This is a genomic window from Bacteroides sp. 3_1_13 (genome assembly GCF_001185845.1).
GTDB classification, from domain to species: Bacteria; Bacteroidota; Bacteroidia; order Bacteroidales; family Bacteroidaceae; genus Bacteroides; species Bacteroides xylanisolvens.
On the sequence record NZ_KQ236956.1, the window covers coordinates 2,278,903 to 2,394,245 of the forward strand.

The following is a 115,343-nucleotide window of genomic DNA, read 5'->3' on the forward strand; positions in this document are numbered from 1 at the left end:
GGATTTACGTTGGCTATGACCGCACAGAACCGTTTCTATCGCCCTATCTCCGAACAGGAGAATCAGGAAGGATATGCCGACATCTTCATGTTTCCCTTACTGGATATTTATAAAGACATGCTCCATTCCTACATTATCGAACTGAAGTATGCCAAAGGAAAGGATAGTGATGAAAAGGTGGAGCAACTCCGACAAGAGGCTATCACACAAGCCAACCGCTATGCCGCCAGTGAAACGGTGCAAAAAGCAATCGGAACAACGACGCTGCACAAAATTATAGTCGTTTATCAAGGGATGAAAATGGTGGTGTGCGAAGAAGTTTAAAGTTCGTATATATTTTCATGTATTATAATAAAAGAGGCTGTCTAACAAGTTTAGACAGCCTCTTTTGATATCTTAGTAGTCTTCTAAATTATTTCTTAGAAGCTTCCAAAGATGCTTTACGGAATTCTTTCATTGCTTTTTCGATTTCCAAAGAAGCTTTACGAGCGCGAGTTCCTGCTGCTTTGTTACCGTTTTCGATCTGTGCGTTAGCATCTTTTGAGAAGTCAGCATACAGAGCTGCTACCTTTTCTACCAATTCTTTCATAATCCTTTTATTTTTTTCGTTAATAATGTGCCGCAAAAATACACTGTTTCCCGAAATAAAAGCATAAAATCAATATTTTTTTTGAAATATTCTTCGAAAAATATCTAAAAAAGGGGCTTTTCACCATTTTTACCTACCTTTGTAGCCATGAAACTGCTTACAGATACCGATTATATACATGCATTGATTGCTGAAGGGGAGCACCAGCAACAGGACTTTAAATTCGAAATTTCCGACGCACGCAAAATTGCCAAAACACTCTCGGCTTTTGCCAACACGGACGGAGGAAGATTACTTATTGGCGTAAAAGACAATGGAAAAATCGCGGGAGTACGCTCCGAAGAAGAAAAATATATGATTGAAGCCGCCGCACAACTTTATTGCGTGCCGGAAGTGGAATACACATTGCAAACATATATAGTGGAGGGACGGCAAGTGTTGGTAGCGACCATCGAAGAGACTCCGCATAAACCGGTTTACGCCAAAGACGAAACCGGGAAACCTCTAGCCTATCTCCGCATCAAGGATGAAAATATTCTGGCAACACCTATACACCTCCGTGTATGGCAACAGAGCGACAGCCCCCGTGGCGAACTGATCCGTTACACCGAACGTGAACAGCTCCTGCTCGAACAACTGGAGCATGGCACTTTACTTTCACTCAACCGCTACTGTCGCCAAACCGGACTTTCACGACGTGCCGCTGAACATCTGCTCGCCAAATTTGTTCGTTATGATATTGTGGAACCCGTATTCGAAAATCATAAATTCTACTTCCGAATAAAAAACGAATAACCACAAACAATACTTAATATTTGACACTTAATACTTAACTATGACCTTTATCAACGAGATTAACGACATACTCTGGACCTATATCCTGATTATCATGTTATTGGGATGTGCTGTCTGGTTCAGCATACGGACACGCTTCGTACAATTCCGCATGATTCGCGAAATGATCGTACTGTTAAGCGAATCTGCGGGCAAAGGGAAGCAGGGAGAGAAACATGTATCTTCTTTTCAGGCATTCGCTATCTCTATCGCCAGCCGTGTGGGTACGGGAAATCTTGCGGGAGTGGCTACCGCCATCGCTATCGGCGGTCCCGGAGCTATTTTCTGGATGTGGGTCATCGCACTGTTAGGGGCTTCGAGTGCTTTCATCGAGTCTACCTTAGGGCAATTATACAAAATACGCGGAAAGGATTCATTCATCGGAGGTCCTGCCTATTATATGAAGAAGGGATTGAAACAACCGTGGATGGGAATGCTTTTTGCCATATTAATAAGCATCACTTTCGGTTTTGCTTTCAATTCTGTACAGAGCAATACCATCTGTGCTGCTGCGGAGCATGCTTTCGGGGTCAATCATATTATATTGGGAGGGGTACTGACATTGCTGACGTTGGTTATCATCTTCGGAGGTATTCAACGCATTGCCCGTGTCAGCAGCATTATCGTGCCGGTTATGGCATTGGGATATGTGGGGCTGGCGCTGGTGATTGTTATACTCAATATCACTCATTTACCGGGTGTCATCGCTCTGATTATCAGTCATGCTTTCGGCTGGGAACAGGCACTGGCAGGAGGAGTCGGCATGGCATTGATACAAGGTATCAAGAGAGGGCTCTTCAGCAATGAGGCCGGTATGGGATCGGCTCCGAATGCGGCTGCCACGGCTCATGTCAGTCATCCCGCGAAACAAGGATTGATACAGACTTTGGCAGTATTTACGGATACATTATTGATTTGTACTTGTACGGCTTTTATCATTCTGTTTAGTGGTGCTCCGCTGGATGGATCGACCAATGGAGTGCAGTTGACTCAACAGGCATTGACGAACGAGATCGGTTCTTCGGGCAGCGTCTTCGTTGCTGTGGCTCTTTTCTTTTTCGCTTTCAGCAGTATTCTGGGAAATTATTATTACGGGGAGGCCAATATCCGCTTTATCACTCACCGGAAGTGGGTGCTTCATGGTTACAGGATATTAGTAGGCGGTATGGTGCTCTTCGGTTCACTTGCCACATTGGATATGGTATGGAGCTTGGCAGATGTCACTATGGCATTAATGGCTATCTGCAATCTGATCGCTATCCTCTTCCTTGGAAAATATGCGATCCGCCTGTTAAATGATTACCGGGCGCAAAAGAAAGCCGGTATCCAAAGTCCTGTTTTTAAGAAAGAGTCTATGCCGGACATCGAAAAGGACTTGGAATGTTGGTGAAAACCAACTGTTTTTGTACCTTTGCACGGAAATTGACAGATGGTAGTTATATTATATACCTTCCACGCACTCAAATAGTAAATTGTAAATTGTAAAATTGTAAATATAACAATGGGCTTATTTGGTTTATTCAAGAAAAAATCCGATGAAACGAAAGTCGGCAATGTAGAAGATTTCATTTCACTGACCCGGGTGTATTTCCAGTCAGTGATCGCCACAAACTTAGGTATCACCAATATCCGATTCTTGCCGGACGTAGCTAACTTCAAACGTTTGTTTAAAGTGCCTACTCAAAACGGTAAACTGGGATTGGCCGAAAAGTCTGCGTCACGCAAAATGCTAATGCAGGATTATGGCCTGAATGAGAATTTCTTCAAGGAAATCGACGCTTCCGTAAAACGTAACTGCCGCACTCAAAATGATATTCAATCTTATTTGTTCATGTATCAGGGATTTTCTAATGATCTGATGATGTTGATGGGAAATCTGATGCAGTGGAAGTTCCGTATGCCGTCGATCTTTAAAAAGGCTCTGTATGGCATGACGCAGAAGACGGTGCATGATGTTTGCACCAAAATGGTATGGAAAGCGGATGATGTGCATAAGACGGCTGCGGCTATCCGCCAATACAAAGAGCGTCTGGGATACTCGGAGCAGTGGATGACGGATTATGTGTATAATATCGTTCTACTTGCCAAGAAGGAACCGAAACGGAAGGATGACGACACGGAAACAAAAAAATAAGTCGCGTTAAATGTTAGAAAAGCGTAAAGATTAATATGATAGAGAAAGCGGGGGTTTTGTACTTCCGCTTTTTTTGTTATCTTTATGTACTTTTTTCTTTTGTCTTGATACAAAAGAAAAAGTACCAAAAAGAAAAAATCAAGGCTGCGTCTGCCCGGCTACTCCGGTTTCATCCCCGGCTAAAGGGCAGAAACTCGCTTCGCTCAAACAGTCTGCCCTTCTTAACGCCGGGAATGAAACCTCCGCTTGACGCCGTGCAGACGAGGCCGGGAGGCCATGCGGCGTGGAATGCTATGCAGTGTAGAGTGCTATGCGGTGTGATTGTGTATTATGTTGCGCTTTGATGATTATGTTGGTAGGTTATGGATGGAGAATACTTAGGGGATGAGATGCTGTTCGGGATTTGAGACATATAGTTCGGGGAGAAGGGAGGTCGTTCAAACTTAAAATGCTTATTATATAATTTAAAAATTGATAGATTGCTTATGAAACAAAAGAAAATGCTTACACTTACTTTTTCACAGTTGAAACAAATCTATGGTCAGGAGATTCCGGAGATAGTGGAGATAGCGGATAAGAGCTCTACTGTTGAGGATTTCAAGGCTGGAATACTGCGGTTGTTGGAGACTTGCAGGATAGAAAACGAAGCTGCGGAGGAGGCGAGGGAGCAAATTCGACTCTTACTTGATTATGATGGGCAAAATGTTCATGAACTGTCTACGGGACAGGATATGTCAGTACAGACTATTCGGCTGCTTTATGAGTTTCTGACGGGGACGTTGGAGAATATGGAGATGCCGACGGATTTGTTTATTGAAATTTTTCAGATGTTTAAACGGTTGAAGGGAGAAGTTATGCCTTTGCCGTCACCGCAGCGTATCAAAAGTCGGAATGACCGGTGGGAAACCGGACTGGATGAAGAGGTACGGGAGATACGGGATGAGAATAAGGAGCGGATGTTGCACTTGCTGATTCAGAAGATTGAGAACAGGAAGTCGAAGCCTTCGGTTCGTTTCCACTTTGAGGAGGGAATGAGTTATGAGGAGAAATACAGGTTGGTAAGTGAGTGGTGGAATGATTTCCGCTTTCACTTGGCGATGGCTGTGAAGAGTCCGGGAGAACTGAATCGGTTCCTGGGGAATTCTCTTTCTTCGGAGACGATGTATTTGCTTTATCGGGCACGGAAGAAGGGGATGCCGTTTTTTGCGACTCCTTATTATTTATCGTTACTCAATATTACAGGATATGGGTATAATGATGAGGCTATCCGGAGTTATATTCTGTATTCGCCACGATTGGTGGAGACGTATGGAAATATTCGTGCGTGGGAAAAGGAGGATATTGTGGAGGTTGGTAAACCTAATGCTGCGGGATGGCTTCTGCCGGACGGACATAATATTCATCGCCGGTATCCGGAGGTGGCTATTCTCATTCCTGACACGATGGGAAGGGCCTGCGGGGGACTTTGTGCTTCTTGCCAGCGGATGTATGATTTCCAAAGCGAACGGTTGAATTTCGAGTTTGAGTCTTTACGTCCGAAGGAGTCATGGGATCGTAAGTTGCGCCGGTTGATGACTTATTTTGAAGAGGATACACAGCTGCGGGATATTCTGATTACAGGGGGCGATGCGCTGATGAGTCAGAATAAGACGCTTCAGAATATTTTGGATGCGGTGTATCGGATGGCGGTACGCAAGCAGAAGGCAAATCTCGAACGACCGGAAGGAGAGAAATATGCGGAATTGCAACGGGTACGGCTGGGGTCACGGTTGTTGGCTTATTTGCCGATGCGTATCAATGACGGATTGGTGGATATTCTGCGGGAATTCAAAGAAAAGGCTTCGGCTATCGGGGTGAAACAGTTTATTATCCAGACTCATTTTCAAACACCGCTGGAGGTCACGCCTGAAGCTAAAGAGGCGATTCGGAAGATTCTTTCTGCCGGATGGATTATCACGAATCAGTTGGTATATACAGTGGCTGCTTCGCGTCGGGGACATACGACACGGCTTCGCCAGGTGCTCAATTCATTGGGCGTGGTATGTTATTATACTTTCTCGGTGAAGGGATTCAATGAGAATTATGCAGTATTTGCTCCCAACAGCCGTTCGATGCAGGAACAACAGGAGGAAAAGATTTATGGTCGGATGACACTGGAACAGGCGGAGGAATTATACAAAATATTAGAGACGAAAGTCGGAACGGAAGAGGAGACGAAAGAAGATGTTGCCAAGCAATTAAGACATTTCATGAGAAAACATCATTTGCCTTTCCTTGCTACGGATCGCAGTGTATTGAATTTGCCGGCTATCGGTAAGAGTATGACCTTCCAATTGGTGGGACTGACGGAAGAAGGAAAACGGATTCTACGCTTCGAACATGACGGCACTCGTCATCATAGCCCGATTATCGACCAGATGGGACAGATTTATATTGTAGAAAATAAATCACTGGCCGCTTATCTGCGCCAATTAGCCAAGATGGGAGAAGATCCGGAAGATTATGCTTCTATCTGGAATTATACGAAAGGAGAAACCGAACCTCGCTTCAGTCTTTACGAGTATCCTGATTTCCCCTTCCGCACTACTGATAAAATGAGTAATTTAGAAATAAGTAATAAGTACTAAGTATTAAGTAATAAGTATTACCGAAGCTGCTGGATAATACCTGCTATTTGATACTTGTCGATTAATACTTAAACTTGTTGATTGATACTTGTCGGTTAATACTTAATACTTATTCATCATTCTTTTACACGTATTACTATATTTGCAATAATTGCAGTTAGGCCTCCGGTGGTGATCCCTGAAGAGAAGATACTTCGAATTGCTTCCGGGGCTTGTTGTAATACGTCCGGCATTAATTCTACTCCTAGGCCTAAGGAAAGGCTGACTGCTAATACCAGAGTTTCTTTACGGCCTATTTCTTGTGAGGAGATAATACGGATTCCTGCCGCTGCTACTGTACCGAACATTAGTAAGGTTGCACCACCCAATACAGGATCGGGCATTAAGGAGAATACGGCACCTACAATGGGAAATAATCCCAAAAGAACGAGCATTGCTGCGATATAATAACCGACATAGCGGCTGGCTACTCCGGTCAGTTGGATAATACCGTTATTCTGTGCAAAGATGGAGTTGGGGAAAGAGTTGAATATACCAGCGAGGAAGGAATTGAATCCATCTGCCATTACTCCACCGGAAACTCGTTTCAAATAGGAATCTCCTTCAATGGGAAGTCCGGAAATCATAGAGTTGGCAGTCACGTCACCTGTTGCTTCGATGGCAGTTATCAGGTAGACCAGACCAATGGCTATGAAAGAAGACACATTGAAATCAACACCATATTTAAAAGGTTGGGGAATATTAAAGCTCATCAGCATTTCTACATTCAATGCACTCATATCCACTTTTCCCAAAACAAATGCCAAACCATAACCCAGACAAAGTCCGAGTACAATGGAACTCATGCGCAGGTATTTGTTCCCACAACGGTTGAAAAATAAGACGCTAAGAAGTACCAGTGCTGCAATAGACAGGTTTTTCCAGGTAGCAAACGTACCGTTATCCATAGCTGCATATCCACCTCCGCAAGATACGATACCTACTTTTATCAGGCTCAATCCGATAAGCAGTACGACAATACCGGAAACCAGCGGAGTGATGATATTACGCAAATATTTGAATGTGCGGCTGACAATCATTTCGATAGGTGCGGCAGCCATACAGGAACCGAAAATCAACGGCAATCCGCCTACCATTCCTGTGGCGATGATAGGACCGATAAAAGAAAAACTGGTTCCCTGGATGCAGAGCAGCTTTGCTCCTATCGGACCGAAACGACGGCATTGTATAAAGGTAGATACTCCCGAAGCAAAAAGGGACATGGAAACTAGAAAGCTTGTCTTTTCTACATCCAGTTTCAAGGCACTCGCTATGATAAGCGGCGGTGTGATAATTGCCACGAAAATAGCCAAGAGATGTTGTAAAGCCGCAAACAGGGCGTCTTTAAAAGGGGGACGGTCTTCTACGCCGTAGATTAAATCAGTTTTCATTTAATAGGTTGTTCTATATATTTTGTAAGTTCCACAAAGGGATAAACGGAGATTCCTCTGAAGTTCGGATTCTTTTAGCCTGACTTCTTTTTACTCTATTTCTTTTAACTCGCTTTTTAATCCGTTTTTTGGTTCGATTTTTGGTTCGATTTTTTTAGTTCAGCGTCCATTTCAGAGCAAGCGTCGGGATCACATAAAAGCCATCGCGACCACCGAAGTTATTGCTCAATTCGACTTCGGAGCCAACGCTTAGATTGAAGTTTTTATTTACTCCCTTGATTTGATTCAGGTTTACCCAAAATTGTGGTTCGGAGAGGAAGATAGTCTTTCCGTAGTTCGTTTCTTCACGCCACCAGTCGGCAAAGCCGGAGAAAGTGAGCAGGTTACGGCAGAAGTTTACGTACCATGTACCTGTCAACTGGAAGTTGTTGGGTGATGAGTGTTTCTGAATATACTTATACATGGCGGTCAGTGTGAAGCCTTTGGAAAAAGAAGCATTATTAAAGGTATACGTGGCTCCTGCCAGATAAGCATTTTTATAAGACATACCTTTGGATAATCCACCGTTATATTCAAGATGCGCAGAGAAAGGACCTTTCCAGAATTTCACTTCACGGGCTATTTCCCAATAAGCAGCAGCGACACCTTCGGAGGTATAATCCATATCGACAAAGAAATAAGTACTTCCCCAAGTATCAGGATGAAACTTCTCTACTGTGGAAGTTAACAGCGGACGACCTTGCAAATCTTTATCATACAAAGAACGTCCAAAATCATAATGTAACTGGATGTTTTGCGCCTGCAATCCCGGTACGGCAGAGAGCAACATACAAAGGAAAAGAGCAGAGATAATCTGTTTCATAAGTAAATGTGTTTAAATGAAGATGCAAAAATAGTTAAAGCTACACATATAAACACACTACTTTTATCTTTTTTTATTCCAGGTTATTATTTCCCGTGTCCCACCAAAGCCTTGTACCTCCATGATCGTTTCCTCCTAAAGCTTCCACAAGCGCGGAATATTGTTCCGGGTCTTCCGTCTGTAAGGTACCGGGGAAGTTTAGACGGCGCACCATAATCTCCGTGTCGATAGAACCGTTTCTGCTATGGTTGAATCGTACGGGAAATAAACGGGGATACCCTGTTCGTCTTTGTTCTGCCCAAGCTTCGCAACCTTCCGGAAACATAGCAATCCACTTCTGCGTAATGATCTTCTCCAGTTTCGTTTCCTTATCATCCAGCGGATTCCATTTGGGAGAGACTTTACAACGGGCCTCTATATTATTTTCTTCATCATACGTGTCTATAAAGTCGGAGGCGGTCTGTTCACTTTGCAGATAATCTTCTACGCCATAGATTCCCCATTGATGGAAAGAAGTAGTTACACCGTTCTGATAACAGGTTTCTTCATCTTCATCCGTCCACCCGCGCAATGCAGCTTCGGCACGCAGAAACCAAACTTCCGAAGCAGTCATCAGAGGCGCATCGGTGCTTTGCTTGACAAACAGCTTCGACAATCCGGAATAATGACTATGAGCAAAACATGTCCCCTGACGAATTCCACGATATTGTCCTTTCAGGGTTTCATCCGTACAGAGTTCGAAATAAATTCCAAGACGGGGATCATTATATCCCACCAAGATTGATTCCATATTCGCACTCATGTAAGTTTCATTCCACACACGATTAAGTTCTCCCAATGGATTGGTATATCCGGATTTGGTAGAAACAACAGCTCCGCCTGTTTCCGCTTCAAAGAAGCCGTAATCGTTTTCTTTTATTTTCTGTATTTCAGCACGTGCCTTATCGGGGGCAACAGAGGCAATACGCATAGCTAGACGCAAACGCAACGAATTGGCAAACTTTACCCAGGAAGGGTATTTACCATCCAACAAAATATCAAAACGTGCAAATCCATTGAATTCCGGTTTCTCCTCTATATAACCGGTGAGGGCAACCACGGCAGAATCGAGTTCATTGAAAAACTCATAATAAACATCTTTTTGTTTATCAGGACGGTAGTGGTTTTCTGCATTCGCAAAATTCTTATAAATGATGGGACCATAATAATCCGTCACACGATGCATGGCTTCTACCTTTAATATTTTCGTGATCCCGAACAAAGCAGGATGTGTATTCCGGGTAGCATTCTCCGATTGGTATATCTGCGGGAAAATATAAGAATACATATGCGTCCACATGGCGCTGTTCCAACCATCCTGCATATTATAGTCGGAATTATGCGAACCTCCGTTCAAGGGTTTACCGTCATGCATATATCCACCAAACATATCTGCGTTCAGATTCTGTATCAGCTGGAAAGGCCAGTTCTTCCCTTTTCCGAAATCATAATTAAAATAAATACCCTGCTGAATAATGCCCAAACGGATTCCATAACCATTGTCGTCAATAATCAGGTCATCATCCGTGATTCCGGACAAGTCGGTATTGTAATCACGGAAATTACCGGTACATGCTACAGAAAAGAGCAGTAAGCCCAGCAAGTATAAATATACATATTTTCTCTTCATTTCTCTCTCCTACCTTTAAAATTCACATTTCAGAGTAAAGCCCAAACTACGGGTCGTAGGCATTCCGAATACTTCAATCCCTTGGTTATCATTCCCGGTGGAAAGTACCAAATCCGGATCAAAAGGAGCTTTCTTATATAAGAAACATAGATTGCGGGCCACAAACGAAAGCTGCACATCTTTCAGAACCTTCGTTTTTTGTATCCACTTCTTTGAGAAATTGTAGCTCAACGATACTTCGCGTAACCGTAAATTAGTGGCATCATACATATAATACTCTGTCACTCCGGCACGCCCGCCCACTACATTTTTATAGAATCCTTTCACATTATCGATCTGCTGACCTTCAAGCATCACATATCCTCTGTCGCGTGCATCAGCCGTAATTTCCGATACGCCATAGAGATCCATTTCCGCTTGTGTCTGCGAAAGGACTTTTCCTCCGTAACGCCAGTCAAGCAGGAAATAAAGGCTGAATCCTTTGTAAGAGAATGTGTGATCCCATCCCATCATAAAGACAGGGTTGGCATTTCCTACTTTCACCGTATTTCCGTCACCTTCCACCAATGGAAGTCCTTTGTAATCTCCTTCTGTTTCATAAACAATGTTTCCTGCGGCATCACGCACAAAGGCTTTACCATAGATATCACCGATAGAACCACCTTTCACCAGTTTCATTGCATAACTGGAAGAAAAGCTCGTAGGTCCGTAGACCAATTCTTTCAACTCGTCGTGCAGCTTCACGATCTTATTCTTGTTGGTAGAGAAGTTGATGGAAGTTTTCCAGGTGAAATCAGAAGTCAGTATCGGAGTTCCGTTCAGTGTCACTTCCCATCCTTGGTTTTGGATATTCCCAGCATTTACATATCGGAAAGCATACTTGTCACCTGCAAGAGCAGGAAGTTTGAAGAACTGATTATAAGTGTTGGTACGATAATAGGTCAGATTGATTCCTAACCGATGTTGGAAGAATCTCCATTCCGTTCCGAATTCCATGGCATGAGTCATTTCCGGCTCCATATCTTTGAAAGGAGCGGCATCATTTGCCTGTATCTCGCCACCGGCACTGATATGCGAAGCGGAATTAGTGACAAATACAGGAATATCGTTCCCCACTTTACTATAGGCACCACGCAGTTTCGCAAAAGAAATCCATTCGGGCAGCTTCACCCATTTATCAAGCAATATGGAAAGACCAACGGAAGGATAAGCAAATCCCGCTTTCTCATGTTCAGTATAAGCCAAGGTTGATGCCCAGTCATTACGAGCTGTCAAATCAAGAAATAATTTTTCCTTGTAGCCAATCTGTGCTGTACCGAAAATAGATTGAAGCTGACGATGCTCATCTATTTTCTGGTCAATACTGGCAGAACTGTTCATGATGATATTGGCAATATTAAATACATTAGCAAACTTCAGAGAAGCATTCTTGGAATCATAACGGGTCGAGTTTCTGATTCGATCATTTATACTACCGCCAATAGCCGCATCCAGTGTAAAATCTCCCCAGGTTTTCTTAAACATCGCCATGACATCACCATACATCTGCGTTTCCTGATAATCCATTTCAATATATCGACCGTTCGCTCCACACAGGGCAGTAGCGGTAGACGCATAGAATTTCTGACGCAACTTGTCAGCCCAGTAGTCCATGTTGCCACGAGCTTGAATAGTCAACCAATCATTTATCTTAAAGTTTGCCGAAAGGGAAAGGATAATGCGCGTACGCGTTTCTTTACTTTGTATACGGTTCACTATCCAATATGGATTCTGTTCGAAGTCTTCGGTAAATGTATGCCAGTTTTGCACATTCAAATTCCGTTCTTCGTCATAGGTTTCAAAATGGTCTTTATAATAAGACAGATTCTCACCACGAGGAAAACGATAAAGCCCTACCAACGGATTCATATAAAAACCTCCCGATACCGGCTTATTCTCAACAGTCTGTTTCATTACATTCACATTACCATCCAGTTTCAAACGTTTGTTGAACATGGTAGCTGTTTCGCGTAGGTTTATATTATGTTTCTTCAGCTTGTTTTTATCCATAATCCCCTTTCCAGTGGTGTTGGCATAGGAGAAATAAGTTTGTAGAGTTTCATTTCCATAGCTGACGGACACAGAAGTCATTGAGGTCAATCCGGTACGGAAAAAATCATTCAGGTTATCATGAGCCGTCAGATTATCTTTCTCACCCCAGCTGTCTACCACATCACTGACACCGTAACGATTTTGCATTTTAGGCAGGCTGAATGCTTTCTCGAAAGTTAGTCCTGTAGAGAAATTAATATTCCTTTGCCCGACAGAATTCCCTTTTTTAGTAGTGATAAGAATGACCCCGTTAGCAGCCATGCTACCATATAAAGCTGCTGCTGGAGCACCTTTCAAGATACTGATGCTTTCCACATCTTCCGGGTTCAGGTTAGAAATCCCATCTCCTCCATCACGGTTGCCGGCATTCGCCGTACCTCCAATAGCCGAATAAGCCTGCTCGGAAGAGGTATTCGACATCGGCACTCCGTCTATCACATACAGCGGTTGATTATCACCGGACACCGAACGGATTCCCCGGAGACTGACTTTGGCAGACCCTCCCATTCCGGAAGAGTTTTTATTGATTTGTACACCGGCTGCTTTTCCCGCCAGGGCAGTAATCATATTTATTTCTTTTATACGATTCAGTTCCTCACCTTTGATTTTCTGCGCAGAATAAGCCAGTGTAGCTTCATCCTTTTCAATTCCCAAGGCTGTTACGATGACATGATCAAGCATCACCGCGTCTTCCTGAAGGCGTATTTCAAGCATAGTCCGACCTGTCACATTGACTTCTAAAGTCTTGTAACCTACAAAAGAAACCTGCAAGACAGCACTATCCGGAACAGATAAAAAGAATCGTCCATCAATATCGGTCACAGTACCATTGGCTCCCCCTTTCTCTCGTATTGTAGCACCGATTAGTGGTTCACCATAGACATCAATAACACGCCCTCTCACGGTATAATTGTCAGAAGGAGTTTCTATCGTCCCTCTTAACAGTTGTTGCTCCGAAGCATAACAATTCCCACCCTCCAGGAAAAATAAGCTCATTAAGAAACAACTTACTAAAATTTCTTTTTTCAATGATATAATAAGATATTGTTTGTTCATCACGCCGCAAAAATAACTAAATATTTTAAATCTAGCATTTTTTCTCATTGATTTTGAGGGAAATAAACATTATCACTATTTTTGTGCCAAATTAAAAATGAAAGAAATATGGAAATCGAAACACATCCGTTAGAACCGTTTCTTCCTGCGAAATCAAAGCTACTTATGCTAGGAAGTTTTCCGCCACAGAAAAAAAGATGGTCGATGGATTTTTATTATCCAAACCTAAACAATGACATGTGGCGTATATATGGAATCTTATTCTTTAATGATAAGAATCACTTTCTGAATTCAACACTAAAATCGTTTTGTCGTGAGCAAATCATAGATTTTTTGAACGAAAAGGGAATTGCCCTGTTTGATACCGCTTCATCCATCCGCCGGTTGCAGGATAACGCATCGGATAAGTTTCTCGAAGTAGTGGAGGCTACCGATGTAGCAGCATTGCTGCGACAACTTCCCGAATGCAAAGCCATCGTCACTACCGGGCAAAAAGCAACGGACACTCTCCGACAGCAATTCGAAATAGAAGAGCCGAAAGTAGGCGATTACTCCGAGTTCGTTTTTGAAGGACGCGCCATGCGGCTTTACCGGATGCCTTCATCATCAAGAGCATATCCACTGGCATTGGATAAGAAAGCAGCCGCTTACCGGATTATGTTTCAGGATTTGCAGATATTGAGGTGAGGTTTAAGTGGTAAGTATTAAGTATCAAGTATTAAGTGTTAAGTATTACATAGTAAGAATTAAATTATAAATGAATATAGCAACATTATTTTTGCAGTACCCGGCATGTAGCACATGCCAGAAAGCCAAGAAATGGTTAACAGAAAATAACATAGAGTTTACAAACCGATTAATTGTAGAAGAAAATCCTACGGTTGAAGAATTAAAAGCATGGATTCCGCGCAGCGGTTTACCGGTGAAGAAATTCTTCAACACGAGCGGATTAGTATATAAAGAGCTGAAACTAAGCGAGAAGCTGCCTGCTATGAGTGAGGAAGAACAGATAGCACTATTGGCTACGAACGGTAAATTGGTGAAACGCCCATTGGTAGTGACAGACAGCTTCGTTCTGGTCGGTTTTAAGCCCGATGAGTGGGAAAAATTAAAATAATTCAAAACTTATTTACCCGAATGTTTGGAGATTCAGAAGTTTCTACTACCTTTGCAGCCGCAAACACGGGAGTAGCTCAGTTGGTAGAGCACCGGTCTCCAAAACCGGGTGTCGGGAGTTCGAGCCTCTCCTCCCGTGCAGAGTTAAATAGCTGTAAACGATAAGTTTATGGCTATTTTTCGTTTTAGGTCAGACGAATTTCGGACGAAATTAATTATAGTGACGGTATCCGGCAAAGATAGTGACGGTATACAACAGTGATAGCGTCACTATCCCGAGCATATACCGTCACTATTATTTTCTAGGATTATCTATCTGGAATTGTACGTTTATTCATATCAGTGAATATTACGCATAATAATATGATGTACATTTCCAATGACTCCTGTTTGCTTTCCTAGTTCTTATTTGTTCTTTCCAATCCTTTAGCAGCCTCAACCAAACGAATGAATTCTCTTCTATATCCTTTATCATCGTTATTCAGTCCCTGTTTGGCCAGATCAATCACTTTGTCGTAACTGGCATTTCCTTTAAAGTCAGACTCCCGAAGTAACTGTCCGAACATAGCCACTGCAGAAGCAAAGCGGAAATCGGAAGAAACATTATTTCCTTTATTATCTACGAAAGGAAGTTCCATTTTCTTGCTGACATCTTTATCCGGAGCTTTATAACGCAGTTTCACAGTCAGGAGTTCATTAGAGCCTGTCGGCTTCACGGACACTTTCTCTTTCTTCTGATATTTCAAGTCGTCTATTTTACCTACATATTCATTCTTTACTCCCGTAGGAATCACTTCGTAAAAGGCTGTCACTGTATGTCCCGCCCCCATATCTCCGGCATCTTTAGCATCATTATTAAAGTCCTCGTCTTTCAACAGACGACTTTCGTAACCAACCAGACGATATGCCTGCACTTGGGAAGGATTAAATTCGACTTGCAGTTTGACGTCTTTTGCCACTGTATGCAGCGTAGCACCGAATTCGCCTACCAAAACACGGTTGGCTTCCTGCAAGTTATCTATATAAGCATGATTGCCATTTCCTTTTTCAGCCAACACCTGAATCTTCTTATCTTTATAATTACCCATGCCATAACCCAGTACGGTAAGGAACACTCCACTCTTGCGTTCTTTTTCAATCAATTGTTCCAATCCTTCAACGGAAGAAACGCCCACATTAAAATCACCATCTGAGCAAAGTATGATACGGTTATTGCCGTTAGAGATCAGATTCTTCTTGGCTATTTTATACGCTAACAAGATACCTGCACCACCTGCCGTAGAGCCACCCGCCGTTAATTCATCTATCGCTTCGCGAATCTTCTGTTTGTCGCTACCCGGAGTTGCTTCCAGTTTCACACCGGCACTGCCTGAATAAGTCACAATCGCTACTTTATCTTTATCACGTAAGTTATTCACCAATAATTTGAGAGATGACTTCACCAAATCCAACCGGTTGGCTCCCCACATAGAACCGGAGACATCAATCAGGAATACCAGATTAGATGCAGGCAGATTATCCGTCGGGATTTCTTTTGCTTTCAGGCCGATACGTACAAGACGATGATTGGTATTCCAGGGACAGGCTCCGGATTCCATCGTAATTTTCACAGGATCGCTTCCTGTCGGCTTCGGATAATCATAAGAAAAGTAGTTCACTAATTCTTCCGTACGGATAGCATCGATCGGAGGCAGTTCACCTTTATTGATAAAACGACGCATATTACTATAAGAAGCGGCATCTACATCAATAGAGAAAGTAGAAAGCGGAGCATCCGACACACTCTTGAAGCCGTTCTCCTGAAACTCCCCGTATTCTTCGGCATTTACAGCATCATACATGATTCCCGGAGTCGGACATACTGCCATATAAGCAGTAGACATTACTTTTGCAGTTCTTGTCTCATGACCGTATCCTACCACCACACATTCTTCCAATACCAGTTCGTCAGCTTTCATCTTCACATCCAGCGTGGTCGATTTTACTACCCGTCTCTCCTGCTTATACCCGATATACTGGAACAACAACGTTTCCCCTTTCTTAGCCTGAATCGTGTACCGGCCATTCATATTCGTTACCGTACCCTTCGTAGTACCCTTTATCTGTACCGAACAGCCAACAAGCGGAGTTCCATCCTTTGCATCCGTCACAGTACCCGACACGGTAATAGCTTGCGCGTTCACCATACCTAAAGAAACAACTGCCATCAGCAGTACGAGCATCATTGCTCTGAATTGATTTGTTTTCATAACTTCATTATTTAAAATGTTACTAATAGTTCGCTTTTACTATAGAGATGCAGATTTCACACTGATTCCATAAAGCCATCAAACTTTTTTTTATTTTTCTTCTCATAGTTGTTATTTTTACCCCCAATCCCTATCTTTGGCAGCAAATAGATGTTATTTTTCAAAAGAAACATATCGAAACTATCGGACGAGGAATTACTGATACACTATACGAAGTCCGGCGATACGGAATATTTCGGTGAATTATATAACCGATATATCCCGTTACTGTACGGACTTTGCCTGAAATACCTGCATGATGAAGACCGGGCACAGGAAGCAGTCATGCAGTTGTTTGAAGATTTATTGCCTAAACTGGGAAATTTTGAGATAAAAGTTTTCAAGCCATGGCTCTACCGGGTGGCGAAGAATCATTGCCTGCAACTTTTACGGAAGGAAAATAAAGAAATTCCGTTAGATTATACGGTTAATATTATGGAATCTGACGAATTTCTGCATCTATTAAGTGAAGAGGAAAGTTCGGAGGAACAACTGAAGGCATTACATCACTGTCTCGAAAAGTTGCCCGAAGAACAACGGACCAGTATTACGCGTTTCTTTCTGGAAGAGATGTCGTATGCCGACATTGTGGAACAGACCGGATTTACTCTGAACAATGTGAAAAGCTATATCCAGAACGGAAAGCGAAATTTAAAAATTTGTATCAAGAAACAAGCCCTATGAAACTATTGGACTACATACGAGGACTCCGCAAAGGAAAAGAGGCACACCGACTGGAACGAGAGTCGATGCAGGACCCTTTCCTGGCCGATGCTATGGATGGTTACAGCCAAGTGGAGGGAAATCACGAACAACGGATCGAGAAACTGCGGATGCAGGTTTCAGCTCATTCGGCAAAGAAAAAGAACACCCGTGCTATCACCTGGAGCATCGCTGCCTGTCTGGCTATCGGATTCGGTATCAGCAGTTATTTCCTGTTCCTGAAAAAGAGTATGACGGACGAAGTGTTCATTGCCAAAGAGAGTGTTTCCTCCAAGTTGGCTGAACCCGCAGTTCCGCCCACTCCGGCCATTCCTGCAACTCCAACAGTTCCGGCAACTCCACAAAAGGAAATCGCATTGGCTACCGCAAAGGTAAAAACGGATTCCACTCCTGCTTCCGAAGATTCCACTCCTGTTTCCGAAATTACTGCGAGACAAGCGAATAAGAAAGATATGATTGCCAAAATCCAAGCGACTTCCCAACCACAACAAGGTACGCCGCCTGTGGCAACTATGCCGGTGATGGAGGAAGTGTCGGAAGAGACTGCCGCATTGCAAGAAGTAATAGCAACGATGGATACTTTCGAATCTGAATCTGATAAGAAAATGAAGTTGGCTAAGGTAGCGACTATCCTTCCTCAAAAGAACATGATTAAAGGGAGGGTGACCGACGAAAAAGGAGAACCGCTTATCGGAGCCAGTGTGACATATAAAGGAACGAATATCGGAACCATCACAAATATGAATGGAGAATTTTCGTTAGTCAAAAAGGATGATAAGAAACGATTGACAGCGGAGTATATCGGATATAATCCGGTAGAAATCCGGATAGATACCAACCGGACGATGCTCATTGCCATGAACGAAAACAAACAGGCACTCAATGAAGTGGTGGTAGTGGGATACGGCGCTAAGAAAAATAAGAAGTCAACAACTACCGGAAATGTTGTGACGGTTAAGGAACAGGCAAAGAAAGAGATTACTCCGCAACCTGTCATCGGTAAACGTAGCTATCAAAAATACCTGAAAGAGAATCTCGTTCGTCCAACGGATGATAACTGTAAAGATATTAAAGGGGAGGTAGTCCTTTCTTTCTTTGTTGATGAAGAAGGAAAGCCACAAAATATCACTGTTATTCATGGATTATGTGAATTCGCTGATAAAGAAGCCATCCGGCTTGTCAAAGAAGGACCTAAGTGGACAAGTGGAAAACTCCCGGCAAGAGTAACAGTACGATTCTGAACTTAATAAATACCAATAAGAAGGCACATTTGTGCCAACACAGTGGCACAAATGTGCAAACAAGGTGGCATTGTTGTGCCAACCTATTGGCATAGTAATAACAACACAAAGCCTATCTTAAATCAGTTCGTAACTAGCCATCTGTATTGGCATATCCAAATTATGAAGCACTTTCTCCAATAGAATACCCTCGCGGTTATCATATTCATACCCGAAAGTGGCACGAATACCTTGCAGGATAAACTGTGTGGCACGGTCCAATGCCATCGGCAGACTGTCTCCCTGCATCAAAGAGCCGGTGATGACACTTGTAAAAGTATCGCCCGTGCCGGGATAATGTGCAGGCAGATAAGGGCAGGTCACTTTCCAGTAGCGGTTTCCCTGACGGTTATAAGCATAGACAGATGTTTTATGAGGCTCATCATGTACAGGAACACTGGTGATGATAACCACTTGCGGACCTTTATCAGACAAAAGACGAAGATATTCTTTCAGCTCTTCATCCGTGTTATCTGCTTTATAGGGTTTATCCAATAAATAAAACAGTTCCGTCAGATTGGGGGTAATCACATCTGCTTTCGTGATTAAATGGCGCATCTCTTTTATCATCTCTCCATCAAAGTTGGTATACAACCGTCCGTTATCTCCCAACACCGGATCGGCAACGATCAGGCTGTCCGGCCGACGAAAGTCCCTGATAAAATCAGAAACAATCTGAATTTGTCTCGGAGAACCCAAGTATCCGGTATAGATAGCGTCGAACTCTACCTCCAGTTTCTTCCATTGGGCAATAATCTTCGGCATTTCGTCCGTCAGGTCGAGGAAGGAGAAACCGGGATATTGCGTATGATTGGATAACACAGCCGTAGGAAGCGGACAGACTTGAAAACCCATGGATGAAAGAATAGGAATGACGACGGTCAGAGATACGCGCCCCATTCCCGAAAGGTCATGGACGGCGGCTATTTTCTTTACTTTATTGGCATACATATAATTTATAATTAAACGTTTTACTACTCTTATCCTACAAATTCATTTATCTACTATGGACAAACAGAAACAGATATCCTATTTACATCAAAGGAGATTCGACTATATTCTCCCAAAGACTCTATTACATCCGATGGAAACCGGACTTTATCCAAACAGAGCCTCTATTTACATCAAACGGAAGCTCTGTTTATATGAAACAAAGGCTCTATTTCTTATCAATAGAGCCTCTGTTTTTAAGCGTCAACGGAGTCTCCATTTCGTTTGTACTAACAAATATAAAACTCCATTGTTTTGAAACCAAATTTATTTTAGAATAATCAACACGGAAACATTAGGTTAATATCACTAACACGTCCCGTGCCCCATGCGCTCCCATCACTAAAGCCTGCTCAATATCAGCAGTCTTTGACGGACCGGAGATGAACGTTCCGAACTGATATTCCTGTCCGTCCAGTTCGCGGTAGGCGTCATACATGGTATCTACAATTTTATTCCGGTCGAGCAGAATGACCAACTTCTCCGAGATAAAATAGATCGCTTTATATTTTACCGTCTGCGGTATCCAGATGGCTCCGTTTTCGGCTACTCCGATTTCTCCTTTCACTACGGCAACATCTGTGCCGTCCAACTCTTTCGGATCATCCAAATTATCGGGATTGAACGTAGCACAGGAAATATCCGGCAATACGGAAGCAATGCGCATAGCATCCGGATAAGTCCGGCGTATGACCGCATTCACATCTTCCCCTTCGCCCAACACAACTGCCGCACCACCCACCACACGGCTGATTGCACAGAACTGCTCTATCCTGTCAGGATATGACAATCGTTTCATATCCGCAATATCCGGTTTATCATAACGCGTCTGCGTATGCTGGCGAATGCAGGCTAATATATCTTCTCTACTGCTCATTTGGATTCCTCCTTTCCTTGTACTTTATTTTTCTTCCACATTTCATTGAACGACTCGCTGGCAAATTCCGGCAGTTCACGCCCCTTTCCCCAATCGTCGAGATCGTTGTATTTCATGAAACGAGGCAGGCCATTTACCACCGGGGCTGCCCACAAGGCTGCGTTGAACAATGCCGGACGCTCCATCAGGAACTTCATACCGCCGGACATGATCTTCTTTCCCGTATTGGCTTTCCCCAGTCCGTCCAAATCCTGACGCCATTTGTAAATCTGCTCGGCCAAATCTACTTTCACCGGACAGACATCGGAACAGGACATACACAGAGAACAGGCTGAAAGATTATCGTAATACTTCTCCGGAGCGTGAGCCATACCCAAGTTGATGCCAATAGGTCCGGGGATGAAGTACGTATAAGAGTAGCCTCCACTCCGGCGGTACACCGGACAGGTGTTCATGCACGCACCACAACGAATACAGTTCAGTGTCTTGATATGGTCGGGCTTGGACAGTAAGGCACTCCGGCCGTTGTCTACGATGATAATATGATATTCACCGCCTTCGCGGGGACGGCGGTAATGAGAGGTATATGTTGTCACCGGTTGTCCGGTGGCTGAACGGGCGAGTAATCGGGTGAACACGCCTAACGCGTCCAGATCCGGGACGATCTTTTCCATACCGAAAGCGGCAATGTTCAGTTTCGGGTAGGAAGTACCCATATCGGCATTTCCTTCATTGGTGCAGACCACAATGTCACCGGTTGAAGCGACGGCAAAGTTGGCGCCTGTCATGGCGGCTTCGGCATTGAGGAAGAGATGGCGCAGGTTCTTACGTGCGGCATGAGTCAGGTAGGTAGGATCAAAGTTTCCCTTTTCCGTGCCCATCTCCTTTTCGAATAGTTCGCCTACCTGTTCCCGTTTAATATGGATGGCGGGCAGTACGATGTGGCTCGGTTCGAGATGCATCAGTTGCAGGATGCGTTCGCCCAAATCGGACTCTACGACATCGATGCCCCGCTCCATCAGGAAAGGATTCAAGCCACACTCTTCGGCGAGCATGGATTTGCTCTTGATGAAATGGTGGACGTTATGCTCATTCAGTATCTCGTAGACGATGGCGCAGTATTCATCGGCATCTTTTGCCCAATGTACGATGGCGCCGTTGGCGGTAGCATTCTTCTCAAACTCCAGCAGAAGTTCTTCGAGGTGGCTGTTGGAGTATAGTTTCAACTCGCAAGCCTTGTTGCGCAACTCTTCCCATTCGGGAACTTCCTTGCTCATCTTGTCCCTTTTGGCACGGACCATCCAAAGGGTTTCGTTATGCCATGCTGCCATCTTGCTGTCCTGCAAGAACTTTTCGGCAGCCTTTGAATGTTTTGTACTCATGATTGCGACGCTAGAATTTCTACAATATGGATAATCTGAATAGGCAGATGCTCCCGTTTGATGACACCTTGCATGTGCATCAGGCAGGAACTGTCCGCTCCGACAATATACTCGGCTCCGGTAGCGATGTGATCTTTTACCTTATCACGCCCCATGCAGACGGAAACTGCCTGCTCTTCCACCGCAAACATTCCGCCAAAGCCGCAACATTCGTCAATATGGCTGGGCTCGAATACTTCGATGCCTTCTACCAGATTGAGCAGGTCACGCAATTTATTGTAATAAGGGATGTTCAGTTCGGTGGGAGCGGAAATCAACAGTTCGCGAACCCCATGACAGCTATTGTGAATACTGACTTTATGAGGAAAGCGTGCAGGAATTTTGGAAGGTTTCAAGACATCGTGAATGAACTCACAAATATCATAAATCTTTCCCGCACTCTGACAAACATGTCCTTCTTTCTCCAGAATGCCCGGATGATTCTCTTTCACAAATGCCACACAACTGGCGGAAGGGCCGACGATGTAATCGTATTCACGGAACAGATCGTCAAAACGGAGTGCCAATTTCATCGATTCATCTTCAAAACCGGCATTTGCCATCGGTTGTCCGCAACAAGTCTGATCCAACGGATAATCGACGTCTACTCCCAAACTTTTCAATAGTCTATACGATGCCACTCCCACATTGGGGTAAATAGCATTGATATAACAAGGAATAAACAAACCTACTTTCATACTATATTTTGTAATAATTTAAGCTTCTTCCGCATCACCCGTCTATTTCGTTCAACGGATGTCGATTAATTTGTGTGTTTGCAGGCTGAGTCTCCATTTGGGATGTCGCATTACACAGTCCACTGTTGAAGCAGTGTTATTACAAGAACAAGGCTGGAGGAAAAAATGTTCGGCCGGAAGTAGTTCAAAAATACTTATATCTTGTCCTTCATAGACCACTTTCACTTCATCCATCCGGTCGATGGCAAGTTTCGCCCCTTGTTTGGGAGAACAGGTCACCCAGTCGATAGCTGCCGGCAGGGGGCGTGTACCGTTGGTTTCGATAGTCACATATTTGCCTGCTTGGTGCAAACGGTCGATCAATTCATCGTCTATCCATAAGGAAGGTTCGCCGCCCGTAAGGACAACAGTGACGGCAGGATATTTTTTCACTTCGGCGATAATTTCATCGTCGGTCATCATTTTTCCTTCTTCGTGTTGTGTGTCGCAAAAGTCACATTTCAGGTTGCAGCCGGAAAAACGGACGAAGATGGCCGGAGTTCCGGTATGGTAGCCTTCGCCCTGCAAGCTGTAAAAGATTTCATTAATCTTTCTCATCATCAAAATTTGTTTGGTTTGCTATTCTTGTCCTTCTGTACTGCCGGAATCTTTCTCGTAGATGACAATGTTTCCTTCCGATTCCTGCACTTCTACTTTATAGCATTGAGGAATCTGTTTGCATACCCACCGGGCGATATTCTCCGCTGTGGGATTAAATGGGAGTACTTCGTTCAGATTTTGATGGTCGAGTTTCTCCGTGACTACTTCTTTGATGCGGGTGAAATCTACCACCATTCCTTCGGAGTTGAGCCGCGCGGAACGGCAATAGACGGTGATAATCCAGTTGTGACCGTGTAAACTGGCGCATTTACTGCGATACGGGAGTACCAGCTTATGAGAAGCCGAGATCTCCATGCGTTTGATTACTGTAAACATGAGTGTATGTATTTTAATAGTTACACGCATCTAATGTCACCTCGATGCAACGGCAAAGGTAATATAAAATAGAGTTTTCATCCAGCAAAGAGTGTTATTTTTTCCCTTTTTTTGCACTATCTTTGCCGCATGAAAACTCTATATATTGTTTTAGGTAGTATTTCCCTTGCGCTCGGTATTCTCGGCATCTTTCTGCCGCTACTGCCCACTACCCCTTTTCTATTACTCACCGCCGCCCTTTATTTCAAAGGGTCACCCCGATTATATAACTGGCTGCTCAATCATCGGCACTTCGGTCCTTATATCCGCAATTTCCGCGAAAACAAGGCGATTCCTCTCCGTGCCAAAATAATTTCTCTCGTATTAATGTGGGGAACGATGCTTTATTGCATTTTCTTCCTGATTCCTTTTATATGGGTAAAGATTCTCCTGGGATTGATAGCCGCAGGAGTCACTTATCATATTCTTTCTTTCAAGACATTGAAATAGTGTGATAGTCCCTGCCGTGCATCGGCAAGTTTATCTTCCCAATGTTTCACGGAGTTCTGACCAATTATGTCAGTCACGTATTTCACGGAAATAAACGGGATTTCTTTTGAACGGCAGACAAATGCCTGTGCGTATGCTTCCATATCTACAACATCTCCGCTAACGTGAGTCAACTCGGTGAGAAAGCCATCTCCCGTATTACAGATCCCATCTTCTGTCCAATGCGTGCAATAACCTTTTTCTTCGAGCAAAGCTGATGAATCGATCTCACACTCCAATCCGAACTCTTTCATTTTCTGCATATCACGGTCTATGAACTTGCGACATACAAAAATATCTCCTACCTGATGATTGACTGTTCCAGCACTTCCGATATTGAGCACCAAGTCCGGTTGTACCTGACGGATTGCCTCTGCCAAATGAAAGGCTGATTTAACTTTACCAATACCTGTACGAACGTAGTAAGGTTCTATATCCGGCCATTTAAGTTCTACAAATTCGCCTTGTACGGCGTAGGTTACTAATATTTTCAACATGGGTTCCTTTATTTCGTAAAAATCAGTTATTTCTGCAAAAATAACTATTTAACTGGAGTTATCTATAAAATGCAATCAAAAGAGATTACTTTTTACTATCCGGCAACGGATTAATAGCCCCCCTTTGTGTACAAGTATATGCCGATACATCTACCGCTTTGCGGTGTGATTCAGCGACCGACGCCCCTCTAAGTATATTCACAACAAAGGTAGCAGTAAACGAGTCGCCTGCACCTACAGTATCGGCCACCTCGACTTTAGGTGTGTTTATGGATGACACTTCCCCACTTGCATCATATATGCCACTACGTACTGCCCCTTGTGTGAATATAACATACTTGAGCGAAAAACGAGCAATGAGTTCTGCGATAGCTTCCACAAAATCAGTCGAAAGGGAAAGAAGAGAGATCAATAACGGCAATTCGTCTTCATTCAATTTGAGGACATTTGCCTTTTGCAAGGACTCCACAATCAAGTCTGTCGAATAAAAATGTTGCCTGATATTAATATCAAACACCTTCAAAGAGGTATCCGGCACGGCATCTATGAGTCTCAAGATTGCAGCACGTGACTTTTCACTTCGTTGTGCCAAAGAGCCCCAACAAACAGCATCTGCATCGCTGACAAGTTTCATGGTCGCAGGACTACACTCGATAGCATCCCAAGCAACATTCTCAACAATCTCATATTGCGGTACACCGGCCTCATTCAACGACACAAGCACTTTACCTGTCGGCAAAATATTACGGGAAATATATCCTAAATCAAGTCCGGTCTCTTTAAGCACTGTAAACGTTTCATCGCCGAGTTCGTCCTCACCTATTGCCGTAACGGGATATGATTCTGCTCCCAACTCCTTTGCAAAAAAACAGAAATTGATAGGCGCTCCGCCAAGTCTCTTACCTTCCGGGAAGCAATCCCAAACAACTTCTCCTATACCTATTATTTTCATGGTTTTATAGTTTAATAATTATTTTCATGGATGTTGCACTATGCTCGTCTATAAATTTATATGCCTCGTCATACTGCTCGAACGGGAAATGATTCGAAATAAGCGGTTCGAGACGGATAGCTCCCGAACTTACCTGATCGATAGCCGTAAGATAATCTTCATGGCGATACATCATCGTTCCGTTCACCTTCAGTTCGTGCTCTCCCAAATAGAACATATTAAGCGACGGATCCTTGCCAAATACCGCCACTACAACGATGGTACTCCCTTTTTCAATACACTCCATAAGCGAACGAATACTCGACTCAACTCCGGCAACCTCAAACGCAGCTTGAAAATCTTCATCCCCGAAAAGCCTCTTCGCTCCTTCTTTGAGCGGCGTCTTAGCTACATTGAGCGTATCTATTATGCCACATTTACGAGCGATTTCAAGTCTGAAATCACTCACATCGGTAATAAGAACCCGTTTGGCTCCTCTTGCCTTAGCGAACTGCGCCACGAGGTTACCGATTGTTCCGGCACCCGATACAACCACATTCTTACCTTTCAAGTCCCCGCCACGCATGGTTGCATGCGCAGCTACTGCCACCGGTTCTATCATAGCCCCATAATCAAGTGACATACCTTCAGGCAACACCGCAACCCTGTCATCATCAACCACAAAAAAGTCTTGCGCAGCTCCATTTGCCTGAAAAGCCTGCACTCTTAGCTCTTCACAAATATTATACTCTCCCCGCTGACAAGGCTTGCACTTCCCACACGCGAGTTGCGGACGTGCGGTGACAACGTCACCCGCCTTGCAGATCGTAACCGCCGCCCCCGTAGCGACTACCACTGCCGAATATTCATGCCCCTGAACTACCGGATAGAAAGTTGCCGGATGACATCCGTGATAAGAATGTATCTCACTTCCACAAATACCAATTCTCTTAATATTCAGAAGTACCTGATGTTCTTTCAGGTCCGACGCCTTAGGCGCCTCAACCTCACGAAATTCAATATGTTTTGGTTCTACTAATACCGCTTGTCTCATTTTATACCATATTTACTTAAAATTTCTATTACCGGAGTCTCTATCGACTTCGCCCAAAGTGCATATCCATAACTACTTGGATGAGTTCCGTCGACCGATGTCTCATGCGCATCGGAAGCATCAGGCGTAATCAGATAAACGTCTTTATATTTCGGGTTCGTGCGGATTTTTGCAAACAACTCCTCTACGGTTGCCGCCTTAGCCCGTTCTTTCGCATCAAGAACTGTATCAAATGAACGTCGTTCACGATAGATCGTACGCTGAAATATCAACGGAGTAGCCGGATGTGCCGCTATAAGCCGATCGATAAACGGCATCAGGCGCTCTCTTATCAGTTCTGCGTCAGGATTTGAAAATGTATCGAATATAAAGGCATCAGCCTTGACTTCCGCAAGAACGTCGAGCATGTAAGGCTGCATCAGGCAACGTCCGCTTGTTGCGAGCGACACGACTTGAAGACCCGTATTACGCATAAATTGCATGGGATAACTCATACCGGATCGATCCGTGCTCACTCCCTGCGTAAACGAAGAGCCATATACCGCTATCCTGTGACGAAAATCGGACTTCAACGGTTCGATAACAGCATCGTCATCTATCCCTATCTTACAAGAAATGACCTCCGAATACATCGGCATATACATCATACATTCGTGCATCGTACCATCCATATTCTCAATGAGCGTGAATGTCTCGGTTTTCTCGCCCTTATACGCTTTCAATGAACCGCTTGCCGCATACTGCCATTGACCGTTTGCATTTTTGATATAAAGATCATATCCTTTATAAGAGATCGGCATGGTTGAATGGCTCGAATATACATATCCCCACTTTGTCGTAATCTGTATATTACGCGTGTTCGTTTTAAACAACACAGCCATACCGGCAGAACAACGGAGTTGTCGATTCTCCGTCCTGTTAAAACCTTTATAAACCAATGTATCGACTCTATGATACGGATTGGGAGTCGATTCAAACGGCTTACCTATCAGGTTAAGCGTTGACGCCTCCGTCTGTTTTTGTGCCGAAACCGACAATACGCACGAAAACGACAGAACAACCGTTATGAAAAACTTCTTCATTGCCTTGTATTTTTTAGTTGTTTACTGTAATAAGACCTTCAACCCTTCTGCTACCTGCATAGCATAAAACTGCTCATACTTTTCCATAAACACAGGGTATTTGTCCAGTCCCAATGACACAAAAGGTGATATCTTCAAGAACTCGGCCGGCGATCCTCCCGAAATCAACTTCCTGTCCGCCGGGGTGATGTGAGGTTCGGAGATAGCTATATTTTCACCGGACTCGGTGCGCGCACCTATCAGGTATTTGCAATAAACAGCTATCAGGAAAGCCTCTATCGAAATATCCTTCCCATCCTGCAACATCTGTTTGAGTATGGGTACCACATAAACCGCAAACTTAGCAATGCCATCGCCGCAAAGCCGTGATACCTGATCGCTGATCGCCTTGTTTGAAAATCGTTCGATAAGCTGGTCTTTATACGCTTCAAGGTCAACGCCTTCGGGAACCGGAACATAAGGAGTAACGTCCCTGTTCATAAACAGCTTTATCATTGCACGATACCTCTCGTCTGCCATTACAGCATCGACCTTCCTGAATCCTTCCATATAGGCAGGATAAGAAAGAAGAGTATGTGACGCATTGAGAAGACTTAATTTCATGATTTCATACGGGGTCACATCATGGGTGAATGTAACTCCCACCTTCTCCCATGCAGGACGGCCTGCAATGAAATTATCTTCAATCACCCATTGTATAAAGTCTTCACAACACACATCTGTAACCTTACCCGGTTTTGTTACGGGAGTGATTCGATCCACCATCGAATTCGGGAACGTCACTTTCTTTTTCGCCCACGCTGCCACCTCGGGATATTTCGCTTCGAAGTATGACATAAACGCACATTTGGCGGCATTGCCGTTCATCTGCATGTTGTCACACGAAAGAATCGTAATCGGCAAATCTTTCTCCATCCGGCGTTTAAGTCCTTCGGCTACATACCAAAACACACTGCGCGATTGGTTAAAATCAACCTTATATCCCCCTTCGGTAATGGTGAGAGAGATGATTTTTATCTCCTCCGATGCTATTTTAGCGATGATAGGCTCACTATCTATTTCCCCCCATGCCAGTTCTACAAGCGAACCAATCAGCATACTATCCTGTTCGCCGGAAGGGCTGCATGTCGTCAACTGATATATGCCGTCGTCTTTCTTGAGGGCGTTGAACAAGACCCCGTCCGTAGGCATAATCATGGCTCCGAATACCCCCCAGCATCTTTGTGAAGGATCTTCAAGTAATAGATTTGTGTAAGCTTCGAGATGTGCACGATGGAAGTTTCCAACGCCGAAATGTACTATTCCGGCCTTTATTTCAGCACGATTATAATTAAAAGTCTTCATACGATAATTTCAATGTTTCGGCAAGTGATTTTTCCACCTTGTCGCAATGTTCTATATAGAATTTATAAACCTCATTCCATTTGTAATAAGATGCTTCAACCGCTTCCAACGGCAACCGGAGGTCTTTTTCATTCAGCATAAACTTAACTAAAACGTCCGGATTGCCTTCTGATTGGTAAAAGATCATCTGAAGGTTCGCACCCATCGGAATATCCCAGTACTTCCAACTCCGCAACGCTTCTTTGGAATTACCAGCCTCCCGCGCCCACGTTCCGGCTTGCAGATTAGTCAAGATGGCCATCAGAACGCCATCGTGGCCGAAGTTGAGATTGATGCCATGACGCTTACGAACCAGATCTTCGGCAGATTCGTCTAACAAATGGCGTAACGTGCGGGACGCAAGTCCCCAACTACGCCCGTGAGATACCGGTTCAGGACCTTTCTGCGCAAAATACTTATAGTTCTCGATTTCCGCCCAAGCCAATATTTCCTCTTCTGTAAAGATATCCCATATAGGCACTTGGCGGTCGAGGCATTGCATCAGCGACGCCATTAACCAGAAACGATGAATCAGGTCGTACTTGTCATACTCACTTTCTACTTGTGTTACGTCTATAAACAGTCTTGTAAAAAAAGCATCCACATTCAACTTTTCATCTATATATGAACGATATTTTTTATACCAACTGTTTTCTTTGCCGAGTATATACTTATCAAGCGGACTCCTGTCGGGACATACGTTACCGTAGGGATTCAGTGTGGTAAGGAACGAACGGGAGTTGTCTATCTCCGCCCATTCAAGCCCGGGACGCAGCGACAAAATGCCCGAATTTACAGATTGCATGGTGGCTGCCACCCGAAGCACATTCGTTGCGTTAGTCTTCAAATAGGGATGTCCTTCAAATACTTCCGGATAGTTTTGTACCATCCTCCGGCCTATCTCCCTTGTCTGACGATAACCGATTTGTGTCAGATCGCCTTCTTTGTAAAACACATTCTTCTTGAACGGTTCAAGACGTTCGTACAGGGCTTTCCCAAAATCGGTAAGGTTGTTTGTGGCATGAGCTTTCTCCAATACGCCGTATATGGCAGGATAAGTCACCTCATCGTCTATCTGACGCGCTCCATGACGGAAATAGCCGTTTATATAGAAAGGCGTATATCCTTTGGGCGCCGGCGTAACCGGATGTGAAAGATCGGTCACATAATACACGCCGCCCGCACGTTCCGGATCCCTGCGTATCTCGTCGAGAGGATTTTCGGTCACCGGCTTTTCTTTCGGAAGAGAGAGTTTGAATATGCAAGGAAGATCAGACGTCTTTTTCGCATTCGTATTGGTATTGACATACATAACCCCGTCTTTAACCACAATATCTTCCGGTTCGTAAATAACCTGTTCCTGCACATTGTATCGGGCAGTAATCGTCCGCCTATCCGTATCGTACACCCGGATGCAGGAAGGGCGGCTGTCATCCTGTTTCCCAACTCCGAAGCAGAAATAGATTTTACCATCATGCATACAGCCCGCTTGTGTGAACCATACCTCATAGGGGAACACCACCTGATCGAGAATGTCATTTTCGTCGAGGCGCACCTTTGCCCCCTCACTCAACGACGGTATGCGGAATTTGGTGGCGACATACTGGTTTTCCCATGCATGCTTTGTCACCTTCGCCACAGTACGTTTACGCGCCGAGAATATCCATATAAATCCCCGTTCCCGATCGACCAGCCAGCTTGGCGCACCAAAGATGGAGACATACCCTTTCTCCGCCCACTTCGAGCCATCGAGTTCAATTGTCTGTACGATTTCGCTGCTAAAACGTTTTCCACGACGGGTGATGCTCTCCACAAAACACAACCATTCCAACTCGCTTCCTACCTTCCCGTTTGTGATATACAAGAGAGGAAACGATGCTCCGCGTTTTGTCTCGACGCCAAAGCATACATTATTTACATGGTTGTCCGGATGGGAGGACGCCAACTCAAAGCCTGCCACAGGTTTCGGATCGGCACTTTTGAAATCATAGATATTCACGTGCCCTCCATCCTCGCACGAGAATATGTAATCATCCCATATTTCAAGTCCTTGCTGTGCCCGCCCACGTCCTTCCTTTGCCAGGAAGACAGAGCACTCTACCTCTTTCTCCGGCTCTACATACAACTGGGCGATAAGGGGAATAGAGATCAGTAAGCACACGACAGACAAATAGATCTTTTTCATAAGTATGCTCTATAAATTTAAAGTATGATTATGTTCTACGTTAATCGAACAGCTCTACGCCTAACGACTCAAGCCGTTTCTGCAACTCTCCTACATCGAGAGCCCGCGGAGTACAATGCTGCGACGCACTCATGGCAGCGGCAATGCCAACAGCCTCTCCCATCGCCATGCAAATACTCATGACGCGGTATGAAGCGTGAGCTCTGTGAGTACCCGATATGCACCGTCCCGCCACCAGAAGCCCTTCCAAGCCCAACGGGAGAAAACAACGATACGGCAAATCGTATGGTTTGCAATATTGGATGGTTGGTTCCGCCTGTCCGGCTCCGTCAGGATTATGTATATCGACAATGAACAATGCTTTATGTACCACCACATCGGCAAAACGGCAGCCTTCCGCCATTTCATCGGCATCGATCACATAGTCGCCCATCACCCTGCGGCTTTCGCGCACTCCGGTTGTTGTACCACTTCCGATCACTCTACAGTTTTCGTAACCCGGCAAATTTTCTTTCAAGAATTGAGTCAGGAGGCGTATCTGTTGCCTAAGTTCAAGATCGGCGGCGAAAATAGAGCTTACCGAAGTAATATCCACTCTATTGACTTGTGTCGTATTTACCTGACGGCAACCCGGTCTGACCGACGGATGCAAACGCACGGCAGCAAGCATCCGGGGAAGTTTGCCCTCATCGGCTTTCTTTTTACACCAATCAAGAAAACACTCGCCATTCAATTGAACATTGTCTACATCTCCAATGCAGATAATTCCTTTCGACTCATCTACGCCATCAATGGTGTATTCAAGGGTTACAGGCTGCATGAGTCCGTCAGCACGTCCTTTTTCTATTTTTGCACCGGCAAGAAAAGATACTATGGCATCACCGGTACAATCAATTGTAACCGCGGCTTCAAAACAGAGCGTCCCCTCGTTACTTGCACACTTAATGCCTTTTACCACCTTTCCGTCACGAATAACATCCGACACGCAACATTGCAAAAAGACATCGACGTTCTTTTCCCTGGCGACAAATTCTGCCAATGTAAGTTTTGCCTCTTCGAAATCGTGAGCATTTCCATGTTCGCCAATCCAGTCATTGTCTTCGATGCCAAGAATAGCACAAACCTCATCGCGCATCGTGTTCTTGCTTACACTACCGAGAATAGGGCCGACATACCCGGCGGTCAGGTTACCTCCGATGACTCCGTATCTTTCGATAAGAGCAACACGTGCTCCTTGCCGGGCGGCGGCTACAGCCGCACATATCCCGGCAGGACCTGCACCTGCTACTATTACATCATAATATTTTGTATTCATTATCTGCTTGTATATGGACCGGAAATAGTCTTAACAGTCATTGCCCCGTCAGAATCTGTGATTGTCACAACTCTGTATTTGTTTCCCCCATCGGTCACACGAACTACAATATGTCCATCATATCCCTTTACTCTCGCAGCCTCTTCCGCCGTAACCCGGTCGTCTACTCCGCTGGGGCGATCGCCTTGCCAGAAGTTAGTGATAAACATGTCACACGCAGGGAGTGTTGTCTCCATCGAATTCAGTATATCGGTACGGGGATGACAATCTACCCACGAATTGACAACAATCGTTTGTGGATTGAGTGCTTTCAGAGCATCTACCTGATTGGTGTTGGTTACACCGTGATGGTTAGCTTTCAATAGTTCCACCTGACCCACTGCTTTTGCACAGGGCAGTTCGGCATCTTTCCACGCATGACTCGAACGTCCGTTATACTGAAGGTCACCACCGGCAAAGAAATCAAAGTTGCCATACGAAACTTTCATCACACAACTGGTAATATTCTCCGGCGGACAATTGTCACTGGAAGTAATGTTCTTACTGTTTTCGTATGTAATCTCCGAGAGTTCAGGGAATGTCTTCTTTGTGGTAGTGCCCGAACCTGTCCAGATCTCTCCATTCACTGCCACGTTTTGCACCTTTGCAGTAGGATACTTTGCAGGATTATACTTCTGAACGATCTGATTATTCGCCCCTGCTTTGAATATCGCAGCATCGAACTTTTGATTGGCGACATGCCATTTCACTGCATTGATATAGTTGCTGCAACTTGGAGCATTGTCTGCCATTGTCGCCATATTGAACGGATAGTTATAATCGGGATAGCCACGATCAAGCAGCGTACCAATCTTGAAATTGTCGAAAATCTCGGCAAAACCTATCAACGAATAAGTGTCGGAGTTGGAAGATTTCGGCAAGGAAGAAGTATAACCGCCGAAGTGGTCATTATGGAAGTGGGTAAGTACGGCATAATCAATCGTGCTGTTACCTGTCCATACCATACACTTACGAATGTAATCAGTTATAATCTGCGAACCACGGGTAGAAGTCAGAGTCGGATCCCAACGACTACGGATACCGGTGTTGGTCGTATTACTATTAGAGTTGGTCGTAACACTCGAACTTGCGGCATCAATAAGCATTTGCGTACCATCCGGGAATATTACAAACATGCTTTCACCGGTAGTCGTATTGATGAAATGAATATCCATCACACCCTCCTGCCAGGCAGGAATCGTTTTACCTACCTCTATTTCAGTGGCAGCATCTTCCCCACCTCCATCCGGACGAATCAAAAATGAGTGAGACTCATTGGAGCTGCATCCTACAATCGCAAGGATGAACAGACTAAGTATAAATATTAACCTTTGCATGCTATATGAAGATTTAAAAACATCTCTCCGCCTTCAATGCTGACGGCAAGACGAATATAATTACCAAAATTTGAATTTACCTTTATAATATGTTGGCCAAGTCCTTTGAAGATTACAGGCTCACTACCGTCGTCAGCCCAATGTATACCGTCTTGCGATAGTTGTACACGACCTTCGAATACGGGATCTCCTTCTATTTTCTCAACCATAACAAAGAATATAGCCTCATCTGCCCAACCAGCCTCGTAAGGATGAGTGAAGAAAGTACCTTTAAAGAACTTCTTTACCTCAAGATGGGAATCATTAAACATTTTCATATATTACATTCCTCCTTTTATTCTTGTGAAACAACAACAGAATCTATATAAAAGAATACACGACGATTGGTATCAGTACCCACCCAGAAAAGAGGATTGATAAGATTGTCGATACGTCCATATCCGTCAACGGTATCGGCTGCAATGCCACGCATATCCCAAATTTTGTCCTGACATTGGAACTCTACATATTCTCGAAGCTCTGTGTCAAGTTTCAGACGCATGTATTGCCAATTGAGTTTACAGTCGGTCTCATTGTAAATGAGTTTCTGATGACCATCTTTCAAATCCTTGAATCCATCGTGGTCGCCATTAGGATAACGGCGGCCGAACCACCAGGGATCGACTCCCCTCTTACACCAGTCTCCGTCAAGTCCATAAGCCCAATCGCGGTCGGTTATGTCTTCATTGGAATGTTCATACTGCCACTTCTGCATTAATTTGCCATCTACTGCATTGAGATAGCGAATTCCTACATGGTAACGTTTTCCACCCTCCTGTACATCGAATCCCATACCAAAATCGCGGATGGAACTCTCATGCAAACCCGGTTGCGGACGGTCACCGCCATCCACCACATCCTGCTCCGCCGTGTATGTAAACCAACATTCTATCTGCAAATATTTGCAGCCCGGACGAGAGAACGAAAGCCGCTTAATGGCATGTCCCAGACAACCTTCCGCCGGAATCTCCGTATAAGGAGCGGCAACAGGTCTTGTCGAAAGTTTAAGAGAGTAAGTGCCGGACATAGCTCCGTGAGTGCCCGGATACCTGAAAGTAGCGGAACTAAGCATGACCGGTGGCCACTGGTCTTTATTGACCAATGTCTTGGGAACATCAAAATCGGGATATTCCGTAAAGTTAGGCATCAATGTCATCCAACCGTTAAAGCCGGTGTTGAATACATCATAGCTCAACACCCTTTTCAATGGTTGATAGCGACTGCGCAATAAAATTTCTCCAATGCTCATAATATCATTTATTTAATAAAGTTAGTACCCTGGATTTTGAACAAGTTTTCCATTCATTATCAATACATCATCACTTGGCAATGGCCATAAATAAATCTTCTCATCATACTTACGTTCACCATGCTGGACGATATAGGTTCCGTCGGCCATCGCTTCAAAAGAAGGAAATCCGTCTTTGTCAAATGTCGGAGTCTCCGGCCAAAACCAGTTGCCTGCCGCAAAGTATTCCTTTGCCCTGTTAGCTGTACGGGTAAATCCGTACATATTGTGTCCGAAAGCATTTTCAAACTGATGCCAACGAAGCAAATCGAAATAGCGCAGATTTTCCCATGCAAACTCCACACGACGCTCACGGCGAAGCACTTTGCGCAATGCCGTCTGATCGGTTGTCGTGATGGACGGATAGTCGTTGGTTTGTGTACGGGTGGTGCCATAAGCACGGGCACGGACATCGTTGATGCAAGCAAGGACAGTAGCGTCAATCTCCCCCAGTTCAATCTTAGCTTCGGCATACATCAACAAGACATCGGCATAACGCATGAGAATAACAGGGTTGTCGTTATACAAAGTAGTACGCCATGATTCTTGCGCGCCTTTGCGCAGGCAACAACCATTGTAAGCACAGTTGGAAGCATCCGAACCGCCTTTGGAATCTTTATTTGTAATCATACGATTTTGCGTATAGTCCATTATTTCGAGTGCGTTTGGCGCAGGATTCCACTCAATACCATAGATACGGCTGCCGGGAGCTGCAAATGTTTCCAGGCAACGGGGATCGCGGTTGGCAAATGGATCGTGAGGATCAAAGCCACTGCCCGGTTCATCAATCGTCTTGCCATTCGTCATTTCGTAGACAGCAAGAAGTTCCCACGAAGGTTGTGCATTATGTGTACCGCCTGCCGAACGGGCAATAAAGGAACCGATAGCCTGTGTAGTAGGTTTACCGTTTTCATCCAACTCAAGGTCGCTTGAGTGAGCAACAGAGAAGATAACTTCTTTGCTTCCTCTTGTCTTGTCGCGGAAAAGTTCTCCATAATCAGGGGCCAAGTCATATACTTCCAGATCCATACAGTCTTGCGCAGCGTTTGCGGCAGTCCCGTAGTCGTGCAGATAGAGAGCGGTACGAGCCTTGTAAGCATAAGCCGTTCCTTTGTCTACACGGGTGGCGCCGCTATTATTATTTGCGACCGGCAAATTTTCTGCGGCATAGTCATAATCTTCATAAATTTGTTTCAGAACGACAGCTTTGTCGGTACGCCCCATCTCAAATGCTTCCTCCGGAGTAATCGAAGTCACGTAGAAAGGAACATCTCCCCAAAGAGTAATCAAACGTGAATAAGCAAATGCTCTGAAAAAACGGGCTTCGGCACGAAGCGTATTCAGTTCAGTGGTGGAATATTTGCCTTCAAGTTTGTCGAGTGCCTCCAAAATCCGGTTGGCACGACTAATGTTCTTATACGTGTAACTCCAAACAGTCTTGATGTTAGGATTACTTGTAGAAGACGCATTCAGTGAACCTGCCGCAATGGTATAAATGTTGGTTCGTTGCGCCCAGTCATCCGTATTACGGTCCAGCGTCCAACCTTCTTCTATAACAAAGAAGGTACTGCGATAAAAATCGTTCAACGAGATTCGAACTTCCTCCGGTGACGAGAACCAGTTTTCACTGGATGCAGCTGAAGGAGGATTCAGATCGAGGTTCACACAAGAAGTTACAGATAGAAGAGCTATCATGCAAATCAATACATGTATTTTTTTCATATTATGTAATTTTTTCATACTCCATTAGAATTTGATATCCACTCCAAATGTATAAGTGCGTGTGATATAGGTAGAAGCTCCTGCTTCAGGGTCCCATCCCGAAAGATAACTATCAAAGCAGTATGGATCATCGATATTGACGTACACCCGAAGTCCCTTGATTCCGACTTTAGAGACGATTTTTTTAGGAACTGTATAGCCAACGTTGATATTCTTTATACGCATATAGGCACTACTCTTGAGCCAGTAATCCGACATTTTGTAGTTGTTGTATTCACCGCCCTGATGGCTCAAACGGGGATAGCTGGCTGCCGCGTTCTGCTCTGCAGTGTTGTACACACTCCAATAATTACGGCTGCCATTGTCGTTCAGAAGGACCGACGGAGCCGGAAGCCATTGTCCCTGCATGGGGCGAATCATACTTTCGGTGAGGCGTGAAAGTTGTTTCCCGACACCATTGAAGAGTAGGGAGAAAGAGAGACCTTTCCAGCCCAAACTAATAGAACCTCCATATAGATAGTGTGGCAATGAGCTGCCAAGCACTACGCGGTCGTATGTCTCATTGATAATTCCATCAGGAGTGCCGTCCGGACCGCTGACATCTACATATTTCACATCACCCGGTTTGGTAGAAGCCGAAAGCAGAGCGCTTTCACTGACTTCCTCTGCGGTCTGGAACAAACCTGCAGTTTTATATCCGTACCAGGAGTTATATTCTGCACCTTCAGTAATAATGGTACCATCGCTGTTAAACTGCTGCTTGCCGTTAAGATTATCTATTATAGACTTGTAATCAGAGATATTAAAACTTACCGCATAATTTACATCTCCGATACGGTCAGACCAGCCGAGTTTCACTTCCCAACCGCGGGTATGCATTTTACCTACATTCCTGTCAGGTGCCGAATAACCTGTAAACGACGGGATTGCCACTGACAAGAGCATATCTGTTGTCTTCTTATAATAATAGTCTGCGCTAAAGTCAAGACGATTGTTAAAGAAAGCGGCATCCACACCTATATCCCAGCTCTGTGTTTTCTCCCAATGGATATTCTCATACGCATAATCCTGTTGAGCGGCAGACATCGAAGATTGGGGCGTAGAACCTGCACTGTCATACATAATGGCATTATTGAACGAAATGTATGTCTGATAAGGATAATTTCCAATCCGCTCGTTACCGAGCGTACCGATAGAGGCACGGAACTTCAGATAGTTTATCGGGGTTATGTTTTGCATGAACTTCTCGTTAGAGATGACCCACCCCACCGATGCGGACGGGAAGAATCCCCAACGGTGATCCTTATGAAAACGTGAAGATCCGTCTTCACGAGCATTGAGCTGGAGGTAGTAACGGCTGTCGTAATTATACATGACACGGCCAAAAAATGAACGGTATGCATTCTGATAAGAATTGCCGGCTACGGCAAGAGCATTCTTGTTCGCCAAATCAAGATAAGGGAAAGAAGACAAAGACATATCGTTGGTCGATCCCGACATCGTTTCATACGTATAACTATAATCTTCATAACCGACCATGGCATTGAAGTTATGTACCTTGCTAAAGGTCTTGTCGTATGTAGCGATGAATTGTTTCTCCAATGATTTGATGTTACGGCGTTCTTCACTTAACGAATTGGAAGTATATCCCGAAACATATCCCAGCATAACATCGGTTTCGTATGCATCGTAAACAGGTATGGCTTTCTTCATCTCCTTGATCGAAACAGTTCCGACGGTAGGAGTCAGATTGGCAGTAAGGGTCAAATCTTTTATGGGCTTATAGCTCAACGAGAATTTACCGGTCATTGTGTTGGATACGGTCTTCTTCTCTCCGCCTTCCAATAAGGCGGCAAGCGTATTGCTAAGACTGCCGTCTTTACCGGGACCAACACGGCCATCCGGATAAAGTCCCAAATAAATGGAAGGATACATATAAGCTGCACGAATCGGACTACCGGAAGTCGGGTCATTTTTCGTGGCATAACGTACCGAGAAATCGATAGAACCGGAGAGCTTATCACTAATCTTGAGATTATTACGCGAACGGATAGAGATTCTTTCGTGGTTTGAACCTTTATAGATAGCGTCGGCATTTTCGTAGGTAGCGGAAGTGTGGCTCTTGATTACCTTGTTGCCATACGTCATGGTCAAGTTATGCTTATGGCGCATAGCGGTATTCGAAAGAATAGCGTCTTTCCAATCATAGATAGGATATTGAATGGGATCATACCTGTTGTTGGTAGCATAGTTGTCGATATAGTCCTGTGAATAGTTGGCAAACTCGCCTCCCGCAGGATTACCGGCATCGTTCCACGACCATTCATTGTACATTGTCATGTAGTGATAAGGGTCTGTCAGGAATTTCGGAAATTCGGTAGGAGAAGACAACGAAATCTCTCCGTTATAACCGATCGAAAGTTGTCCCTCGGTTGCCTCCTTAGTCGTTATCAAGATAACACCGGCAGCAGCACGGGCACCATAGATAGATGCAGAAGCTGCATCTTTAAGTACAGTAATCTGCTGTACGTCTTCGCTTGCTATATTGTCGAGGCTACTGACCATCATACCATCGACAAGGATAAGCGGACTCGAATCAGACATTGTTGTCACACCACGCACCTGAACCGTAGCACTCGCTCCTGGCATACTGCTCGAACGGGTAACCGTCAGTCCCGGAATCAGTCCTTGCAAAGATTGTGAAAGTTGAGACGTGCTCTGTTTCTCGATAAGCGAACTGTTGATTACACCGACCGCACCTGTAAGATCTTTCTTTTTTACAGATCCATAGCCGATAACAACCGTCTCTTCAAGTTGTACAGCATCCTCTTTAAGTTTTATATTTACTACACTCTTACCATCCCATACCACAGTCTCGGTCACATAACCAAGATAACGGAATTCTATTGTATGGCCTGATTCAGCGCCATTGAGCGCATACTTTCCCGACATATCGGAGGTAGTACCTTTTGCATTGTCTTTATCGTGGATCACCACTCCGACAAGAGGACCATTGGCATCGCTAACGACACCCTTCATTACATTCTGTGCAAAAGCCAGATTGATTTGCAGGAAACATGCCAATAACAGGCTTAATATACTTTTTTTCATACTATTTATTCTACGATTTCAAGCAATACATGTTCGTTATATTCTCTGATTGCCTCACCTGTTTCAGGGTTACTCGGATGTTGCGCTGAAAAACGTGTCTGGCCGCTTGCGTGTGTACAGTCTATATACTTTCCAGCGAATTTGGCACCACTAAGACATAAACGACCTGCCTGTCCGAATCTTAACACAATCTCATCCATATCCTTAGTCGTGGTAAATATTCCTTCGGCAGGGATATATGCGCCATTGTTTTTTTCATCGAGCAACATTCCCGCAAAGTTGTAGGTAATAGTTGCCGAATAATTGATAGGTGCACCCGACAGTGTCTCTGTCGCACTTTCCTGAAGAGTCGAAGTCGGAAGAGCCGGTTTCCATTCTTCTCCATCCTTGAACTCAATCATCCAGTAGTTGGAACACATCGTTCCTAATTTGGTCACAAAATAGAAGTGTATCTTGGTACCGGCAGGAATGGTCGTACCTTTCATATCCCCATAGACATACCAATAATCACCGGGAATAGCTCCTGATACATACGGGTCACCATTACCACCCACGGCACGGCTGCATACGGCAGTCTGCGCTACATAACCTGTCCGGTCACATGCCCAATACTCAATCTTACCACTTCCGGCACTCGGAGCAAGATACTTGCCATTGGTTCCCGGGAATACAGACTGTGCCTCATCATCAGCAAATGTTCCACTTGTGTTGGCAGTTAAACTCTTCAAGTCCCAATCAGCCAAAATACCCGAGAAAGCATCTTGTACAAGAGTATAGGTATAGTCTGTATCATCCTGGATGGTTACCGTTACTTTAATTGTCCGTTTGGCAAATGTCTTGTTCTCCGGGAAAGTAAGTTTAATATCACATTCGCCTACCCCATTTGCAGGAGAAACGGTCACATCCGCATCTGTACACACAGCCTTCCACTCCTTATCGCCAAAGACTTTGAATGAGGATTCTGTTGTAGTTGCGTCAATCGATTCTGTGGTAGGACTGATACCTTTCGGAACAATCATTTTTTGGGTAATAACCAGCTTTAGAGGAGTTACATCATCGCCAATGAAACGAATGGCACCGACACGTGAACTAGTCGATGAATTTTCAGAGACTTTGATTGTAAACTTAGTAATCTCACCTTGTGTCTCATGCGAATCAACAACTGCCCAATGGCTATCGCTTCCATCAGTCTGACAATCGTTATTGACTCTGTAATAGACATTAGATGAAAGGTCAACAGTGAAAAGCCCACCTTCTGCTTCTACATCAAGTGTCTTTGTCGCGAGTGTCATATACGGTTCATCCGAGTTATGACAAGATGCAAAAAGCACAAGCGACACACTTGCAAACAATAACATCTTTAGATTCATTTGATTAGTATTTAGGGTTATTAATAATTGACTAGCTAGACATTTTCAGACGTCTTGCATATATAATTCTGTATATCACATAAGCAAGTATCATGGCAATCATCAGTACGATACTTCCTATCACAATTCCTTTGACCGCAAGAGTCTTCGGATCGCCAGCAATAAGCAGACCTATCAGTAAGAGCGCAACGACACCAATGGTAATACAGAAGCAGTTAACAGCCAAATGCGAATAGATTAATACCGCTTTTTTCTCCTTTAATGTCGGTTCGCGATCGGCTTCAGGATCAGTATATTCACAAATGGCTTGATAACCATTATCTTCATACTTTTTACGTGCCGACCAAACTTCCATGATTGCAAGGATAAGTACAGGAAGTACACAACCGGCAACTGACTCTATAAGGCTTGGACTAATAACGGAGGCGGGAATTATGACGCGAGCCATAATACCAACGAGCCAGGTAAGAATCATTGCAGAAATAAGTTGGTTGCCTGTCAGCCGCTTCGAGAACAGTCCCCATATCGACGGAATATATAAAGGACACATCACCATAGTAAGAAGAGTTACTACCACCTTTTCGGCACCTCCGGCAAACGGGATGAGCATTGACAAAGCGATAATCACAAGCCCAAAGACAAATGTGAAGAGACGTCCTACCTTGATACGTTTTTTCTCATCTGCCTGACGGTTTTTCTCTTTGTGTCCCCAAATATCATAGGTATATACATTGGCATATACATTCAAAATGCCCGAAACATTACTCAATGTGGCCGATAGCATCGCTGCCAACATCATACCGACCATTCCTTTCATGAGCACGAGTTTGCTCATATTCACATAAGCGTGTTCGCCGTTGAAAGTCATTGTGGTTGCATCCAAATCAAGCGCAAGTCCGGGTTCCATCACACGATAAATCATGGTAGGAAGATACCAGATAAGAGGAGTGACGAGATAAAGAATTCCGATTAAATAAGTACTCTTTTTTGCGTCTCTTGTAGTAGGCACGCTTATGTATCGCTGTACAAACGGCCAGTCACCGCCAATCATAGACACATTGAGAAATATCCACAGTAAAAGCCACCCCCATGTATAGGTCGGAGATGTGCCCGAGAAGAATCCCGGTATCTCACTGGCCTTATCAATAAATGCACTTACGCCTCCAACTGCGTTAAATGAAAGAGGTATCATAAATACAACCACGGCCAGAAGTACTCCGAACTGAATTACATCAGTCATTAGTACCGCAAGAAATCCTCCGGCAATGGTGTATCCAAGAGCGATGGCACCAAGAATAAGAAGCGCCCACCAAATACTTAGGTAACCCATCGGTGAATCGCCCATCATACCCGTACTTGCAAAAATACTGCCACCATCGACTTTGATTAATGCACACATCACAACCGCTACCGCATACAGAGACACTGCCGTATGTACCGCACGGGCTATAATTCCTGAAATCGTGTAAAAACTTACCGTGCGATGTCCGAACCGGATGGTAAGGAACTCTCCCGGCGATTTGATACGTAGCTCCCGCCATTTGCCCGAGATCCATTTACCGACAATAAACGATGCTACGCCAAGACAAAGTGCAACAACTACCGCAACAAGTCCCGATTTATAAGCAACGCCTCCCCAAACGACAAAGGTACTTGCCGAGAAGATAGTCATGTAGGAAGAGACTCCCGACAGCCACCACGAAGAATTTCGTCCGGCAATAAACATATCCTCGGAGTTTTTAATTTTCCGGGACATCACAACACTCACGGCAATCAGTCCGAGAAAGTAGAGTAAAATAATAATATAATCTAACTGTTCCATATTCTGGTTCTTCTTTATATAATTGCTCCAAGTTTCTTCAATTCCTCTATGAGATTGTGAATATCAGCCTTTTGTACGGTCACACCTGCCTTTATACATTGTGCGGCTGCTACTCCTGCGGCTTGTCCTACCCCCATACAACTTGCCTGAACGCGAAGTGACGCAAAGGAAGTCTTATCAGCACTAATACAGCGTCCCGCTACGAGCAGATTCGGGAAATCTTCAGCTATAAGAGCACGATAAGGTACATACGCCGCTTTTTTAAGGAAAGTTACGCTCTGTTCCGCACCTGCTGCCACATGGATATCTATAGGATGTGCGCCGCGTGATATGCTATCAGGATACTTATAAGCATTCACATATTCTTCTGCTGTAATGGTATGTACACCTTTGATACGACGTGTCTCACGAATACCGGCATGTACGGCGACGGTCGTCACATAACTGTTTTTAAACTCTTCAAAGTTCTCTTTAAAGATTCGTGCTATTTTAAATACATCTTCCCGTAAGCGACATTCCGCTGCGGTAAAATTTCTATTATCAATGGCATTTCCTGCAGTACGGGTCATATTAACCGTTACTTCGCCCGGACGAAGAGTGGTGCAAAACCAAGGACCTCCGAATTCGGGGATGCCAAGTGCCTCTTTCATTGCTAAAAGTTTCTCACGAACTGCAATGCAATGACAATTCTGCCCTTGTTTATTATGGTGCATGGCATCAATTATCATGGGCGAATCTGTATCCACACCTCCTAATATAAAATAGGTGGAAAGAGGTTGCAGCGGTTTACATTCATCAGTTTGCATCGGAACACCCGCCATAGCGGCAAGGTCACCATCCCCAGTGCAGTCGATATACATATCGGCACTGATGGCTTCTGTCCCATTCTTATTCTCAAAGAGGATACAAGATATTTTGCCGTCTTTTGCCTGGCAACCGCTTAAGTAAGAGTGCATATACATATCCACACCGGCTTCCAGCATCATTTGCTGGCATAAAAGTTTGTAAAGCTCCGGATCAAAAGCTACATTGCCAAGAGGTTTCTCAATGATACAGCCTCCCATCTTCTCCAGCCGTTCGATAAACTCCCATGGAATACCGCCTATCACCTTTTCATTATTATAGGTGAATACACTCAAAGGAGTAACAAGCCCCATTGTAGCCATTCCACCTAAAAAACCATATTGTTCCACAACAGCAGTTTTCGCACCACTGCGAGCAGCCGCAATGGCCGCTATGAAACCAGCTGGTCCGCCACCGCAGACAACTACATCGTAGTTGCCCACAATTGGAACCCGTTTCGAAATTTCTATACTTCGTACTTTCTTGTCCATGACCGTTTTTTATCCTTTAATTATTACCAATTCAAATAGATGGTAAACTTTGATGTGCTTTCGACCGCACTTATAAGAAAAGAGGTGTGTTTTCATAGTTCTTTTTCTTTAGTTCGACATCATGTTATGTAGGTTTGCGGCGTTACCGCCGCATTCCCCATTAAGAACTGTACGTGCGAGTTTCCCCGCATACAGCTCCGATAATTCAAAATTTAATTCTCATAAAATTAAATCGGCTCATCCGCGCCTTTACAGGCAACTGTTTCCGATAAAGTTCCCTTTCGGGACGTACGTGAGCGGTTGCGTTTCTGCATCCGCTTCAAGAAGTAGGCATCCCAAGTCGGGTCGTATGGATTGGCTTCACATTTCACCTTTACATGTCGTCTAATCGGTATGTCAGCCAGCTTCATAAGTGTAAAGATAGCACCTTTTTCACAATCTTTGTACTTGAAGCCGAAAATCCAGTCCCGATTGCCGACCTTGATAAAGTATTTGTTCTTTATCCATTCTCTCGACTTGTTCGTATGCCTTCGATAGGACCACCGCTTTAACTGGTTGGTTAATATATGGTCTATCTTGCTAAACGTAGTTTTCGATACCACACTACTGTAGTAGTTTCCCCATCCCCTCAATACAGGGTTGAGGTCTTCTATCAGCTTCTGCTGTGCTACAGCCTTGTTCTTTTTGAACACGACTTCGTGCAGTTTCTCTGTGAACCGTTTCTGACTCTTAGGGGATGGTTTGATTAACAATGTGCCGTTGTACTTCCGAACATTGAACCCTAAAAAGTCAAAACCCTCGCTGATGTGTGTTATCAGTGTCTTTTCTTCGGATAGCGTGAGACCACGTTTCCCAAGAAACTCAATCAACATACATTTTGTCTCTTCCAGTATTTCTCGTTTGTCTGCCGTGATGATGAAATCATCAGCATAACGCACGCAATTCACTTTCGGATGATAAAGTTTTCCATCGATGTAGCTCACCTTATACTTCTCTTTCAACATTCTTTCCATGCCGTCGAGTGTCATGTTGGCAAGTGTCGGTGAGATGATGCCACCCTGCGGAGTACCCTCCACGGTGGGTTGTAGCAACTTATTGAATACGACACCACTTTTCAGCCATTTCTCTAAGATGTGCTTGTCGATTCGTACGTTATCGAGAAGCCATTGGTGACTGATGTGGTCGAAGCATCCTTTAATGTCTCCCTCCAATATCCATTGGGGAGAGCAATCTTTGCTTAACCATCTGTGCAGGGCATCCATAGCATCTGCCGCACTTCTGAACTTTCTAAATCCATAAGAGTTGGCATCAGCGGTTGTCTCCGCAATGGGTTCTAGAGCCATCAGATAAAGAGCTTGCATGGCTCTGTCCTTCATGGTCGGAATCCCGAGCGGTCTCATCTTTCCGTTCTTCTTTGGTATGTTAACCCTTTTCAGTGGAAGGGCTTTGTACCCTCTCCGTTTCAAAGAACTCACTGCGTTTATTTTCTTGGCATCGGTGTCCCATAGTACATGGTCCGCTCCTGCCGTACGTTTTCCTTTATTGGACGTCACTTTCTTTACCGCCAATCCCTTGGCTTCAAAGGAGGTGACAAGAAGATGTTGCAAGGCTGTCACCTTGTTGTATCTTCCTTCTTTCTGAGCCTTTGCTATTCGGACTTGTAGCTTCCTTACCCTACGCTCGCATCGTGCGAAATCTATTCCTTTCCACACTGTTTTGCGTTCGGCTGAAGATGCACACTTGGCTTGCGCCTCGCTCCTTTGCTGTTTCTCCATACTTGAAGTTCTACAATTCGTTTCACAAAGAATTACCCTGTGGAAGTCTGCCCGCTTTCGCGTAGGGTGACGTTGAAACCCTTATCCACAACATTACATCATGATATTCGCTTTCTCCACAATCCTTTACCCGCACCCCGTTCGGCCGCTCTTACGATTGGCTTACCCATTTGCTATTGGCTGATGGGAGAAATACGGGCTTACCAAGTTTCGCACAAGTAACTGACGACCGACTTAGAGTCCGCCCATCCACCGGCAGTGCAACATCCGTGTAGTACGACATAACAACGTACTATCCTGACTGCTTGCCTTTTGGCATGGCTCCTAAACATCCGTAAGCCAATTCTTTGTAACGATGGTGCAGCGATTCACCTGCGTTACTCCTATCGGTCAGCCTTGCCATTCTTCGCCTATGATGTTTAGGTTGGAACGTCGTTCTCAAGAGGGCTCCGCACCCGACCGTTACCAGTCACGCACGCCTCTTTAGGCTACTATTGACGGAACAATAGGTTCAGACATGATGCTGAACAATTACTTGTGAGACCTCTTGTCGCACGTTGATGTAGCAAAGATAAAGAACAAGAGCTTGAAAAAAAGTTTTTTCCTAACTCTTTTGCCTGCAAACGATTGCGGGAACGTTCCCAAAATCTGCAAACGTTACAAAAGCATTACACAAAGGCAAATGGGATTCGTATTTTACTCCAATATTAGGATTTATTGTTTGAAATCAATATCTTTGCTTTGATTTAAACAATCATTCAGCATGAAGTATATAACCATAAAAGACATCGCTCGACATTTGTCAATATCCGTCTCCACTGTATCTCGTGCATTGGGGGATGACAAGAATATCCGTAAAGAAACGAAAGAAAAGGTGATAGAAGCAGCTAAAAGATTGGGATATAGACCAAACCCTGTAGCAATCAACCTTAAATACGGACATACCAATACCGTGGGGGTGATCGTTCCTGAAATGGTTACTCCGTTTGCTTCACGAGTAATAAACGGAATACAAGAAGTGCTTCACACCAAAAATATAAAGGTGATTATTGCAGAGTCGGGAGGAGATCCGGAAAAAGAAAAAGAGAACCTGCAACTGATGGAAGGATTCATGGTGGATGGCATCATCATCTGTCTTTGCAGTTATAAAAGGAATAAGGAGGAATATGCTCGTTTACAGCAAGCGGGAATGCCTATGGTGTTCTATGATCGTATTCCCTATGGACTTGAAGTTCCGCAAGTAATAGTGGACGATTATATGAAGTCATTCTTTCTCGTAGAAAGTCTGATCCGAAGCGGACGCAAACAGATTGTTCATATACAGGGACCGGACGATATTTACAACTCCATAGAACGTGTCAGAGGATACAAAGACGCTTTGGCTAAATTCGGGATTCCTTTTGATAAGAATAATATGCTGATAAAAACCGGTATGACTTTTGAAGAAGGGAAAAAAGCTGCGGATATATTAGTGGAAAGAAATATTCCTTTCAATGCTATTTTCGCTTTTACGGAAACATTGGCCATTGGAGCTATGAACAGATTGAGAGAACTTGGAAAAAAAATACCCGAAGAAATCGCCGTAGCCAGTTTTTCAGGAACCGAACTTTCCAACATAGTCTATCCCAAATTGACTACAGTAGAACCGCCTTTGTACCAGATGGGGAAAAAAGCTGCCGAACTTATTTTAGAGAAAATCAAAGATCCGGCATCTCCCAATCATTCAATCGTGTTGGATGCGGAAATCAAAATGCGTGCATCGACGCCACGTTTGGAGGTATATTAATGACTTATCTACCAGATATTATATCTTAATACTTTCCTGAAAAACATACCGAAGTTACAAAAGTTTGCTGAATAGTAATCTTTTACGATACCAACAAAAAAGAAGAATTCAGATTTATACAGTTTTGAATCATTCAATGCTCTTTCTCTATAATACGTCCAATTCTTCCAGCTCCTTCACTTTTCTTCTGTATGGCCGATAAACAAGCAGTTTGTAGGTGAATAGCTGCCCCTTCACCTACTCTTCATCGTGAATCAAATCAAATTGCAGCCTCCAGATTCCACCATTGAGTAAAATTAGTAAAGCTATTTCGTAATTAGTTTCAACCTTGTTTGAAACTAAAAGTTTCAAGGCGGGAAACACTTTGTTTCAAGTAGCGAAACGAAGTGTTTCTCGGTGTGAAACAGATTGTTTCAAGCCTTGAAACTATTTTTGAAACTACTCGCTACAGGTGAAGAGATGGTGAAATTGTTACTCTTCACCCGCAAACTCCTTATTCATCGAAGAGACAGAGAAAAGGTGAAAGAAGAAATAGAAAGATTGAAAATAAATACCCAGTAGAAAAATTTAATCGATTTTGTAATGATTCAGAATCGTACAAAAATGAATGACAATTCATTTTCAATTACTAATTCGCATTAATTTAAAATATACCATAATATTATAAGCAGGCTGTATTTGCTTCCTATGCAATACTCTACTTTCCCCTCCGTTCATAGCTAATTTAGGCTAAAAAGAACATTTTCTCCCGAAAAGTTTTTGTAATATCAGAGTTAATCGTATTTTTGTGTACAATTTTGGTGTAGTGATGACAGAAGAAGAAAAAAAGTTATTGAATTCCTTTGAAACGCAACTACGGCATTTGATTTATTTGCACGATGAACTTAAGCGTGAAAATGCCGAGTTGAAGAAGCTTCTCGAAAATGAAAAGCTGAAAAACGAGAAGGTACAAGCTCAATACGATGAATTGGAAGTCAGCTATACAAACCTAAAAACAGCTACGGCAATCAGCCTTAACGGCAGCGACGTAAAAGAGACGAAGCTGCGATTGTCAAAATTAGTGCGTGAAGTCGATAAATGCATCGCTTTGTTGAATGAATAAGAAGAAGATGTATGAACGATAAAATAAAGATAAACCTGCAGATAGCAGACTCAAACTACCCGTTAACCATCAACCGCGAGGAAGAACAAATGGTACGGGAAGCCGCCAAGCAGGTAAATATCAGGCTTAATAAGTATCGGGAAGTCTATAAAAATCTGGAACCCGAAAAAATTATTGCCATGGTAGCCTATCAGTTCTCGTTAGAGAGACTGCAATTGATGCAACGTAATGATACCAGCCCCTATGTGGAGAAGGTAAAAGAACTGACAGAATTGCTGGAGGATTATTTTAAGGAAGAATAAATCCCGACTGGCTATTCGCTGATAAGAGATAAAACAACCACGCACTGCACAATATCCAAGCAAAAATAATTGCTTTGATATTTGGCGGTGCGTTTTTATTTATATACTTAAATTAAATGTAGAATGATAGCAATAATAGCAACAGCAATTGCTTGCTTCATCGTAGGAGGAGTCCTTTCATATATACTATTCCGGTATGTACTGAAATCCAAATACGATAATGTCCTGAAAGAAGCGGAGACGGAAGCGGAAGTAATTAAGAAAAACAAGCTGCTGGAAGTGAAGGAGAAATTCCTGAATAAAAAAGCAGACCTTGAAAAGGAGGTAGCATTGCGGAATCAGAAGATTCAGCAAGCGGAAAACAAGTTGAAGCAACGTGAAATGGTACTTAGCCAGCGTCAGGAAGAAATCCAACGTAAAAAGATGGAAGCCGAAGCGGTAAAAGAGAATCTGGAAGCGCAACTTGTGATTGTTGACAAGAAAAAAGAAGAACTCGATAAACTGCAACAGCAGGAAATCGATAAACTGGAAGCAATCTCCGGATTGTCTGCCGAAGAGGCCAAAGAACGCCTGGTAGAATCACTGAAAGAAGAAGCTAAAACGCAGGCACAATCATTCATCAACGACATTATGGATGATGCTAAATTAACTGCCAGCAAAGAAGCCAAACGTATCGTTATCCAGTCTATCCAACGGGTGGCTACGGAAACTGCCATTGAAAACTCTGTTACAGTATTCCATATCGAATCGGATGAAATCAAGGGACGTATTATCGGACGTGAAGGACGTAATATCCGTGCTCTGGAAGCTGCTACCGGTGTTGAAATCGTTGTAGACGATACTCCGGAAGCAATCGTTCTTTCTGCCTTCGACCCGGTTCGCCGTGAAATTGCCCGTTTGGCCCTGCATCAGCTTGTGACTGACGGACGTATCCATCCGGCCCGTATCGAAGAGGTGGTAGCTAAAGTACGCAAACAGGTGGAAGAAGAAATTATCGAAACGGGTAAACGTACGACCATCGACTTGGGTATCCACGGTCTGCATCCTGAATTGATCCGTATCATCGGTAAGATGAAATATCGTTCTTCATACGGTCAGAACTTGTTGCAGCATGCACGCGAAACAGCCAATCTTTGTGCTGTGATGGCATCGGAACTGGGACTGAACCCGAAGAAAGCAAAACGTGCAGGTTTGCTGCATGATATTGGTAAAGTGCCTGATGAAGAACCAGAATTGCCACACGCATTGCTGGGTATGAAACTTGCCGAGAAATACAAAGAAAAACCGGATATCTGCAACGCTATCGGTGCTCACCATGACGAAACAGAAATGACCAGTCTGCTGGCTCCTATCGTACAAGTATGTGATGCCATCTCCGGTGCACGTCCGGGGGCACGCCGCGAAATCGTAGAGGCTTATATCAAGCGTCTGAACGATCTCGAACAGCTAGCAATGGCTTATCCGGGTGTAACAAAGACGTATGCTATCCAGGCAGGACGCGAACTCCGCGTTATCGTTGGTGCAGATAAGATTGACGACAAGCAGACAGAAAGCCTGTCAGGTGAAATCGCCAAGAAGATCCAGGATGAAATGACTTACCCGGGACAAGTGAAGATTACCGTCATCCGTGAAACACGTGCGGTAAGTTTCGCTAAATAACGTAACGATTCAAAAGAAGATTCATATAAGGGCGAAGAAATTCGCCCTTTTTTAATACACGACTATGGGAAAGTATCAATTTGAGATTTGTACCAATTCAGTGGAAAGTTGCCTGGCCGCACAGAAAGGTGGTGCAGACCGTGTGGAACTGTGTGCCGGAATACCGGAAGGTGGAACAACGCCCTCCTATGGTGAGATCGCCATCGCAAGGGAAGTACTGACTCATACCCGCCTGCACGTTATTATCCGGCCTCGTGGAGGAGATTTTCTGTATTCGGATATCGAAATCCGGACAATACTGAAAGATATCGAAATGGCGCGAAAATTAGGGGCAGACGGAGTGGTATTCGGTTGTCTGACAGCAGAGGGTGAAGTAGACTTGCCAGTAATGCAGAAACTAATGGAAGCTGCTCAAGGGCTATCTGTGACTTTTCACCGGGCATTTGATGTATGCCGTAACCCGCAGAGAGCATTGGAACAGATCATCAAACTGGGATGTAACCGTATTCTGACTTCCGGCCAACAACCTACGGCTGAACTGGGAATCCCCCTTTTAGAAGAGTTACAGAAACAGGCTGCCGGAAGAATCACATTACTCGCCGGATGTGGAGTAAATGAAAATAATATCGCACGCATTGCCGCAGAAACCGGCATCAACGAGTTTCATTTCTCGGCACGTGAAAGTATTCAGAGCGAAATGATATTCAAAAATGAAGCCGTCTCCATGGGAGGCACGGTACACATCAACGAATACGAACGAAATGTAACTTCCATACGAAGAGTAAAAGAAACGATTGATGCCGCTTTACATGGATAAATATGGCAGCAAGGGATGAGATATCGTCTCATAATAGTACTAATACAAGACAGAAATGGTGAACATACAGCCTTCAAGCCTTTTGTTCACCATTTCTTTTTTGCATTATTACCAACAGTATCTCAAAAAACTGCTATACTTTTATTTATAAATATGGAATTATCGTAATATAAATACCTGTAATAATAGCCGAAGTAATTACTCCCGAGATATTAGCTCCCAAGGCATCTCCCAGAACAAATGAGTCCGGATTATCTTTGCTTACAATCTTTTGTGCAACCTTCGCGGTAGTGGGTACACAGCTAACAGCTGCAATACCGATTACCGGATTGTAATTACCCCGTTTAATAATATACATGATATATCCTCCGATTATTCCTCCGATACCGGAAAGTAATAATGCTACAATACCTAATACTAATAGTTTCAAGATCTTCGGATCGAGCAACAGATGTGCATCACAAAGTACACCCAGCAGTACGCCCAACATAAAAGTGGAACCATAAAGCAACGGACCACTCACAAAATCATAGATATGTTTCATACCCGACTCACGAACAGCAACACCCAGGAACAAAGAGAAAAACAAAGGAGAAGCTACCGGGAACAAGAAACAGAGAATAGCACAAAGAACAGCAGAGAAAGCCAGTTTCACTTTAGCATCGTAATTCTTCGGAGCTTTCTTTGTCACCATCTTAATAGCGCGGAAGCGTTTGGGAACCAACAGTTTTACCAAGTAAGGATAGCCTCCATACGTCAAGCCCAAATAAAGATAGGCAACCACCGTAATAGGGACAAAGAGATGCTTTGCCAATGCCAACGAAGTAAACAACACCATTGGTCCGTCGGCTCCACCCACCATAGCCACAGATGCACTTTCTTTCAGAGTCAGACCAAGAGCAGAAGCAATAGGTACTGTTAGAAAAGTGCCCAGCTCTGCGCACAAAGCCAGGAATATACTTGCAAATGGTTTCTGAAGCAGGAAGCCGACATCCAGAAGCGTCCCGATACCCATAAAGACAAAACAAGCTATCAGCCCGTTACTAAACGTCAGGGTATAAACAGGTTGCAGGAAATCTATCTGCATAGTATTCATTAATTGATCCGTATCTGAAAGCATCGGATCGAGAAAGAGATTACCCAGTGTACCGTCGGGCATAATGAGGGTTCCGCAGTTGATAGCTACCATTCCCAGTCCCATCGGAATCATTACCATCGGTTCGAGTATACCTTTCCAGCCTAAATAGATCAGTAACAAACCGAGAAGTACTAAAAAAACTCTTGCAGAAGCAAGCACCCATCCGCTTGCCATCATTGTACCAATACCTTGAAACAAGGTAGCAAAATCTATATTTTCCATAAATTAGTTTTCTTTTATTGTTTGTTGTTAGTAAGTTTCTTTGAGTTCTTCTTATTGACATGTGCCTGCTCTTCTTCCCGAAGAAAGAATTCGCGGGTATCCTGTGAATAATAATAATTCATCAGATTATTTTCAGAAGCTCCCGGACTCACGCCATGATAATAGCCGGAATAACCAGTAAAGTTTCTGTCGATCCCCTTACTGTAATCTTCACGGAAATCTCCCAAAGCATCTTCATCTGCAATGGGAATCTGTCGGACTAATCTCTCCACCTTTTGCCGATGCTGACGCCAGCGTCGCAAACGGAGTAGCTCCAAACGGTGAGAACTATAAAAATCAAATGAATCGGCCGCATAGGCAATCAACTTAATGACCGCAGCGACAAAAAAACCGATGAGGAACGTAAGCCCCATCATCGCAAGAGTAGATAGTAATAAATGAATCATAGTAATATAAAAAATTAGGTTGTATAATCTTATTCAAAAAAGAAGAGGCGCCCAATGGTAAAACCATTACAAAATTTAGACACACATGAAAGTTAATCCCATTGGGCCTTCCTCATCACCATATAGAAGCAATCGGCGGGTATTATTTGCCTGAAACCACTTCGGTATATATCCTTGCTTTTATACGACGTAACTCCCGTTTCACAACGGGAACACAATATTTTAATCCTTAAAGACAGGCACATCAATATCCGTCCTTTGTTCCAAGTCATAGGAAATACATTCTTTGTTTTCCATGTTAACATGAATAAAACTAAGATAATAAATAAAGGAAATGATGGTAGATGGAGGATCTGAATAGGTACCTCACCTTACCCAAAGATAAGAATATAGTCTAAATGAGAATATGCGCCAATGTATAGACGTAATACTTACACGAATATTTAGTGTAATTGACATCAAGGCCGGTATGCCCCAAACGATTCTCCGGAAGCATAACATTCAGAGAGCTCAATATCTGTATAATGACAGTATTGGTATTGAACTTCAGGTTCTTGAAAGGAACAATGCTTCTCGGAAAAGAGATATTGTCAAAAATGCAGTCACTAACATTACAAGTGGATGTCTCGTCAACAAACTGCGAATGAGAATCTTTACCTGGCTTGTCGAAGCCGGCAGAAGAAACGCAACAGCATGACACTGCTTCATATCGCATGTCATTAGACGAGGTTTCAGTTTTTTTCTGAAATCCCTGCAATTCTTTATTGGAAACATTACTAAATCCCAATACCAGAAATGCACATGCTAATATGCAAAAAATGTACTTAGTCATAATTTGCTGCAAACGTAATCATTCTTTTCCGAAAAAACGCATTAAGGGCAAGAATTAACGATTATTGTATACCTCCTCGTTTCTATAACCCATGTACAACTTTCATCAATTGCTCACCCAAACCGATTGTATATCCTTGAGAAACAAAGACTACCCTATTAAATGTATCTGCAATGATAAACACCGGCAGAATAGAATTGTTTAAATTCATAGCCTGTACAATTTCTTTGCGGATGCTATCATCGACATCAATACCGTAGGTGATGGTAGACGGAAGTCCTTTGAATTCGTCGGCATTAAATTTCTTGTATTGTTCTTCCGAAGGAAAAAGAAAGACCATCTTACGCCCCCATTGTTCGAAGTCATTGCCCAAAGCGGCTATATCTCTTAGCGCATGATTGGTAGGTTCCTGCCCTACTCCAAGCACAGCTACTATAAAATAGCCACGTCCACAGGTTTGCAGAATACTCCGCTGTTCAGTGTTGTCAACCGGACGATAGGTCGCTTCCGAATTAAAATTGCCGATCACTTGCACCTGATCTTTGCTTTCACGCATCACAAGGTCAACGGTGGTTGTCTTACCGGGTTCTATAGTAAAAAATGTACTGTTGGAAAGCACCGCGCCACTTGCCAACCGAGTTCCGGTCACCATCATATAATAGCCTTCATCAAGCTCTCTCCCATATTTTAACAAATTACGCCAGGTAGTTCCATCCCCCATATCCGTCTCTCCTTCGTCATAATTAAGCAACTGGAATGTGCCGTTTTTAAACTTGGAAAGAGTGAAATGCGAATAATATTTAGGATCTTCCACAGAGCGGATAGGAGTATAAGTAGCTTGCAATACTCCCTTTCGAGACTGTGCAGCTTCTGCCGTATCGAAGTTGACATCTTCCTTTGCAAATTCTTCATTTAGAATCTGCACCTTTCCGGTCACTTCATCAATCCAGGCAGCGGACGCCCATCCCATGCTCCGGTAAGCTGCCACAAAGAATATGTCACGCGACTTTTCATCAGCCACCCGTGCTTTCCATACTCCCATCGGAGAAATAGGAATCTGTTGAGAATTCAGTTCATTATTGATTTTAATCTCTTTTCTGCACCATTCTATTAATACTTTGGGATCACGTTTCATGCTATCGGGCACAGACTGGTACACTGTTTTTTCAATGGCTTCACGAAGTACCTTCTTATAAGGAGTCAACATCTCATTGGCTATACGAGGAGGATTGAGGTACATTCTTTTAAATAAATCAGTCTCTATCTTCTCCCAATCCGAGATATTAGTCAGCAGATGATCATTCAATACATCCAGAGTTACATCGCGGAGATCTTTAGCCGAAAGACTCTCTAATATCCATATAGCCCGTATTTCTTCCCATGAAACAGCGTCTTTCTCTTTTCGGATAGGCGAAAGGAAGTCTTTCAAGGTTTGGTGGTTTCCTCGCGAAGCAACCAGGAAGTTTACTAATTTTTCTTTCTTTTCCGGTTGTAAGGTATTTCCATATAGTTTATCTATCCACTCTTTGGCCTGTTTTTCCGTCATCATTGTTGCTACATACGCATTGCGGATTGAATCTTCCTGCACCATCCGCCGATCATTTTCCGCCCGTTGTTCGGGAGTGACTTCGGGAATATTCGCTCCTTCCACCGGAGGTACAAGATCCATTGGCAAGGAATAGGCTTCACCTTCTTTCCTATTTAAAGAGAGTTGCAATGCATCATCTTTTCCAAATGAGATTTTGGCATAACCAAATTGTCCGTTGCGGGATGCCCAAACCAACATATCTCCTTTACCGGCAGTCAGGCTGGCTTTCCCCTCTGCATCTGTATATTTCGTGGCTACTGTATAGAACTCCGCATAATTGTATATCTTAAATTCGACTTTGGCATCTGCTACCGGTTGACCGTCGGCATCCGTCACCGTTACGATAGCTTTGGCAGTAGGGGCATAATTATCAATCACATTAATTTCTGTGTAATTGGGTGTCTCAAGCATAATCTCTTCCGGACCATTGTAACGTCCGAAAACCTTAGTATGCATCAACATTCCCCGACTGGCAGGGGAATTAAACCATCCCAGGTTCAAAACCGGTTCCGGTTCACAAGCTCCAAAGAAGTACCAATGTCCATCCGCCCATGCTTCCACCCAAGCATGATTGTCATCCGTATGCGCCCAGCGGGGCGTATACACTTGCCGTGCCGGAATACCGACTGCCCGGAGCGCAGCCACCGTAAATGTAGACTCTTCGCCACAACGTCCATACGCTGTTTTGACAGATGCCAATGGTGAGCTGGTGCGCGCATCACTCGGACGATAGACCACTTTCTCGTGACACCAGTGGTTCACCTCTAATATCGCGTCTTTCATCGGCAGTCCCTTCACCCTGTCTTTTAGTTCATCATAAAACACACGACGGGAATCATCCAGATTCTCGTTATTCACCCGGATCGGCAGAACAAAATGACGGAACACTTCATCGGGAATCTCTTTGCCCCAAGGCATCTCGTCACGTGTCTGCTTCGACAGCCGGACATTCTCCAAGTAATAATCTCCCGGATAATCCGTCACATCCCCTATCGGCATATAAGCGTAGAGAAACATCAATGCTTCGCGCTCGTAGACTGACAAAATAGAATCACCAAAGATCGCAAATAAATCTCCATGAGGAAGTGCCTGTTTTTTCTGCTCAAAGTCTTGAGCTACTTGATTCCGGTAGGATTCTTCTTTGAGGAAGTGAGCATTGTTACAAGCAAACAGTACAATCGACAAAATCAGGACGCACAAAAGATGGGTGAATGTTTTCATATAAGTGTTTGGTTTATTCTATTAATAAGGTTGCTGACTGACAAAAATAGAAGAATATTTTCTGAATACCTAGATAAGTACATAAAAATGTGATAGATAAGAATAATATTGTCATTGATGGGAAAATCCGGGAATTTTGTAACAGGTTTGTAATATAGACCGTGTTCGAACCCTTATAAAAAGAAAATTCAAAAGAAAAAGAAGATTTTTATGTTTTACAGCATATAATTCGAAAACAATTTGTATCTTTGCAGTGTTATTAGAGAAAACAAGATGTAAAACCGCTCTTCAAAACGTGGAGGGCAAAAAAAGAGGAAACAAATTATGAAAAAGAATGCAAATGAAAAAATTATGATGTTACAGTACCGTATTAAACGCTATCAAGCAATGGGAAATGGTGCCATGTGCCAAACATTAAACGGTAAACTTCAAAAACTGCTGTCACAGCAGGTTGCCATGTAAATAAACACACTAATTATAATAAATAGAGCGAGGAACTTTCGAGTATCCTCGTATTCTATGTTTCTATCCAAGTCATTTTATGAGTTTAACATTTTCTTAACATCGGTAAATTTAGCATTGTAAAACATGTATGTTTTTGGGTCGTAATAGACCTTCTTTCGCACAAGAGCCACAATAATCCTGATGAGTTTGTTCTTGACATTGTTTAAAGCCACTTGTGGCTTTTTACCACGCCCAATCAGTCGGTTATAATACTCTCTTATCTCTGGATTGAATTTTTTTGCACAATGAGCAGCCTGTCCCAGCAAGGATTTTATGAGCTTGTTGGCGAAATGGCTTGTTTTAGCCGGAGAGTGGATACTTGTGCCTGAATCTTTTCCAAACGGGGCAACACCATAATAACAGGCTATTTTGCGTGCGTCCAGGTCAAAACGTCTGAAGTTGTTGGTGAAGATAAGCAAACAGGCTCCGTTTTGACGTGCAACGCCTTTTATCGAAGTGATGATAGCATAGTTCTCCTTAAGTTCGGCATCACTTTCTATGATGCGGTCTATCATCAGGTCGCATTCCTTGATGGCATTATCAATCTCAGACATTAAATGCTTGCTTTTGCGCTTGATAAAACTGATAGCCTTCGAGGGTTCGGCGGCTTCCTTGTCTTGCTTTCTAACATCCATGGCAATATGTTGCTGTACCAATTTATGCCGGTAAAGAAACACCTCACGAAGTTGTGACAGCGATTCGCTAAGCGGCTCAAACAGGACTGCCTTGTCTTGATGTCTCCAGGCGTACTCTGCGATCATGGATGAGTCGGTCTTGTCACTCTTGACACGTTGGATTCCGCTACTATGCTTGATGGAATAGGCATTCTCAATCCATATGTCAAGGCCTTTGCCATACAGCCATTTGCTCAGTCCCAGACTACATGATCCGGTGTCCTCGCCACAGAATAACCACTCGTTCTCCACGGACTTGTCCGCATTCGTTTTGACCCATTTGAAGAACTGTCGATAGCCCTTTTTGTCGTTTGTGAACGTGCCGTATTCCCGATTACCAAACTCTTTGAGTCCACAAGCCTCGATGATGGCTGCATCGAATTTCTCTTTGGCAAAATCTATGCCGATAAATAGTTTCTTCATATCTTTACATATCTTTTTTTCAAGACTGATAAAAAGCTGTTTTTTACTCTAAACTCTAAATAGGCTCGTAGCCTTAATATTCTATCGGAGTTTTGCAGCTTGGCGGGGAGAGACCGTAACGCGGGATAGTCTCAAAGGACTTGCTTTTTTCTGGATTCCTCTCCCTGCCTGTCAGTCTTCTTCTTCATACAACAAAGATATTAAGACTGACATTGCTTCAATAAGTTCTCGGAACAAATTTATCTGCCACGCTTGGTATTATTAAGATAAATTTTCCACTCTCTTATCTTGCGACTGCAAACTTAGAGCTTTTTTTATACATTTGCAGAAGAAAGATAATAAAACACATTATGAAAAAGCTATTTATGTCGGTTGCGCTCCTCTTATTGGTCGTAACCTCTTTTGCACAAACACCCGGTTATGAGTTCACAACCGTTGTGTCCCACCAAGCAACGCCTGTTAAAGATCAGGGTTCCACAGGAACCTGTTGGTGCTTTGCCACCGCTTCTTTCATGGAGTCGGAACTGCTCCGAATGGGAAAAGGAGAATATGATCTCTCGGAAATGTTTATCGTCCGCCAAAAGTACATGAATCAGATGGAGGACAATTATCTCCGTCGTGGTAAAGGAAGTATCGGTGAAGGAAGTTTGGCACACACTTTCAAAAACGCTTATAAGAAAGCGGGAATTGTTCCGGAAGAAGTGTACACCGGATTGCCGGGCGATAACAAAGACCACAATCACGGTGCATTGTCACGCTACCTCAAAGCATTGGTAGACGCAAATATTGAATCTAAAAAGCGTACTCCGCAATTTGATGCGCTTATTAATAATCTGTTCGATATTTATCTGGGCAAGCTTCCCGAAAAATTCACTTATAAAGGAAAAGAATATACTCCTCAATCTTTCACAGAAAGTCTGGGATTGAATATGGATGATTACGTTGAGTTGACTAGTTTCACTCACAAGCCTTATTATGAGACATTCTCGCCTGAAGTTCCCGACAACTGGGAAAACCAGCCGATGTATAATCTTCCGTTGGACGAACTGATCGGGGCTATCGACTATGCACTAAACAAAGGATATACCGTATGTTGGGACGGTGACGTAAGCGAACAGGGTTTCTCTTTCAAGAACGGAATCGCCATCAATCCGCAAGTGGAGGATGTGAAAGATTACTCGACTACCGACCGTGCCCGTTTTGAAAAAATGCCAAAATATCAACGAATGGACGAAGTGTTCAAGTTTGAGCAGCCTTATCCGGAAATCAACGTAACACCGGAAATCCGTCAGGATGGTTACGAGAAGTTTGTGACAACTGACGACCACCTGATGCACATCACCGGCATTGTGAAAGATCAGAATGGTACTAAATATTATATCACCAAGAATTCCTGGGGAGCGGAAAGCAACAAATCCGGAGGTTATCTGAATATGTCTGAAAGCTATGTACGTGCTAAAACAATCTGCGTGATGGTACACAAGGATTCTCTGCCTAAGGAACTGAAGAAGAAACTCGGTATTCAATAAATCGCATGAAATCAGTCCCGAAGGGAGATTGACTGTTTCATACATTTATTTATTCGGAACTCTCCATTATATTCATATAACAAAAAAAATAGGGCAACGAAGTATCACTACTTCACTGCCCTATTTTTTTGTTAACCTACTATATTAAATCCTTTGCTCTTTATTTCTTCTTCAATGTCACGTCGCTGATTTCTACAACGCCGCCTTTGTTCTGGGAAAGAATAGCCACATAACAATCTTTCAGAATAGCAGCATCATCGTCTGTATCAGACACTTCCAAGTTAGCATTTGCTTTCTTGCTGCTAATTGCATTAACCACTTGTCCCATATCATAGTAAACCACTACTTTAGTCCATTTACCGGCATCTTTAATTTTAAAATTGTATTGTGCGCCCGAAGCATTTGGTTGAGCATCTGCGTCATAGTCTCTACGCATGAAGAAAGTAGTATTGTACTTACCATTATCATTCTTTTCCTCATTGGTCTGTTTGATGTATACACTGACCGGAGTTCCTGCTTCTTTAGCTTTTGCATAGAAAGTAAGAACATAGATACCTTTGTCCAAACCATCGGTAATACGTTGTCCCAGGAAAACTTTATACCAAGAGAGATTCTTTTCAGCACCGGAGTTATCCAATTTCATTGCATTCGGATATTTGGCATCTCCTGTTTCTTCCCAAGCAATAGTAGTTACACCGTCAGCTTCATTATTCATGATAAACCACTCTCCTGCGGTAGCTTTGTTGGCATTAGTCACTTTAGTCTTTACTTCAGTGGCGAATTTTTCGTTTTTTATCAGGTTCTGCGCACTTACGCTTACTCCTGCAAGGACCAAAAACCCGGCAAATAATACTTTTTTCATCTTACTGTGATTTAATTGTTTATACTTTATTTTTTCTAGCTTTAAAAATCTATTTCATCCTACTTCACTTGTTGAATAACAAATCCATATTTACCAGTCACTTTCTTTTCTTCAGTCTTTAGTGTGATGCGGTAAATCTCTTTGCCCCATACGTTAGACAGGCGCGGATCATCCAGTTTAATTGTTTCCAGTTCGGCTTTAAACTGCAACGGATAGTTCATTTCCACCTTTTGTCCCTTTACTTCGATGCGGATTTTTCCGGCTGAAGGGAAAGTCACATTGCCCCAGGTTAAAAAATTCATTTGATTAGGAGCAATAGCCTCATCCAACGTATAAATATCACCAATAATGAGTTTTTTATCATCAAGAGCATAAGAGCGAACCCAGCTTTTCACTTTCGCTTCTGCCGGATAAGCAGTAGCTATATCCGTAGAGAACATCCGTTTCTTCTCATCGCAAACGGTATTGGTAGCTTTATACTCCTGCCCGAATTTCTGCGGTACTCCGTTAATCATCGGCAAGTTATGATAGTTGCTCTGCATAGTCCAGATGGTATAGCGGTCCTTGCCGAACGTCTGTTTGGTATATGTACCTACACCGGCATCAATAATAACAGGAATTGTATTTACATATAAAGAGAAGGTTCCTACATCGTTGTGGTTATGGCTTTCGTTATTAAATCCGCCTTTAGCGGCAACAAACATACCGTTCTTATTCTTCATATAACAGAATTCCGTCTCGGGATACCAGGTTACATCCGGCATATCATGTTTCGGAGTTGCTTTTGCCAGCTCATTACAGCAAAGTAGAGATTGAAGCGAACGAAAAGCATCGTTGCCCATGGTAGCATACGGTTTTCTTCCATTCAACAGGTATGCGGCAAAATGCATCATTTCATCGCTGTTTACAGCTTTACCGTACCGATAGATTAACAAAGGATCGCCTCCGCCTTGTGCCGATGCATCAGCAAAATTCACCACCCAGCCATTGCCCACGTATGAGCGGGACATATATTCTCCCATCCGGCGAATCATCGGTTCATTGAACAGAGACAGTTTACCGCCTGTGCCATCAGAGAGTATCTGCAAATAGTCGTAGAGCTTTCCGGCAGCATGTCCCCAGTAAGAGGTTCCCTCCTCACAGGCACCATCGGATTTCACGAAGTTGATAAACTTATCGACTGACTGCATGGAGCGATAAACAGCTTTCGCCAACTTATCCTTATTGTTCTCCATCAGTAAGAAACATTGCAGGGCATTGGAGTTACACCAGGGATTCCAGTTGTTGATGATTTCTCCCGGTTTCCAGTTAAAAGCCATCCACCACATTTCGTCGTCATTCATATACGGATCGAGAATACGTTCTTTGATTGCTTTACGCATTTGCAAAGATACCACAGGATTGATTTTGTCGAATGGTTTGCGGAAGAAATAGTGTACCCAGGCCATTAAAGCTCCGTATCCGCCTGAACCGAGGTCGATAATCTGTTCGCGGAAGTCGGGAAGTGAACGTTTGCTACTCTGGCGGGGCAAGTGTGCGGATAGAACCCATGAATTCATTTCACAGCTCATATATGCTCCGTTCAGTAATTGGTCGATAAAACGTCCTTTCCCTTCGGCCAGTTCGGCGAGCATCAAGGCGTTAAGTGCCTGGCGGTTGGCGTCATAAGGAACTTCCATTATTTTACGGTTACCGCTACGTTCATATTCCAGATAAGCGGTGGCAGGTATCAGTTGCCATTTATAGTCGAGGAGTTTTTCGCCGGCTTCGATGAGGCGTTGCTTATTGGGGCCCATCAAAGAATCCCAGGCGGCACGATCTGTATAAGCAGGATAAGGCACCCATGCTTGTTTCATTACCAACACGTTTTTCAACGTAGTTTCGTCTGCCGCTTTTTGCAGCATATTGCGTTCGGTGTAAGCGTTTGCCTTGAAAGAAAAACTTCCCAAAGCTGCTAGTAAAAGAACACAAAATAAATGTTTCATTCGATTCATGGTATTTTCATTCATTTAAGTATTGCAAAGATAACGTATCTGATAAAAAATGAGGTGAGTAAATCATACGAACCTGATGACAAAAAAGTACATACTTCAAAAATAGTACTTTTAATTGCTATATTTTAGGCTTTTAAGTCATTATAAAAGCAAATTAGGTCATTGTAGAAACAATTTAAGTCACTATAAAAACAATTTAAGTCACACGGAAACCGGGTTTTCATTTCGGAAAAACAAAGATGCAGTTTTAGAAAACAGAGGCTTCCTTTGGAGAAAATAGAGGTTCTATTTATTCCAAACAGAGGCTCTGTTTAGGTCAAATAAAGGCTCTATTTTATTTCAAATAGAGTATCTGTTTTACTTCAGACAAAGTATCTGTTTGGATATTCTATCCTCTTTCTTTTTTCATTCTTTAATTCTCTTCTTTTTCATCCCCTATTCTTTCCTCTTCATTCCTCTATTTCTTCCTCTTCGCCTTCAATCCCAATCGCTAAATTCAAAACTCAACTGTTCCCAAACACCGTGTTGTTCATCGGCTTCCTCTTTTGGATTGGAGACGGAAAGACCGATGAGCCGGATTGGATGTTGCTCAAATTCGACACTTTTAAGCAATTCTTTTGCAAGTGGGAGTACCCGGTCTAAGGTGGTGAGTTCCTGCGATTGAGTAAGGCTTCGGGTTATCTGGCTAAAATCATGAAACTTGATTTTCAGGGTAAGCGTGTTACCTTTGAAGTCTTTTCGCTGAAGACGTTCAATCAGCTCTACTGCTACATGGTATAGTTCGATAATGACCGATGAACGGGCTGAAATATCACGTTCCAATGTACGTTCGCAGCCAATGGATTTACGGATACGAATTGCTTCGACAGGGCGTTCGTCAATTCCTCGTGAGCACTCATAATACAGTGCGCCGGCTTTCCCGAAATGGGCTGTCAGCATTTCAAGAGAGCATTTCCGTAGTTGAAGTCCATTGTGGATGCCAAGTAAATGCATCTTCTTTGCAGTCACCGGACCCACTCCCCAAAAAGATTCGATAGGAAGACGGGCGATAAAATCAAGGGCCTGTTCCGGATGAATGGTACATAAGCCATCCGGTTTGCGATAGTCCGAAGCTATTTTAGCCAGAAACTTATTATAAGAAACTCCGGCAGACGCAACAAGGTTGAGCTGCTCCCGAATCTTCTGCTTTATTTCCTTTGCTATATCCACAGCCAGGGAAATATCTTTCTTATTTTCAGTGACATCCAAGAAAGCTTCATCCAGAGACAGAGGTTCGATGATATCCGTATATTCGTGGAAAATCTCATGTATCTGACGGGAAACGGATTTATAAACATCCATCCTGCCAGGTACAAAAATGAGTTGGGGACAAAGACGTTTCGCCTTTTGCGAAGCCATGGCGGAACGGACACCGTAACGCCGGGCTTCATAACTGGCAGCAGCCACAACTCCCCTCTCTTCAGCATGACCTACCGCTAAAGGCTTGCCACGAAGTTCTGGATTATCACGCTGCTCTACAGAGGCATAGAAGGCATCCATGTCGATATGTATAATCTTTCTCTGCGTCATTGTTTAGGATTAGCAGAGCAAACTTACTATAAATTCCTGAATAAATCCTGCTTATCGGTTCAAGAAATAATATGCTTATGATTTTTATAGATATAAGTCAAAAAAACATTCAATATCTTGTCAAAGACAGTTCTTATTATATTATATTTGCATATCGTCTATTCAAAATATAGAGGTAGTTAATAAGTTTGTGCCACCATACAACTCTTTAAGATTATGAAAAACACATTATTTTGCTTATTCATATTTTGCAGTGTTTCCACATTCGCTCAAAATGGAATCACTTTTAAGGTCGAAAAGCTTTCAAAGCCTGAAGAATTACTTCATCTACACTCCCCGAATGAAATTTACGAAAGTCTTATATTATCAGATATGGACATAGAGCCTTATGAGATAAAAGAGAAGAATATCAAGGTTCCTTATCATATCATTGCAAAGAGCGAATCTCCCGACAGTCTCGTTTCTTTTGGCCCTAATTCTTTTTTCAATGGTATGTATCAGGCTTATGCGGATCACAGGCCATTCGTATTGTCCCCGGACATGATTTGGCTATTAATCAGCCAGGGATTTGCACGCCATATCAATGCCAATCAGGAATCTATGAGAAATGAGCTTGTTGATTTCTCCGGCAAACTATCCTTAATTGTCAGAGAAGACAAAAAATTGGAGGACCCTACTCTTTCATGGGAGAAAATCTTTCCGCAATTTACAGAACAAATATCCCAATACGCCGGTAAGCATCTGACCGAACTGCTCACCTGCAATTTTTCAACGACTACCTCTTTAGAGAAAGTTGCTTCCGAAATAACAATCATGGAAGCTGTAAAACCTTACTTTGAGTTTATAATCATACGCATTGTCTGTGGAATACCTGAAATAACTCTCGAAGGAACACCGGAGGACTGGGAAAAACTACTGCACAAAGCCAAAGGCTTGAAAGAATACAAACTCGATTGGTGGATTTCAGAACTGGAACCTCTTTTGGAAGAATTTGTCAAAGCATCCAAAGGAGAAGTTAATAAGGACTTTTGGCGCAACATGTTTAAATATCATTCACAGAAACGATACGGAGCCCCAAACATTATCGATGGATGGATCGTGAAGTTTTTCCCTTATGATAAGGAAGGGAAAAGAAATTATCTGAAACAGCTTGAAGGCAAAAATTGTCTCCCTGATGAGATAGTGAAGGTAGATGTAAAGTATCAGGAAGTATATGGCGACGCTGTCAAAGAAACTCCATTAGAATTTTGGGCAGGTTTCATCGGGTTAGAACAAAACAGCAAGACTTTTGCTCTGCGACCGCAAATTGGTTGGATGGTCAGGAAGAAAGATGTTAACAAGGAAGGATTAAAAAGTAAATTAAGTGCTGATGCTCAAAAGGATGGCTGGGGAAGCGGCATCAATATCAGAGTAAAAGAATTTCCGGCTGTACTGTTGGAGCTCAAAGAAATAAAAAGGTTGGATATCCAATTTATCGATACAATTGATATACCGGACGAAATATCAAAAATAAAAATCGGATCGTTGAGTTTATATGGAAAGATTACTAAAGAGGAAATAGAGCGTATTAAAAGATTATTGCCTGATACGGATATAAAAATAAATGGTTCGCGAAGTGGGAGTGCTTCATTTATGACTCCATAATAAAAAGAGGCTATCCAAAAGCCATAAGTCAGATTTCAAAGGCTATCAAGATGCACTATCCCGAAAAGAAAGGATATTCAGCGAGAAGCCTTACCTATATGTGTCAGTTTGCCCGAACATACCCACTAGAGATATTACAAAGAATGCTTTCTTGTGACAAGGTGTTGAGAACGCCAACAATCCCCAATATGCTATCCTTGACTGATGAACTGAACTGTTTACCAATTACGCAAGAACCTCTTGCGCAATTTCAGACAAATATATTTCAATCAAAAGAATTTACGCAAGAGCCTCTTGCGCAAATTCAAAAGATAGACAAGACAATCTCCGCAATGCTGCAAACATCCATTGATGATATTGAAAAGGATTTTGTTTGTTCCCCCATTTCAAAAATAAACTGGACCAGTCATGTGATACTATTGGATAGCTCATTACCCTTAGGAAACAAATATTGGTACATGAAACAGTCCGTTGAAAACGGATGGAGCAGCAACGTATTAAAGATACAGATTGAGACTAATCTGTTCAAACGGCAGATAGAAACACAGAAAGTCAACAATTTCACAAAGACCTTGCCCACCCCTCAAAGTGACTTAGCCAACTATTTGCTGAAAGACCCGTATATATTCGATGTAGCAGGTACAAAAGAACTGGCAGATGAAAGGGATATTGAAAAACAGCTTGTAGAACACGTCACAAGGTATCTATTGGAAATGGGGAACGGCTTCGCCTTTGTAGCCAAACAGAAACATTTCCAAGTCGGGGACAGCGATTTTTATGCAGACCTTATCCTATACTCCATAAAACTTCACTCCTATATAGTCGTAGAATTAAAGGCTACTCCATTCAAGCCAGAATATGCAGGGCAATTGAATTTCTACATCAACATCGTAGACGACCAGTTGAGAGGTGAAAACGACAACAAGACAATAGGATTGTTGCTCTGCAAAGGTAAAGATGAAGTAGTGGCACAATATGCCCTAACGGGCTATGCACAGCCCATAGGAGTAAGCGACTACCAGCTAAGCAAAGCCATTCCCGAAAATCTGAAATCCGCCTTGCCAAGTATCGAGGAAGTGGAGGAAGAATTATCACAGCTACTCGATAACAAGAAAGACGAAAAGTAATCCGATCAGTCCCGTTGTGACAGTCTTGACATTTAAGCCGTCTGCCACCTATACAACGACCGATTCGACCCGAGCATTGACGAACAGATGAATATCACAGAAAATAGAAATATTAAATAAAACAAAAACACCCCGCTTTACATTATTAGGATGTAAAGCGGGGTGCAAATCTCATAAAACACTAAAAATCAGCATTTAAAGTGGAGCTGCGGGGGATCGAACCCCGGTCCAAACGAGGAAATCATAAGCTTTCTACATGCTTATCTTTGCCTAAATTTTCGTGCAGGAACAGAACCAAAGCCATCAATTCCTGCCTTATCCTCTAAAGTTTCATCAAAAGTGCGAGGCCGCCTTTGACTATCCCCGATGTAACTGCACCACTGAACCGGAATGCTTCGGAGCAACAGCTTCCGAGTGATGTCTCGTCCTGGCACCTAGTGCCTGGATTAAGCTAATCTACTGTGATTCGATTAAGCAGCAAGAGCGTAATTAGTTTCGCCAGATAAAATTTTGATAACTGATATTTAAGTGGAAATTACCGACCCACTGCATGCTTACCTACCATTTCTGCCCGCTGTCAAATCCAGTCAACCCCAAATTTTTATTCGTACAGAATAGCGATTGTTTAGAACGCTTTCCAAGAGTGCAAAGATAGGAAATGTTTTCTAATTTACGAGAAGACGTTAGCAAATATTATATCAAAGCACTATCTTTACGGAGCTATTTTATATTTAAGGTGAAAAAGCATCATGAAAAATCAACCAATAATAAGCTACTTATGATTAAGACATATCTATCTAAAACATATATATTCAAAGCATTTGCCGCTGTTTGCATATTCGGAATCAGTATCAGTGGCTGTACTTCTAAAAAAAAGACTCCTATGGAAACAACCGATACAACGAAAAACGAACTAACCATGTTGGTGGGTACTTACACATCAGGAACCAGTAAAGGGATATATAGTTACCGCTTCAACGAAGAAAACGGGACTGCCACTCCCTTAAGTGAAACGGAAATTGAAAATCCTTCTTATCTTGTTCCATCTGCCGACGGAAAATTCGTCTATGCAGTCAGTGAATTCAACAATACACAAGCTGCCGCCAATGCATTTGCCTTCAATAAAGAAAAAGGTACTTTGCAACTATTAAATTCACAGCAAACGGGAGGTGAAGATCCCTGTTATATCATCGCCAGTGGAAATAATGTGATAACCGCCAACTACAGCGGTGGCAGCATCTCTGTTTTCCCTATCGCAAAAGATGGCTCGCTCCTACCCGCTTCCGATATTATACAATTCAAAGGTACGGGAGTAGACAAGGAACGACAAGAGAAACCGCATCTGCATTGTGTCCGTATCACTCCGGATGGTAAATACTTGTTTGCCGATGACTTGGGTACAGATCAAATACATAAGTTTATCATTAACCCAGCTGCAAATGCAGAGAATAAAGAAGCATTTCTGAAAGAAGGATCGCCTGCTGCCTTTAAAATGAAAGCCGGTTCTGGTCCCCGCCATCTGACTTTCTCGCCAAACGGTCATTACGCCTATCTGATTAATGAGTTATCGGGCACAGTAATCGCTTTTGAATACAAAGACGGAGATTTAAAAGAGATCCAGACAATCGCTGCCGATACGGTAAACGCACAAGGAAGCGCCGATATTCATATCAGCCCGGATGGAAAATTCCTGTATGCCAGCAATCGTTTGAAAGCAGATGGTATTGCCATATTCAATATCCACCCGGATAACGGAATGTTGTCAAAAGCAGGCTACCAACTGACAGGGATTCATCCACGCAATTTCATCATCACGCCTAATGGCAAATACTTGTTGGTTGCTTGCAGAGATAGCAATGTGATACAAGTTTATGAAAGAGATGCAGATACAGGACTATTAACAGATGTACAGCAGGATATTAAAGTAGACAAGCCGGTCTGTATAAAATTTGTGCCATAATTTGTCATAATCTCCCGGCTATTCATCAACTACTGATAGCCCTTTACTTTTTATTTTGAGCAATCCGATTGTCAGGAATTTGAGTCTTCACAACGATTTTACTCCCGTTCTTGGTACACTTGATACATTCTTTCCGCAATGTTCTCTCTTTTAAGTCAAAAATGAGATTCGGATTAAAATGTTGCCCGTTAATACGGGTTTCGAAGTGTACATGTTCGGTAGTGGCACGACCGGTACGTCCTGTCAGCCCGATAGGTTGTCCGGCTTTTACGACATCACCAGTTTTAACCAGATTCTTGAAATTGTGGCTATAAAGTGTTTCCAATCCGTTAGCGTGGCGGATTACAACGATATTTCCATAGGCATAATAGGGTTTCGACATACGCACCACTCCATCAAAAGCAGCACGAATCGTATCTTTTGCACAGGTCTTAATGTCTGTTCCTGAATGTCCTCCGCGAGTTCCATAGGCAGAGATTACTTTTCCTCCGGGTAATGGGAAAGCATATTCGTGATCTTTCAGAGAATCCAAATGCAGATAGATATGATTGCTTTTAGCAAATAATCCGGGAGTAGCTACCCGTACATCAGCCATTTCGCGGGCAGAGAAGGAGGATTTATCCTGCCCGGCGGCAGTCAGTGGCAATAATAAAACTGTCAGTAAGATAAGTATGTTTTTCATGTCTTTTTTCTTAGAGCACTCATTCTAATTATTCGAAGAATACGATTTCGCCTCCATCCGATTCTGTATAGTTTCTTAATAAGGTCTGTATCATTTCAACAGCTTCTTGCAAACCTTCTTTTCCGTTATAACCGTTGACTATGGCTAGGATATGAGTAGTTTCGAGGTCCATCTTCGTACGTTCATGGTCGCTTGTCGGGGTTCCGATTCCGCCGAAAGAATCACGATATACAGGTAATCCTTCGATATTCAATACCCCGCGTCCGATACCTTCAAACGGTTCTCCTGCTTTGCCGATACCGAGTTCAAGATGCGTACCTTGTATTTTGTCCGCGTCAAAACCACCGATCGAATGTCCCGTACGAAGAGACACAAGGTTGATAAGGTCTACCAACGTATCAATCTGATATAAAGGAATTCCACGCATCAGGCGGCGGCGTAGAGCTTCGGCTGACGGGCGGTAACGTCCGGGGTCTTTGCCACAACGTTTATAAGCCTCACGGGTAGCAAAGATAACGGGTTGATGTTTGATGTCTTCCATCTGTGTTGTGGAAGTCAGTTGCTTGGTAAAAGCGTCGATTTCCTGCCAAAGCCCTTCGCTGTAAGCTGTATTTTTCACAACAGCATACACAGCGGCTCCGGCAAAAACCGGACATGCGTCTTTTATTTCTTTAGATACTTTTATTTCAAACATAACTTATCATAAACCAATCATCAGCGTCCTGCAATAACGGACACCAATTATTACTTTCTAATCATTATTCCCGACAATGTACGACCGGAATCTATTCCCAGTCTACGCGCGGAGAAGAATTCATCATGATGAATATAGGTACAGATTCCGGCCACTTCTATCTGTTCTGCAGGCACTCCGAGATTCAGTAATTCAATCCGGTTGGCTTCCCACAAATCAATATGATATTTGCCTGTCTCCTTCTTCTTCATAGAAATAAGAGACATATCGAAGCCGCTTTCTTCAAAAGCATCATACACCTCATCACCTACTTCAAATGATTCGAGCGAAATGCTCGGCCCGATGCAAGCTATCACATCTTCACCTTGCGTCCCGAACATCTTATTCAAGTGATCCATCACATGACTGACAATATGCTTCACCGTTCCTTTCCATCCAGCATGAACGGCAGCCACAACGTGTTGTTTTTTGTCGTACAGCAATACAGGAACACAATCCGCCGTCGTGACACAAACGCAATATCCCGGCACATTAGTTATCAAGGCATCCATTCCTCGCAGAAGTAGCCGTCTCATTTCCAATGATTCTTTAAAAAATGATTCATTGATAATCAGACTGGCACAACCATGACTCTGTTCAGGAATAAATAATTCTTTTATCTGATGATTCATGCACTGAAACAACCAGCTCTGATTGCGATTGACGTTCATACATGAGTCGTTGGTATAAGGCGAACAGTTGAAAGAGCCGTAAGCTCCGGTGCTTATACCTTCGTGACGCGTAGTTACAAAATGAGCTACTTCGGGATATGCCTCCAGTGACTTATACCCCTTCAACTCGTTATGTTTTGTAAGTGAAATCATTTTTCTTCCCAATCTTCTTCTTCGTATTCATAATCGATATCATCGTCATCGTCGACATCTTCCTCATATTCATAAACGATGTCTTCATCTTCGCCCATGTCTTTGAGTTCCTGTTGCAGACGGGTCACGTCTTTCGGACGGTGAACGATGTCCTCTATCTTATTGCTTTCCTTGTTCAGTTCTTCCCAAAGGATGTCTTTCAACACCGAGATACCCAAACCGGAAACAGAAGATATGAATACATGTGGAATGCCTTCCGGCAATGTAGGTTCAATCTCGTCCATCAACTCCTGATCGAGCATATCACTTTTGGTGACAGCCAACACACGTTGCTTGTCCAACATTTCAGGATTGAAGGTACGCAGTTCGTTCAGCAAGACTTCGTATTCTTTACGAATGTCGTCGCTGTCTGCCGGAACCATAAACAGCAGTAATGAATTACGCTCGATATGACGCAAGAAACGCAGTCCCAAACCTTTTCCCTGACTAGCACCTTCGATAATACCTGGTATGTCCGCCATCACAAAGGATTTTCCACCGTGATAGGAAACGATGCCCAAGTTGGGTTCGAGCGTAGTAAACGGGTAATCGGCAATTTTCGGTTTGGCAGCCGAAATGGAAGAAAGCAAAGTTGACTTTCCCGCATTCGGGAAACCTACCAGACCGACATCGGCAAGCAGTTTCAGCTCCATGATAACGGTCATTTCCTGCATCGGCTCTCCCGGCTGCGCAAAACGCGGAGCCTGACGGGTGGCCGTCTTGAAATGCCAGTTACCCTGACCGCCGCGGCCGCCTTTGAGCAAGACCACTTCCTGTCCGTCTTCTGTTACGTCACAAAGATACTCCCCTGTCTCGGCATTATAAACTACCGTTCCGCAGGGCACTTCTATTATTTTATCCGCACCGTCTTTTCCGAAGCTACGTCCTTTGCTCCCCGATTCACCATGACCGGCCATTGCATGACGGTCATACTTCAAGTGCAGCAATGTCCAGTAATTACGGTTACCGCGCAAGATGATATGACCTCCTCTTCCACCATCGCCCCCGTCGGGACCTCCGTTAGGACAATATTTCTCGCGCCTCATGTGCGTAGAGCCTCTTCCGCCCTTACCCGAGCGACAGTATATCTTTACGTAATCAACAAAATTCGATTCAGCCATATTTTTTTAAAGAGTTAAAGTAGTCAGTAGTTAGAGCAGTTAATTAGAACACTCCGGCTACTGACTTATTTATTTATAATATTGTATTATTACAATTTATCTACTGCTTCGCAGATTTCAGCGAAGATACCTTCCATAGTACCCAAGCCGTTGATGTGTTGGTATTTCTTTTCGTTCTTGTACCAGTCGATCAGTGGAGCAGTCTGTGAATGATATACATGCAGACGTTTCTTGATTGTCTCTTCGTTATCATCAGCACGACCGGAATCCTTGCCACGTTTAATAAGACGTACCATCAGTTCTTCTTCCGGAACATCCAAGTCAACCATTACAGAAACGTCCTGTCCTCTTTCTGCCAACATTTTCTTTAATGCTTCTGCTTGTGCAATTGTTCTTGGGAAACCGTCGAAAATTACACCTTTGCTATCTTTGAAGCTGTCGAATACGCTTGCCAGAATATCAATCATTAATTCATCAGGAATCAATTGACCTTGGTCGATGTAACCTTTAGCTGTTTTACCCAGTTCTGTGCCATTCTTGATTTCAGCACGCAATACATCTCCTGTCGAGATGTGATTGATTCCATACTTTTCTACGATACGTTCGCTCTGTGTTCCTTTTCCTGAACCCGGAGCACCGAAAATTACGATGTTCAACATTTTGTTATTTACAATTTAACGATTTACTATTTACCATTTAAACTGGTACCTATTTAATATTAATCTACTACTGTATAAATATCGGGATAATTACGTCCGAAACCATCATAATCCAACCCGTAACCTACGATAAAGTCGTTCGGAATTTCCATCGCTACATATTCAATGTTGAGGTTTACCTTGAGCTTTTCAGGTTTCACCAACAGAGAAGCGATATGGATAGCTTCGGGATTGCGTGTACCTAATGTTTCGAGCAGTCGCTGCATCGTCAGTCCTGTGTCTACAATATCTTCTACGATTACAATGGTACGTCCGGCAATGTCTTCATTCAGGCCGATTACCTCTTTAATCACTCCGGTGGAAGTGATGCCCTGATAAGACGCCAACTTCACAAATGAGATTTCACAAGGGATGGTGATGTGCTTCAGTAAATCAGCGGTAAACATGAACGAACCGTTCAACACACTAAGGAAAAGCGGATTCTTACCTGCCAAATCGCGGTTAATTTCGTTCGCTACGCGAATCACTTCTTTCTGAATTTCTTGTTCCTTAATGGAAACGGTAAACAATTTGTCTTTTATCTGAATGGTATCCATAACCGGTAATTTAAAAATAACCTTGCAAAAATACGATTTTTTATTCTACCCCGTGCATCATCTTCTGTAATTTCTTCGAGAGAAGGAACAGAATCAACGAAGCAACACCGGACATCACGACGAATACCATAAAGAAATCATACATGGTAGCAATCTGATAACCAAAGATTGACTTCACTTTTCCGGCTTCCGGATAGAGTCCGCTCAACATTCCCGCAAATTTATTAGCTGTGGCAGTAGACAGATACCAGATTCCCATCATCAAGGAGGCGAAACGCAGCGGACTCAATTTATTTACCATTGAAAGTCCGATAGGCGACAAAGCTATTTCACCCATGGTATGAATAAAGTAAAGTCCTGTCAGCCAAATCATGCTCACTTTCACTCCGGGAACTGCATCTTTCACTCCGAAACAGATGAAAAGATAACCTAAAGAAAGGAGTAACAGACCAATCGCTTGTTTGGTAGGAGAAGCAGGTTCCATCTTTCGCTTGTTCAGGAAACCCCATACACCCGGCATGATATATGCCAGGACAACTACAAACAGTGGATTGAAGGATTGAAACCATGAAGCCGGCATTTCCCAACCGAAAATGTCACGATTCGTCTGTTCGGACGCAAAGAGAGTTAAAGAAGCTCCCGCCTGTTCGTAGGCTGCCCAGAAGAAGATGACAAAGAAGGCTACTATATAGATAACGAAAATACGGCTGCGTTCTATTTTTGTCAATGAACCGTCTAACAGGATCAGAACAGGGAAAACAATGCAGGCGGTAAAAATGCCGATACTCACCCAATCGCCTTCAAATGCATAGTTAAAGAAGGCTATTAAAGCAATGGTAAGAATTGTGATTACAAGGGTATTACGTACTTTGGTACGTTTGTCCATCTTCGGGTGTGAGATATGGTCGGCCTTGTCTTCTTTCTTTTCACGTTTAGCATCGGGGATAATACCAATCGGTTCTCCGGAAGGAGAAAAAAGATATTTATTCTTTTGAGTCTCGAAAAGAACAACGGTGAACAGTGTCATGATTCCGGCTGCAAGAAATCCCCATTTAAAGTCATGCGGATCACCGGTATCACCCAGATAACCACAAATCAAAGGAGCAGCAAAAGAGCCTACATTCACTCCCATATAAAAAATGGTGTATGCAGCATCCAACCGCCTGTCTCCGGGTTCGTAGAGCTGACCTACCAGAGAAGAGACAGTGGGTTTGAAGCAACCATTGCCCAAGATCAGGAAGCCTAGTCCGCCATACATCATCCAGTGGGCAAGGTTCGTATTATCTAAAGTGGAAGCACTCATAAACATCAGGAATTGTCCGACTGCCATCATCACCGCTCCCCAAAACACGGAACGACGGATTCCCCAATATTTATCGGCAATGTATCCGCCAATCAACGGGGTTAAATAAACTAGTCCGGTATAGCTGCCGTAGATGGATGCTGCCGCTTCTTTGTCAAACAATAATGCCTGCGTCAGGAAAAGAATAAAGATCGCACGCATACCGTAATAACTGAAACGTTCTGCCGTGCTTGTCGCGAAAATCAAATAAAGGCCTTTCGGATGCCCTTTCAATGCACTCATGAATTTATGTGTTTAGTAGTTTATGGGGTGCAAAGGTACAGAAAAAGTAGATTAGATGCTTCTCTTATCAAACAGAATAATAGGGGGGAATAGTAAAAACGAGCATAAAAAATCCTACTGATCCACTTCATTACTTTTTTAGCAGTGTAAATAATAAAGTGGAGATCCATCTTAAATGTAGGTTAGCTACCACCTTAGCCAAAAGTAAATTCGACATTTTCGATACTGGCAAAAAGCATTCCTTCTCTTTTCCTCAAAAAGATCTTGTCTTCTCGGGCCAGCCAACCAATAGCAAGAGCTACGTCTTCAAACGTCAAACTTAATTCACGGCACAAATCGAACATTGAAAGTTCACCTTTTTCATTTAAGATGCGCCATACTTTCCCGGCATTCAAGCCAATTTTTGTCTTTTCCATCATGCAAACTTTAGAAGATTAAACAATCCGTTATTTAGATTCTAATTCATTGTGAGCACAGGAAATTAATGTGATGCACATTACCTATCTCCAAAGATAACATTTTTATCGGAAACGGCAAATAATCAAAGGCTTAATCAGGGGAACCGCATTAAAAATTTGTTTAAGAAGGTATGGAGATGAAGGAAACCGTAACCACACATGAGGTATATAGCTTAATACTGCCTAATGTCGGCACTATACGACAATTTTGAAGTTGAGTTATTAATAGACAACTGAAGTCAGCTATTTAGTCAACTGCAGTTGACCATGTAGCCGACAGTAGTCATCTAAGTAGCCAACTACAGTTGGCTAATATCATGCCAACTATTTCAATCCGGTCTTCAATCATATTCGTTCTCCTATGTCTTGCCATATTGAAGAAACACCTAAGCTTTTGCTTTGACCGGGCTTCTTTCTTAAGGGTGTGAACAGTGTGAAAGATGTGAAGAATTAAAAAGAGAACCTTAAATCACAACAAACATCTGTCACACTACAACTTACGTGTCCGTGAAACTTGTGAAAGGTACAAAATGATTATTTTTAATAAATCAAACCACCACGAGTTTGATTCATTTCCCTGCCCCCAACAAGTCATCTCCTTATGATTAACAAGTTTTCTTCCCACAACAAACGGGAAAAGTCAGAAGAATCATGTACATTTGTAATCCGAAAACTAAAAGAACATCGCAATGAAAATATTTCCAAGCAGCAGTATCAAGAAATTGGACGCTTATACCATTGAGAACGAACCTATTACATCAATCGATCTGATGGAACGTGCAGCAACCGTATTAACAAAAGCCATCACAGACAGATGGAATACGGAAACGCCGGTCACTATCTTTGCCGGACCGGGGAATAATGGCGGAGACGCTCTCGCCGTAGCCCGCATGATGGCTGAAAAAGGATATAAAATCGAGGTATTTCTCTTCAACACGAAAGGAGAACTTTCACCCGACTGCCAGACCAATAAAGAACTGGTAGAAATGATGGAAGAAGTAAAATTCCACGAAATCAGTACCCAATTCGTACCTCCCGTCCTAACGCCCGATCACCTGGTAATCGACGGATTATTCGGTTCAGGCCTGAACAAACCGTTGAGCGGCGGATTCGCTGCCGTAGTGAAATACATCAATTCCTCCCCTGCCATGGTAGTAGCCATCGACATTCCTTCCGGACTGATGGGAGAAGAAAATACATTCAACGTAAAAGCTAATATTATCCGTGCCGACGTAACTTTCAGTCTGCAACTGCCGAAGCTCGCCTTTCTTTTCGCAGAGAACACGGAATTTGTCGGAGAATGGGAATTGTTGGACATCCAATTGAGCGAAGACGGCATTGAAGAGATGGAAACGAACTACGAAATGTTGGAAATAGAGCAAATCCGGTCACTCATCAAGCCACGCAAACAGTTTGCCCACAAGGGGAACTTCGGTCATGCACTATTGATTGCCGGTTCAAAAGGAATGGCAGGAGCCTCTGTTCTCGCTGCCCGCGCCTGCCTCCGTTCGGGAGTAGGGTTGCTGACTGTCCATGCGCCAATGTGCAACAACGACATCTTGCAAACCTCCATACCCGAAGCAATCGTAGAAACCGACATCAACGAAACCTGTTTTGCCGTACCTACCGACACGGACGACTATCAAGCAGTCGGCATCGGCCCGGGACTGGGACGAAACGAGGAAACGGAAGCTGCCTTGTTGGAACAACTGGAACACTGCCAGACTCCTGTTGTGGTGGATGCCGACGCACTTAATATCCTTGCCAACCACCGCCATGCCCTTACCCACCTGCCGAAGGGTTCCATCCTCACCCCGCATCCGAAAGAACTGGAACGTCTGACCGGCAAATGCCAGGACTCTTACGAACGTCTGATGAAGGCTTGCGAACTGGCCCGTGCCGCCCATGTTCACATTATTTTAAAAGGAGCCTACTCCGCCATCATCACCCCCGAAGGTAAATGTTTCTTCAACCCAACCGGAAATCCGGGAATGGCAACCGGAGGTAGCGGTGACGTACTGACCGGAGTAATCCTGGCGCTGCTCGCACAAGGTTACCCCACCGAGGAAGCCGCTAAAATCGGCACTTACATTCACGGACTGGCGGGCGATGTCGCTCAAAAGAAGCAAGGAATGATCGGAATGATCGCAAGCGATATTATCACCTGTCTGCCGACAGCATGGCGACTTGTAAGCGAATAAAAGTTAAGAAGTTACCCTTTTTTCAATAACTTCATTAACTTTGTTTTCAAAACCAGTTAAAAAGAACCGAATATGAAAAAGTTGATTATAGCAGCAGGACTACTTATGACAACGTCCGCCTATGCACAAACCGAAGTACTGACGGGGGTTACCCGAGGAAAAGACTATGGAGTGGTTTACAGTCTTCCCAAAACCCAAATAGAACTTGAAATAAAAGCCAACAAAGTCAACTATACTCCGGGAGAATTCAGCAAATATGCTGATCGTTACCTGCGACTGACCAACGTCTCCGCCGACCCTGAAGAGTATTGGGAACTAGCTAGCGTAAAAGTGAAATCCGTAGGTGTGCCCAACAGCGAAACTACGTATTTCGTAAAATTGAAGGATAAGACAGTAGCACCGCTTATGGAACTGACAGAGGATGGCATTGTGAAAACGATCAATGTTCCTTACAGCAACAGCAGTGTAAGCAAAAAAGTTGCTCCCGCCCCCGCAGTCCTCCAAAAGAAAGCGAATCCTCGCGAATTCCTGACCGAAGAGATTCTGATGGCTAGTTCTACCGCCAAGATGGCCGAGCTGGTGGCTAAAGAAATCTATAACATCCGCGAAAGCAAAAATGCCTTATTGCGCGGACAAGCTGATAATATGCCTTCAGATGGGGCACAGCTTAAAATTATGCTCGACAATCTGAATGCACAGGAAGAAGCCATGACGCAAATGTTCTCCGGCACCTGCAACAAAGAAGAGAGAACATTCACTGTCCGCCTTACCCCTGACAAGGAATTCAACAATGAAGTTGCCTTCCGCTTCTCGAAGAAGTTAGGTGTAGTTGCCAACAATGATTTGGCAGGAACTCCGTTTTATATCAGTCTGAAAGACCTGAAATCGGTCAAGATACCACAGGAAGACGATAAGAAGAAGAAAGATTTGGATGGAATCGCCTACAACGTACCCGGACAAGCTATGGTTACACTGACTGACGGTAAAAAGAAACTTTACGAAGGTGAGCTTCCTATTACCCAATTCGGTGTGATAGAATATCTGGCTCCGGTTTTGTTCAACAAGAATTCTACCATCAAAGTTTATTTTGATCCGAATACGGGAGGATTGCTCAAAGTGGACAGAGAAGAAGGGAAATAGAAAAACGAGGAAGTGAACTTCTAAAAAACAAAGAATATGGTTGGTGAAGGACATGCATTCGACATGATACGCCGAATAAAAGAGGGACGGGAAGCTTCCCGCCTACGTCGTGAACGTGCTAACGATAAGTTGAAGCATCTAAACCGTGCAAACGAACCTTATCCACTACCCAACACCACCCCCGAAGAAATGGAACGTATCATCCACGACTCGGAGAAAAAGAAAGAGAAAGACAGCAATTATTTTGTTTGGGGAACGCTTATTATCATGGGGGGCCTGATAGCAATTGCCGTCATACTTTGGGCTGTATTTATCAAATAAATAATAATAAGTTCCTATTTATACGACTGGTATCACCAGTTTTATAAATCCATCTTTCTGCATTTGAGAAAGATAAGCCGATACACGCGACTCGTAGCCCTCTTCATTTTGAAAGTGGTCTGCGAGTTTTTCTATAATCTCACGAACATTGCGTTTTCCATCTATCAGTTCCCATACAGCCGTACCGTGTTCTTCCAATTTCACATGAAGTTCTTTCGACATTCCTTTCGGCACAAGGAAGCGTTGCATCCACGGATATTTAAAACGGGGAAAGGAGAGCACAATTGTCTCCCCTTCCCTTTCTGCTGTAATATGTTCACTGCGACAGGGAATGACCTCTAACAGGTTGATTTTCTCTTTGGCAGCCATACTTCTTATTTTTTATTTCAGAGTATTCATACTGATACTCTTCTGTTTACACCTTGATACAAAATTCCTTTGTTACTTTAGGTATTGAATTTCCCAGTTACTTTTGGATATTCGCCTCTTCCAAACCGTATCCCTTCTTCTTGTTCTCTGCCTTCAACATCAAAGCCACAATCAGAGCAAGCACACCAAAAAGAGCAAAAATAGTCATCGGCAACGTGTAGTCATAAGTCTGTGCACCGTCTACTACCGGACCTTTGCAATAAGTATTCAACACCCATCCGATCAACAAAGGAACACCCATCAATCCCCAGTTCTGTACCCAGAAAATCAATGCGTATGCGGTACCCAACTGTTTTTCCGGAATAATCTTCGGAACAGACGGCCACATAGCTGAAGGCACCAACGAGAAGGCAAATCCCAATATAATCATGATGATAGTAGCAAACCACCATATATTCAGTATAGGCAGAGCAAACATCGTATGCACAAAAATAAGCATCACTGATCCGATTATCATCAATGTGGCTCCCTTACCGATACGGTCATAAAGCGAGCCGAACAACGGAGTCAGGATAATCGCACCAATCGGCAACAATCCGGGAATCGTTCCCGCCAACTTCGGATCTACATTATACTTCTGCACCATCAAGTCGGCAGCATACTTGATAAAGGGGAATACAGCCGAGTAGAACAATACACATAGTAATGCAATCAGCCAGAATCCTTTATTGGTAATGATATACACAATATCTTTCATACGGAATGGCTCTTCCGGTTCCAATCCCTCTGCATCCAAAGAAGCATCCAACTTCTTATCATAGAAAGTATAAAGGAAGAAAGCAATCGTACCCACGCACAACATAATCAGACAAAACAAAATCGGAGCAGGAATATTGGTATGGAATGTGCCACTCTCATCCGTAGATCCGAAAAAGTCGGCCAAAGGAACCGTAAGCACCATTGCCAGAGTTGTTCCGATACGTGCCGTAGCCATTTCAAGTCCCATAGCCAACGCCATTTCCTTACCCTTGAACCATTTCACGATAATCTTGGAAACTGTGATACCGGCAATTTCCACACCTACACCGAAGATAGCATACCCCAATGCAGCCAGGGTTACCTGTGTTTTGAATCCGAAGAGCATGGCACCTTCCGGAAAAGTAGTAGAAATCGCATAGTATTTCAATCCACAACCAAACACCATCAATAAGCAAGCCCCCATTCCGGTGAAACGAACTCCCATCTTATCCAAAATGATACCACCGAAAATCAGCATCAATAGGAATACATTAAACCACCCGTAAGCGCTTGTGAAGAAACCATAATCAAGACTGTCCCATAGTAGTTCTTTCTCAAGCATGGGTTTTAGAGGAGACATTACGTCGGTGAGGAAATAGCCGCATAGCATAGTAAATGCGACTAATGCTAGAACACTCCATCGGAGTACGGCGGAGTCATTCAATTTCTGTTTCAAATGTTCTGTCATTGTTATATTTAAAAATAGTAGTTAATAATCTTCATACGACCAACAAAGGTAGTTAAATCTCGTTTGTTTCTATCAAAAAGAGATTGTTTTTACAAGAAAAAGTTAAGTGCGGATTACACTGACCACGCGGAAGATTGAAAATCCGTGTAATCTGCGTAATCCGCACTTAAATATCAAAGAAATGCAGCATCCGTCTGCACCTTCCCATTAATGGTTTTCCCCCAAAGTCTTACCTGACAACGGAGTGAATTACTCTGCTGCAGGAGCAGGAGTTTCAGCAGCCGGTGCCGGAGTTTCTGTAGCAGGTGCATTGGTAGCAGGAGCTTCAGTTTGCGGCGCAGCCGTACCTGCGGGTAAGTTATACGGGTTAGTCTGTTGTTCTTTCTGTGCCTGTTCCAACACTGCGTCTTTAGCAACAGCAGAGCGAGGAACTACATAAGCAGTAGCAATGCTCATTACCACCATGAAGATAGCTAAGCCCCATGTTGCTTTTTCCAGAAAATCTGTAGTCTTGCGCACGCCCATGATGGCGTTAGATGAAGAGAAACCAGAAGCAAGTCCGCCTCCTTTTGAGTTCTGAATCAGCACGATGAAACACATCAACAAGGCTGCAATAACCATTAAGATAACGAATAATAAGTACATTTTTAGTTATTTTGAATTAGCGTTAATAATCAATTTCTCCAAAAATCTGATTTGGTCTGCAAAGTAAGCATTTTTTTTTGGATATTTCAAGCTTAATTTTTTAATTATTTCAAGAGCTTTTGAATATCGTTGCTGTTTAACATAGATTTTTGCCAAAGTTTCCGTAAAACAGCTGTCATCTTCCTCTTCTTCCTTCATCGTTTCTTCTTCGGTAGGTTCGTCCGAAGAGGTTGGCGAAGATGGCATTTCTTCTCTTAAAGGTTTCATGCAGAGGGGAGAGTCGCTCTCGCTCTTTTCTATAAAGTCGTCAATCAGTTCGTAGCCTTTAAGTTTGGGCGTTTCTTCGGACGACTGTTCCGTGGCCGGAGTCTCCTCCAAAAGATAAGAAGTGTAATCCATCGAATAGTCGAAGCTGGTGCGGGCAGTCACCTCTTCGGGTACTGTGGACAAGAAAGCGTCGATCAATGCTAATGTGCGGTCTACGGACGGTTCGTCTTTCAGCACCTCCGTGAGAGGTACTCCCTTTTTCCGTGCCTGCACATCATAGCGGTCACCTTCAATCAACCGAAACAACTGCCGTCTGTCTGCAATGTAAAGAACTGCTTTCCGCAGTTCTCCACCAAAACTAATATCATGGAGAATATACAGATTCTTCAGATACAGCAGACGAAGTGACTGAAAATACGGATACCTCGCAAGAAGATTGCGCAGTTCGTACAAAGTATCCCTATTCAGCGTCTCGGGATGCTGAATCCATTGTTGAAAGTTAACAGAAGTCATTTATATTACCAGTTTGCTACAGTTGCATTAAAAATTTGGTCGGTGATCTCTTTAGACATTTCAGCAATCAATCCGTCCTGTACGGCAGTCAGCAACTGGCTAGAGTCGTAGGTACGGAACGCAGAAAACTGTTGTTCAAAGTCTTCGGCATGATTGGTATTGTTGACAAAACGCACATTGACGGTAATAGTCAACTTCGTCTCCGAAGAATAACCGTCGGCAGATACTGCCTGGTTGTACTGATTGTATCCTGTGATTTCTCCGTCAATCTGCAAGTCCGCATTCTGATTCGGCTTGAGCAGTTGCAGACGGGTCTGCCGGATGAAGATATCTTTCAGGTCCTCATTGAATTTGGTTGCCAACGGAGCATATACATACTCCGACTTGATCGGGAAGTCGGCTATCGAAATAGTCTTTACCTTATCATAATTGATAGACGATCCGTTAAACTTATAGGAAACAGTGCACGCAATGACTACCAACGGCAAGCCGAACAGTAACAAAGGGCGTATTATTTTCTTAATCCAATTCATATTCTTTTATTTTTCTATAAAGTGTACGCTCGGAAATATTCAAGTCCTTGGCCGCACTCTTCCGCTTTCCATGATGCCTCTCAAGTGCTTTGCGTATCATTTCTTTCTCCACTTCGTCCAGTGACAAAGGGGATTCTTCTACATATTCTTCCGTGTCTTGTATGTCATCGTCATCCTTGCAAACCGTAGGCTGCATGGTGTGAATGATAGCAGGTACCGAAGGTTGATGCGCCGTCACTACCGGAGTAGTAACCACCGTTCCCATTTGTCCTACCTGCCCCACCTGTCCGGCACGTTCCGCCATCAGGTTGTGCACCATCTTCTTCAGCTCCGCCACTTCCTGGCGCATATCGAACAGAACAGAATAAAGAATCTCCCGTTCGCTCTCAAAGCCTTTACTCTCACGCGTTCCCATCAGCGCGGGAAGACGTTGCGTATTTTGTGCGGGAAGATAATTCTGCAAGATAGCAGCAGAGATCTCCCTATTGGTTTCAATGATAGATATTTGCTCGGTGATGTTCTTCAACTGACGCACGTTTCCGGGCCACGGGTAAGCTAACAACTCTTTCTTCGCATCCTCCGTCAACTGAATAGCAGGCATCCGATATTTCTCTGCAAAGTCTGCGGAAAACTTACGGAACAACAAAAGTACATCGTCACCACGTTCACGCAAAGGCGGTATTTGGATAGGCACCGTATTCAACCGGTAATATAAATCTTCACGGAAACGTCCTTCTGCAATCGCTTGTGTCAGATTGACGTTGGTAGCTGCCACCACACGCACATCCGTTTTTTGTACTTTGGACGAACCTACTTTCATAAACTCGCCACTCTCCAGTACACGGAGCAAACGTGCCTGGGTAGACATCGGCAACTCCCCTACTTCATCAAGAAAAATAGTACCACCGTCAGCTTCGCCAAAGTACCCTTTCCGTTCGCCAATCGCACCGGTAAACGCACCTTTCTCATGTCCGAACAGTTCGGAATCAATCGTACCCTCCGGAATAGCGCCACAGTTGACAGCAATATACTGCCCGTGCTTCCTCCGACTATATTGATGAATAATCTGCGGAAAACTTTCTTTTCCGACTCCACTTTCTCCGGTAATCAGCACAGACAAATCGGTAGGAGCTACCTGAATGGCAACATCTATGGCGCGCGACAATGCTTCAGTATTTCCAATAATACCGAAACGCTGTTTCACTTGTTGTATCTCTGCTTTCGTCATCACTCGTTTTTAATCTTCGTCTACTGTATCCAGCTTCAGTTTATCACTATCGTCACGTTTCTCGTAATACTGTTTACGCAACGGATTGGCACGAGCCACTTTTTCCCGCTGACGATTACGGAACACGTCGATGGCAACATAGATTGCCTGACGGAAAGAATCTTCACAAGCCACTCCCTTGCCTGCAATATCGTATGCCGTTCCATGAGCCGGAGAAGTACGTACTACCGGCAGGCCTGCCGTATAGTTCACCCCGTCTTCCATAGCCAAGGCCTTAAACGGAGCCAGCCCTTGATCGTGATACATCGCCAGGATACCGTCAAAATGAGTATAATTGCCCGAACCCATAAAGCCGTCGGCCGCATAAGGACCGTAGCAAAGGATTCCTTTTTCTTCCATTTCTTTCATGGCAGGGATAATCACTTCCTGCTCTTCCATTCCCAACAGACCACCGTCTCCGGCATGAGGATTGAGAGAGAGCACCGCAATACGCGGAGCGCCGATACCGAAATCCTGTTTCAGACAACGATGGAATATCATCAGTTTCTCCTGAATCAGTTCTTTGGTAATCGTAGTCGCGATCTCTCTGACAGGGATATGTGTCGTCACCAAAGCCACCCGGAAGTCATTCTTCATCAAAATCATCAATGACTTATCACCATTGCCCAGACGTTCTTCGATATATTCCGTATGTCCGGGGAAGGAGAACTCTTCCGACTGAATCGTATGTTTGTTGATCGGAGCTGTTACGATAACGTCTATCAACCCTTCGCGATATTCTTCGATGGCACGTTCCAAAGCCCCCAGCGCAGCTTTACCGGCTTCGGGGTCGGGTTTGGAAAATTCCACTTTCACCTCATCATCCGTACAGTTCACCACGCTCAAACGGTTGTACCCCGCTTCGGTAGCAGAGTTGACAATGCTGAAATTGGCCTGTATATCCAGCGCTTTGCGATGATAAGCCGCTACTTTCGGTGAGCCATAAATGATCGGAGTACATAGTTCCAACATCGTAGGGTCGGAAAATGTCTTAAGAATCACCTCATAGCCCACCCCGTTAATATCTCCTTGGGTGATACCTATCCTTATCTTGTTATCTTCCATGTTTTTATTTATTAGTTTGTTCCGCTTCCTTAGATGCTTCTCCCAATGGAATCTGCTTCTGCTGAACTTCATTCGGAAGTTTCAGTGTATACAGAGATGCTTCCATCTGGCGTACCAGGTTGCGTTTCATTTTATCAGGTGAATAAACAAATATTTCTGCTGTAATAATTCGTTGGTTTTTCTCGTCCAGACGAGTGTGAGACACATACGGACCACCCATAAAGTCGCCCTTCATACGCCACAGGCCACGTGCTTCCATTGTGTAGCTGTTTTGTACATTGATCGGACGGACATCGGTCAGCAAACTATCGGTCGACATATAAACGCCTTCCTTGAATCCGGGGATATTGGCTTTCATCACGGAGTCACGTTTGTGCACAAAATATTCTTTGGTAAACGTATCCTTGTCAGTGTACGGATAAGAGTACATCACAAAGTTACGGTCGGCAGTACCTGTGTTGGTAGAAGCCCAGAAGAAATCATCCCCGGTCTTTGAATTAGCCAGTTCGGCATCCACCCAGATGTCGCATCCGAACAAACTGTCCACTTTCTGCGAAATGAAATTACTGTGTTTCCCTTCCAGGAACGTAATCTGACGGTTCATCTCCGCACGGGTAAAGAAGTCGACAATCGTCTTTTTGTTCTCTTCCACAAACTTCTCAAACTCTTCTTCGTTCGGAGCCTGGATAGTCAATATCATCTGCGGATTGGCATACACGTCCTTCGCATATTTGAACGAGGCTTTCGTATATATATCCTGTATATCTACAATAATAATGTTACGTATCAACTTCAGCGTAGAATCATAATCTTTCGGCGAAGTATACATAATCCGGAAAGAAGGTTCCGACTGCGGCAAACCGGGCATATCAGCATCGAGCGCATCATGTAAAGCCCTTCCGGCAGCACGATCCCAAACACCGTGATCTACTACAACCAAAAGCTCGTAAGCACGACCACTAGAGGTGTGATTTCCTTTCAGACCACAAGATGCAACGACAAAGGCTACCAAAGCGATGCATAAAATAAAAGAGTACTTTTTCATGATGTTCGGTTTTATATATTAACTTTCATTATTTTTCTCCTGTTTCGCTGTCGACAGCATACCGCAAGCGGCAAAAATATCTTCGCCCCTGGATGAACGGATAGTGGTGAAAAGTCCGTGTGACGTCAGATAATCACGAAAACGGGTCATCGTATCCATATCCGCCCCCTCGAGGTCTACCCCCGGTATGGCATGAAAACGAATCAGATTCACCCTGCAATCCAGCCCGCGAAGAAGTTTCAGCAACTCTTTGGCATAGACCTGCGAATCATTGAGCCCTTTAAAAACAATATATTCAAACGAAAGTCGACGTTGTTTACTAAAATCATAGTTTTTTAACAGTTCCACCATTTCGGTGATTGAAAACGCCTTTTCCGCCGGCATTAATTCAGCACGCTGAACGGTCAGCGGAGAGTGAAGGCTGATGGCAAGGTGGCAGTCATTTTCTTCGATAAAACGCTGCAATCCTTTCCGTAGCCCAACAGTAGAAAGCGTGATACGCTTCGGACTCCATGCGTAACCGTAGGTAGCGGTCAGTAGTTCCAATGCTTTCAATACCTCATCCAGGTTATCGAGCGGCTCGCCCATTCCCATCATTACGACATTAGTCAGTTTGTCCCGTTCCGGCAGCGAATGAATCTGGTTTATGATCTGGCTGGCGGTCAGGTTAGCTGTATACCCCTGTTTGCCGGTCATACAGAACTTACAGTTCATTTTGCAGCCCACTTGTGACGACACGCACAACGTTGCCCGGTCATCATCCGGTATATAAACCGACTCTACAAAATGGTTCTCACCCACTTTATAAAGATACTTCACCGTACCATCTACAGAGCGCATTTCATCTACCGGAGCTTCCGCTCCCACCTCATAGTTCTGCTTGAGCAACTCCCGGTGTTTCAATGACAAATTAGTCATATCATCAATCGAGGCTACCTTCTTTTCGTAAAGCCAGGATGCAATCTGCTTGGCAGCAAAGCCGGGCATACCCAGTCTTTTTGTCAATGATTGAAGCTCTACAAGAGTCATTCCTAAAAGGGGATATTTAGACATTCTTCTTTCTGTTGATAGTTTATATCTGCAAATGTAAGGAAATAAAGTCGATTTCCGTATAGCAGGAATGTAAAAGTTAACAAAAAAGGGAAGTATGCCTCCGTTATGATTCAACCACGCTGATATATTGAAGTAGCTTTTGCGCCATTTCAGAATCCTCGCCATTCTTTTTCACTTCATGACCGTACGCCTCACGGAAACAAGCCAGCGCCTCTTCCCGTTCATTACAAAAGCTGTGCAAAACCCCTAGGTTCTGACAAGCCAGAATCGTATCTTCATCCTCCCATCCCAGATATTTCTTTCGCAGTTCAAGCTCTCTGAAGAAAGCCTCTTTCGCCATTGGATAATTCTCCAACTTCACATAAGCCTGTGCTTTGTAATAATATACCAGACAGGAAGCATTAGGGTCAGTATCATCGTGAAAATCCAAAGACGTTGCAATACGAATCACGTTATCATAGTCTTTATTCATGTAATACTGCTGCATAATATCACATCTCAATGCCTCGTAGCGGACAGTCAGTTCCGCCAGACGCGGTTTTTCGCTGAAATACATTTCATGCAGAAGAGACTCACGGAAGAATAAAGTAGACGCCTGCTCATCGCCACGTTCATTCATCATCCGTTTGAATTCCCTGCACAGATAATACAACTGTTTATGACAAGCGACGATCTGTTTTTTGCTGTCTATCTGTATAGCAATGTCCAACGCCTGATTCATCAGCATCCATGCTTCATCGTATCGTTTGATATAATAAAGACATTTACCCTGCATACGCAAACATTTAGCCACTCCACCGGACAGTCTGCCATTCAACGACTCGTGCATTTCAGCTACTTTCCGGAATTTCTCGGCAGCACTCTCTTCCTCATCCTTATAGTAATCACAATAAGCCAGATATTCGGAAAGTTCAATGACTTCTGCCTGACTCTTCTCGTCAGCAGAAGCTGCATGATAATCAAGCGCCCTATTCAGATAGGTCACTGCTTCATTGTATTGCTCATTGTAGTAATATGCCAGAGCTAGATTTCGGCAGGTGTTGGCAATCTCCAGTTCCGGAGTCGGTACTATGTTTTCCTGCATCACCAATGCTTTCAGGAAACAGTCGCATGCCGTTTCGTATTCTTCATTACGGGCATACCGGCATCCCTCATTCATCTTCAATACCGACTTGGCTATTAGTGGCATGGCAGCACCTTCCATACTCTTCTCACTCACAGCAGCTGCCGCCTTCGTCAGATGGAAAGAACTGCTCAAGAAAGTAGCCATATCATTAGCAATAACAGGAATTAAAAAAGAATCGATCTCATCAAAGTCCAATTCGGCATAGACTTCAGGCGTAACTTCAGGATTGTCGTTCATGATCGCCTTCCAGCTATCTTCCAACAGAGAACGATTCGTGCGATACAGAATCTCGAAAATCTCCACATCACAAATCCAATCCTTCAATATATCCCATTCTTGCATCTTATAGCATTGATAGGTAATCTCCACTTTATAGCGATACGAATCATGGTAGCAGAACTGTTTCATGCGATAGTTATAATCGGCAAAAGTCAACGGATGGGAAAGGATCTCTTCCTCATCCAGCAGAGCGGAAATAATTTCATGGCGACTATCATCTATACATTCGTCATCTTGAGCGAAATAGCGTTCGATCGCTTCTACCATTTGTGTGTCACCAATGCAATATCGTCCTCCTTTGTTGGTGAGCCAGCTGCTCATTTCCACTCTCAACTGCGACCAAAGTATCTGATTAATGTCTGCCATGCTCTTCACTTCATCTTCGGTAAATCCTTCTAAAGTAAGTGAAAGCATCAGAAGCGTTCTTCCAATCTCTTCGAAACCATAATCAGCCGACAAACGCCGCAACACACTGTCATAGAATTGCCCAACCTCATTGAGCCGGCAATATCCACTCATATATTCATTGAGAGCATCGTACTGACCGAACGAAACCAGCTCGTTGAGCAATACACTTAAACAGCGCGGTTGTTTAGCCAGCACCCACGAAGCAAGAATATCTTCCTGCTGTGCAGACAAAGCCTTGGAGTAAGTAGACAAATATTGCTTTGAGAACGACTTGGCATCCGCCTGTGAAAAACCATTCAACTGGAAATGGGCGTAGCCATTCTGAACAAAGGGCAGATAGGCAGTGGATGACGCCGAAAAGCTCAACACGACTTTCACGTTCGGGGGAATAGATGCAAATAAAGAAAACAGGGATGCTTCAGTCGGATTCAGATAACTGATGTCATCAATCAACAGAATGATAGGATATCTTGATGCACCCAGCGCACTCCACAACTGACTGAACTTTTGAATAGAATTCAAATCTTCTTCAATCTCCTTGAGGTTTCGAAGTGTGTTCCCTGAAAAAGTGTTCAAGCCAGCATTTCCCATCAAAACCGAGTTTCTCACGGCGTCCATGATGGATTTGGCAGTGCTTTGGGTCGAGTCCAGTTCTTTTGAAACTTCCGCCGCGAACAAACTTTCTTCACCCAAAGATTGATGCTTGAGTGCGTTCTGGCATTTGGAAGCTAACATTCTCGCCAACGTTTCCGGATAAGAAGACAATGTAGTACTATCCAAGCGATGATAGATAGGAATCATCGGCATATCATTGTTCACCAAATCGCTCCAATGAGCCAACAAAGCGCTCTTGCCAAGACCGCAACCGCCCGTTACCACCAGGCACCGTTGTTCATCCGCCGCCAAAAAATCAGCAAACGCCTGATCTGCTTCAGGTATTGGGTGATAATTGAATAAGAGTTCATTGCGCGTCAGTTGTTCTTGCAATGCTTGATTATCTTCAACGGTCAGTACATCCGGAAACTCCCGTTCAAGCAATTCCGTGAAAGCAGCTTCCACAAGGTTACACAACTGATCGGGCGAATCATACTCTTGCACAGGATAACGTTCCTGCTGCAAAATACTCTCTTTCAGACGTTTCAGTTTAAGAGCCTCCTCTTCAGGGCAAGACAGTTCATCATCTGCCGACTGTTTTATATAAAAATAGGCATGTAACGGATTGGGATTGCGCAGTACACCAAACTGCATTTCAATTTCCGTCACACTCAAATGTTGATTCAAGTCATCTTCTATCCAACGATATTCCAAGCTGTCATTGAGAGTTTGAGATAAATCTTCATAACTGGGACACCATCCATAGCGGTCGCCTACCATACCAATGAAGAAAGGCCGGGAGTTAACGATCTCTTTCAGGCATATTTCAACAACCTTGCCGCTTTTCGCATCTTCTTCTGTGATTCCCCAACGCAAATCAACCAATGAAATGGTGGCACCACGGCTGGCAGCCTTCACTTGCAAACCCTTAAAGAGTTTGACTAATGCAGAACGTTCCATCTCCATGTCTCTGAACGTTGACGAAAGGAAAACACGGATAACACGTGAATTTTCAGCGGGAACTGAATACTGGGCTAGTTGTTTAGTCATAATATAGATTCGTATTAGTTAATGAAGTATTTCACAAAGCCAATTGATAAAGATTGGCAAGATATGGAAATTTAATCAGATAACAAAGACCATAAACAAAAAAAACGAGCACAAAAAAGGCACGGATTACACGGGTTTCGCGGTTCCCTCAAAAATTTAAACCGCGTAAATCCGTGTAATCCGTGCCTACTATCTATTACTTGCTACTTGTTTAGAAGAACAAGAAGCGTGTATCTTTTACGTTTGCTTTCAGATACAAATCATTCATCAGACGGCTGGCAAAACGTGCGTGCATGTTAGTCAGCGTAGCTTCTTCTGCTTTTGCGTCGAATGTTTCGTTCAGTTTGTCCTTACCGTATACCTGCAATACAAATACTCCGGCATTACCTTTGATAGGAGCGCTCAACTGATTCACTTCAGCTGCAGAAGCATAAGCACCTACCAGCGGTTCGCTGCTGCGCAATGCTGATACGTATGCAGGAGCTGCAAAAGTAACCATCTTCAAAGAGTCGCTGACTGCATTAGTCATCTCTTTGTACTGGTTGAATGAAGTTGCATTGGCAGCTTTCATGTCAGCCATAATCTTTTCAGCTTTCTTATCTTTTACGATTTCAGCTCTCAACTGATCCTGTACTGCTTTCAACGGACGATATCCTTCCGGCTTAATGCCTACCAGACCTACTACCATCATGTGATCGCTTTCGCCACATTCGTACAAGCCGGAAACATCACCCGGTTTTGCTTTATCAAATGTCCATCTCAACGCTTCTTTTGTACCTCTTACACCACCGATATTATGTTCAGAGCTGCTCAAATCCATTCTGTCGAGCAGTCTGTAACCGGCCTCTTCAGCGTTAGCTACCATCTTTTCTACACTCGGATTAGCTGCGATAAACTGGCTGAAATCATTATAAGCACGGTTGTAAGTTTCTTTGCTGAACTCTACTTCACGCTTGATAACAGCTACTTTATATTTGTCTTTTACAGATTTCTTGTTCGTTACCTGAAGAATTACGTTTGCTTGTCCCATCGGCAAGTTCACCAATTCGTTCACACCTGTATTGTTGATAGCAGAGATGAATTTCAGGTTATCTCCGTCTATCTGTGCACCTTCGTACTGTGCAGAAGTTAGCCAGTTTGCATCACCAGTCTGACCATATTTCTTTGCCAGATCAGCAAAGTTAGCGCCACCTTTGATCGCGTTGTAGATACTATCAGCCAATGTCTTTGTCTTCACAGCATCTTCTGCGTATACCTGAATCTGACGGAATTCGACAGAGTCGGCAGCAGCAGCTTTAGCTACAATTTTGAAAGAGTTGATTGTATTGTCGGCACCGTTATAGTAAGGACCATAAATAGTACCTACCGAAGCAGAGTCCAAACGGGCAACTACATCTGACGGGAAAGCTGTTTTGTTATAGAACAAGTCTACATAAGGAGCTTCCGAGCCAGTCGAGCGGATGAAAGAAGTATAATCTTCCGTAGTAGTAGCCAACTGTTCAGTAGCTTCGTCCACTTCTTTCTGGATAGCAGCTCTGTCTTCAGCACTTGCAGTCACTTGTACATCGATGTACTTGATGTCACGAGTTTCCTGATATTGCTTGAATTGTTCTTTCTTCTTGTTATACAAGTCTTTCAGTTCCGATTCTTTCACTACGATTGTAGAGTCCACTACAGAAGAGTAAGGAATACCAGCCATCAACACGTTGTACTGGTTCACTCTTGCGTCGAAAGCGTCCTGTGCTTCCACCGGATTAGAAAGAAGAGCTTTAGACACCAATGCCTGATACTTTTCTGCCAGACGGCTCTCGATCAGAGTTTTCTGAATGAAAGACCAGTATTTATACATGTTATTGTATTGTTCAGCATACTGTGCCGGCATTTGTGATTCGCTCATCTTGGCATATTCCACGAGGAACTTGTTCAACATATCCTTGTCGAAGTTTCCTGTTTGCGGATTCTGGAAAGGAGTTTGTCTCAACAAAGGATGAACGCCTGCTTTCAGGATGTCCTGGATTTCAGCAGCAGAAACAGTCAATCCCAGTGCTTTTGCTTCTTTTTCGATCAGTTTATTGTTTACGTAGGAACGCCATACTTCATCGCGCACCTGATTGGTTTGTTCGTCATTCAAGGCGGTCACCCCACGCATGAGTTTCACCACTTCGGTATATTCTTCTACCAAATTCTGATACTCTTGAGCGGAAAGAGCGTCTCCGTTCACCTCACCTACGTCATGTGCCTGATGCGGCTGCATCACCTTCCATGCGTCACCCGCAATGAAAGCAAACAGCGCCAAGCCGATAACAATCACCAATAGAGGTCCTTTCGACCTAATGTTTTGTAACGTTGCCATTTTGATTAATACGATTTATGTTTATTATTATTTCTTTCTTTTGTCGTTTTAGCGCACGAAGATACAAAAAATGCTAATATGCATCTATTTATTGGCTAAAAATTTCTTGATTATCGTCATTATTCCAAGACTTTTAATCGCACGAGTTCTATTTTTGTCGCTGTAACCTTAATTATCTTGAATTGATAACGTCCTACCCGGACCACTTCATGCAACTTCGGGAAGCTCTGATATTGGTTCAGGATCAACCCTCCTACTGTCAGATAATCATCCGACTCGGGCAAGTCGAGTCCGTACGTCTCATTGACTTTTTCTATCTCCAGGCGGGCGGACAACACATACTCGCGTTCGTCGATCTGCTTGCTGATATAGGAAGTGTTATCGTGTTCGTCTTCTATATCTCCAAAGATTTCTTCAACGAGGTCTTCCAGAGACACGATGCCGGACGTACCGCCAAATTCATCCACCACTACGGCAATCGTTTTCTTTTGCTGCATGAAGAGTTTCATCAGTTTATTGGCGGACATCGTTTCGGGCACAATCGGCACTTGTTTCACATTCTCATGCCAGTTTTTCGGGGCACGGAACATTTCCGACGAATGGATATAACCGACTACGTTGTCGATATTCCCGTCATACACGATTATCTTGGAGATTCCGGATTCTATGAAGCGGCTTTTCAGCTCGTCCAGCGAGGTAGTCAGATCGACAGCCACCACTTCGGTACGGGGAACGATGCAGTCGCGGATTTTTATGTTCGAGAAGTCGAGGGCGTTCTGGAAGATTTTCACTTCCGTGTCCAACTCTTCTTCATTTTCGGCATTATCAATGCTGCTTTGTACGAAATAGTCCAGGTCGACTTTTCCAAAAGCTCTGTCGGACGCATCCTTATTAACCTTCATTCCAAAGAGACGAAGGAAGATACAAGACAAGCCGGAGGCTAATTTGGAGATGGGATAGAGAACCACATAACAAACAATAAGCGGAATGGCAAAAACATTCAAGACCAGATTGGGATTGATTTTGAAGATTGTTTTCGGCAAAAACTCTCCGGTCACCAGAATAATCAGGGTAGAAATAACGGTCTGCGCCAACACCATCAGGAAATGATTGTCAATGAATCCCGCCAGCAGATTGTCGCCGATAATCTGTGCCATCAGGATACCATAGATGACCAGTGCGATATTATTCCCCACCAGCATGGTAGAGATAAATTCATTCGGGTTCTTGAAGAAGATAGAAAGGATGCGGGACGTAATTCCCCCCTTGCGTTCCATCTCAAAACGCAGTTTGTCTACCGACACAAAGGCAATCTCCACTCCTGAAAAGAAAGCGGAAAAGACCATGGTGATAATTAGAGAGATATAAATATTCATAAGTTTTGATTTACGATCAGACGATTTACGAGGTACGGTACAATGATATGACTTCGCCTATTTCGCAGTATCTTTATTCACTGAATCCGGCAGTGCTTTTGTTTCCGGTTGGGGCGGACCGCTACTCGCTTCCTCGTCCACATAGAAAATACCTTCAATATTACGAATGGTATATATAGTCATTTGCTGGTTCGAGTCGAAGCCGTGTCCTGTGATAATTCTGTCCGGTTGCTGAATACGTATAAACTTGTCGGAATACACTTTTTGAGTGGCCTCATTCCAGTAGAGCAGTTCGGTATTAAAACGCTCTCCTTTGCGGTTCTGTATATCCACATTTCCTATCAGCTTCCAAAGCCTTTCTTTGTCATAATAATAGGCAGTATCTGCTTTAATACTGGCTTCTACATTAAAGATAGAGTCGAACTGCTCCATATACACACCTTTTTCAAACGCCCAATACGAAGGCTTTTTACGGTCGTACATCATCCACTCTTCCGTGTTCACCCTATAACGTGTCACTCCGGAATCGGAAATAAGGGTAGTAACTCCCAATGTGGTCATCACCGGAAGAGAATCACGTTCTGTGATAGCCTCTCCCATAGCTTTCTGTTTTCCGCCACAGGAAGATAATAAAAGAAGCATAACAACCACCCCGAAGGTGATTGTTATGCTCATGCTTTTATGCAACAAACGGTTTCTTCGTTTTCGCAACATACGGTTATCTAATCGTTGTAGTCTCTCCTATCCAACCGCCGATAGTGATGCGGTCGCCTTGCTTGTAACCTAACATAAACAGGTCTTTAGCTTGTGGAGTATGACCAGAATATCTACCGATCAAGCTGTTAGCTTCTTCAGCTACGCTCGGATCTACTTGTTTTGCACGTTGCAGTTTGTCGATTACTGCAAAGTAAGTACACTTGTTCAAAGCTGACTCGTCGCTCCAGTTAGGACTCATTGCATACAGATTGGCAATCAGGATATATGGAGCACCATAGTTTTCGTTGAACCCGATAGCTTTCTGGCAATATGCTCTTGCTTGAGACAGTTTTTTAGCAGAAGCCAATACTGCTGCGGCAGCGTATGCTTTTTCAGCTTTCTTCACGTTGTCAGTTTCCAATCCAATGGCTTCGTCGAAGAATTTGACAGCACCGTCGATGTCACCTTTCTTAAATGCCTGGTAAGCACATCCGGTAGCGGCATCTGCACTAGGTTCTATTTTGTACACATAGAAAGCAGCCTGTTGATAAGCTTCGCTTTCCGTACATCTCATCATTTTCATGATGTCGATTACTTTCTTCAAGTAAGCCAGGTCTGTTTGGTTAGCTTCTACTTTCGGTCCATAGATGTTTTGCAGTGATTCGCAATCAGCCGTTCCGCTGTTTACAAACAAAGCAACCAGATTATCTTTGATACCTTGCAAGTTTTTCTTCTTTGCTTCGTTCGTTTCAGCGGCAATAGCAGCATCAGCATATTCAGAAGCAGCCAGATAATCCTGAATGAATTGTTCCTTATGGTTAGGATCTGTTTTCAGTTTATCCAAAGACATTTGCAGGAAATAGAAGATAGTAGCGGCAGCAGATTCAGCTTTTACTGCATTTACCGACTGGCTCAACCATTGATAAGCCTGATTAACATCAATTTTCGGAGCGAAAGCGATGTAATCTACTGCTTTGATACCCAGAGCTTCATCAGCAGAAGACACTTTTGTACCTTTAGCCAAGAACTCATCTGTGTATTTGATACGCAAATCATGCGTATTCATCAGCTCATCAAAATATTTCTGATATTCCGGATTATTCCTATCCTTGATTTGTCCCATCAAGCCTTTCAGAATTTTATATCCGTCAGTAAAAGTATAGAAACGAAGCGTCGGGCAGTTTTCCAACACAGCTTTCCAAGGAGTATACGCATCTTTAAAGTTACCTGCACGCACAGCTTCATGCGAGATACTACTGTTCGAGTTACAGTTAGTCGCATCCTGTGCTACCACAGTGGTTGCCCCTGCCGAAAGGAACAACATAGCCACAAGCGTTTTAATTTTCATTGTATCTAAATTTTAGTTGTTATTATTATAGTCGTCTATTCTTTCTCTTCTTACATTCATCTCAATTACTCTACTCTGCGCTTGAAGAACCAACGTTCGTTGAACGTCAATCCGATGCTTACGCGGAAGATATTTTCGTTTACAAAGGTCGATTCCTGTCCACTTACACGAACAAACTGTCCGCTGATGCTAAGGATGGAACGGGAACGAGGCACAGGCAGACCGAAACCGGCAGTTACGCCATATTCGCGGGCTGCGTCTTTACCGCCAATCTTATAATACGGAGTCGTATAATAAGCTCCCAAACGATATTTGATGTGGGATAAATAGGAACGTCCAATCAAATTGGGAATATATTCCGCACCCACTGATATTTTATGACGGTCGCAATACGTGTATGTTTCATTAAAATCTTCACGTACAGCATCATCCGATGTTTTTATGCCAAACTTGGTTTTTGACCATTGCTGCAAACTATAATCCAGACCGACAGTCAAACGTTTGTCATAGTTATATGTAAAGCCGACGCCAAAAGTATTAGGCACTTTAAGTGTAGCATCCCAATCCTGACTGACAGTTGAGCTAGCTTGCGTCGTTACTGTATAATCATTATTCAGTTTATGCTTCGGAGAATATACTGCTCCGATAGTGGCTGAATGTTTTTTGTTAAATTCTTGCGTATATTGCAATCCAAAATCCAGTTTATAATCCGACACTGACACAGCATTCTGCCTAATGTAAGAATAAGCAGAAGCGGTATTCGGATAAAGCTGCGTCAGCGAGCGGGTTATATCTCCCCAAAAATAAGAAGCATTCACACCAACAGACAGGTTTTTCAAGACTTTTACACCCGCACCAACATACAGTTGATGTAAACCTCCCTCACCAGTAAGGCTTTTCGTGCTATACGGTGAAGTTTCTGTAGCCTCATTGCTTTCCGATACAGAATATCCCACATTGGAGAACGGCAACAGACCGATACTCATCGCTACCCTCGGATGCAAACGAAATTGCATAGCCAGATAGTCGAAGCTAGAGTTTTTAGCGTTCAGTTTCACACCACCGCCACTAATATTCATATTTTGCAGACTAACGCCTCCTTCAAAAATAAACGTCAACGAGTCAATGGCTGTATACGAAGCAGGATTCAGCGGATTGATCTGTGCTCCATCCCGAAGTCCAAAAGCAATTCCCCCCATCGCCTTGCTATTTCCGAAACTCTGATCGGACAAGTCGCCATAGCCATATCGTGTATAAGGAGAGTTTGTATTATTTTGAGCGATTGCCATTCCGGTAACCATCGTGAGCAAAAGCGCACAAAGTGTGTGTTTAAATCCTACCATTATTATAGTTTAAAATTCTATTTAATCCTTTCAACACTAAAAATCTATCTGCAAAGATGATACTTTTTACGCTGCTATCAAAAGAAAAATCATCTCCGCCCGTTAAAAAAACCAAAAGTTCAGGATATTTATGCTTCATAGACTCAATATAACCTGAAATTTCGTATTCCATCCCTTTCATCACTCCGGCACGTATAGCCGTTTCGGTGTCCCGTCCCATCGGGAGTTTGCGCCCGTTGGTGTCCACCAGAGGCAAACGTCCTGTAAACTGATGCAGTGCCTTGAAACGCATCTGCATACCGGGAGAAATATTACCGCCATGATACTGGCCTTTTGAGTCGATAAACTCGTAAGTAATGCAAGTTCCCGCATCAATCACCAATATATCCCGATGAGGAAACTGCTCATTAGCACCCACTACGGCAGCCATACGATCATATCCCAATGTTTCGGGAGTTTCGTACAGGTTGACAACCGGAAGCGGAGTCTGATGATTGAGCCAGAGCAAAGGAAACGGCAAAGCGGCCAAATCAGCCAATACCTTTTCGTTTAGATCAATGACAGTAGCCACGATCCCCTGTTCAACCGGATATTGAGAACAAAGAGCTTTCAAGCAACCTAGAGACTGATTGGATTCAGCTACTACATCCACGATTTCTCCGCCGTCGAAGAAAGCAATCTTTGCCTTTGTATTTCCTATGTCGATTATTAAATTCAAATCTTTTGGTTCTTTAGCGGGCGCAAAGGTAAAGTAAAAAAAGAAAAGTTGAAGCATAGAAGAGGAATTATCTTCTTTTTTCATTTTAGAAATCCCCCCAAACAAAAATATCGAACTATCTATTTTTAAATAGATCAATTATCTTTTATTGTTTATTATGTATTCCACTTTGCGTTCGGCAGTCCTTTTTCATTACATCATAAACAGCTAATAAGCAATAGATTACAAGAGAAAAACAGCGTTCCACAAAGCGTTTCGCTATTTTGTAATCAATTTTCCGTTCAAACAGAAACATTATTTCATCCAAACAGAGGCTCCGTTTTATCTCATCTAAAGGCAAATTTCCTGAATCATCTTCATTTTTTCATTCACAAAACACAGAAAAAGTGTGTTGAGCGAACTATATTATATAGATTATTATATTTTAGTATTTATATATGTTCGGTTGGTGGTTCGCCTACTTTTTTCCGAGCGTTGCAAACGCATGACAGACAAGCAGTTGAGCCACCTTCAGGGGGTGTTCGTTTGGCTGTTCGATTTTTTAGCCCCAAAATAGAGGCTCTATTTGAGGGAAACAGAGCCTCTGTTTAAGCCATATAGAGCCTCTGTTTGTATGAAATAGAGACTCTATTCCGATAAAACAGAACCACCGTTTTCCCGAATCCAACAATTCTTCCTATATTTGCCACCAAAATAAAACGAGCCTGCTAATGAAACGTTTTTTCTTATATACAATCCTCTCCTTCTTCCTGTTGCTTCCGTCCGCCGGACAAGCACCTGCCAACAGCAACGACTCCATCCGCTTGAGCTTGTTGACTTGCGCTCCCGGAGAAGAAATATATTCCCTGTTCGGACACACTGCCATCCGCTATGAAAACCCGTCACAAGGGATTGACGTTGTGTTCAATTACGGATTATTCAGTTTCAACACTCCTAACTTCATCTTCCGCTTCTCGCTCGGAGAAACCGATTACCAACTGGGAGTAACGGATTATGAGCATTTTGCGGCTGAATACGCATTCTACGGACGCAGCGTGTGGCAGCAAACACTGAACCTGACTGATGAAGAGAAAACAAAACTAATCCAGTTATTACAAGAAAATTATCGTCCGGAAAACCGGGTGTACCGCTATAATTTCTTTTACGACAATTGCGCCACCCGTCCCCGGGACAAGATAGAAGAAAGCATTGCAGGAAAGGTGGTTTATCCGACGGAACCGCAGGATGGTTCGCGCACTTTCCGCGACATCGTACATCAATATTGCAAAGGACATCCGTGGGCGCGTTTCGGCATCGACCTCTGCATCGGAAGCGAAGCCGACCAGCCCATCACACAACGGCAAATGATGTTTGCCCCCTTCTATCTGATGGATGCTTTCGACGGCGCACAGATTTCCACAGATACCTATTCCCGTCCGCTTGTCAAGACCAACGAACTGATAATCGACGTCACTCCCGAACCGGATGAAAGCGGCTGGATGCCCACTCCTCTCCAATGCTCGTTACTCTTATTTATACTGACAGCCGCCGCCACGATCTATGGCATCCGCCGAAGAACCGGATTATGGGGAATCGACCTTGTTCTTTTTGGCATGGCAGGTATCGTGGGATGCGTCCTCGCCTTCCTCGCCCTCTTCTCCCAACACCCGGCAGTCAGCTCCAATTTCCTGTTATTGGTTTTCCATCCGGGGCAACTTCTTTTCCTTCCCTACATCGTATATTGTGTCCGAAAAGGGAAGAAATGCTGGTACTTGACCTTGAATCTGGTCGTTTTAACACTTTTTATAGTGCTTTTTCCTGTAATTCCGCAAAGATTTGACTTTGCTGTTGTACCTTTGGCACTCGTTTTGCTGATACGTTCAGCAAGCAATCTGATTGTGACATCTAAAAAGAAATAATGAAAGGACTACTAACTTCCCTCATCACCGTACTGACTTTCACCGGGCTACAAGCCCAGTCACTGCCTTCCGCCCCTAAATTAGTGGTAGGGCTGACTATCGACCAACTGCGTACGGACTATCTGGAAGCGTTTTCGTCACTCTACGGCGAGAAAGGCTTCAAACGTCTTTGGAAAGAGGGAAGAGTGTTCCATAATGCCGAATATACCTTCTGCAACGTAGACCGCGCTTCTGCCATCGCAGCCATTTACAGCGGCACGGCGCCTTCCATGAACGGAATCATCTCCCAACGATGGATGGACGCCTCTACCCTTCGCCCTGTCAACAGCACAGACGACACGGCATTCATGGGATATTACACCGACCAAACGGCCGCACCCACCAAATTACTGACTTCCACCATTGCCGACGAGCTTAAAATAGCTACCCAAGGCAAAGGACTCGTATATGCCATCGCCCCCGATTGCGACGCCGCGCTTTTCGCAGCCGGACATGCCGGAAACGGTGCTTTCTGGCTCAATCCCAACACCGGAAAATGGAGCGGAACGACCTATTATGGAGAATTTCCGTGGTGGGCAAGCCAATACAATGACCGGCAGGCGATTGATTTCCGTATTGCGGGTATGACATGGGAACCGGTATTCCCCCGTGGCATGTACACTTTTCTGCCAGATTGGCGGGATATACTCTTCAAATATAAATTTGATGACGACCGTAACAATAAGTACAGACGCTTCATCGCCAGCCCTTTTGTGAATGATGAAGTGAACGCACTTGCCGAAGAGGCATTGAACAAAAGCTCCATCGGCATGGATGACATTACTGACTTATTGGCACTCACTTATTATGCAGGAAACTACGCACATAAATCCGTACAGGAATGTGCCATGGAAATACAAGACACCTACGTGCGTCTCGACCGCAGCATCGAAAACCTGCTCGAAGCGCTCGACAAGAAAGTAGGACTACAAAACGTGCTTATTTTCGTCACTTCCACCGGATATACGGACAGCGAATCGGCTGACTCGGGATTGTACAAGATTCCCGGCGGAGAGTTTTATCTCAACCGTTGTGCCGCCCTATTGAATATGTACCTGATGGCTACGTATGGCGAAGGAAAGTATGTGGAAGCTCACCACAACCAGCAGATTTATCTGAATCATAAATTGCTGGAAAAGAAGGAACTGAATCTGGCAGAGATCCAACAAAAGTCAGCAGAATTCCTGATGCAGTTCAGCGGAGTGAACGAAGCATATTCAGCCAACCGGCTGTTGCTGGGTTCATGGACACCGGAAATTCATAAAATACGCAACGGCTACCACCGCAAACGTTCGGGCGACCTCGTAATCGACGTCCTTCCCGGATGGACCATCGTCAACGAGAACGGCGGCGAAAACAAAGTGGTACGTCATTCTTATATCCCTTCACCGCTGATTTTCATGGGACATTCCGTAAAACCGGCCATTATCCGGACACCTGTAACCATTGAACATATTGCGCCCACACTGGCACATTTCATGCGCATCCGGGCTCCCAATGCCTGTACTTCTGCTCCTATTACCGACCTACGGTAAAAATTTACTCACAAAAACAGGGAGCAAAACATAAATAAATCAGCATTTTAATGTAACTTTGCGGAGATTATTCGCCACAAATCCCACAGATTCACACAGATTAAAAAGAAAGATCCGTGTTCTATATGAAAAAATCTGTGTAAATCCGTGGAATCTGTGGTGCAGAAAAAGATAAATAATAAACTAAATAATATAACATGGGATTTAATGAATTTTTAAGCTCGATTTTCGGAAACAAATCCACACGAGACATGAAAGAAATCAAGCCCTGGGTGGAAAAGATCAAAGCTGCCTACCCGGAGGTTGAGAAACTGGACAACGACGCCCTCCGTGCCAAAACGGAAGAACTCAAAAAATATATCCATGAATCGGCTACTGCCGAACGTGCGAAAGTGGAAGAGTTGAAGGCAAGCATCGAGACACTGGAACTGGAAGACCGCGAAGAAGTCTTCGCACAAATCGATAAGACAGAAAAAGAAATTCTGGAGAAATATGAAAAAGCACTGGACGAAGTACTGCCCGTTGCTTTTTCTATCGTGAAAGCTACTGCCAAACGTTTCACAGAAAATGAAGAAATCGTTGTTACCGCTACGGATTTTGACCGCCAACTGGCTGCAACGAAAGATTTTGTACGCATCGAAGGTGACAAGGCCATCTATCAGAATCACTGGATAGCCGGTGGTAACGATACGGTATGGAACATGGTTCACTACGATGTACAGCTCTTCGGTGGTGTCGTTCTGCATAAAGGTAAGATTGCGGAAATGGCAACCGGTGAAGGTAAAACATTGGTGGCTACTCTCCCGGTATTCCTCAACGCACTGACCGGAAACGGTGTGCACGTGGTTACCGTGAATGATTACCTCGCCAAACGTGACTCCGAATGGATGGGACCTCTTTATATGTTCCACGGCTTGAGCGTGGATTGTATCGACCGCCATCAACCGAACTCCGACGCGCGCCGTCAGGCATACCTGGCAGACATCACGTTCGGTACGAACAACGAATTCGGTTTCGACTACCTGCGTGACAACATGGCTATCAGCCCGAAAGACCTTGTACAACGTCAGCATAACTATGCCATCGTCGATGAGGTCGACTCGGTATTGATTGACGACGCCCGTACTCCGTTGATTATCTCCGGTCCTGTACCGAAAGGCGACGACCAATTGTTCGAGCAACTCCGTCCGTTAGTAGAACGTCTGGTAGAAGCACAGAAAGTATTGGCTACCAAATATCTCTCCGAAGCTAAGAAACTGATCGCATCCAACGATAAGAAAGAGGTGGAAGAAGGATTCCTCGCCTTATACCGCAGCCACAAGGCATTGCCGAAAAACAAGGCTTTGATTAAGTTCCTTAGTGAACAGGGTATCAAGGCAGGTATGCTCAAGACGGAAGAAATCTACATGGAACAGAACAACAAGCGTATGCATGAAGTTACTGATCCGCTGTATTTCGTGATCGACGAGAAACTGAATAGTGTAGACCTGACAGACAAGGGTGTAGACCTGATTACCGGTAACTCTGAAGACCCGACATTGTTCGTTCTTCCGGACATCGCCGGACAACTTTCGGAACTGGAAAACCAACATCTGACTAACGAACAACTGCTTGAAAAGAAAGATGAACTTCTAACAAACTATGCCATCAAATCGGAACGTGTACACACCATCAACCAGTTGTTGAAGGCTTACACCATGTTCGAGAAAGATGATGAATATGTAGTGATCGACGGACAGGTGAAGATCGTAGACGAGCAGACAGGCCGTATCATGGAAGGTCGCCGCTACTCTGACGGATTGCACCAGGCTATCGAAGCCAAGGAACGTGTGAAAGTGGAAGCTGCTACGCAGACCTTTGCAACGATTACTTTGCAGAACTACTTCCGTATGTATCACAAACTGTCCGGTATGACCGGTACTGCTGAAACGGAAGCAGGCGAACTTTGGGACATCTACAAATTGGACGTAGTCGTGATCCCGACCAACCGTCCGATTGCAAGAAAGGATATGAACGACCGCGTTTACAAGACGAAACGCGAAAAGTATAAAGCTGTTATCGAGGAAATCGAAAAATTGGTTCAGGCAGGACGTCCGGTATTGGTGGGTACTACTTCGGTAGAAATCTCCGAAATGTTGAGCAAGATGCTTGCCATGCGCCATATCGAGCACAAGGTATTGAACGCCAAACTGCACCAGAAAGAAGCGGACATCGTTGCTACTGCCGGTTTGAGCGGAACAGTAACCATTGCTACCAATATGGCTGGTCGTGGTACCGACATCAAGTTAAGTCCGGAAGTAAAGGCTGCGGGCGGTTTGGCAATTATCGGTACGGAACGTCACGAATCCCGTCGTGTAGACCGCCAGTTGCGTGGTCGTGCAGGACGTCAGGGTGACCCGGGTTCTTCTGTATTCTTTGTGTCACTGGAAGATGATTTGATGCGTCTGTTCTCCTCCGACCGTATCGCCAGCGTAATGGACAAACTTGGTTTCCAGGAAGGCGAAATGATCGAACACAAGATGATTTCCAATTCTATCGAACGTGCCCAAAAGAAGGTGGAAGAAAACAACTTCGGTATTCGTAAACGTCTGTTGGAATATGACGACGTGATGAACAAGCAGCGTACAGTGGTTTACACCAAACGCCGCCACGCTTTGATGGGTGAACGTATCGGTATGGACATCGTGAACATGATTTGGGACCGTTGTGCCAATGCTATCGAAAACAATGATTATGAAGGCTGCCAGATGGAACTGCTTCAGACATTGGCGATGGAAACTCCGTTCACTGAAGAAGAATTCCGTAACGAGAAAAAAGAAAAGTTGGCCGAAAAGACTTTCAACATTGCGATGGATAACTTCAAACGCAAAACTGAACGTCTGGCACAGATCGCTAATCCGGTTATCAAACAGGTATATGAAAATCAGGGACACATGTACGAAAACATCCTGATTCCTATTACAGACGGTAAACGAATGTATAATATCTCTTGTAACCTGAAAGCGGCTTACGAATCGGAATCTAAAGAAGTGGTGAAATCGTTCGAGAAATCAATCCTGCTCCACGTTATCGACGAAGCATGGAAAGAAAACCTCCGCGAACTGGACGAACTGAAACATTCCGTACAGAACGCAAGTTACGAACAGAAAGACCCGCTGTTGATTTATAAACTGGAATCTGTGACTTTATTCGACGCCATGGTGAACAAGATCAACAACCAGACTATATCTATCTTGATGCGTGGACAAATTCCTGTACAGGAAGCTCCGGACGAACAGGCTGCCCGTCGTGTGGAAGTGCGTCAGGCTGCTCCTGAACAACGTCAGGATATGAGCAAGTATCGCGAAAACAAGCAGGACTTGAGTGATCCGAACCAGCAGGCTGCTGCCAGCCAGGATACTCGTGAACAGCAGAAACGTGAACCCATCCGTGCAGAAAAGACTGTAGGACGTAACGATCCTTGCCCATGCGGAAGCGGTAAGAAGTATAAGAACTGTCACGGTAAAAACCTTTAAGAAGTTGAGAAGGGAGAGTTGAGAGTTAAAAGTTGGGAAAGTAGGAGTTTCTATTTCTTTGCGCTCATTTTTGAATCAGCTTCGCTCAAAAGCCTTATTTAATTTTTAACATTAAGGTATAATCTCAAGTTTCAATACACAAAAGAAAGTCTCAAACGGTTAAAAACTGTTTGAGACTTTCTTTTATTCCTCCAAAATTGTACTTTTGTTCAAATTACTAAATAGAACAAAACTATGGCAAAATCTTATTCACTGGCTTTCGTCACTATCTTCCTGCTGACACTGGGCAGCTGTCAGAGTTTGGAACAGATTTCCATTGATTATCTGCAACCTGCCGACTTGAGCTTTCCTCCGCAACTCCGGAAAGTAGCTATCGTGAATAACACCAGCAATATCCCGGATAACAAACTAATAACAACGACTGAAAAAATCAAAGAAGGTACACCGCTGGTAAGTCGTGCAACGGCATACGCCAACGGAGATCCTAAGATTGCCACCGAATCACTGGCTGAAGAAATCGCACATCAGAATTACTTTGAAGAAGTAGTCATCTGTGACTCTGCTTTGCGGGCAAATGATAAACTGGCCCGCGAAAGTACATTGAGCCAGGAGGAAGTCCGTCAGTTAGCCTCTAGTTTGGGAGTGGATTTTATCATTGCACTGGAAAATCTGCAACTCAAAGCCACTAAATCTGTCCGTTTTCTGAATGAGTTCAACTGTTTTCAAGGAGCAGTAGACGTTAAAGTATATCCCACGGTGAAAGTGTATCTTCCCGAACGTAGCCGGCCGATGACTACGCTCCATCCTAACGACAGCATCTTTTGGGAAGAGTTTGGAGGTACTGCCGTAGAAGCTGCCACCCGCATGATTCGCGACAAACAAATGCTGGAGGAAGCGGCGGTATTTGCAGGGACAGTTCCGGTGAAATATCTCGTCCCCATGTGGAAAAAAGGAACACGGTATCTGTATACCGGAGGCTCGGTTCCCATGCGTGATGCTGCCATCTATGTACGCGAAAATTCATGGGACGACGCATACGAACTTTGGAACCAGGCTTTCGAAGGTACCAAGAACCAAAAGAAGAAGATGCGGGCAGCTCTCAACATAGCTGTTTATTATGAAATGAAGGATAGTCTCGCTAAAGCGGAAGAATGGGCGGAAAAGGCACAGCAACTAGCCAAGAAAATTGATAAAAAGAATATCACAGATAGTGTTCAGGCCAGCATTGACGATGTGCCGAATTATTATCTTACGTCCTTGTATTTAGCCGAATTGAAGGAGAGAAACGCTCAATTACCTAAGTTAAAATTACAAATGAGCCGATTTAATGATGATTTTTAAGGAAATTGTGTATCAAATCTTATTTTTTTTATACCTTTGAACTTATAAAAAGAAGGAACCCATGAAACTAAGCCAACAATCACTATCCATTATCGAATCGGCTATCCAAAAGGCAGTCGCTAAATATACATGTAACTGTGAACAAACAGTTGTAACCGATATCCATCTCCAACCGGACCAGACATCGGGACAACTTAATATTTACAATGATGATGATGAAGAACTGGCAAACATCATGATCGAAGAATGGGCTACGTATGAAGGGGATGATTTCCTTGAAAGTGTGGAACCTTCTCTACGCAACATTCTTTGCAGAATGAAAGATGCCGGAGACTTCGACAAGGTGACTATCCTGAAGCCTTACTCTTTCGTTCTGGTGGATGAAGAGAAAGAAACCATAGCGGAATTATTACTGGTGGACGATGATACGATCCTGGTGAACGATGAATTGCTGAAAGGGTTGGATAAGGAATTGGACGAGTTCTTAAAAGAGTTGTTGGAGAAATAATATACAGCATTTTTAGGATAGAGTTCGTTCAGGATTAATATAAATATCCGAAATCATTATATAAAGAGAATCGGAAGCAAACAGGGTATTTCCTGTTGCTTCCGATTATTTTTATAGATACTCTTTTTATAGATAGCCGAGTAACGTTTCATACCCGGCTATATCATTGATCTTTTAATTAGTTTTTCAATGCCTTTGTCTTACTCTTTTCAGCCCATGCTTTCTCCATCCCGTAGAAATTAGGCTACTCAACAGATTTCCCGTCCAGCTCCACCTTCTTCTGTTCAAAGATATCGCTTACAGTTCTCTGCTGCTATAATAAACTTTCCAATAGTCAGAATCTCCTTTAGTAAATCTTTGACTAGAAGCAAATGTAGAAATATACACCTTAGAAAATTAAAAATCCTCTTTTTTAATGAATATTCTATATTCTTTAATCATGCCCGGATATTCTTTTTCGGCACGGGGCAGATAGCGGAAGCCGGTCACTATTTCCACTTTACTCAAGTCAATCACCAATTGATGAGGATAAGGAACATTATCCACAGTCATCCAGAAAGTAGATTCCTGCAAGTCGAATATCTTGTCGGCTGTACGGTTGCCGCTACGCGTTTCTTCGCTATCGGCATAACGAATTTTCCAATGCTCACGAGATACCGGTTTGCCATCGGCTCCCAGAACATCGAACTCTGCCACTGCTGCGATGTTATCATTTGCTTGCGGAGAAAGTGCTTCCAGACAGAAATAACGTCCTTTTGCCGGAGCAGCAAATCGTACTTCCTGCCAGCCGTTGCCCGGAGTGAAAGCACCTTCATGTATTACTTTCTCACCTGCCAGTTTCAGTTTTTCTCCATCCTTGCGGTGTGTTTCGGGAGCTTTTTCACGAAGCACATCAAGAATAGGTTTCTTCAAGCCTTTGATAGAAGCCTTGGCAGGACCTTTCAAATCCAATACGAGAATTTCATTCTCTCCTTCTTTGAGCCAGCAACCCGGCATAAAGAGGGTCTGTTGCGGACCGATTTCCCAGAAACGCCCCATTGCATGACCATTCACCCAAACCATACCTTTACCCCATGTGCTCATATCCAGAAATGTATCTCCTACTTTATCCAGTTTAAAAGTGCTCTTGTAGTAAGCAGGCATAGCCGGTAGTATTTTTGTATCGTTATATTTCTTGTCTTTAATAAAAGAATAATCTACCGGGAAGTTGTACACAGTCCAGTTTTTCAATTCCTTAGCCTGGTTACCCGAAACTAGTTCCACCTTTTCTGTAATACCTTTGCGGTCGTGGATGGATTTGTCAAAGTTGACACGTCCCATTGCTTCCACCAGAATATCCAGTTGCGTACCTTTTTTCAGTGCGGGTAAAGTCGTAGTAAATTCTCCTTTGCGACGGTCCAAACGCGCCAGAAGTTTGCCGTCGGCATAGATTTGCGCCCAGTCGTGCACTTCCGTAATCTTCAAAACGGTTCCTGCGGGGGTCGCTTCAGACAGTGTGGTCCGATACAGAATAGTTCCCCATCCCTGATTGAATTGTTCCATCGGTTGAATATCCACTGTTTGTTTGGCTTCCGGCAAATTCGAGAATAGTGGAGCCACTTTATTAAAATGAATTTCGGGAATCTCAATAACAGGCAAAGCAGCGGGGAGTTCAGGCAATGATTCACCGGCCGGAAGATAGTTTTTCAATAAATCGCGAAGCAAGAAAAACTTTTCGGTGGTCCATCCGGCTTCACTGATCGGAGCGTCATAATCATACGAACTGCACATAGCGGAATAAGCAGGGTTGTTTGCACCTCCCCAATGACCGAAAGTCGTTCCTCCGTGAGTCATATAGAGACTGAAAGAAATATTCCGGTCGAGCATATCCTTGATGCCCTGTACCATATCTTTCGCGGGACGTGTTTCGTGTTTACGTCCCCAGTGGTCAAACCATCCGCTCCAGAACTCGCTACACATCAATGGAGTTTCGGGGCGAAGTTCTTTGAGTTTTTTAAATTGCTGGTCGATATTGGCACCCGTTCCAAAGTTCACGGTCCAAATCAGGTCATCGAGCGCGTTATTAGTGAAGTTACTGCTCCAGTCACATTGAAACAGAGGTACATCGGTAAAACCGGATTCACGAACCAGGTCGCGCACGGCAGAGACATAAGGTTTGTCGATTCCATAAGAGCCGTATTCATTCTCTACCTGTATCATGATAATATTTCCCCCTTTATTCACTTGCAGCGGAGCCAGTTGCTTACCGACCTCTTTCATAAAGATGCCTACCCGTTCCATATAATAGGGATCGAGCGTACGCAAGGCTATATCTTTTTTCTTCAACAGCCACCAGGGAAGGCCCCCCATCTCCCACTCCGCACATACATACGGACCAGGACGGACAATGACATACATACCGTGTTTCTGTGCCGCACGGCAGAAAGCTGCAATATCATTCTGACCGGAAAAATCGAACTTTCCTTCTTCCTGTTCATGGATATTCCAGAAAATATAAATACAAATAGTATTCATGCCTAATGCCTTGCACATCTCTATGCGATGACTCCAATAAGCCTGTGGAATACGGGTGTAATGCAACTCGGCAGCCTTCACCACAAACGGTTTTCCATCCAGCAGGAAGGTGTTCTTGCCCGCCTCAAATTTATGGGCAGTGGCTTGCGCCTGCTGAAAATTAGTATAAAAACAGATGAAATATAAAAAAACAAATAATGCCTTCATAAAAAGTAATCTCAAAATTAAATCAACATAAATAAAGTATCTATTATCCCAATATCAAAAAAGTTTTAGTTCAGATGATATGAATCTCCACTGATTTATCTACTATCTTAAAATAAAAATACTGTGTATCCTCTGAATCAAAAGTTATTTTCTTTTTCTGTATTCCTTTCAGTTGCTGTATATCATATTCTTTTCCATTTAATATACATAAACTAGCATCCTTAAACCATGTTCTTGGAACAGCCAATATAAAATTCTGATTTACATCACAATCCACATTTATTTTACGTTGATAAGTATCCATATTTAAAATAACTACTCCTTGTTCCAAAGGAACACTACATTTTATCTTTTTAAATAAAACATCACTTGGTCTTATCATAAAAGTTTTCCATCCAGCCGTCAAAGGAATAATACCCGCAACATATTGTGACAATAAACTTAATGGACCTCCAGCCCATCCGTGATTAATACTTCCACCTCCAGCACCACCAATATTCCAATCCTCCCACAAAGTTGTCAATCTATGATTTACCATATATTGATATCTATTTTTCATCCTTTGAAGCCCTCCTTTTATATCTCCTTTACAAAAAAAAGCTTCTAAAATATATTTCTCCATATAAGGACTTGCAGCTTGATAGTTACTTAAATACTCCCGAATAGTTTTCCATTGATTCTCAGTAGCAAATCCCGCCAAAACAGCCAAGGCATTTGCACGATCGTCTGTTCTTCCATTGTAAAATGGATTCCGATACAACCTTCCATTCCAATAATACTTATTTACAGCTTCCCGAACTTTTCTCATTTTAAAAAGACAATCCTCGGCTGTCAGCTGATCACCTAACAGAGTAGCCATATTGGCTAGACCTTCAAGAGCCAAACTATACCAAGCATTATCAAGAACACAGACATCAATATCTTGTCCCCAATCAGACCAATCCCATCCCCCTGTTCTATGTTTGACAAGATTACGTTCATCCAGCTCCCACAATGACAAATATTTTCTCACGGCAGGATATGCTTCTTTTATAGTAGCAGAGTCACCTGTATAAACATAATAATTCCAAATACCGTATTTTCCAACACTTGCAAGCATCTGCACTGGCAATTCTTTATTCCAAGAACCGGCTGGTACAGGAGAATATAAAACTCCATCATCCTTCTGCCAATCCACAAGATTTTTAATAGCTTTCTTCACCAGTGATTTCCCATTTAAGTCACAAGCATAAAATATTTCTCCAGAAACAATTACAGCATCACCCCACCACTGAGAACGTTCTCTATCCGGATCTTGAATAGCATCACGCATATTCAAATTCATTGTATTCAGAGCCTTTTGCCACAGTTTGTTATAAAATTCATCATCACAAACAAAGGAACCTTCAAATTCAGTATTAAAACGTGTTTCCCTATATCCCACTTCAATCACCTCCACTCCTTGAGGTATCGTATAAACCACCGAATGACCATTCATATAATTAAAAGCCTCGAAACTTTGTACCCCTTCCCTTGTCACATATTCAGCTCTGACATTATATTCACTTCCACCCTTATAATTATCTGTTCTTATATCAATTAACTTTCCCGCGTCAGCTTTTACCTTTAAATAAGGAGTTATTGAAATATTCTTTGGCAAAAAACCAACTATTTTCCCTATTTCATCAGTTTTCAAAGAATCATAACGAACAATACCAGAATCTTTCCAATTTGGAAAAGGACGTAAATGTACCCTATTCCAAGGCGAGCATGGATATTCTCCACACTCCACTGCATAATTCCACGATTGATCTTCATAATCTAAAGACTGCCATCCTGCTATATCTTTTCGTGCATCAAAATGTACGTTTGCCTCCGGTAGACGATAATTAGGATGAGGCAATGAAGATTCGCCATATGCCGGATGAATTTTCACTTTCCAACTTTTATCAGAAAGTATCCGCTCTTTTTTACCTACTCTCAAATCAACGAGTAATCCCGCCCTACCACTATTTTTATGGCAATATCCGTCTTTACCCCAAAACCAGACTTGTATGGAAATTGCATTGAGTCCCTTTCTTAAAAAATCGGATATATCAATACAATCGTAATAAGTATCTTGAGAATTAGGTCCGCGTTTAAGCCCACCTTCAAAAACAACTAAGCTATCATTTACCCAAAGCCAGTACTTGGAGTCAACAGCTATATTTAATTTAGCGACAGTATTCTTATCAGCACACTCTATTTGTTTTCGAAAACATAACCATTGATTAGGGGTATTTTGAGATTTTGGAATGGATATCCATTGTGCACCATTAAAGACATTATCTCCAAAAGAGCATAAAGTGAATACCAAGAATATAACAGTTAATACAATTCGATTTCCCATACTCCTTCTTTTAATACAATTTCCTGTTTTCCTGTTTTTTTCTCTTTCCCGTTTATACGATACTTTTTAATCTTGTCAGGAATAACAAAATATCCTTTGGTACTTCGAGGTATTTTTACTTCTACAACTATCACGTTCAATTTATTCGTAATGCTAATCTCTATTTTCCCCCATTGAGTAGGAGTTACAGACTGAATATGCCCGAAGCAATTCCATACAGGTTTTATGATAAATTCTTTAAACGCCGGTTTCAAAGGAGATATACCTGCAAAATATTGAGAAAGAATCGTTAAAGGTCCTCCACTCCAAGCATGATTATACGAACCACCGCCAAAACCTTTACTACCGATTCCCCAACCTTCCCACAAAGTTGTCAAGTCACTTTCGACCATGTCATAATAACGTTTCTTCATTCGCTCTAAAGCATCCTCATAATACCCCATCATACACAAAGCTTCAAGAACATATTTTTCCATATAAGGACTGGCATGATATTGCTGCTTGAAAAAAGGACGGATTACCGAATAGTCACTTTCGGGTAAAACGCCCGCAACAACAGCCAATGCTTGTGCACGGTCGTCGGGTTTACCTTTATAATGAGGAGAAAGGTAAAAGGTACCATTCCAGTATTTTGTATGAAAAGCACGTTTCAATCTTTCATTAACCTGACATGCCCATCGGGAATCTTCCTTTTCACCAAGTAAGTCGGCCATCAAATGAAAACCTTCAAGAGCCAATGAATACCAAAGATTATACAATAAAACAAGATCTTTATTATCTCCCCAATCTCCCCAGGTCCATCCACCTTTACGAGGAATAACCAGTCCTTCTTCATCAAGTTTCCATACATGAATATATTTCTTCACATTAGGATAGACGGCTTTAATCGTATTTTTGTCTCCCGTACCCATATAATATGTCCAAAAACCATAATATCCAACACTGGCAAGCATCTGCATCGGCAGTTCCTGATTCCAGTTACCGGCAGGAATCGGTGCAAAAATCGTACTATCCGGACGTTGCCAATTCATTAATTCAAGAATAGCTTTACGTGTAAGCAAATGTGCATTCTGATCCAACGAATAGAAAGCTTCGCCCAATTCATTTACAACATCTCCCCACCATTGCGCACGTTCTCTATCCGGACAATCCATATAGGTATCTCTCATTGTGATATATAAAGTACGTAACGACTTATTCCATAATTTATTATAAAACTGTTTTTCACAAGAGAATGATCCGGCAAGCTCCGTATCATATCCCGTCTCTCTGAATTTTAATTCTAAAACCTCTACATCTTTAGGAATCGTATACAAAACCTGATGACCGTTCATCCAACCCCAAGCTTCAAATTCTTGAATTCCACTTTTAGTTATATATTCAGCATACACATTAGGAGTTCCGCCTCCACGATAATTATCGGTCCGAATATCAATCAATCTTCCCGCTTTCGCTTTTAATTTTATATAGGGATTCACTTGTGCATTGTAAGGTAAATAAGCAACAAGCAATGTGTCAGATTTCCTTTCAACTTTCACATAATCTTTCAATCCATAGTCCTTCCACATAGGAATAGGACGTTCTACCAATTGCCCCCATCCTGACAGTTCTTTTTTGATCACTTTGACATTCTTCCATTGTGTATCGTCAAAAT

91 protein-coding genes, 1 tRNA gene and 1 other RNA gene (1 of these 93 running past the window's edge) are annotated in these 115,343 nt (G+C 43.4%); 29 read left to right on the forward strand and 64 right to left on the reverse strand.

Annotation, left to right across the window (positions count from 1 at the left end):
- Positions 1 to 324, forward strand: a 324-nt coding sequence (locus HMPREF9009_RS21700; protein WP_049703246.1) for a PD-(D/E)XK nuclease domain-containing protein, incomplete at its 5' end; no start/stop codon positions are given.
- A gap of 88 nt (positions 325 to 412) precedes the next feature.
- On the opposite strand, the gene HMPREF9009_RS21705 is transcribed toward HMPREF9009_RS21700, so the two are convergent.
- Positions 413 to 589: a histone H1 gene (locus HMPREF9009_RS21705; RefSeq protein ID WP_004301965.1), complete on the reverse strand. Its 177-nt coding sequence runs from the start codon at positions 587 to 589 to the stop codon at positions 413 to 415.
- Between the two features lie 147 nt (positions 590 to 736).
- On the opposite strand from HMPREF9009_RS21705, the gene HMPREF9009_RS21710 reads away from it, so the two are divergent.
- The 4 genes from HMPREF9009_RS21710 to HMPREF9009_RS21730 all read left to right on the forward strand — a co-directional run bounded on the left by HMPREF9009_RS21710 (position 737) and on the right by HMPREF9009_RS21730 (position 6,184).
- Positions 737 to 1,384: an AlbA family DNA-binding domain-containing protein gene (locus tag HMPREF9009_RS21710; protein WP_004314088.1), complete on the forward strand. Its 648-nt coding sequence runs from the start codon at positions 737 to 739 to the stop codon at positions 1,382 to 1,384.
- 40 nt (positions 1,385 to 1,424) lie between these two features.
- Positions 1,425 to 2,813: an alanine/glycine:cation symporter family protein gene (locus HMPREF9009_RS21715; protein ID WP_049703247.1), complete on the forward strand. Its 1,389-nt coding sequence runs from the start codon at positions 1,425 to 1,427 to the stop codon at positions 2,811 to 2,813.
- A gap of 111 nt (positions 2,814 to 2,924) precedes the next feature.
- Positions 2,925 to 3,557, forward strand: a complete 633-nt coding sequence (locus tag HMPREF9009_RS21720; protein WP_004314086.1) for a hypothetical protein — start codon at positions 2,925 to 2,927, stop codon at positions 3,555 to 3,557.
- A 485-nt stretch (positions 3,558 to 4,042) separates the two neighbouring features.
- On the forward strand, positions 4,043 to 6,184 hold the full coding sequence (locus tag HMPREF9009_RS21730; protein WP_049703249.1) for a KamA family radical SAM protein: 2,142 nt from the start codon (positions 4,043 to 4,045) through the stop codon (positions 6,182 to 6,184).
- 116 nt (positions 6,185 to 6,300) lie between these two features.
- Here HMPREF9009_RS21730 and HMPREF9009_RS21735 read toward each other — a convergent pair whose 3' ends face one another.
- From HMPREF9009_RS21735 to HMPREF9009_RS21750, 4 genes are all read right to left on the reverse strand, one after another.
- Entirely contained in the window at positions 6,301 to 7,614 is a 1,314-nt protein-coding gene (locus tag HMPREF9009_RS21735; protein ID WP_008644291.1) for a nucleobase:cation symporter-2 family protein, read from the reverse strand.
- 154 nt (positions 7,615 to 7,768) lie between these two features.
- The gene (locus HMPREF9009_RS21740) at positions 7,769 to 8,476 is read right to left on the reverse strand and encodes a nucleoside-specific channel-forming Tsx family protein (RefSeq protein ID WP_008021077.1); all 708 of its coding nucleotides are present in this window, start codon (positions 8,474 to 8,476) and stop codon (positions 7,769 to 7,771) included.
- Between the two features lie 73 nt (positions 8,477 to 8,549).
- Positions 8,550 to 10,145, reverse strand: a complete 1,596-nt coding sequence (locus HMPREF9009_RS21745; protein ID WP_049703250.1) for a SusD/RagB family nutrient-binding outer membrane lipoprotein — start codon at positions 10,143 to 10,145, stop codon at positions 8,550 to 8,552.
- 15 nt (positions 10,146 to 10,160) lie between these two features.
- Positions 10,161 to 13,292, reverse strand: coding sequence for a SusC/RagA family TonB-linked outer membrane protein (locus tag HMPREF9009_RS21750; protein WP_049703428.1), 3,132 nt, complete (start codon positions 13,290 to 13,292; stop codon positions 10,161 to 10,163).
- Between the two features lie 108 nt (positions 13,293 to 13,400).
- Here HMPREF9009_RS21750 and HMPREF9009_RS21755 point away from each other — a divergent pair, with 108 nt between their 5' ends.
- The 3 genes from HMPREF9009_RS21755 to HMPREF9009_RS21765 all read left to right on the forward strand — a co-directional run bounded on the left by HMPREF9009_RS21755 (position 13,401) and on the right by HMPREF9009_RS21765 (position 14,547).
- Complete coding sequence (locus tag HMPREF9009_RS21755; RefSeq protein ID WP_049703251.1) at positions 13,401 to 13,979, forward strand: uracil-DNA glycosylase family protein; 579 nt, start codon at positions 13,401 to 13,403, stop codon at positions 13,977 to 13,979.
- A 76-nt stretch (positions 13,980 to 14,055) separates the two neighbouring features.
- Entirely contained in the window at positions 14,056 to 14,409 is a 354-nt protein-coding gene (locus HMPREF9009_RS21760) for an arsenate reductase family protein (protein ID WP_004308288.1), read from the forward strand.
- 65 nt (positions 14,410 to 14,474) lie between these two features.
- A tRNA-Trp gene (locus HMPREF9009_RS21765) sits at positions 14,475 to 14,547 on the forward strand.
- Between the two features lie 259 nt (positions 14,548 to 14,806).
- Here the strand turns inward: HMPREF9009_RS21765 and HMPREF9009_RS21770 are convergent.
- Complete coding sequence (locus HMPREF9009_RS21770; protein ID WP_049703253.1) at positions 14,807 to 16,657, reverse strand: vWA domain-containing protein; 1,851 nt, start codon at positions 16,655 to 16,657, stop codon at positions 14,807 to 14,809.
- Positions 16,658 to 16,807: 150 nt separating this feature from the next.
- On the opposite strand from HMPREF9009_RS21770, the gene HMPREF9009_RS21775 reads away from it, so the two are divergent.
- A complete protein-coding gene (locus tag HMPREF9009_RS21775; protein WP_049703254.1) occupies positions 16,808 to 17,380 on the forward strand; it encodes an RNA polymerase sigma factor in 573 nt (190 codons plus the stop codon).
- Complete coding sequence (locus HMPREF9009_RS21780; RefSeq protein ID WP_049703255.1) at positions 17,377 to 18,660, forward strand: energy transducer TonB; 1,284 nt, start codon at positions 17,377 to 17,379, stop codon at positions 18,658 to 18,660. The genes HMPREF9009_RS21775 and HMPREF9009_RS21780 overlap by 4 nt, the downstream gene beginning before the upstream one ends.
- 117 nt (positions 18,661 to 18,777) lie before the next feature.
- Here HMPREF9009_RS21780 and HMPREF9009_RS21785 read toward each other — a convergent pair whose 3' ends face one another.
- The 6 genes from HMPREF9009_RS21785 to HMPREF9009_RS21810 form a co-directional block, all read right to left on the reverse strand.
- The gene (locus HMPREF9009_RS21785) at positions 18,778 to 19,650 is read right to left on the reverse strand and encodes a pyridoxamine kinase (RefSeq protein ID WP_004304792.1); all 873 of its coding nucleotides are present in this window, start codon (positions 19,648 to 19,650) and stop codon (positions 18,778 to 18,780) included.
- Positions 19,651 to 19,984: 334 nt separating this feature from the next.
- On the reverse strand, positions 19,985 to 20,566 hold the full coding sequence (locus HMPREF9009_RS21790; RefSeq protein WP_049703256.1) for a LutC/YkgG family protein: 582 nt from the start codon (positions 20,564 to 20,566) through the stop codon (positions 19,985 to 19,987).
- Complete coding sequence (locus HMPREF9009_RS21795) at positions 20,563 to 21,948, reverse strand: lactate utilization protein B (RefSeq protein WP_004304790.1); 1,386 nt, start codon at positions 21,946 to 21,948, stop codon at positions 20,563 to 20,565. The genes HMPREF9009_RS21790 and HMPREF9009_RS21795 overlap by 4 nt, the downstream gene beginning before the upstream one ends.
- The gene (locus HMPREF9009_RS21800; RefSeq protein ID WP_004304789.1) at positions 21,945 to 22,685 is read right to left on the reverse strand and encodes a (Fe-S)-binding protein; all 741 of its coding nucleotides are present in this window, start codon (positions 22,683 to 22,685) and stop codon (positions 21,945 to 21,947) included. Before HMPREF9009_RS21800 ends, HMPREF9009_RS21795 begins: the two co-directional genes overlap by 4 nt.
- A 51-nt stretch (positions 22,686 to 22,736) precedes the next feature.
- Entirely contained in the window at positions 22,737 to 23,282 is a 546-nt protein-coding gene (locus HMPREF9009_RS21805; protein ID WP_004320698.1) for a 7-carboxy-7-deazaguanine synthase QueE, read from the reverse strand.
- A gap of 21 nt (positions 23,283 to 23,303) precedes the next feature.
- Entirely contained in the window at positions 23,304 to 23,660 is a 357-nt protein-coding gene (locus tag HMPREF9009_RS21810) for a 6-pyruvoyl trahydropterin synthase family protein (RefSeq protein ID WP_032852905.1), read from the reverse strand.
- 129 nt (positions 23,661 to 23,789) lie between these two features.
- Here HMPREF9009_RS21810 and HMPREF9009_RS21815 point away from each other — a divergent pair, with 129 nt between their 5' ends.
- The gene (locus HMPREF9009_RS21815; RefSeq protein ID WP_004304786.1) at positions 23,790 to 24,149 is read left to right on the forward strand and encodes a YbaN family protein; all 360 of its coding nucleotides are present in this window, start codon (positions 23,790 to 23,792) and stop codon (positions 24,147 to 24,149) included.
- Here HMPREF9009_RS21815 and HMPREF9009_RS21820 read toward each other — a convergent pair.
- From HMPREF9009_RS21820 to ltrA, 16 genes are all read right to left on the reverse strand, one after another.
- On the reverse strand, positions 24,119 to 24,685 hold the full coding sequence (locus tag HMPREF9009_RS21820) for a 5'-methylthioadenosine/S-adenosylhomocysteine nucleosidase family protein (protein ID WP_004308299.1): 567 nt from the start codon (positions 24,683 to 24,685) through the stop codon (positions 24,119 to 24,121). The genes HMPREF9009_RS21815 and HMPREF9009_RS21820 overlap by 31 nt on opposite strands.
- 85 nt (positions 24,686 to 24,770) lie before the next feature.
- Positions 24,771 to 25,637 (reverse strand): carbohydrate kinase family protein, encoded by an 867-nt coding sequence (locus HMPREF9009_RS21825; RefSeq protein WP_049703258.1) that lies wholly within the window; start codon positions 25,635 to 25,637, stop codon positions 24,771 to 24,773.
- Positions 25,638 to 25,641: 4 nt separating this feature from the next.
- Positions 25,642 to 26,670: a zinc-dependent alcohol dehydrogenase gene (locus HMPREF9009_RS21830; RefSeq protein WP_008016966.1), complete on the reverse strand. Its 1,029-nt coding sequence runs from the start codon at positions 26,668 to 26,670 to the stop codon at positions 25,642 to 25,644.
- Positions 26,667 to 27,752, reverse strand: coding sequence for an SGNH/GDSL hydrolase family protein (locus tag HMPREF9009_RS21835; protein ID WP_049703259.1), 1,086 nt, complete (start codon positions 27,750 to 27,752; stop codon positions 26,667 to 26,669). The genes HMPREF9009_RS21830 and HMPREF9009_RS21835 overlap by 4 nt, the downstream gene beginning before the upstream one ends.
- A gap of 21 nt (positions 27,753 to 27,773) precedes the next feature.
- Positions 27,774 to 29,096, reverse strand: a complete 1,323-nt coding sequence (locus HMPREF9009_RS21840) for a mannitol dehydrogenase family protein (RefSeq protein ID WP_004308303.1) — start codon at positions 29,094 to 29,096, stop codon at positions 27,774 to 27,776.
- Positions 29,083 to 31,320 carry a histidine phosphatase family protein gene (locus HMPREF9009_RS21845; RefSeq protein ID WP_049703260.1) on the reverse strand — a complete coding sequence of 746 codons (2,238 nt, stop codon included), beginning with the start codon at positions 31,318 to 31,320 and terminating at the stop codon, positions 29,083 to 29,085. The genes HMPREF9009_RS21840 and HMPREF9009_RS21845 overlap by 14 nt, the downstream gene beginning before the upstream one ends.
- A 40-nt stretch (positions 31,321 to 31,360) precedes the next feature.
- Positions 31,361 to 32,635, reverse strand: coding sequence for an FAD-dependent oxidoreductase (locus HMPREF9009_RS21850; RefSeq protein ID WP_049703261.1), 1,275 nt, complete (start codon positions 32,633 to 32,635; stop codon positions 31,361 to 31,363).
- On the reverse strand, positions 32,635 to 34,011 hold the full coding sequence (locus tag HMPREF9009_RS21855; protein WP_008021044.1) for a ComEC/Rec2 family competence protein: 1,377 nt from the start codon (positions 34,009 to 34,011) through the stop codon (positions 32,635 to 32,637). The genes HMPREF9009_RS21850 and HMPREF9009_RS21855 overlap by 1 nt, the downstream gene beginning before the upstream one ends.
- A complete protein-coding gene (locus HMPREF9009_RS21860; protein WP_004304776.1) occupies positions 33,999 to 34,328 on the reverse strand; it encodes a hypothetical protein in 330 nt (109 codons plus the stop codon). The genes HMPREF9009_RS21855 and HMPREF9009_RS21860 overlap by 13 nt, the downstream gene beginning before the upstream one ends.
- A gap of 17 nt (positions 34,329 to 34,345) precedes the next feature.
- Positions 34,346 to 35,299 carry a DUF6772 family protein gene (locus HMPREF9009_RS21865; protein ID WP_004304775.1) on the reverse strand — a complete coding sequence of 318 codons (954 nt, stop codon included), beginning with the start codon at positions 35,297 to 35,299 and terminating at the stop codon, positions 34,346 to 34,348.
- A 21-nt stretch (positions 35,300 to 35,320) separates the two neighbouring features.
- Positions 35,321 to 37,060, reverse strand: a complete 1,740-nt coding sequence (locus tag HMPREF9009_RS21870) for a RagB/SusD family nutrient uptake outer membrane protein (RefSeq protein WP_049703262.1) — start codon at positions 37,058 to 37,060, stop codon at positions 35,321 to 35,323.
- 24 nt (positions 37,061 to 37,084) lie between these two features.
- Positions 37,085 to 40,171 (reverse strand): SusC/RagA family TonB-linked outer membrane protein, encoded by a 3,087-nt coding sequence (locus tag HMPREF9009_RS21875; RefSeq protein WP_004304773.1) that lies wholly within the window; start codon positions 40,169 to 40,171, stop codon positions 37,085 to 37,087.
- 5 nt (positions 40,172 to 40,176) lie between these two features.
- A complete protein-coding gene (locus tag HMPREF9009_RS21880) occupies positions 40,177 to 41,541 on the reverse strand; it encodes a BACON domain-containing protein (protein ID WP_049703263.1) in 1,365 nt (454 codons plus the stop codon).
- A gap of 31 nt (positions 41,542 to 41,572) precedes the next feature.
- Positions 41,573 to 43,363: a sodium:solute symporter family protein gene (locus tag HMPREF9009_RS21885; protein WP_004313407.1), complete on the reverse strand. Its 1,791-nt coding sequence runs from the start codon at positions 43,361 to 43,363 to the stop codon at positions 41,573 to 41,575.
- A 14-nt stretch (positions 43,364 to 43,377) separates the two neighbouring features.
- Entirely contained in the window at positions 43,378 to 44,697 is a 1,320-nt protein-coding gene (locus HMPREF9009_RS21890) for an FAD-dependent oxidoreductase (RefSeq protein ID WP_008775552.1), read from the reverse strand.
- A gap of 227 nt (positions 44,698 to 44,924) precedes the next feature.
- Positions 44,925 to 46,472, reverse strand: a complete 1,548-nt coding sequence (ltrA, locus tag HMPREF9009_RS21895; RefSeq protein WP_083444141.1) for a group II intron reverse transcriptase/maturase — start codon at positions 46,470 to 46,472, stop codon at positions 44,925 to 44,927.
- 763 nt (positions 46,473 to 47,235) lie between these two features.
- Between ltrA and HMPREF9009_RS21900 the strand changes: the two genes are divergently transcribed.
- From HMPREF9009_RS21900 to HMPREF9009_RS21920, 5 genes are all read left to right on the forward strand, one after another.
- Positions 47,236 to 48,258, forward strand: coding sequence for a LacI family DNA-binding transcriptional regulator (locus tag HMPREF9009_RS21900; RefSeq protein WP_004313409.1), 1,023 nt, complete (start codon positions 47,236 to 47,238; stop codon positions 48,256 to 48,258).
- A gap of 787 nt (positions 48,259 to 49,045) precedes the next feature.
- The gene (locus tag HMPREF9009_RS21905; RefSeq protein ID WP_004304743.1) at positions 49,046 to 49,360 is read left to right on the forward strand and encodes a hypothetical protein; all 315 of its coding nucleotides are present in this window, start codon (positions 49,046 to 49,048) and stop codon (positions 49,358 to 49,360) included.
- 11 nt (positions 49,361 to 49,371) lie between these two features.
- Positions 49,372 to 49,662: a cell division protein ZapA gene (locus HMPREF9009_RS21910; protein WP_004304741.1), complete on the forward strand. Its 291-nt coding sequence runs from the start codon at positions 49,372 to 49,374 to the stop codon at positions 49,660 to 49,662.
- A gap of 123 nt (positions 49,663 to 49,785) precedes the next feature.
- Entirely contained in the window at positions 49,786 to 51,321 is a 1,536-nt protein-coding gene (gene rny, locus HMPREF9009_RS21915; RefSeq protein ID WP_004313412.1) for a ribonuclease Y, read from the forward strand.
- Between the two features lie 64 nt (positions 51,322 to 51,385).
- On the forward strand, positions 51,386 to 52,138 hold the full coding sequence (locus HMPREF9009_RS21920) for a copper homeostasis protein CutC (RefSeq protein ID WP_049703264.1): 753 nt from the start codon (positions 51,386 to 51,388) through the stop codon (positions 52,136 to 52,138).
- A 145-nt stretch (positions 52,139 to 52,283) separates the two neighbouring features.
- Here the strand turns inward: HMPREF9009_RS21920 and HMPREF9009_RS21925 are convergent, their stop codons facing one another.
- The 4 genes from HMPREF9009_RS21925 to HMPREF9009_RS21940 all read right to left on the reverse strand — a co-directional run bounded on the left by HMPREF9009_RS21925 (position 52,284) and on the right by HMPREF9009_RS21940 (position 57,585).
- The gene (locus HMPREF9009_RS21925) at positions 52,284 to 53,498 is read right to left on the reverse strand and encodes a sodium ion-translocating decarboxylase subunit beta (RefSeq protein ID WP_004308326.1); all 1,215 of its coding nucleotides are present in this window, start codon (positions 53,496 to 53,498) and stop codon (positions 52,284 to 52,286) included.
- 14 nt (positions 53,499 to 53,512) lie between these two features.
- Entirely contained in the window at positions 53,513 to 53,944 is a 432-nt protein-coding gene (locus tag HMPREF9009_RS21930) for a hypothetical protein (protein ID WP_008021027.1), read from the reverse strand.
- A 394-nt stretch (positions 53,945 to 54,338) separates the two neighbouring features.
- Entirely contained in the window at positions 54,339 to 54,776 is a 438-nt protein-coding gene (locus HMPREF9009_RS21935; RefSeq protein WP_008645296.1) for a hypothetical protein, read from the reverse strand.
- Between the two features lie 82 nt (positions 54,777 to 54,858).
- Positions 54,859 to 57,585, reverse strand: a complete 2,727-nt coding sequence (locus HMPREF9009_RS21940) for a transglutaminase domain-containing protein (protein ID WP_049703265.1) — start codon at positions 57,583 to 57,585, stop codon at positions 54,859 to 54,861.
- Between the two features lie 324 nt (positions 57,586 to 57,909).
- Between HMPREF9009_RS21940 and HMPREF9009_RS26045 the strand changes: the two genes are divergently transcribed.
- Positions 57,910 to 58,047 (forward strand): hypothetical protein, encoded by a 138-nt coding sequence (locus HMPREF9009_RS26045; protein ID WP_004301914.1) that lies wholly within the window; start codon positions 57,910 to 57,912, stop codon positions 58,045 to 58,047.
- A gap of 77 nt (positions 58,048 to 58,124) precedes the next feature.
- Here HMPREF9009_RS26045 and HMPREF9009_RS21945 read toward each other — a convergent pair whose 3' ends face one another.
- A complete protein-coding gene (locus tag HMPREF9009_RS21945; RefSeq protein WP_049701432.1) occupies positions 58,125 to 59,186 on the reverse strand; it encodes an IS110 family transposase in 1,062 nt (353 codons plus the stop codon).
- 350 nt (positions 59,187 to 59,536) lie between these two features.
- Here HMPREF9009_RS21945 and HMPREF9009_RS21950 point away from each other — a divergent pair, with 350 nt between their 5' ends.
- Positions 59,537 to 60,715 carry a C1 family peptidase gene (locus HMPREF9009_RS21950; RefSeq protein WP_049703266.1) on the forward strand — a complete coding sequence of 393 codons (1,179 nt, stop codon included), beginning with the start codon at positions 59,537 to 59,539 and terminating at the stop codon, positions 60,713 to 60,715.
- Between the two features lie 160 nt (positions 60,716 to 60,875).
- On the opposite strand, the gene HMPREF9009_RS21955 is transcribed toward HMPREF9009_RS21950, so the two are convergent.
- From HMPREF9009_RS21955 to dinB, 3 genes are all read right to left on the reverse strand, one after another.
- Positions 60,876 to 61,577, reverse strand: coding sequence for a DUF4627 domain-containing protein (locus HMPREF9009_RS21955; protein ID WP_049703267.1), 702 nt, complete (start codon positions 61,575 to 61,577; stop codon positions 60,876 to 60,878).
- 59 nt (positions 61,578 to 61,636) lie between these two features.
- A complete protein-coding gene (locus HMPREF9009_RS21960) occupies positions 61,637 to 63,571 on the reverse strand; it encodes a heparinase II/III domain-containing protein (RefSeq protein ID WP_022199110.1) in 1,935 nt (644 codons plus the stop codon).
- A 477-nt stretch (positions 63,572 to 64,048) separates the two neighbouring features.
- Positions 64,049 to 65,140 carry a DNA polymerase IV gene (gene dinB / locus HMPREF9009_RS21965; protein WP_004301910.1) on the reverse strand — a complete coding sequence of 364 codons (1,092 nt, stop codon included), beginning with the start codon at positions 65,138 to 65,140 and terminating at the stop codon, positions 64,049 to 64,051.
- Between the two features lie 216 nt (positions 65,141 to 65,356).
- Between dinB and HMPREF9009_RS21970 the strand changes: the two genes are divergently transcribed.
- Both HMPREF9009_RS21970 and HMPREF9009_RS21975 read left to right on the forward strand, forming a co-directional pair.
- The gene (locus tag HMPREF9009_RS21970; protein ID WP_049703268.1) at positions 65,357 to 66,784 is read left to right on the forward strand and encodes a DUF4419 domain-containing protein; all 1,428 of its coding nucleotides are present in this window, start codon (positions 65,357 to 65,359) and stop codon (positions 66,782 to 66,784) included.
- Positions 66,769 to 67,911, forward strand: a complete 1,143-nt coding sequence (locus HMPREF9009_RS21975) for a PDDEXK nuclease domain-containing protein (RefSeq protein WP_074726650.1) — start codon at positions 66,769 to 66,771, stop codon at positions 67,909 to 67,911. The genes HMPREF9009_RS21970 and HMPREF9009_RS21975 overlap by 16 nt, the downstream gene beginning before the upstream one ends.
- A gap of 198 nt (positions 67,912 to 68,109) precedes the next feature.
- Here HMPREF9009_RS21975 and ssrA read toward each other — a convergent pair.
- Positions 68,110 to 68,506: a transfer-messenger RNA gene (gene ssrA, locus HMPREF9009_RS25490) on the reverse strand.
- A gap of 183 nt (positions 68,507 to 68,689) precedes the next feature.
- Here ssrA and HMPREF9009_RS21980 point away from each other — a divergent pair.
- Positions 68,690 to 69,871: a lactonase family protein gene (locus HMPREF9009_RS21980; RefSeq protein ID WP_049703269.1), complete on the forward strand. Its 1,182-nt coding sequence runs from the start codon at positions 68,690 to 68,692 to the stop codon at positions 69,869 to 69,871.
- Between the two features lie 43 nt (positions 69,872 to 69,914).
- Here the strand turns inward: HMPREF9009_RS21980 and HMPREF9009_RS21985 are convergent, their stop codons facing one another.
- The 8 genes from HMPREF9009_RS21985 to HMPREF9009_RS22020 form a co-directional block, all read right to left on the reverse strand.
- Positions 69,915 to 70,553, reverse strand: a complete 639-nt coding sequence (locus HMPREF9009_RS21985; RefSeq protein ID WP_004301906.1) for a M23 family metallopeptidase — start codon at positions 70,551 to 70,553, stop codon at positions 69,915 to 69,917.
- A gap of 28 nt (positions 70,554 to 70,581) precedes the next feature.
- Complete coding sequence (locus HMPREF9009_RS21990; protein ID WP_049703270.1) at positions 70,582 to 71,247, reverse strand: B3/B4 domain-containing protein; 666 nt, start codon at positions 71,245 to 71,247, stop codon at positions 70,582 to 70,584.
- Positions 71,248 to 71,297: 50 nt separating this feature from the next.
- Positions 71,298 to 72,110 carry a peptidoglycan editing factor PgeF gene (gene pgeF, locus HMPREF9009_RS21995; RefSeq protein WP_049703271.1) on the reverse strand — a complete coding sequence of 271 codons (813 nt, stop codon included), beginning with the start codon at positions 72,108 to 72,110 and terminating at the stop codon, positions 71,298 to 71,300.
- Positions 72,107 to 73,270, reverse strand: coding sequence for a GTPase ObgE (gene obgE / locus HMPREF9009_RS22000; RefSeq protein ID WP_008021004.1), 1,164 nt, complete (start codon positions 73,268 to 73,270; stop codon positions 72,107 to 72,109). The genes pgeF and obgE overlap by 4 nt, the downstream gene beginning before the upstream one ends.
- A gap of 89 nt (positions 73,271 to 73,359) precedes the next feature.
- Positions 73,360 to 73,929 carry an adenylate kinase gene (locus HMPREF9009_RS22005; RefSeq protein ID WP_004301902.1) on the reverse strand — a complete coding sequence of 190 codons (570 nt, stop codon included), beginning with the start codon at positions 73,927 to 73,929 and terminating at the stop codon, positions 73,360 to 73,362.
- Positions 73,930 to 73,988: 59 nt separating this feature from the next.
- Positions 73,989 to 74,525, reverse strand: coding sequence for a hypoxanthine phosphoribosyltransferase (hpt, locus tag HMPREF9009_RS22010; RefSeq protein ID WP_004308350.1), 537 nt, complete (start codon positions 74,523 to 74,525; stop codon positions 73,989 to 73,991).
- A gap of 40 nt (positions 74,526 to 74,565) precedes the next feature.
- Entirely contained in the window at positions 74,566 to 76,110 is a 1,545-nt protein-coding gene (locus tag HMPREF9009_RS22015) for a peptide MFS transporter (protein ID WP_004325025.1), read from the reverse strand.
- Positions 76,111 to 76,304: 194 nt separating this feature from the next.
- Positions 76,305 to 76,529 (reverse strand): winged helix-turn-helix domain-containing protein, encoded by a 225-nt coding sequence (locus HMPREF9009_RS22020; RefSeq protein ID WP_004301899.1) that lies wholly within the window; start codon positions 76,527 to 76,529, stop codon positions 76,305 to 76,307.
- A gap of 728 nt (positions 76,530 to 77,257) precedes the next feature.
- Here HMPREF9009_RS22020 and HMPREF9009_RS22025 point away from each other — a divergent pair.
- The 3 genes from HMPREF9009_RS22025 to HMPREF9009_RS22035 all read left to right on the forward strand — a co-directional run bounded on the left by HMPREF9009_RS22025 (position 77,258) and on the right by HMPREF9009_RS22035 (position 80,230).
- The gene (locus HMPREF9009_RS22025) at positions 77,258 to 78,769 is read left to right on the forward strand and encodes a bifunctional ADP-dependent NAD(P)H-hydrate dehydratase/NAD(P)H-hydrate epimerase (protein WP_049703272.1); all 1,512 of its coding nucleotides are present in this window, start codon (positions 77,258 to 77,260) and stop codon (positions 78,767 to 78,769) included.
- 72 nt (positions 78,770 to 78,841) lie between these two features.
- Positions 78,842 to 79,909, forward strand: coding sequence for a DUF4831 family protein (locus HMPREF9009_RS22030; RefSeq protein ID WP_049703273.1), 1,068 nt, complete (start codon positions 78,842 to 78,844; stop codon positions 79,907 to 79,909).
- Between the two features lie 36 nt (positions 79,910 to 79,945).
- Positions 79,946 to 80,230, forward strand: a complete 285-nt coding sequence (locus tag HMPREF9009_RS22035) for a hypothetical protein (protein WP_049703274.1) — start codon at positions 79,946 to 79,948, stop codon at positions 80,228 to 80,230.
- Positions 80,231 to 80,248: 18 nt separating this feature from the next.
- On the opposite strand, the gene HMPREF9009_RS22040 is transcribed toward HMPREF9009_RS22035, so the two are convergent.
- The 16 genes from HMPREF9009_RS22040 to HMPREF9009_RS22115 all read right to left on the reverse strand — a co-directional run bounded on the left by HMPREF9009_RS22040 (position 80,249) and on the right by HMPREF9009_RS22115 (position 99,821).
- Positions 80,249 to 80,599 carry a PqqD family protein gene (locus HMPREF9009_RS22040; RefSeq protein ID WP_004315827.1) on the reverse strand — a complete coding sequence of 117 codons (351 nt, stop codon included), beginning with the start codon at positions 80,597 to 80,599 and terminating at the stop codon, positions 80,249 to 80,251.
- A gap of 97 nt (positions 80,600 to 80,696) precedes the next feature.
- On the reverse strand, positions 80,697 to 82,085 hold the full coding sequence (locus HMPREF9009_RS22045; protein WP_004301891.1) for an MFS transporter: 1,389 nt from the start codon (positions 82,083 to 82,085) through the stop codon (positions 80,697 to 80,699).
- A gap of 249 nt (positions 82,086 to 82,334) precedes the next feature.
- Entirely contained in the window at positions 82,335 to 82,730 is a 396-nt protein-coding gene (secG, locus tag HMPREF9009_RS22050) for a preprotein translocase subunit SecG (RefSeq protein WP_008020992.1), read from the reverse strand.
- A 6-nt stretch (positions 82,731 to 82,736) separates the two neighbouring features.
- Positions 82,737 to 83,510 (reverse strand): hypothetical protein, encoded by a 774-nt coding sequence (locus HMPREF9009_RS22055; protein ID WP_049703275.1) that lies wholly within the window; start codon positions 83,508 to 83,510, stop codon positions 82,737 to 82,739.
- A gap of 5 nt (positions 83,511 to 83,515) precedes the next feature.
- The gene (lptE, locus tag HMPREF9009_RS22060) at positions 83,516 to 84,043 is read right to left on the reverse strand and encodes an LPS assembly lipoprotein LptE (RefSeq protein WP_004309799.1); all 528 of its coding nucleotides are present in this window, start codon (positions 84,041 to 84,043) and stop codon (positions 83,516 to 83,518) included.
- Positions 84,030 to 85,271, reverse strand: coding sequence for a sigma-54 interaction domain-containing protein (locus tag HMPREF9009_RS22065; protein WP_004309800.1), 1,242 nt, complete (start codon positions 85,269 to 85,271; stop codon positions 84,030 to 84,032). Before HMPREF9009_RS22065 ends, lptE begins: the two co-directional genes overlap by 14 nt.
- A gap of 9 nt (positions 85,272 to 85,280) precedes the next feature.
- A complete protein-coding gene (gene pdxA, locus HMPREF9009_RS22070) occupies positions 85,281 to 86,375 on the reverse strand; it encodes a 4-hydroxythreonine-4-phosphate dehydrogenase PdxA (RefSeq protein WP_004315824.1) in 1,095 nt (364 codons plus the stop codon).
- A gap of 4 nt (positions 86,376 to 86,379) precedes the next feature.
- On the reverse strand, positions 86,380 to 87,420 hold the full coding sequence (locus tag HMPREF9009_RS22075; RefSeq protein WP_004309802.1) for a DUF4837 family protein: 1,041 nt from the start codon (positions 87,418 to 87,420) through the stop codon (positions 86,380 to 86,382).
- An 18-nt stretch (positions 87,421 to 87,438) separates the two neighbouring features.
- Positions 87,439 to 88,473: a dual-specificity RNA methyltransferase RlmN gene (rlmN, locus tag HMPREF9009_RS22080; RefSeq protein ID WP_004309803.1), complete on the reverse strand. Its 1,035-nt coding sequence runs from the start codon at positions 88,471 to 88,473 to the stop codon at positions 87,439 to 87,441.
- A 103-nt stretch (positions 88,474 to 88,576) separates the two neighbouring features.
- Positions 88,577 to 91,930, reverse strand: coding sequence for a DUF4062 domain-containing protein (locus HMPREF9009_RS22085; protein ID WP_049703276.1), 3,354 nt, complete (start codon positions 91,928 to 91,930; stop codon positions 88,577 to 88,579).
- Between the two features lie 211 nt (positions 91,931 to 92,141).
- Positions 92,142 to 94,283 carry a peptidylprolyl isomerase gene (locus tag HMPREF9009_RS22090; protein ID WP_004301881.1) on the reverse strand — a complete coding sequence of 714 codons (2,142 nt, stop codon included), beginning with the start codon at positions 94,281 to 94,283 and terminating at the stop codon, positions 92,142 to 92,144.
- A 119-nt stretch (positions 94,284 to 94,402) separates the two neighbouring features.
- Complete coding sequence (locus HMPREF9009_RS22095) at positions 94,403 to 95,659, reverse strand: hemolysin family protein (protein ID WP_049703277.1); 1,257 nt, start codon at positions 95,657 to 95,659, stop codon at positions 94,403 to 94,405.
- Positions 95,660 to 95,716: 57 nt separating this feature from the next.
- Complete coding sequence (lptC, locus tag HMPREF9009_RS22100; RefSeq protein WP_008645327.1) at positions 95,717 to 96,334, reverse strand: LPS export ABC transporter periplasmic protein LptC; 618 nt, start codon at positions 96,332 to 96,334, stop codon at positions 95,717 to 95,719.
- Positions 96,335 to 96,377: 43 nt separating this feature from the next.
- Positions 96,378 to 97,703 carry a hypothetical protein gene (locus HMPREF9009_RS22105; protein WP_008017009.1) on the reverse strand — a complete coding sequence of 442 codons (1,326 nt, stop codon included), beginning with the start codon at positions 97,701 to 97,703 and terminating at the stop codon, positions 96,378 to 96,380.
- Positions 97,704 to 97,768: 65 nt separating this feature from the next.
- Positions 97,769 to 99,046, reverse strand: coding sequence for an OmpP1/FadL family transporter (locus tag HMPREF9009_RS22110; RefSeq protein ID WP_049703278.1), 1,278 nt, complete (start codon positions 99,044 to 99,046; stop codon positions 97,769 to 97,771).
- Entirely contained in the window at positions 99,033 to 99,821 is a 789-nt protein-coding gene (locus HMPREF9009_RS22115; RefSeq protein WP_008645330.1) for a type III pantothenate kinase, read from the reverse strand. Before HMPREF9009_RS22115 ends, HMPREF9009_RS22110 begins: the two co-directional genes overlap by 14 nt.
- Before the next feature lie 653 nt (positions 99,822 to 100,474).
- On the opposite strand from HMPREF9009_RS22115, the gene HMPREF9009_RS22120 reads away from it, so the two are divergent.
- From HMPREF9009_RS22120 to HMPREF9009_RS22140, 5 genes are all read left to right on the forward strand, one after another.
- Positions 100,475 to 101,662, forward strand: a complete 1,188-nt coding sequence (locus HMPREF9009_RS22120; protein WP_049703279.1) for a lipoprotein N-acyltransferase Lnb — start codon at positions 100,475 to 100,477, stop codon at positions 101,660 to 101,662.
- A complete protein-coding gene (locus tag HMPREF9009_RS22125; RefSeq protein ID WP_049703280.1) occupies positions 101,662 to 103,236 on the forward strand; it encodes an alkaline phosphatase family protein in 1,575 nt (524 codons plus the stop codon). The genes HMPREF9009_RS22120 and HMPREF9009_RS22125 overlap by 1 nt, the downstream gene beginning before the upstream one ends.
- A gap of 197 nt (positions 103,237 to 103,433) precedes the next feature.
- The gene (gene secA / locus HMPREF9009_RS22130) at positions 103,434 to 106,751 is read left to right on the forward strand and encodes a preprotein translocase subunit SecA (RefSeq protein WP_008645335.1); all 3,318 of its coding nucleotides are present in this window, start codon (positions 103,434 to 103,436) and stop codon (positions 106,749 to 106,751) included.
- A 234-nt stretch (positions 106,752 to 106,985) separates the two neighbouring features.
- Positions 106,986 to 108,092: a DUF6340 family protein gene (locus HMPREF9009_RS22135; protein ID WP_008020976.1), complete on the forward strand. Its 1,107-nt coding sequence runs from the start codon at positions 106,986 to 106,988 to the stop codon at positions 108,090 to 108,092.
- Positions 108,093 to 108,153: 61 nt separating this feature from the next.
- Positions 108,154 to 108,600, forward strand: a complete 447-nt coding sequence (locus HMPREF9009_RS22140) for a hypothetical protein (protein WP_009039707.1) — start codon at positions 108,154 to 108,156, stop codon at positions 108,598 to 108,600.
- 396 nt (positions 108,601 to 108,996) lie between these two features.
- Here HMPREF9009_RS22140 and HMPREF9009_RS22145 read toward each other — a convergent pair whose 3' ends face one another.
- The 3 genes from HMPREF9009_RS22145 to HMPREF9009_RS22155 all read right to left on the reverse strand — a co-directional run.
- Positions 108,997 to 111,321, reverse strand: coding sequence for a beta-galactosidase (locus HMPREF9009_RS22145; RefSeq protein WP_198154762.1), 2,325 nt, complete (start codon positions 111,319 to 111,321; stop codon positions 108,997 to 108,999).
- Between the two features lie 70 nt (positions 111,322 to 111,391).
- Positions 111,392 to 113,689, reverse strand: coding sequence for an alpha-L-rhamnosidase-related protein (locus HMPREF9009_RS22150; protein ID WP_083444233.1), 2,298 nt, complete (start codon positions 113,687 to 113,689; stop codon positions 111,392 to 111,394).
- Positions 113,668 to 115,343: the 3' portion of an alpha-L-rhamnosidase-related protein gene (locus HMPREF9009_RS22155; protein ID WP_053095325.1), read on the reverse strand. The gene runs 544 nt beyond the window's last position; only the last 1,676 of its 2,220 coding nucleotides appear in the window; the start codon falls outside the window, past its right edge — the gene reads right to left on this strand; its stop codon occupies positions 113,668 to 113,670. Before HMPREF9009_RS22155 ends, HMPREF9009_RS22150 begins: the two co-directional genes overlap by 22 nt.

Bases quoted from the DNA above. Each gene is read 5' to 3' on its own strand.
- HMPREF9009_RS22120 (WP_049703279.1), top strand. From the start codon at position 100,475: ATGAAACGTTTTTTCTTATATACAATCCTCTCCTTCTTCCTGTTGCTT.
- HMPREF9009_RS21955 (WP_049703267.1), bottom strand. From the start codon at position 61,577: ATGAAAAAAGTATTATTTGCCGGGTTTTTGGTCCTTGCAGGAGTAAGC.
- HMPREF9009_RS22030 (WP_049703273.1), top strand. From the start codon at position 78,842: ATGAAAAAGTTGATTATAGCAGCAGGACTACTTATGACAACGTCCGCC.
- HMPREF9009_RS22115 (WP_008645330.1), bottom strand. From the start codon at position 99,821: ATGCTTCAACTTTTCTTTTTTTACTTTACCTTTGCGCCCGCTAAAGAA.
- HMPREF9009_RS21840 (WP_004308303.1), bottom strand. From the start codon at position 29,096: ATGAAGACTTTTAATTATAATCGTGCTGAAATAAAGGCCGGAATAGTA.
- HMPREF9009_RS21910 (WP_004304741.1), top strand. From the start codon at position 49,372: ATGAACGATAAAATAAAGATAAACCTGCAGATAGCAGACTCAAACTAC.
- HMPREF9009_RS22065 (WP_004309800.1), bottom strand. From the start codon at position 85,271: ATGACGAAAGCAGAGATACAACAAGTGAAACAGCGTTTCGGTATTATT.
- HMPREF9009_RS21730 (WP_049703249.1), top strand. From the start codon at position 4,043: ATGAAACAAAAGAAAATGCTTACACTTACTTTTTCACAGTTGAAACAA.
- HMPREF9009_RS21855 (WP_008021044.1), bottom strand. From the start codon at position 34,011: ATGCAAAGGTTAATATTTATACTTAGTCTGTTCATCCTTGCGATTGTA.
- HMPREF9009_RS22150 (WP_083444233.1), bottom strand. From the start codon at position 113,689: ATGGGAAATCGAATTGTATTAACTGTTATATTCTTGGTATTCACTTTA.
- HMPREF9009_RS21870 (WP_049703262.1), bottom strand. From the start codon at position 37,060: ATGAAAAAAATACATGTATTGATTTGCATGATAGCTCTTCTATCTGTA.
- HMPREF9009_RS21825 (WP_049703258.1), bottom strand. From the start codon at position 25,637: ATGAAAATAATAGGTATAGGAGAAGTTGTTTGGGATTGCTTCCCGGAA.
- pgeF (WP_049703271.1), bottom strand. From the start codon at position 72,110: ATGATTTCACTTACAAAACATAACGAGTTGAAGGGGTATAAGTCACTG.
- HMPREF9009_RS21950 (WP_049703266.1), top strand. From the start codon at position 59,537: ATGAAAAAGCTATTTATGTCGGTTGCGCTCCTCTTATTGGTCGTAACC.
- HMPREF9009_RS26045 (WP_004301914.1), top strand. From the start codon at position 57,910: ATGAAAAAGAATGCAAATGAAAAAATTATGATGTTACAGTACCGTATT.
- secA (WP_008645335.1), top strand. From the start codon at position 103,434: ATGGGATTTAATGAATTTTTAAGCTCGATTTTCGGAAACAAATCCACA.
- HMPREF9009_RS21735 (WP_008644291.1), bottom strand. From the start codon at position 7,614: ATGAAAACTGATTTAATCTACGGCGTAGAAGACCGTCCCCCTTTTAAA.
- HMPREF9009_RS21890 (WP_008775552.1), bottom strand. From the start codon at position 44,697: ATGGACAAGAAAGTACGAAGTATAGAAATTTCGAAACGGGTTCCAATT.
- HMPREF9009_RS21820 (WP_004308299.1), bottom strand. From the start codon at position 24,685: ATGTTGAAAATATTAGTAACCTACGCCGTACAAGGCGAATTTGTAGAA.
- HMPREF9009_RS21780 (WP_049703255.1), top strand. From the start codon at position 17,377: ATGAAACTATTGGACTACATACGAGGACTCCGCAAAGGAAAAGAGGCA.
- HMPREF9009_RS21745 (WP_049703250.1), bottom strand. From the start codon at position 10,145: ATGAAGAGAAAATATGTATATTTATACTTGCTGGGCTTACTGCTCTTT.
- rny (WP_004313412.1), top strand. From the start codon at position 49,786: ATGATAGCAATAATAGCAACAGCAATTGCTTGCTTCATCGTAGGAGGA.
- dinB (WP_004301910.1), bottom strand. From the start codon at position 65,140: ATGACGCAGAGAAAGATTATACATATCGACATGGATGCCTTCTATGCC.
- HMPREF9009_RS21815 (WP_004304786.1), top strand. From the start codon at position 23,790: ATGAAAACTCTATATATTGTTTTAGGTAGTATTTCCCTTGCGCTCGGT.
- HMPREF9009_RS22125 (WP_049703280.1), top strand. From the start codon at position 101,662: ATGAAAGGACTACTAACTTCCCTCATCACCGTACTGACTTTCACCGGG.
- HMPREF9009_RS21810 (WP_032852905.1), bottom strand. From the start codon at position 23,660: ATGTTTACAGTAATCAAACGCATGGAGATCTCGGCTTCTCATAAGCTG.
- HMPREF9009_RS22135 (WP_008020976.1), top strand. From the start codon at position 106,986: ATGGCAAAATCTTATTCACTGGCTTTCGTCACTATCTTCCTGCTGACA.
- HMPREF9009_RS21805 (WP_004320698.1), bottom strand. From the start codon at position 23,282: ATGAGAAAGATTAATGAAATCTTTTACAGCTTGCAGGGCGAAGGCTAC.
- hpt (WP_004308350.1), bottom strand. From the start codon at position 74,525: ATGGATACCATTCAGATAAAAGACAAATTGTTTACCGTTTCCATTAAG.
- HMPREF9009_RS22005 (WP_004301902.1), bottom strand. From the start codon at position 73,929: ATGTTGAACATCGTAATTTTCGGTGCTCCGGGTTCAGGAAAAGGAACA.
- obgE (WP_008021004.1), bottom strand. From the start codon at position 73,270: ATGGCTGAATCGAATTTTGTTGATTACGTAAAGATATACTGTCGCTCG.
- HMPREF9009_RS22040 (WP_004315827.1), bottom strand. From the start codon at position 80,599: ATGGCTGCCAAAGAGAAAATCAACCTGTTAGAGGTCATTCCCTGTCGC.
- HMPREF9009_RS21770 (WP_049703253.1), bottom strand. From the start codon at position 16,657: ATGAAAACAAATCAATTCAGAGCAATGATGCTCGTACTGCTGATGGCA.
- HMPREF9009_RS21945 (WP_049701432.1), bottom strand. From the start codon at position 59,186: ATGAAGAAACTATTTATCGGCATAGATTTTGCCAAAGAGAAATTCGAT.
- HMPREF9009_RS22095 (WP_049703277.1), bottom strand. From the start codon at position 95,659: ATGAATATTTATATCTCTCTAATTATCACCATGGTCTTTTCCGCTTTC.
- HMPREF9009_RS21990 (WP_049703270.1), bottom strand. From the start codon at position 71,247: ATGTTTGAAATAAAAGTATCTAAAGAAATAAAAGACGCATGTCCGGTT.
- HMPREF9009_RS22020 (WP_004301899.1), bottom strand. From the start codon at position 76,529: ATGATGGAAAAGACAAAAATTGGCTTGAATGCCGGGAAAGTATGGCGC.
- HMPREF9009_RS21850 (WP_049703261.1), bottom strand. From the start codon at position 32,635: ATGAATACAAAATATTATGATGTAATAGTAGCAGGTGCAGGTCCTGCC.
- HMPREF9009_RS21960 (WP_022199110.1), bottom strand. From the start codon at position 63,571: ATGAATCGAATGAAACATTTATTTTGTGTTCTTTTACTAGCAGCTTTG.
- HMPREF9009_RS22105 (WP_008017009.1), bottom strand. From the start codon at position 97,703: ATGAAAATTAAAACGCTTGTGGCTATGTTGTTCCTTTCGGCAGGGGCA.
- HMPREF9009_RS21930 (WP_008021027.1), bottom strand. From the start codon at position 53,944: ATGATTCATTTATTACTATCTACTCTTGCGATGATGGGGCTTACGTTC.
- ltrA (WP_083444141.1), bottom strand. From the start codon at position 46,472: ATGGAGAAACAGCAAAGGAGCGAGGCGCAAGCCAAGTGTGCATCTTCA.
- HMPREF9009_RS21845 (WP_049703260.1), bottom strand. From the start codon at position 31,320: ATGAAAAAGATCTATTTGTCTGTCGTGTGCTTACTGATCTCTATTCCC.
- HMPREF9009_RS21785 (WP_004304792.1), bottom strand. From the start codon at position 19,650: ATGTATGCCAATAAAGTAAAGAAAATAGCCGCCGTCCATGACCTTTCG.
- HMPREF9009_RS21830 (WP_008016966.1), bottom strand. From the start codon at position 26,670: ATGAGACAAGCGGTATTAGTAGAACCAAAACATATTGAATTTCGTGAG.
- HMPREF9009_RS21800 (WP_004304789.1), bottom strand. From the start codon at position 22,685: ATGAAAGTAGGTTTGTTTATTCCTTGTTATATCAATGCTATTTACCCC.
- HMPREF9009_RS22015 (WP_004325025.1), bottom strand. From the start codon at position 76,110: ATGAGTGCATTGAAAGGGCATCCGAAAGGCCTTTATTTGATTTTCGCG.
- HMPREF9009_RS22140 (WP_009039707.1), top strand. From the start codon at position 108,154: ATGAAACTAAGCCAACAATCACTATCCATTATCGAATCGGCTATCCAA.
- pdxA (WP_004315824.1), bottom strand. From the start codon at position 86,375: ATGGAAGATAACAAGATAAGGATAGGTATCACCCAAGGAGATATTAAC.
- rlmN (WP_004309803.1), bottom strand. From the start codon at position 88,473: ATGTCTAAATATCCCCTTTTAGGAATGACTCTTGTAGAGCTTCAATCA.
- secG (WP_008020992.1), bottom strand. From the start codon at position 82,730: ATGTACTTATTATTCGTTATCTTAATGGTTATTGCAGCCTTGTTGATG.
- HMPREF9009_RS22085 (WP_049703276.1), bottom strand. From the start codon at position 91,930: ATGACTAAACAACTAGCCCAGTATTCAGTTCCCGCTGAAAATTCACGT.
- HMPREF9009_RS22145 (WP_198154762.1), bottom strand. From the start codon at position 111,321: ATGAAGGCATTATTTGTTTTTTTATATTTCATCTGTTTTTATACTAAT.
- HMPREF9009_RS21715 (WP_049703247.1), top strand. From the start codon at position 1,425: ATGACCTTTATCAACGAGATTAACGACATACTCTGGACCTATATCCTG.
- HMPREF9009_RS21835 (WP_049703259.1), bottom strand. From the start codon at position 27,752: ATGAAGAAGTTTTTCATAACGGTTGTTCTGTCGTTTTCGTGCGTATTG.
- HMPREF9009_RS22045 (WP_004301891.1), bottom strand. From the start codon at position 82,085: ATGACAGAACATTTGAAACAGAAATTGAATGACTCCGCCGTACTCCGA.
- HMPREF9009_RS21885 (WP_004313407.1), bottom strand. From the start codon at position 43,363: ATGGAACAGTTAGATTATATTATTATTTTACTCTACTTTCTCGGACTG.
- HMPREF9009_RS21775 (WP_049703254.1), top strand. From the start codon at position 16,808: ATGTTATTTTTCAAAAGAAACATATCGAAACTATCGGACGAGGAATTA.
- HMPREF9009_RS21710 (WP_004314088.1), top strand. From the start codon at position 737: ATGAAACTGCTTACAGATACCGATTATATACATGCATTGATTGCTGAA.
- HMPREF9009_RS21720 (WP_004314086.1), top strand. From the start codon at position 2,925: ATGGGCTTATTTGGTTTATTCAAGAAAAAATCCGATGAAACGAAAGTC.
- lptE (WP_004309799.1), bottom strand. From the start codon at position 84,043: ATGAATTGGATTAAGAAAATAATACGCCCTTTGTTACTGTTCGGCTTG.
- HMPREF9009_RS21795 (WP_004304790.1), bottom strand. From the start codon at position 21,948: ATGAGTACAAAACATTCAAAGGCTGCCGAAAAGTTCTTGCAGGACAGC.
- HMPREF9009_RS21935 (WP_008645296.1), bottom strand. From the start codon at position 54,776: ATGACTAAGTACATTTTTTGCATATTAGCATGTGCATTTCTGGTATTG.
- HMPREF9009_RS21920 (WP_049703264.1), top strand. From the start codon at position 51,386: ATGGGAAAGTATCAATTTGAGATTTGTACCAATTCAGTGGAAAGTTGC.
- HMPREF9009_RS21970 (WP_049703268.1), top strand. From the start codon at position 65,357: ATGAAAAACACATTATTTTGCTTATTCATATTTTGCAGTGTTTCCACA.
- HMPREF9009_RS21980 (WP_049703269.1), top strand. From the start codon at position 68,690: ATGATTAAGACATATCTATCTAAAACATATATATTCAAAGCATTTGCC.
- HMPREF9009_RS21925 (WP_004308326.1), bottom strand. From the start codon at position 53,498: ATGGAAAATATAGATTTTGCTACCTTGTTTCAAGGTATTGGTACAATG.
- HMPREF9009_RS21705 (WP_004301965.1), bottom strand. From the start codon at position 589: ATGAAAGAATTGGTAGAAAAGGTAGCAGCTCTGTATGCTGACTTCTCA.
- HMPREF9009_RS21985 (WP_004301906.1), bottom strand. From the start codon at position 70,553: ATGAAAAACATACTTATCTTACTGACAGTTTTATTATTGCCACTGACT.
- lptC (WP_008645327.1), bottom strand. From the start codon at position 96,334: ATGAGCATAACAATCACCTTCGGGGTGGTTGTTATGCTTCTTTTATTA.
- HMPREF9009_RS22025 (WP_049703272.1), top strand. From the start codon at position 77,258: ATGAAAATATTTCCAAGCAGCAGTATCAAGAAATTGGACGCTTATACC.
- HMPREF9009_RS21865 (WP_004304775.1), bottom strand. From the start codon at position 35,299: ATGAGCATTGGAGAAATTTTATTGCGCAGTCGCTATCAACCATTGAAA.
- HMPREF9009_RS21875 (WP_004304773.1), bottom strand. From the start codon at position 40,171: ATGAAAAAAAGTATATTAAGCCTGTTATTGGCATGTTTCCTGCAAATC.
- HMPREF9009_RS21940 (WP_049703265.1), bottom strand. From the start codon at position 57,585: ATGAAAACATTCACCCATCTTTTGTGCGTCCTGATTTTGTCGATTGTA.
- HMPREF9009_RS21900 (WP_004313409.1), top strand. From the start codon at position 47,236: ATGAAGTATATAACCATAAAAGACATCGCTCGACATTTGTCAATATCC.
- HMPREF9009_RS22110 (WP_049703278.1), bottom strand. From the start codon at position 99,046: ATGGTAGGATTTAAACACACACTTTGTGCGCTTTTGCTCACGATGGTT.
- HMPREF9009_RS22055 (WP_049703275.1), bottom strand. From the start codon at position 83,510: ATGACTTCTGTTAACTTTCAACAATGGATTCAGCATCCCGAGACGCTG.
- HMPREF9009_RS21750 (WP_049703428.1), bottom strand. From the start codon at position 13,292: ATGAACAAACAATATCTTATTATATCATTGAAAAAAGAAATTTTAGTA.
- HMPREF9009_RS21860 (WP_004304776.1), bottom strand. From the start codon at position 34,328: ATGAAAATGTTTAATGATTCCCATCTTGAGGTAAAGAAGTTCTTTAAA.
- HMPREF9009_RS22075 (WP_004309802.1), bottom strand. From the start codon at position 87,420: ATGAAAAAGTACTCTTTTATTTTATGCATCGCTTTGGTAGCCTTTGTC.
- HMPREF9009_RS22035 (WP_049703274.1), top strand. From the start codon at position 79,946: ATGGTTGGTGAAGGACATGCATTCGACATGATACGCCGAATAAAAGAG.
- HMPREF9009_RS21755 (WP_049703251.1), top strand. From the start codon at position 13,401: ATGGAAATCGAAACACATCCGTTAGAACCGTTTCTTCCTGCGAAATCA.
- HMPREF9009_RS21740 (WP_008021077.1), bottom strand. From the start codon at position 8,476: ATGAAACAGATTATCTCTGCTCTTTTCCTTTGTATGTTGCTCTCTGCC.
- HMPREF9009_RS21790 (WP_049703256.1), bottom strand. From the start codon at position 20,566: ATGAGCAGTAGAGAAGATATATTAGCCTGCATTCGCCAGCATACGCAG.
- HMPREF9009_RS21880 (WP_049703263.1), bottom strand. From the start codon at position 41,541: ATGAATCTAAAGATGTTATTGTTTGCAAGTGTGTCGCTTGTGCTTTTT.
- HMPREF9009_RS22090 (WP_004301881.1), bottom strand. From the start codon at position 94,283: ATGGCAACGTTACAAAACATTAGGTCGAAAGGACCTCTATTGGTGATT.